Source organism: Achromobacter sp. 1011791174 (genome assembly GCF_059760925.1).
Genome location: NZ_JCBANH010000005.1, coordinates 1 through 110,125, shown reverse-complemented (window position 1 = coordinate 110,125; position 110,125 = coordinate 1). Strand labels below are relative to the sequence as shown.

General features: G+C 68.7%; 108 protein-coding genes and 1 pseudogene (1 of these 109 cut by a window edge). 63 read left to right on the top strand and 46 right to left on the bottom strand.

Going from position 1 to position 110,125, the window contains the following annotated elements; all coding sequences use genetic code 11:
• The 9 genes and pseudogenes from AC6LJ5_RS03360 to queE form a co-directional block, all read right to left on the bottom strand.
• On the bottom strand, positions 1-592 hold the 5' end (the start) of the coding sequence (locus tag AC6LJ5_RS03360; RefSeq protein WP_498139826.1) for an ABC transporter substrate-binding protein. 593 nt of this gene lie to the left of the window's left edge; the window shows 592 of its 1,185 coding nt (coding positions 1-592); the start codon lies at positions 590-592; the stop codon falls past the left edge of the window.
• A 147-nt stretch (positions 593-739) separates the two neighbouring features.
• Positions 740-1,336 (bottom strand): hypothetical protein, encoded by a 597-nt coding sequence (locus AC6LJ5_RS03355; RefSeq protein ID WP_392412210.1) that lies wholly within the window; start codon positions 1,334-1,336, stop codon positions 740-742.
• A 90-nt stretch (positions 1,337-1,426) separates the two neighbouring features.
• Complete coding sequence (locus tag AC6LJ5_RS03350; protein ID WP_498139825.1) at positions 1,427-2,872, bottom strand: efflux transporter outer membrane subunit; 1,446 nt, start codon at positions 2,870-2,872, stop codon at positions 1,427-1,429.
• A 47-nt stretch (positions 2,873-2,919) separates the two neighbouring features.
• Entirely contained in the window at positions 2,920-3,834 is a 915-nt protein-coding gene (locus AC6LJ5_RS03345) for an efflux RND transporter periplasmic adaptor subunit (RefSeq protein ID WP_103274655.1), read from the bottom strand.
• A complete protein-coding gene (locus tag AC6LJ5_RS03340) occupies positions 3,831-4,049 on the bottom strand; it encodes a DUF1656 domain-containing protein (RefSeq protein WP_103274654.1) in 219 nt (72 codons plus the stop codon). The genes AC6LJ5_RS03345 and AC6LJ5_RS03340 overlap by 4 nt, the downstream gene beginning before the upstream one ends.
• Positions 4,046-6,102, bottom strand: a pseudogene (locus AC6LJ5_RS03335) (FUSC family protein). The gene AC6LJ5_RS03340 and the pseudogene AC6LJ5_RS03335 overlap by 4 nt, the downstream one beginning before the upstream one ends.
• Positions 6,099-6,572 carry a MarR family winged helix-turn-helix transcriptional regulator gene (locus AC6LJ5_RS03330; protein ID WP_103274652.1) on the bottom strand — a complete coding sequence of 158 codons (474 nt, stop codon included), beginning with the start codon at positions 6,570-6,572 and terminating at the stop codon, positions 6,099-6,101. Before AC6LJ5_RS03330 ends, AC6LJ5_RS03335 begins: the two are co-directional and overlap by 4 nt.
• Positions 6,573-6,741: 169 nt before the next feature.
• Positions 6,742-7,185: a 6-carboxytetrahydropterin synthase QueD gene (gene queD, locus AC6LJ5_RS03325; RefSeq protein WP_103274651.1), complete on the bottom strand. Its 444-nt coding sequence runs from the start codon at positions 7,183-7,185 to the stop codon at positions 6,742-6,744.
• A gap of 28 nt (positions 7,186-7,213) precedes the next feature.
• Positions 7,214-7,846 (bottom strand): 7-carboxy-7-deazaguanine synthase, encoded by a 633-nt coding sequence (queE, locus tag AC6LJ5_RS03320; protein WP_103274650.1) that lies wholly within the window; start codon positions 7,844-7,846, stop codon positions 7,214-7,216.
• A gap of 83 nt (positions 7,847-7,929) precedes the next feature.
• On the opposite strand from queE, the gene arfB reads away from it, so the two are divergent.
• The 3 genes from arfB to AC6LJ5_RS03305 all read left to right on the top strand — a co-directional run bounded on the left by arfB (position 7,930) and on the right by AC6LJ5_RS03305 (position 9,946).
• Complete coding sequence (gene arfB, locus AC6LJ5_RS03315; RefSeq protein ID WP_103276504.1) at positions 7,930-8,346, top strand: alternative ribosome rescue aminoacyl-tRNA hydrolase ArfB; 417 nt, start codon at positions 7,930-7,932, stop codon at positions 8,344-8,346.
• Positions 8,347-8,494: 148 nt separating this feature from the next.
• On the top strand, positions 8,495-8,842 hold the full coding sequence (locus tag AC6LJ5_RS03310; protein ID WP_392412202.1) for an ArsR/SmtB family transcription factor: 348 nt from the start codon (positions 8,495-8,497) through the stop codon (positions 8,840-8,842).
• A 51-nt stretch (positions 8,843-8,893) separates the two neighbouring features.
• Positions 8,894-9,946: an alkene reductase gene (locus tag AC6LJ5_RS03305; protein ID WP_103274648.1), complete on the top strand. Its 1,053-nt coding sequence runs from the start codon at positions 8,894-8,896 to the stop codon at positions 9,944-9,946.
• Between the two features lie 61 nt (positions 9,947-10,007).
• Here the strand turns inward: AC6LJ5_RS03305 and AC6LJ5_RS03300 are convergent, their stop codons facing one another.
• Positions 10,008-10,856 (bottom strand): CPBP family intramembrane glutamic endopeptidase, encoded by an 849-nt coding sequence (locus AC6LJ5_RS03300; RefSeq protein ID WP_392412199.1) that lies wholly within the window; start codon positions 10,854-10,856, stop codon positions 10,008-10,010.
• A gap of 135 nt (positions 10,857-10,991) precedes the next feature.
• Here AC6LJ5_RS03300 and AC6LJ5_RS03295 point away from each other — a divergent pair, with 135 nt between their 5' ends.
• On the top strand, positions 10,992-11,366 hold the full coding sequence (locus AC6LJ5_RS03295) for an MAPEG family protein (protein WP_103274647.1): 375 nt from the start codon (positions 10,992-10,994) through the stop codon (positions 11,364-11,366).
• A 62-nt stretch (positions 11,367-11,428) separates the two neighbouring features.
• Here AC6LJ5_RS03295 and AC6LJ5_RS03290 read toward each other — a convergent pair whose 3' ends face one another.
• The 4 genes from AC6LJ5_RS03290 to AC6LJ5_RS03275 all read right to left on the bottom strand — a co-directional run bounded on the left by AC6LJ5_RS03290 (position 11,429) and on the right by AC6LJ5_RS03275 (position 14,021).
• The gene (locus tag AC6LJ5_RS03290; RefSeq protein WP_103276502.1) at positions 11,429-11,863 is read right to left on the bottom strand and encodes a carboxypeptidase-like regulatory domain-containing protein; all 435 of its coding nucleotides are present in this window, start codon (positions 11,861-11,863) and stop codon (positions 11,429-11,431) included.
• A gap of 59 nt (positions 11,864-11,922) precedes the next feature.
• On the bottom strand, positions 11,923-12,741 hold the full coding sequence (locus tag AC6LJ5_RS03285; protein ID WP_498139824.1) for an NRDE family protein: 819 nt from the start codon (positions 12,739-12,741) through the stop codon (positions 11,923-11,925).
• 2 nt (positions 12,742-12,743) lie between these two features.
• Positions 12,744-13,226 (bottom strand): YbaK/prolyl-tRNA synthetase associated domain-containing protein, encoded by a 483-nt coding sequence (locus tag AC6LJ5_RS03280; RefSeq protein ID WP_103274645.1) that lies wholly within the window; start codon positions 13,224-13,226, stop codon positions 12,744-12,746.
• A gap of 75 nt (positions 13,227-13,301) precedes the next feature.
• On the bottom strand, positions 13,302-14,021 hold the full coding sequence (locus AC6LJ5_RS03275; RefSeq protein WP_498139823.1) for a response regulator transcription factor: 720 nt from the start codon (positions 14,019-14,021) through the stop codon (positions 13,302-13,304).
• Positions 14,022-14,377: 356 nt separating this feature from the next.
• On the opposite strand from AC6LJ5_RS03275, the gene AC6LJ5_RS03270 reads away from it, so the two are divergent.
• Both AC6LJ5_RS03270 and AC6LJ5_RS03265 read left to right on the top strand, forming a co-directional pair.
• Positions 14,378-15,058 (top strand): type 1 glutamine amidotransferase domain-containing protein, encoded by a 681-nt coding sequence (locus tag AC6LJ5_RS03270; RefSeq protein ID WP_392412196.1) that lies wholly within the window; start codon positions 14,378-14,380, stop codon positions 15,056-15,058.
• 255 nt (positions 15,059-15,313) lie between these two features.
• Positions 15,314-15,853, top strand: coding sequence for an HD-GYP domain-containing protein (locus AC6LJ5_RS03265; protein WP_103274642.1), 540 nt, complete (start codon positions 15,314-15,316; stop codon positions 15,851-15,853).
• A gap of 36 nt (positions 15,854-15,889) precedes the next feature.
• Here AC6LJ5_RS03265 and AC6LJ5_RS03260 read toward each other — a convergent pair whose 3' ends face one another.
• The 3 genes from AC6LJ5_RS03260 to AC6LJ5_RS03250 form a co-directional block, all read right to left on the bottom strand.
• Positions 15,890-16,399 carry a hypothetical protein gene (locus tag AC6LJ5_RS03260; RefSeq protein WP_498139822.1) on the bottom strand — a complete coding sequence of 170 codons (510 nt, stop codon included), beginning with the start codon at positions 16,397-16,399 and terminating at the stop codon, positions 15,890-15,892.
• Between the two features lie 81 nt (positions 16,400-16,480).
• Entirely contained in the window at positions 16,481-18,079 is a 1,599-nt protein-coding gene (locus tag AC6LJ5_RS03255) for a glycerol-3-phosphate dehydrogenase/oxidase (RefSeq protein WP_103274640.1), read from the bottom strand.
• 97 nt (positions 18,080-18,176) lie between these two features.
• Positions 18,177-18,965 carry a DeoR/GlpR family DNA-binding transcription regulator gene (locus AC6LJ5_RS03250; RefSeq protein WP_233772451.1) on the bottom strand — a complete coding sequence of 263 codons (789 nt, stop codon included), beginning with the start codon at positions 18,963-18,965 and terminating at the stop codon, positions 18,177-18,179.
• Between the two features lie 212 nt (positions 18,966-19,177).
• Here AC6LJ5_RS03250 and AC6LJ5_RS03245 point away from each other — a divergent pair, with 212 nt between their 5' ends.
• The 10 genes from AC6LJ5_RS03245 to AC6LJ5_RS03200 all read left to right on the top strand — a co-directional run bounded on the left by AC6LJ5_RS03245 (position 19,178) and on the right by AC6LJ5_RS03200 (position 26,965).
• Entirely contained in the window at positions 19,178-20,266 is a 1,089-nt protein-coding gene (locus AC6LJ5_RS03245) for an ABC transporter ATP-binding protein (protein ID WP_498139821.1), read from the top strand.
• Positions 20,266-21,354 carry an ABC transporter ATP-binding protein gene (locus tag AC6LJ5_RS03240; RefSeq protein WP_498139820.1) on the top strand — a complete coding sequence of 363 codons (1,089 nt, stop codon included), beginning with the start codon at positions 20,266-20,268 and terminating at the stop codon, positions 21,352-21,354. The genes AC6LJ5_RS03245 and AC6LJ5_RS03240 overlap by 1 nt, the downstream gene beginning before the upstream one ends.
• Positions 21,351-22,241 (top strand): carbohydrate ABC transporter permease, encoded by an 891-nt coding sequence (locus AC6LJ5_RS03235; protein ID WP_103274636.1) that lies wholly within the window; start codon positions 21,351-21,353, stop codon positions 22,239-22,241. The genes AC6LJ5_RS03240 and AC6LJ5_RS03235 overlap by 4 nt, the downstream gene beginning before the upstream one ends.
• Complete coding sequence (locus AC6LJ5_RS03230) at positions 22,234-23,046, top strand: carbohydrate ABC transporter permease (protein ID WP_392412188.1); 813 nt, start codon at positions 22,234-22,236, stop codon at positions 23,044-23,046. The genes AC6LJ5_RS03235 and AC6LJ5_RS03230 overlap by 8 nt, the downstream gene beginning before the upstream one ends.
• A gap of 11 nt (positions 23,047-23,057) precedes the next feature.
• Positions 23,058-23,366 (top strand): DUF2160 domain-containing protein, encoded by a 309-nt coding sequence (locus tag AC6LJ5_RS03225; RefSeq protein WP_103274634.1) that lies wholly within the window; start codon positions 23,058-23,060, stop codon positions 23,364-23,366.
• 117 nt (positions 23,367-23,483) lie between these two features.
• Complete coding sequence (locus tag AC6LJ5_RS03220) at positions 23,484-25,214, top strand: ABC transporter substrate-binding protein (RefSeq protein ID WP_212318043.1); 1,731 nt, start codon at positions 23,484-23,486, stop codon at positions 25,212-25,214.
• Positions 25,215-25,386: 172 nt separating this feature from the next.
• Positions 25,387-25,695 (top strand): DUF4148 domain-containing protein, encoded by a 309-nt coding sequence (locus AC6LJ5_RS03215; RefSeq protein WP_498139819.1) that lies wholly within the window; start codon positions 25,387-25,389, stop codon positions 25,693-25,695.
• A gap of 26 nt (positions 25,696-25,721) precedes the next feature.
• Positions 25,722-26,069 (top strand): winged helix-turn-helix domain-containing protein, encoded by a 348-nt coding sequence (locus AC6LJ5_RS03210; protein WP_498139818.1) that lies wholly within the window; start codon positions 25,722-25,724, stop codon positions 26,067-26,069.
• Between the two features lie 115 nt (positions 26,070-26,184).
• Positions 26,185-26,550, top strand: coding sequence for a hypothetical protein (locus tag AC6LJ5_RS03205; RefSeq protein WP_498139817.1), 366 nt, complete (start codon positions 26,185-26,187; stop codon positions 26,548-26,550).
• Between the two features lie 58 nt (positions 26,551-26,608).
• Positions 26,609-26,965, top strand: a complete 357-nt coding sequence (locus AC6LJ5_RS03200) for a hypothetical protein (RefSeq protein WP_498139816.1) — start codon at positions 26,609-26,611, stop codon at positions 26,963-26,965.
• Between the two features lie 158 nt (positions 26,966-27,123).
• On the opposite strand, the gene AC6LJ5_RS03195 is transcribed toward AC6LJ5_RS03200, so the two are convergent.
• Both AC6LJ5_RS03195 and AC6LJ5_RS03190 read right to left on the bottom strand, forming a co-directional pair.
• A complete protein-coding gene (locus tag AC6LJ5_RS03195) occupies positions 27,124-28,278 on the bottom strand; it encodes a porin (protein ID WP_498139815.1) in 1,155 nt (384 codons plus the stop codon).
• 282 nt (positions 28,279-28,560) lie between these two features.
• On the bottom strand, positions 28,561-29,721 hold the full coding sequence (locus AC6LJ5_RS03190; RefSeq protein WP_498139814.1) for a porin: 1,161 nt from the start codon (positions 29,719-29,721) through the stop codon (positions 28,561-28,563).
• A 275-nt stretch (positions 29,722-29,996) separates the two neighbouring features.
• Between AC6LJ5_RS03190 and AC6LJ5_RS03185 the strand changes: the two genes are divergently transcribed.
• From AC6LJ5_RS03185 to AC6LJ5_RS03170, 4 genes are all read left to right on the top strand, one after another.
• Positions 29,997-31,025, top strand: coding sequence for an alpha/beta hydrolase family protein (locus AC6LJ5_RS03185; protein ID WP_498139813.1), 1,029 nt, complete (start codon positions 29,997-29,999; stop codon positions 31,023-31,025).
• Between the two features lie 52 nt (positions 31,026-31,077).
• Entirely contained in the window at positions 31,078-31,698 is a 621-nt protein-coding gene (locus AC6LJ5_RS03180) for a DUF2971 domain-containing protein (protein WP_103274629.1), read from the top strand.
• A gap of 85 nt (positions 31,699-31,783) precedes the next feature.
• Entirely contained in the window at positions 31,784-33,094 is a 1,311-nt protein-coding gene (locus tag AC6LJ5_RS03175; RefSeq protein WP_498139812.1) for a hypothetical protein, read from the top strand.
• A 194-nt stretch (positions 33,095-33,288) separates the two neighbouring features.
• Entirely contained in the window at positions 33,289-34,419 is a 1,131-nt protein-coding gene (locus AC6LJ5_RS03170; protein WP_498139811.1) for an acyl-CoA dehydrogenase family protein, read from the top strand.
• 52 nt (positions 34,420-34,471) lie between these two features.
• Here AC6LJ5_RS03170 and AC6LJ5_RS03165 read toward each other — a convergent pair whose 3' ends face one another.
• The 5 genes from AC6LJ5_RS03165 to AC6LJ5_RS03145 form a co-directional block, all read right to left on the bottom strand.
• Positions 34,472-34,870: a DUF2784 domain-containing protein gene (locus tag AC6LJ5_RS03165; protein ID WP_498139810.1), complete on the bottom strand. Its 399-nt coding sequence runs from the start codon at positions 34,868-34,870 to the stop codon at positions 34,472-34,474.
• 96 nt (positions 34,871-34,966) lie between these two features.
• Positions 34,967-35,542, bottom strand: coding sequence for a restriction endonuclease (locus tag AC6LJ5_RS03160; RefSeq protein WP_498139809.1), 576 nt, complete (start codon positions 35,540-35,542; stop codon positions 34,967-34,969).
• Positions 35,543-35,576: 34 nt separating this feature from the next.
• On the bottom strand, positions 35,577-35,828 hold the full coding sequence (locus AC6LJ5_RS03155) for an RNA-binding S4 domain-containing protein (protein ID WP_498139808.1): 252 nt from the start codon (positions 35,826-35,828) through the stop codon (positions 35,577-35,579).
• 29 nt (positions 35,829-35,857) lie between these two features.
• Complete coding sequence (locus AC6LJ5_RS03150; RefSeq protein WP_103274623.1) at positions 35,858-36,526, bottom strand: DUF502 domain-containing protein; 669 nt, start codon at positions 36,524-36,526, stop codon at positions 35,858-35,860.
• A gap of 117 nt (positions 36,527-36,643) precedes the next feature.
• A complete protein-coding gene (locus AC6LJ5_RS03145; RefSeq protein ID WP_103274622.1) occupies positions 36,644-37,111 on the bottom strand; it encodes an Lrp/AsnC ligand binding domain-containing protein in 468 nt (155 codons plus the stop codon).
• A 135-nt stretch (positions 37,112-37,246) separates the two neighbouring features.
• On the opposite strand from AC6LJ5_RS03145, the gene AC6LJ5_RS03140 reads away from it, so the two are divergent.
• The 4 genes from AC6LJ5_RS03140 to AC6LJ5_RS03125 all read left to right on the top strand — a co-directional run bounded on the left by AC6LJ5_RS03140 (position 37,247) and on the right by AC6LJ5_RS03125 (position 44,041).
• Complete coding sequence (locus AC6LJ5_RS03140) at positions 37,247-38,548, top strand: D-amino acid dehydrogenase (RefSeq protein ID WP_103274621.1); 1,302 nt, start codon at positions 37,247-37,249, stop codon at positions 38,546-38,548.
• A 224-nt stretch (positions 38,549-38,772) separates the two neighbouring features.
• Positions 38,773-39,909: a metallophosphoesterase family protein gene (locus AC6LJ5_RS03135; protein WP_103274620.1), complete on the top strand. Its 1,137-nt coding sequence runs from the start codon at positions 38,773-38,775 to the stop codon at positions 39,907-39,909.
• On the top strand, positions 39,906-42,536 hold the full coding sequence (locus AC6LJ5_RS03130) for an AAA family ATPase (RefSeq protein ID WP_498139807.1): 2,631 nt from the start codon (positions 39,906-39,908) through the stop codon (positions 42,534-42,536). The genes AC6LJ5_RS03135 and AC6LJ5_RS03130 overlap by 4 nt, the downstream gene beginning before the upstream one ends.
• A 647-nt stretch (positions 42,537-43,183) precedes the next feature.
• A complete protein-coding gene (locus tag AC6LJ5_RS03125) occupies positions 43,184-44,041 on the top strand; it encodes a DMT family transporter (RefSeq protein WP_392412749.1) in 858 nt (285 codons plus the stop codon).
• 73 nt (positions 44,042-44,114) lie between these two features.
• Here AC6LJ5_RS03125 and AC6LJ5_RS03120 read toward each other — a convergent pair whose 3' ends face one another.
• Complete coding sequence (locus AC6LJ5_RS03120; RefSeq protein ID WP_498139806.1) at positions 44,115-44,993, bottom strand: hypothetical protein; 879 nt, start codon at positions 44,991-44,993, stop codon at positions 44,115-44,117.
• Positions 44,994-45,430: 437 nt separating this feature from the next.
• A complete protein-coding gene (locus AC6LJ5_RS03115; RefSeq protein WP_498139805.1) occupies positions 45,431-46,417 on the bottom strand; it encodes a Bug family tripartite tricarboxylate transporter substrate binding protein in 987 nt (328 codons plus the stop codon).
• A gap of 507 nt (positions 46,418-46,924) precedes the next feature.
• Between AC6LJ5_RS03115 and AC6LJ5_RS03110 the strand changes: the two genes are divergently transcribed.
• The 10 genes from AC6LJ5_RS03110 to AC6LJ5_RS03065 all read left to right on the top strand — a co-directional run bounded on the left by AC6LJ5_RS03110 (position 46,925) and on the right by AC6LJ5_RS03065 (position 56,173).
• A complete protein-coding gene (locus tag AC6LJ5_RS03110; protein ID WP_498139804.1) occupies positions 46,925-49,840 on the top strand; it encodes a monovalent cation/H+ antiporter subunit A in 2,916 nt (971 codons plus the stop codon).
• Positions 49,840-50,184 carry a Na+/H+ antiporter subunit C gene (locus AC6LJ5_RS03105; protein ID WP_103274613.1) on the top strand — a complete coding sequence of 115 codons (345 nt, stop codon included), beginning with the start codon at positions 49,840-49,842 and terminating at the stop codon, positions 50,182-50,184. The genes AC6LJ5_RS03110 and AC6LJ5_RS03105 overlap by 1 nt, the downstream gene beginning before the upstream one ends.
• A complete protein-coding gene (locus tag AC6LJ5_RS03100) occupies positions 50,181-51,806 on the top strand; it encodes a monovalent cation/H+ antiporter subunit D (RefSeq protein WP_498139803.1) in 1,626 nt (541 codons plus the stop codon). Before AC6LJ5_RS03105 ends, AC6LJ5_RS03100 begins: the two co-directional genes overlap by 4 nt.
• Entirely contained in the window at positions 51,806-52,288 is a 483-nt protein-coding gene (locus AC6LJ5_RS03095; protein ID WP_498139802.1) for a Na+/H+ antiporter subunit E, read from the top strand. The genes AC6LJ5_RS03100 and AC6LJ5_RS03095 overlap by 1 nt, the downstream gene beginning before the upstream one ends.
• Complete coding sequence (locus AC6LJ5_RS03090; RefSeq protein ID WP_103274610.1) at positions 52,285-52,566, top strand: K+/H+ antiporter subunit F; 282 nt, start codon at positions 52,285-52,287, stop codon at positions 52,564-52,566. Before AC6LJ5_RS03095 ends, AC6LJ5_RS03090 begins: the two co-directional genes overlap by 4 nt.
• On the top strand, positions 52,563-52,904 hold the full coding sequence (gene mnhG / locus AC6LJ5_RS03085) for a monovalent cation/H(+) antiporter subunit G (protein ID WP_103274609.1): 342 nt from the start codon (positions 52,563-52,565) through the stop codon (positions 52,902-52,904). The genes AC6LJ5_RS03090 and mnhG overlap by 4 nt, the downstream gene beginning before the upstream one ends.
• 296 nt (positions 52,905-53,200) lie before the next feature.
• On the top strand, positions 53,201-53,668 hold the full coding sequence (locus AC6LJ5_RS03080) for a hypothetical protein (RefSeq protein WP_103274608.1): 468 nt from the start codon (positions 53,201-53,203) through the stop codon (positions 53,666-53,668).
• A 126-nt stretch (positions 53,669-53,794) separates the two neighbouring features.
• Positions 53,795-54,643 (top strand): haloacid dehalogenase-like hydrolase, encoded by an 849-nt coding sequence (locus tag AC6LJ5_RS03075; RefSeq protein WP_103274607.1) that lies wholly within the window; start codon positions 53,795-53,797, stop codon positions 54,641-54,643.
• A 10-nt stretch (positions 54,644-54,653) separates the two neighbouring features.
• Complete coding sequence (gene tadA / locus AC6LJ5_RS03070; protein WP_212317002.1) at positions 54,654-55,145, top strand: tRNA adenosine(34) deaminase TadA; 492 nt, start codon at positions 54,654-54,656, stop codon at positions 55,143-55,145.
• Positions 55,142-56,173 carry an LD-carboxypeptidase gene (locus AC6LJ5_RS03065; protein WP_498139801.1) on the top strand — a complete coding sequence of 344 codons (1,032 nt, stop codon included), beginning with the start codon at positions 55,142-55,144 and terminating at the stop codon, positions 56,171-56,173. Before tadA ends, AC6LJ5_RS03065 begins: the two co-directional genes overlap by 4 nt.
• 45 nt (positions 56,174-56,218) lie before the next feature.
• Here AC6LJ5_RS03065 and AC6LJ5_RS03060 read toward each other — a convergent pair whose 3' ends face one another.
• From AC6LJ5_RS03060 to AC6LJ5_RS03050, 3 genes are read right to left on the bottom strand one after another with little or no spacing between them, the layout of a single operon-like run.
• Positions 56,219-57,790: a M48 family metalloprotease gene (locus AC6LJ5_RS03060; RefSeq protein ID WP_498139800.1), complete on the bottom strand. Its 1,572-nt coding sequence runs from the start codon at positions 57,788-57,790 to the stop codon at positions 56,219-56,221.
• A 1-nt stretch (position 57,791) separates the two neighbouring features.
• Complete coding sequence (locus AC6LJ5_RS03055; RefSeq protein WP_498139799.1) at positions 57,792-58,139, bottom strand: hypothetical protein; 348 nt, start codon at positions 58,137-58,139, stop codon at positions 57,792-57,794.
• Between the two features lie 12 nt (positions 58,140-58,151).
• Positions 58,152-59,729 (bottom strand): CHASE2 domain-containing protein, encoded by a 1,578-nt coding sequence (locus AC6LJ5_RS03050; RefSeq protein WP_498139798.1) that lies wholly within the window; start codon positions 59,727-59,729, stop codon positions 58,152-58,154.
• A 267-nt stretch (positions 59,730-59,996) separates the two neighbouring features.
• Here AC6LJ5_RS03050 and AC6LJ5_RS03045 point away from each other — a divergent pair, with 267 nt between their 5' ends.
• The 7 genes from AC6LJ5_RS03045 (at position 59,997) to AC6LJ5_RS03015 (ending at position 67,258) form a co-directional block, all read left to right on the top strand.
• Positions 59,997-61,601, top strand: coding sequence for an ABC-F family ATPase (locus tag AC6LJ5_RS03045; protein ID WP_103274604.1), 1,605 nt, complete (start codon positions 59,997-59,999; stop codon positions 61,599-61,601).
• A 233-nt stretch (positions 61,602-61,834) separates the two neighbouring features.
• Positions 61,835-63,064, top strand: a complete 1,230-nt coding sequence (locus tag AC6LJ5_RS03040) for an MFS transporter (RefSeq protein WP_498139797.1) — start codon at positions 61,835-61,837, stop codon at positions 63,062-63,064.
• 97 nt (positions 63,065-63,161) lie between these two features.
• Positions 63,162-63,932 (top strand): ABC transporter ATP-binding protein, encoded by a 771-nt coding sequence (locus tag AC6LJ5_RS03035; protein WP_103274602.1) that lies wholly within the window; start codon positions 63,162-63,164, stop codon positions 63,930-63,932.
• 79 nt (positions 63,933-64,011) lie between these two features.
• Positions 64,012-65,010: an ABC transporter substrate-binding protein gene (locus AC6LJ5_RS03030; RefSeq protein WP_212316966.1), complete on the top strand. Its 999-nt coding sequence runs from the start codon at positions 64,012-64,014 to the stop codon at positions 65,008-65,010.
• On the top strand, positions 65,007-65,780 hold the full coding sequence (locus AC6LJ5_RS03025) for an ABC transporter permease (protein WP_498139796.1): 774 nt from the start codon (positions 65,007-65,009) through the stop codon (positions 65,778-65,780). Before AC6LJ5_RS03030 ends, AC6LJ5_RS03025 begins: the two co-directional genes overlap by 4 nt.
• Positions 65,781-65,790: 10 nt before the next feature.
• Positions 65,791-66,630 carry a transporter substrate-binding domain-containing protein gene (locus AC6LJ5_RS03020; RefSeq protein ID WP_498139795.1) on the top strand — a complete coding sequence of 280 codons (840 nt, stop codon included), beginning with the start codon at positions 65,791-65,793 and terminating at the stop codon, positions 66,628-66,630.
• A 40-nt stretch (positions 66,631-66,670) separates the two neighbouring features.
• Positions 66,671-67,258 (top strand): IMPACT family protein, encoded by a 588-nt coding sequence (locus AC6LJ5_RS03015; protein ID WP_103274598.1) that lies wholly within the window; start codon positions 66,671-66,673, stop codon positions 67,256-67,258.
• Positions 67,259-67,312: 54 nt separating this feature from the next.
• Here AC6LJ5_RS03015 and AC6LJ5_RS03010 read toward each other — a convergent pair whose 3' ends face one another.
• The 3 genes from AC6LJ5_RS03010 to AC6LJ5_RS03000 form a co-directional block, all read right to left on the bottom strand.
• Positions 67,313-67,687 carry a thioredoxin family protein gene (locus tag AC6LJ5_RS03010; RefSeq protein WP_103274597.1) on the bottom strand — a complete coding sequence of 125 codons (375 nt, stop codon included), beginning with the start codon at positions 67,685-67,687 and terminating at the stop codon, positions 67,313-67,315.
• A 171-nt stretch (positions 67,688-67,858) separates the two neighbouring features.
• A complete protein-coding gene (locus AC6LJ5_RS03005) occupies positions 67,859-68,881 on the bottom strand; it encodes an LLM class flavin-dependent oxidoreductase (RefSeq protein ID WP_103274596.1) in 1,023 nt (340 codons plus the stop codon).
• Positions 68,882-69,188: 307 nt separating this feature from the next.
• Positions 69,189-70,484 (bottom strand): NCS2 family permease, encoded by a 1,296-nt coding sequence (locus AC6LJ5_RS03000; RefSeq protein ID WP_212316984.1) that lies wholly within the window; start codon positions 70,482-70,484, stop codon positions 69,189-69,191.
• A 113-nt stretch (positions 70,485-70,597) separates the two neighbouring features.
• On the opposite strand from AC6LJ5_RS03000, the gene tsaD reads away from it, so the two are divergent.
• A complete protein-coding gene (tsaD, locus tag AC6LJ5_RS02995; protein WP_103274594.1) occupies positions 70,598-71,632 on the top strand; it encodes a tRNA (adenosine(37)-N6)-threonylcarbamoyltransferase complex transferase subunit TsaD in 1,035 nt (344 codons plus the stop codon).
• 23 nt (positions 71,633-71,655) lie between these two features.
• Here tsaD and plsY read toward each other — a convergent pair whose 3' ends face one another.
• A complete protein-coding gene (gene plsY / locus AC6LJ5_RS02990) occupies positions 71,656-72,300 on the bottom strand; it encodes a glycerol-3-phosphate 1-O-acyltransferase PlsY (RefSeq protein WP_103274593.1) in 645 nt (214 codons plus the stop codon).
• A gap of 180 nt (positions 72,301-72,480) precedes the next feature.
• Between plsY and surE the strand changes: the two genes are divergently transcribed.
• The 7 genes from surE (at position 72,481) to rlmD (ending at position 79,304) form a co-directional block, all read left to right on the top strand.
• Positions 72,481-73,239, top strand: coding sequence for a 5'/3'-nucleotidase SurE (gene surE / locus AC6LJ5_RS02985; protein ID WP_103274592.1), 759 nt, complete (start codon positions 72,481-72,483; stop codon positions 73,237-73,239).
• Complete coding sequence (locus AC6LJ5_RS02980) at positions 73,224-74,045, top strand: protein-L-isoaspartate(D-aspartate) O-methyltransferase (RefSeq protein WP_199770865.1); 822 nt, start codon at positions 73,224-73,226, stop codon at positions 74,043-74,045. Before surE ends, AC6LJ5_RS02980 begins: the two co-directional genes overlap by 16 nt.
• Before the next feature lie 17 nt (positions 74,046-74,062).
• Positions 74,063-74,941 (top strand): peptidoglycan DD-metalloendopeptidase family protein, encoded by an 879-nt coding sequence (locus AC6LJ5_RS02975; protein ID WP_392413423.1) that lies wholly within the window; start codon positions 74,063-74,065, stop codon positions 74,939-74,941.
• Positions 74,938-75,714 carry a 3'-5' exonuclease gene (locus AC6LJ5_RS02970; protein ID WP_103274590.1) on the top strand — a complete coding sequence of 259 codons (777 nt, stop codon included), beginning with the start codon at positions 74,938-74,940 and terminating at the stop codon, positions 75,712-75,714. The genes AC6LJ5_RS02975 and AC6LJ5_RS02970 overlap by 4 nt, the downstream gene beginning before the upstream one ends.
• A gap of 247 nt (positions 75,715-75,961) precedes the next feature.
• On the top strand, positions 75,962-76,564 hold the full coding sequence (locus tag AC6LJ5_RS02965) for a hypothetical protein (RefSeq protein WP_103274589.1): 603 nt from the start codon (positions 75,962-75,964) through the stop codon (positions 76,562-76,564).
• 451 nt (positions 76,565-77,015) lie between these two features.
• On the top strand, positions 77,016-77,768 hold the full coding sequence (locus AC6LJ5_RS02960) for a TorF family putative porin (RefSeq protein ID WP_103274588.1): 753 nt from the start codon (positions 77,016-77,018) through the stop codon (positions 77,766-77,768).
• A 132-nt stretch (positions 77,769-77,900) separates the two neighbouring features.
• Positions 77,901-79,304, top strand: a complete 1,404-nt coding sequence (gene rlmD / locus AC6LJ5_RS02955; RefSeq protein WP_103274587.1) for a 23S rRNA (uracil(1939)-C(5))-methyltransferase RlmD — start codon at positions 77,901-77,903, stop codon at positions 79,302-79,304.
• Between the two features lie 13 nt (positions 79,305-79,317).
• Here rlmD and cueR read toward each other — a convergent pair whose 3' ends face one another.
• Both cueR and AC6LJ5_RS02945 read right to left on the bottom strand, forming a co-directional pair.
• The gene (cueR, locus tag AC6LJ5_RS02950) at positions 79,318-79,707 is read right to left on the bottom strand and encodes a Cu(I)-responsive transcriptional regulator (RefSeq protein WP_103274586.1); all 390 of its coding nucleotides are present in this window, start codon (positions 79,705-79,707) and stop codon (positions 79,318-79,320) included.
• Between the two features lie 32 nt (positions 79,708-79,739).
• Positions 79,740-82,022, bottom strand: a complete 2,283-nt coding sequence (locus tag AC6LJ5_RS02945; RefSeq protein ID WP_498139794.1) for a heavy metal translocating P-type ATPase — start codon at positions 82,020-82,022, stop codon at positions 79,740-79,742.
• A gap of 160 nt (positions 82,023-82,182) precedes the next feature.
• Between AC6LJ5_RS02945 and AC6LJ5_RS02940 the strand changes: the two genes are divergently transcribed.
• The 3 genes from AC6LJ5_RS02940 (at position 82,183) to AC6LJ5_RS02930 (ending at position 84,947) form a co-directional block, all read left to right on the top strand.
• Positions 82,183-82,383 carry a heavy-metal-associated domain-containing protein gene (locus tag AC6LJ5_RS02940; RefSeq protein WP_103274584.1) on the top strand — a complete coding sequence of 67 codons (201 nt, stop codon included), beginning with the start codon at positions 82,183-82,185 and terminating at the stop codon, positions 82,381-82,383.
• Between the two features lie 193 nt (positions 82,384-82,576).
• A complete protein-coding gene (locus AC6LJ5_RS02935) occupies positions 82,577-83,305 on the top strand; it encodes a glutathione peroxidase (protein ID WP_103274583.1) in 729 nt (242 codons plus the stop codon).
• A 217-nt stretch (positions 83,306-83,522) separates the two neighbouring features.
• Positions 83,523-84,947, top strand: coding sequence for a dihydrolipoyl dehydrogenase (locus AC6LJ5_RS02930; RefSeq protein ID WP_392411882.1), 1,425 nt, complete (start codon positions 83,523-83,525; stop codon positions 84,945-84,947).
• 46 nt (positions 84,948-84,993) lie between these two features.
• Here the strand turns inward: AC6LJ5_RS02930 and AC6LJ5_RS02925 are convergent, their stop codons facing one another.
• Positions 84,994-86,208 (bottom strand): aminotransferase-like domain-containing protein, encoded by a 1,215-nt coding sequence (locus AC6LJ5_RS02925; RefSeq protein WP_498139793.1) that lies wholly within the window; start codon positions 86,206-86,208, stop codon positions 84,994-84,996.
• Between the two features lie 29 nt (positions 86,209-86,237).
• A complete protein-coding gene (gene hglS / locus AC6LJ5_RS02920; RefSeq protein WP_498139792.1) occupies positions 86,238-87,623 on the bottom strand; it encodes a 2-oxoadipate dioxygenase/decarboxylase HglS in 1,386 nt (461 codons plus the stop codon).
• A 160-nt stretch (positions 87,624-87,783) separates the two neighbouring features.
• Here hglS and AC6LJ5_RS02915 point away from each other — a divergent pair, with 160 nt between their 5' ends.
• Positions 87,784-88,677 carry a LysR family transcriptional regulator gene (locus AC6LJ5_RS02915; protein WP_103274581.1) on the top strand — a complete coding sequence of 298 codons (894 nt, stop codon included), beginning with the start codon at positions 87,784-87,786 and terminating at the stop codon, positions 88,675-88,677.
• A 13-nt stretch (positions 88,678-88,690) separates the two neighbouring features.
• Here AC6LJ5_RS02915 and AC6LJ5_RS02910 read toward each other — a convergent pair whose 3' ends face one another.
• The 3 genes from AC6LJ5_RS02910 to AC6LJ5_RS02900 are packed head-to-tail and all read right to left on the bottom strand — an operon-like array spanning position 88,691 to position 91,663.
• Positions 88,691-89,551: a 23S rRNA (adenine(2030)-N(6))-methyltransferase RlmJ gene (locus AC6LJ5_RS02910; RefSeq protein ID WP_498139791.1), complete on the bottom strand. Its 861-nt coding sequence runs from the start codon at positions 89,549-89,551 to the stop codon at positions 88,691-88,693.
• 14 nt (positions 89,552-89,565) lie between these two features.
• Positions 89,566-90,318 (bottom strand): glycerophosphodiester phosphodiesterase, encoded by a 753-nt coding sequence (gene ugpQ / locus AC6LJ5_RS02905; RefSeq protein ID WP_392411877.1) that lies wholly within the window; start codon positions 90,316-90,318, stop codon positions 89,566-89,568.
• A 55-nt stretch (positions 90,319-90,373) separates the two neighbouring features.
• Complete coding sequence (locus tag AC6LJ5_RS02900) at positions 90,374-91,663, bottom strand: M20/M25/M40 family metallo-hydrolase (RefSeq protein WP_498139833.1); 1,290 nt, start codon at positions 91,661-91,663, stop codon at positions 90,374-90,376.
• 281 nt (positions 91,664-91,944) lie between these two features.
• On the opposite strand from AC6LJ5_RS02900, the gene AC6LJ5_RS02895 reads away from it, so the two are divergent.
• Positions 91,945-93,909, top strand: a complete 1,965-nt coding sequence (locus AC6LJ5_RS02895; protein WP_392411876.1) for a SurA N-terminal domain-containing protein — start codon at positions 91,945-91,947, stop codon at positions 93,907-93,909.
• A 4-nt stretch (positions 93,910-93,913) separates the two neighbouring features.
• On the opposite strand, the gene AC6LJ5_RS02890 is transcribed toward AC6LJ5_RS02895, so the two are convergent.
• Entirely contained in the window at positions 93,914-94,561 is a 648-nt protein-coding gene (locus AC6LJ5_RS02890) for an arylesterase (RefSeq protein ID WP_199770864.1), read from the bottom strand.
• Here AC6LJ5_RS02890 and AC6LJ5_RS02885 point away from each other — a divergent pair.
• A complete protein-coding gene (locus AC6LJ5_RS02885; protein WP_498139790.1) occupies positions 94,560-95,228 on the top strand; it encodes an ABC transporter ATP-binding protein in 669 nt (222 codons plus the stop codon). The two genes, AC6LJ5_RS02890 and AC6LJ5_RS02885, sit on opposite strands and share 2 nt — an antisense overlap.
• A 72-nt stretch (positions 95,229-95,300) precedes the next feature.
• Here AC6LJ5_RS02885 and AC6LJ5_RS02880 read toward each other — a convergent pair whose 3' ends face one another.
• The 3 genes from AC6LJ5_RS02880 to AC6LJ5_RS02870 are packed head-to-tail and all read right to left on the bottom strand — an operon-like array spanning position 95,301 to position 99,042.
• The gene (locus tag AC6LJ5_RS02880; protein WP_103274575.1) at positions 95,301-96,284 is read right to left on the bottom strand and encodes an ABC transporter substrate-binding protein; all 984 of its coding nucleotides are present in this window, start codon (positions 96,282-96,284) and stop codon (positions 95,301-95,303) included.
• A 21-nt stretch (positions 96,285-96,305) separates the two neighbouring features.
• On the bottom strand, positions 96,306-97,952 hold the full coding sequence (locus tag AC6LJ5_RS02875) for an ABC transporter permease (RefSeq protein ID WP_498139789.1): 1,647 nt from the start codon (positions 97,950-97,952) through the stop codon (positions 96,306-96,308).
• Between the two features lie 13 nt (positions 97,953-97,965).
• Positions 97,966-99,042: an ABC transporter ATP-binding protein gene (locus AC6LJ5_RS02870; protein WP_103274573.1), complete on the bottom strand. Its 1,077-nt coding sequence runs from the start codon at positions 99,040-99,042 to the stop codon at positions 97,966-97,968.
• Between the two features lie 252 nt (positions 99,043-99,294).
• On the opposite strand from AC6LJ5_RS02870, the gene AC6LJ5_RS02865 reads away from it, so the two are divergent.
• Positions 99,295-100,203, top strand: a complete 909-nt coding sequence (locus AC6LJ5_RS02865) for a LysR substrate-binding domain-containing protein (protein ID WP_103274572.1) — start codon at positions 99,295-99,297, stop codon at positions 100,201-100,203.
• Positions 100,204-100,222: 19 nt separating this feature from the next.
• Positions 100,223-100,957: a phosphoserine phosphatase SerB gene (gene serB / locus AC6LJ5_RS02860; RefSeq protein WP_392411868.1), complete on the top strand. Its 735-nt coding sequence runs from the start codon at positions 100,223-100,225 to the stop codon at positions 100,955-100,957.
• Between the two features lie 39 nt (positions 100,958-100,996).
• Here serB and fabV read toward each other — a convergent pair whose 3' ends face one another.
• Positions 100,997-102,187, bottom strand: coding sequence for an enoyl-ACP reductase FabV (gene fabV / locus AC6LJ5_RS02855; protein WP_498139832.1), 1,191 nt, complete (start codon positions 102,185-102,187; stop codon positions 100,997-100,999).
• Between the two features lie 175 nt (positions 102,188-102,362).
• The gene (locus tag AC6LJ5_RS02850) at positions 102,363-103,298 is read right to left on the bottom strand and encodes a DMT family transporter (protein ID WP_498139788.1); all 936 of its coding nucleotides are present in this window, start codon (positions 103,296-103,298) and stop codon (positions 102,363-102,365) included.
• A gap of 68 nt (positions 103,299-103,366) precedes the next feature.
• Here AC6LJ5_RS02850 and AC6LJ5_RS02845 point away from each other — a divergent pair, with 68 nt between their 5' ends.
• The 6 genes from AC6LJ5_RS02845 to AC6LJ5_RS02820 all read left to right on the top strand — a co-directional run bounded on the left by AC6LJ5_RS02845 (position 103,367) and on the right by AC6LJ5_RS02820 (position 110,093).
• Entirely contained in the window at positions 103,367-104,275 is a 909-nt protein-coding gene (locus AC6LJ5_RS02845) for a LysR family transcriptional regulator (protein ID WP_103274569.1), read from the top strand.
• A gap of 468 nt (positions 104,276-104,743) precedes the next feature.
• Entirely contained in the window at positions 104,744-105,790 is a 1,047-nt protein-coding gene (locus AC6LJ5_RS02840) for a TRAP transporter substrate-binding protein (RefSeq protein ID WP_392411864.1), read from the top strand.
• A gap of 173 nt (positions 105,791-105,963) precedes the next feature.
• Positions 105,964-106,584, top strand: coding sequence for a TRAP transporter small permease subunit (locus AC6LJ5_RS02835; protein ID WP_103274567.1), 621 nt, complete (start codon positions 105,964-105,966; stop codon positions 106,582-106,584).
• Complete coding sequence (locus AC6LJ5_RS02830; RefSeq protein ID WP_103274566.1) at positions 106,581-107,864, top strand: TRAP transporter large permease; 1,284 nt, start codon at positions 106,581-106,583, stop codon at positions 107,862-107,864. The genes AC6LJ5_RS02835 and AC6LJ5_RS02830 overlap by 4 nt, the downstream gene beginning before the upstream one ends.
• Before the next feature lie 127 nt (positions 107,865-107,991).
• Positions 107,992-108,675, top strand: a complete 684-nt coding sequence (locus AC6LJ5_RS02825) for a DUF2848 domain-containing protein (protein ID WP_103274565.1) — start codon at positions 107,992-107,994, stop codon at positions 108,673-108,675.
• Between the two features lie 68 nt (positions 108,676-108,743).
• Entirely contained in the window at positions 108,744-110,093 is a 1,350-nt protein-coding gene (locus AC6LJ5_RS02820; protein ID WP_103274564.1) for an amidase, read from the top strand.
• Positions 110,094-110,125 lie beyond the last annotated feature (32 nt).

Genomic DNA, 110,125 nt, shown 5'->3' with positions numbered 1-110,125 from the left:
CGACGATCTCCAGGCCCTTGCGCGTGGCGATCTGCTTGAACTCGACCCAGCCGCCCTCGCCGTAGGAGTCCTCCAGGCCCATGAAGGCCACCTGCTTCCAGCCCTGCTTGACCATGTAGTCGACGGTGTGGTCGATCATCAGGCGGTCGGTCAACGGCGTCTTGAAGGTGTAGCGGTGGGCGTCGGCCGGCTCGATGACCGAGGCCGCCGCGGCCAGCGACAGGTTGGGCACGCGCTCTTCCTCGATCACCTTGTTCACCGCCAGCGAGGCCGGCGTGGTGGTGCAGCAGATGACCAGGTGGACGCGATCTTCCTGGATCAGCTTGCGCGTCGCGTTGACGGCGCGCGCCGGGTCGGAGCCGTCGTCGTACTTGATGAAGCTGACGCGGAACGGCAGGCTGGCGTCGGCGGCCGTGCGTTCCTCCATCAGGTTGATGGCGGCCACCGCGCCGGTGGCGATGGCCGAGGCGCCGCCCGTGACCGAGCTGACCACGCCGATCCGCAGTTCGGGCCGGTCGTCGGCCTGCGCGGCCGTGGCCAGGAACAGGCCCGCGCACGCGAGGCCGGCCAGCAAGGGATTGAATCTGCTCATCTATAGCTCCCGTAGAGGACAAGACAGGACGCCGGCGCATGCGCGGGCCTGGTTGAGAGCTAGTCTGGCAGGGGCGGGCGGGGCGCGGATGTATCCTGCGATACAAACCGCGGCCGTGGGGAGTTGGGGTTTTCCTGGGCTGCGCGTCTAGCGCGCGGGCGTCTTCAGCGCCTGGTCCAGGCGCGCGAACAGGTCCTGGTAGGCGGCGGCGTCGGTGACGACGCGGCTCTTGGCGTCGCCATTGCTGTCCCAGATCGTGCTGTTCAGGCCGATCCAGACGCGCGCCTGGGCGCCGTCGCGGCGGATGACGAGCTGGGCGTAGGTGCTCTGGTGGTCCGGCTTGGCGCCGTAGGCCAGGCCCTGCGACTTGAGCAGGCCGCGCAGCGCCTCGCGGCTGCGGCCGACCAGCTTCTGGTGGCGTTCGCCGGTGACGATGTCGGTGGCGGCGTCGCCGGCCACCTGTTCATAGCCGGCGGCCTTCAAGGCCGCCGCGCAGGCGTCGCGCAGTTGCGCGGCGTCGGACGCGGGATAGGCGCGCACGCGCACCTGGTCCACGGCGGCGCGCTCGGCCGGCGTCAATTCGATCGTGGTTTGCTTGGAGCTGTAGCGCAGCATGCTGCCGCCCGCGCCGGTGACGCGTTCCGGGGGCTTGGCCGGTTTGGGCGTGCCGGAGCAGGCGCCCAGCAGCGCAATGCAGGCGAGCGGCAGGAGCCGGGAACAGCGGGAGCGCGGCAGGACGGCCATGGAGTCGGAACGCTTGCAACGAGGCGCCAGCGGGTGGCGGGATCAGGCGAAACCGGCCGATCGTAGCACCGGCCGGCGTCGACGGCGGGCTCAATGCCGGCGGTCGGGTTCGCCCCCGTCCTCCCAGCCGCCGCCCAGCGCCAGGAACACGGCGATCTGGTCGCTGCTGAGTTCGGCCCGGGCCGCCGCCAGCGCGCTTTCGTTGGCGGCCAGCGTGCGTTCGGCGTCCAGCACCGTCAGGTAGTCGGTCTTGCCGTATTGGAACAGCTGGCGCGCCTGGCTGGCGGCCTGGGCGCTCTGCTCGCGCGCCGCTTGCAGCGCGCTTTCGCGGTCGAGCTGGCGCGCATAGACGGTCAGCGCGCTTTCCGTTTCGCGCAGTGCGTTGAGCACGGCGGCGTCGAAGCGGGCGGCGGCGGCCTTGGTGCCGGCCTCGGCCTGGGCGATGCGGGCCTGGGCGGCGCCGGTGTTGGGAATGGTCCAGGAGATCAGCGGCCCGATGCTCCAGCTGAAGGTGCCGCGGTCGCCGAACATGGCCGCGGGGCCGCCGGACGCGCCGGACAGGCCCAGCGAGATCTTGGGGTACAGGTCGGCCGTGGCCACGCCGATGCGGGCGGTGGCGGCGGCCAGGCTGCGTTCGGCCTGGCGGATGTCGGGACGGCGACGCAGCAGCGCGGCGCCGTCGCCCACCGGAATGGTCTGGGTCAGGCGCGGCGCCGTGGCGCATTGCAGCAGGCTGGCGGGAATTTGCGCCGGCGTGCGGCCGGTCAGCGCCGCCAGCCGGTACAGCGCGGTGCGCTGCTGGGCCTGGAACGGCGGCAGGTTGGCCTGCAGCTGTTGCAGCTGGCCGCGGGCGCGGGTCACGTCCAGCGCGGTGCCGCGTCCGGCGCGTTGCAGGCGCTCGACGGCGTCCAGCGAGGCTGTCTGCACCTCGACCGAATGCCGGGCGGACGCCAGCTGCATGCCGGCGGCGCACATGTTGGCATAGGCGCGGGCGGTCTCGGCGGCCACGGTGACGCGGGTCGCGTCATAGGCGGCGCGGGCGGCCTGCTCGTCGCCGCTTGCGGCTTCCACCGCGCGGCGGATCTGGCCGAACAGGTCCAGCTGGTACGACACGCTGGCGCCGGCCGAGTAGGACCAGCGGCTGGGGGGATCGACGCCCGGCTGCAGCTCCTGCAGGCCGGAAACGTGGCCGAAGGTGGGCGAAGCGTTGACGCCGACGCTGGGCTGCTGCTGGGCCTGGGCTTCGCGGGTGGCGGCTTGCGCGCGTTCCAGATTGGCGGCGGCCACGCGCAGGTCGGTATTGGCGGCCAGCGCCTGTTCCACCAGTCCGTCCAGCGCCGGGTCGTCGTACAGCCGCCACCAGCGTCCGGGCGGAGCGTCCTGCCGGTAGGCCGCCTCATGCGACTCCAGGAAGGGCGCCTGCGCGTCCGGTCGCTGGATGGCGGCGTCGGCGGGCGTCCGGTAGTCCGGACCCACGGCGGCGCAGCCCGCCAGCGCGGCGGTCAGCATCAGCGGAAGGAAATGGCGGGTATTCATGACGGTTGCGGCAAGACGTGTGGAGACGGAGGGCGGGTGAGCGGGGATCAGGAGTGGCGCGGCGCGCCGTCGTCCCGCGCGGTCTCCGGCGGGTTGACGGACACGGTGGCGGTCTGGCCGGCCACCAGGCGCACGCCCTCGGGCACCTGGTCGATCTTCACGCGCACCGGGATGCGCTGCGCCAGCCGCACCCAGTTGAAGGTGGGGTTGACGTTGGGCAGCAGGTTGGCGCCGGTGCTGCGGTCGCGGTCGGCGATGCCTAGCGCGATGCTTTCCACATGGCCATGGATGCGGCGGTCGTCGCCCATCAGCGTCACGGTCACGGGGTCGCCTTCGTGGATGCGGGGCAGCTTGGTTTCCTCGAAATAGCCTTCGATGTAGAACGAGCCGGAATCCACCAGCGCCATCACGCCACGGCCGGCGGTGGCGTAGGCGCCGGCGCGCAGGTCCAGGTTGGTGACGCGGCCGTCGGTGGCGGCCAGCACGCGGCTGCGCTCCAGGTTCAGGCGCGCGCTGTTCAGCTGCACCTCGGCCTGGGCCAGCGCGGCCTCGGTCTGTTGCAGCTTGGTCTGGCTCTGTTCCAGGGCTTCCGCCGCGACCAGCTGGCCCAGCGCGCGGTTGCGCTTGGCGTCACGCAGCGCCTGTTCGCGCGCCACCTGCTGCGAGCGCACCGAGGCCTGGGCCTGGTCGTAGGCGAGCTGGAAGCGGGCGCGGTCGATCTCGAACAGCACGTCGCCGGCCTTCACGTCCTGGTTGTCGTGCACCGGCACGTCGGTGACCAGGCCGGACACATCCGGCGCGACCTGCACCACATAGGCCTTGACGCGGCCGTCGCGGGTCCAGGGTTCAATTTCGTAATGCACCCAGAGCTGCCAGCCGGCCGCGACGGCGGCGGCCACGACGGCGGCCGTCAGCGCGAACTTGCCGATGGCGGCGGGGCGCAGGGCGTTGGGGATCTTCATGCGAGTCTCTGGAAAATATAGGGAGATATCAGGGTGACGCCGTAAAGCAGCACCACGAACAGCGCGAGGTCGAACAGCGCCGGGTGCCACACCAGCCGGTACAGGCCGGCCCGGGCCAGCAGCCGGCGCAGGGCCCAGGCCACGCCCAGCGTGACCACGCCCAGCACCAGCAGCCAGGGAAAGTAAATGCCGTACAGGTTGAATTCGCCGATCATGATGCGTGGCCCTCCAGGTGGGGATGGGCGGGTTGGTACTCGGGCGCGTCGGGGAAGAAGGCGCGGCGGATGCCCACCAGCGCCACCACCGCGCGGTCGCGCGCGGGCCGGCGGGCGCGCCCGCCACGCCGGCCAGCGCGCGGTCGATCTGCGCCAGGAATTCCGGCGTCTTCTGGCCGCCGCGCCAGGACGAGCGATCGCGGAAGTAGCGCGCCAGTCCGTCGAGCACGGGGCGCAGCACCGGTTCGGCCATGGGCAGGTGGCGGCGCGCGCGCTGCAGTTCGGTGATGTCGCGGCCCACGCGCAGGTCCTTGAGCGCGTCGGCGGCCATCACGTCGTCGGGGCGCTTGGCCAGCGCCAGGCGCGGTTGCAGCAGGCCGATGCGGTCCAGCATGCGCGCCGCGTAGCCGTGGCGGGCCTGGGTGCGCGGCGAGGCCGCCAGCGCCGCCAGGTCGCGCCAGTTGGCGGCCTGGATGCGGCGCGCGCTCCAGTCGGCGCTGACAGTGCGGAAGATGGCGGCGATCACCGCCGCCAGGCCCACGCCCATGATCTGCGCGACCTGCGTGTCGATGAACGAGACCAGGTCGGCGGTGTTGGTGTCGTGCAGCGCCATGGTGCCGACGAAGCCGAACAGCACCGCCATGGCCTTGCCGGCGGAGGCCGGGCGGGCGATGAACACGCCGATCACGAAGGCGGTGGGCAGCATCGAGAGCGCCAGCATCTCGAAGGAATGGATCGCGGGCATGATGCCCAGCAGGTACAGCGCCGACAGCGGGATCGAATACACCGTGTAGGTCAGGAATTGCATGATGCCCGGCACGGGATTGTCCTGCGAGGCGAAGAAGCAGCTGAAGATGGCGGCCATGAGCGCAGCGGTGGCGCCGTTGCTCCAGGCCGTGCCGATCCAGAACGCGCAGCAGGCGGCGATGGCCAGGCCGGCGGCGGCGGCCGACAGCAGCGCCATGCCGTGGTCGCGGTGCAGCGGGCGGCGCTGCGCGTCCAGGTGGCGCGGCGCGCGTCGCGCGGCGCCGTTCAGCCCGGCGCGGATCTCGCGCCGCAGCGTCAGGCATTCGTCATAGCCGTCGATCAGCTCGCGCAGCCGGGTCATCAGGCTGGCCAGCAGCGCGTCGCGCCAGCTGGAGCGGCTGTCGATGGCCGGCGTCAGCCGGACGGCGGCCGCGCGCAGCCGCAGCGCGGTGGCATGGGTGGCGCGCGGACCGGCGTCGATCCATTTGGAAATGCTGGCCAGCAGGCGCGTGACGTTCTCGGGCAGCGGCTGGCCGTCGGCCTGCAGGGCGCGCATGCGGTCCTCGACGGCCGAGACGATGGGCGTCAGCGCCGCGACGCGGTCCTGCATGGCGCGCACCGCGCCGGCGGTCCAGCGCAGGTTGCTGGTGTCGAACGGCACGTGGGTCGACAGCAGGCGCAGCTGGGTGATGTCGTTGGCCAGGGTGCGGCGGTCCTTGTCGGACTTGCCGGCGTCGCCGCCGGCCAGGATGTCTTGCATCCAGAGCCGGGCGTCGCGCACGGCCTTGTCCAGCAGCAGCGTCAGCGCCGGCGCCAGGCCGCGCGGCAGCACCACGCTGTGGACCAGCGTGGCGCAGACGATGCCCAGCGCGATTTCCTCGACGCGGGCCAGCGCGGTGTCGAACACCAGCGTGGGCTCGGAGACGGACGGGAAACCGATCATGGCGGCGGTGTAGCCGGCCAGCATGAACAGATAGGAGCGCGGCGTGCGGTCCAGCACCGACATATACAGGCAGGCGCCGACCCACAGGGCCATGGCGGCGGTCATCACCACGGGCGAGTTGGACAGGCGCGGCACCATGTAGACCGTCATGGCCGAGCCGACGAAAGTGCCGACCAGCCGGTACAGCGCCTTGGAGCGCACCGCGCCGGACCAGGGCTGCGACACGATGTAGGCCGTGGTCATGGCCCAGAACGGACGCGGCAGGCCCATGCTGTACGACAGATAGAGCGCCAGCATCGCGCCCGCGTAGCTCTTGAGCGAGAACACGGCTTCGCGGACATTGGGCAGCGCCGGCAGCTTCATGGCCGATAGTCCTCCTGCGCGCCGGCGGCGCTGCGGCCCAGCGCGGCCTTGAGCGCCTCGGACACGCGCAGGCAGGCTTGCAGATCGTCTTCGCTGATGCCGTCGAACAGGCGCCGGCGCAGCGCGACCAGCACGTCCTCGACCTGGGCGCGCAGCGCCTGGCCGGCCTCGGTCAGGTGCAGGGTCTTGGCGCGGCGGTCATGCGGGTCTTCGCGCCGTTCCATCAGGCCGGCGGCGACCAGCTGGTCCAGCACGCGCACCAGGGAAGGGCCTTCCACGCCCAGCGCCTCGGCCAGCGCGCCCTGGCGCACGCCGTCGCCCAGGCGGCCGGCGAGGATGACGGGCCAGGCGGTGGCCTGGGACAGGCCGTAGTCGGCCAGCGCCTTGTCGGCGGCGCCGCGATAGGCGCGCGACAGCACCATGAGATTTGCGGTGGTGGCCATGAGCAGGGAGTCGGAAGGCGTGTTCATGAATTAGATTGTATCCTATCTATTAGCTTACTAATAAATGAAAATGAACGATATCTCCATGAATTTTTTCAATCGGGACGATCGGAGGCGGGCTTTCCATGGATGGAAAGCCGGGAGGCGGGAGCGGGAAGGAGGGAGCGCCGGCCCGGATCAGGCCGGCGCGCGGCCGTCAGCCGTTGCAGTCGGCCCAGCAGTTGGGCGTTTCGTACAGGCGCACGCGGGTCAGGCGCAGCTCGGCGCCATAGTGGCCGTGATAGTGCGGCGCCAGCGTCTCGAACACGATGGCGGCCAGGTTCTCGGCCGTGGGGATGCGGTCCAGCACCACGGTCTTATGGCCGGGCAGGGTGTCCAGGAAGCCGCGCACGGCGGCGTCGCCCTCATAGACCAGGAAGGCGTGGTCCCAGACGTCGACGATGTGCTGCTTGGCGATCTGCTTGATTTCGGAGAAATCCATCAGCATGCCGTTGTCGGACTCGCCGGGCGCCTGCACCACGTCGCCGGTCAGGGTGATTTCCAGCACATAGCGGTGGCCGTGCAGGTTGCGGCATTGGCTGCGGTGATCGGGAATGCGGTGGCCGGCGTCGAATTCCAGCCTGCGGGTCACGGAGATCATTGCGCGCTCCGCGAAGCGTAGGGGTGAATCATGGAATGCCTATGTATTTATGCGTTTGCAGACTGAGCCGCCATTGCGGATGCTGCGTACAGTATTGGACGGCCCGTTCGGTATTCGCCACGCGGGCGGGACCATCCATGGGTTGCAGGAAGAAATGCTCGAAATCCAGGTGCGCGAAGCGTTCGGGCAGCGCATTGGCTTGCGGATAGACCAGCTTGAGTTCGTTGCCGCGTTCCAGCACCACAGGCGCCGTGCCCTTGGGGCTGACGCAGATCCAATCGATGCCGGCTGGCGCGGGCATCGTGCCGTTGGTCTCGATGGCCACCGTGAAGCCGCGCGCGTGCACCTCGGCCAGCAGGGCCTCGTCCAGCTGCAGCAGCGGCTCGCCGCCGGTGAAGACCACGTAGCGCCGTTCCGCGCCGGGGCCCCAGGCCGCGGCGATGGCGTCGGCCAGCGCCTGCGCCGTGGTGAACTTGCCGCCACCTTCGCCATCGGTACCGATGAAGTCGGTATCGCAGAAGGTGCAGGCGGCGCTGGCGCGGTCGCTTTCGCGGCCGGTCCAGAGATTGCAGCCCGCGAACCGGCAGAACACCGCCGCGCGGCCGGCGTGGGCGCCTTCGCCCTGCAGCGTCTTGAAAATCTCTTTGGCGGAATAAGTCATGGGATGCCGGGATTCGGGCAAAAGCGGACTATTTTAGCGCTCCCGGCAAAGCCGTGCCGGGCCTTGGCGTAGACTTGGCGCCCATGTTTCATATCCAAGATTCCCTGTACCTGGACGAGCGCGAGCTTGTGTTCACGATGATCCGCGCCCAGGGCGCGGGCGGGCAGAACGTCAACAAGGTGTCCAGCGCCGTGCATCTGCGCTTCGATGTGCGTGCCTCCAGCCTGCCGGCCGAGGTTCAGGACGCGCTGTGCGCGCTCAACGACCACCGCGTCTCCAAGGATGGCGTCATCGTCATCAAGTCACAGGCGTTCCGCAGCCAGGAAAAGAACCGCGCCGAGGCGATCGAGCGCCTGATCGCCATGGTGCGCGCGGCGGCGCGCACGGAAAAGCCGCGCCGGCCGACGCGGCCCACCCGCGCCTCGCAGCGCCGGCGCGTGCAGCGCAAGGTGCTGCATGGCGAGGTCAAGCGGCTGCGCGGCAGGGTGGGCGATGAATGAAGGAGCACGGCTCGCGGCTTCCGGGCGGCATCGCGTCGACGAGGCGGAGCTGGCGCGCGAATGCGGCGAGTATCCCCACTCGTCGCGGGGGCATGAGCATATATCGAGCTTTAACGATATATGATTCGATAAATTGCGATATTTGAATATGAACCCGGATCCTTCGAATTCCGTTTCCGCCGGCGACGACCCAACCGTCAACGCCGACGCCATCCTCAAGGCGCTCGCCAACCCGGTGCGCCGCGAGATCCTGGCGTGGCTGAAGGATCCCAAGGCGTATTTCGAGGAACGCCCGGGCCATACCTTCGAGCATGGCGTCTGCGCCGGCCACATCGACGGCCGCTGCGGACTGTCCCAGTCGACGGTGTCCACGCATCTGGCCGTGCTGCAGCGCGCCGGCCTGATCACGGCCACCAAGGTCGGGCAATGGGTGTTCTTCCGTCGCAACGAAGCCCTGATCGCCGCATTCCTGCGGCAACTGAACCAGGACATGTAGCGCCGTCCGTTCAGCAACGCCCCGGCAGGCGCCGGGGCAAGAGGAAGTCGCATGAGCCTATTGTTCGAACCCCTGGTCCTGGGAGACCTGACCCTGCCCAACCGCGTCATCATGGCGCCGCTGACGCGCATGCACGCCAGCCCCGGGCGCGTGCCCAATGCGCTGATGGCCGAGTACTACACGCAGCGCGCCGGCGCGGGCCTGATCCTGTCGGAAGCCACCGCCGTGACGCCGCAGGGCGTGGGCTATGCCGACACGCCGGGCCTGTGGACGCCCGAGCAGGTGCAGGGCTGGCGCCAGGTCACCGCCGCCGTGCACGCGGCCGGCGGCCGCATCTTCGCGCAGCTCTGGCACGTGGGCCGCATCTCGGACCCCATGTTCCTGGACGGCCAGTTGCCGGTGGCGCCCAGCGCCCTGGCGGCGCGCGGCCACGTCAGCCACGTGCGTCCGCAGCGCGCCTACGTGACGCCGCGCGCGCTGGAAACGGCGGAACTGCCCGGCGTGATCCAGGCCTACCGGCTGGGCGCGCAGATGGCGCAGGAAGCGGGTTTCGACGGCGTGGAGGTGCATGCGGCCAACGGCTACCTGCTGGACCAGTTCCTGCAGGACAGCACCAATCTGCGCAACGACGATTACGGCGGCCCGGTGGAGAACCGCGCGCGCCTGCTGCTGGAAGCGACCGACGCCTGCGTCGGCGTCTGGGGCGCGGGCCGCGTGGGCGTGCACCTGTCGCCGCGCGGCGATATCCATACCATGGGCGATTCGGACCGCGCCGGCACCTTCGGCTACGTGGCGTCCGAACTCGGCCGGCGCCGCATCGCGTTCCTGTGCGTGCGCGAGCATGAGGCGCCCGACAGCATCGGCCCCGCGCTCAAGGCGGCCTTTGGCGGCGCCTACATCGCCAACGAAGGCTTTACGCGTGAGTCCGCCGAGGCCGCGATCGCCGCCGGCCGCGCCGACGCGGTGGCATTCGGCGTGCAGTACATCGCCAATCCGGACCTGGCGCGGCGTTTCGCGCTGAAGGCGCCGCTGAACCGGCCCAACCCCGCCACGTTCTACGCGCCGGGCCCCGGCGGCTACACGGACTATCCGGCGCTGGCCTGAGGCCGGAGCGCCGGGCGCGCGGCGCGCATGGGCGCGTCCGCGCCGCCGGCTGCGGCGCGTCCTAGAATGCCGCGCGCATGGGATAGGTGTACAGGCCGAAGTGCGCGGTGTTCAGCGCCAGGTGCGCCAGCACCGCCGCCGCCAGGCCGCCGTGGCGGTAGGCCAGGCCGTAGGCGGCCCCCGCCAGGCCCGCCAGCAGCATCCATTGCCAGCCGCCGGCATAGTGCGCCAGGCCGAACAGCGCGGCCGCGCACAGCAGCGCGGCATCGGCGCCCCAGCGGCGCGCGCGCCACAGCCGGCCCAGCCGTTCCTGGATATAGCCACGGAACAGCGCTTCCTCCGCCAGCGTCACCAGCAAGGCATTATTGACCAGCCACAGCCAGCCGTTGTCCGGCCACTTGGGGGCCCAGCCGACCATGCCCAGGGCCAGCGCCAGCGTCAGGCACACCAGCACCGCCGCCGCGCCGCAGGCCAGCGTGGCGCGCAGCGTGCGGCCCGCGTCCAGGCCCGTCATGACGGGCGGCAGGGCCAGGATGATCCAGAACGCCACCAGCGGCTTGTCCAGGTTCAGGTACATGCTGAACGGCACGGCGTCCGGACTGAGCGGCGCGCGCGGGATCACCAGCGGATTGTGGAATCCCGGCATCAGGTGCAGGAACAGCGCCGCCGCCACGGCGATGAACAGCATGTGGCCGGCCAGCCGCAGGGCGGTCGGGGCCGGCGGCTGCACCAGCAGGGCGGCCAGCGCCAGCAGCGCCGGCGCGGCCAGGGCGGCGGGGTCCAGCGCGCCCTGCGTGCCGGCCCAGGCATAGGCCACCGCCAGCGCCAGGGGCGCCCAACGGCGCGTGGCGGGGGGCCACAGCAAGGCGGCGGACAGGAACAGGACGGACCAGGGGGACAACAAGGGCACCGGAAACTCGCGATCGGGAAAAGTGGCGAGTGTAAACGGTGACGGGCTTTTCATTTTCCGGCTTTCGGGCGACCATGCGGCCAGCGCGGCGGCTCGCGTCACCGCGTTTTCTCACATCCAAGCAGAGGTTTGCCCATGAAAATGATTGCGTGGTTGATGCTGGCGGCGGCGATCGTGCCCTTCCTGTCCGCCATCCTGGCCAAGGCGGGCGGCCAGAAGTTCGACAACAACGACCCGCGTCCCTGGCTGGCGCGGCAGGAAGGCTGGCGGGCGCGCGCCAACGCGGCGCAGAGCAATGCCTTCGAGGCGCTGCCGTTCTTCTACGCGGCGGTCTTGTTCGCGCTGCACAACCAGGCCGACGCGACGCGCGTGGCCACGCTGATGGCGTGCTGGCTGGGGCTGCGACTGGGCTATCTGGCCATGTACGTGGCGGGTTGGGGCGCGCTGCGCTCGCTGGTCTGGGCGACCAGCATCGGCTTCACCATCGCCATCCTGTTCACCGGCGTCTGAGCCGGCCGAGGCCCCGGGCCGCCGCGCCGCCCCGGGGCCTCGGCCGGCCCGCCGGCGCGGCGTCATTTCCACTCGAAGACGGCGCGTGCGGCGCCGGCGCCCTTGACGGCGACCTGGCGTTCCTGCGTCTGGCCCTTGTAGGTGGCCGACACCTTGTAGTCGCCGGCCGGCAGCTTCACCAGCATGTACGGGCCTTCCGACGTCGCGCGCAGCACCGGCTTGCCCTGGCCGTCGTGTATGGCCACGGTCACGTCCGCGACATAGTCGGCCTTGCCGCCGACCTGTGCGGCGAAGGTCAGCGCCAGGGGATAGTCCTTGGCGGCGGCCTTCAGGGCCTCGGATTCGTCGAGCCCGATGCCGCCGCTGACGTACTGCACCGATCCCTGATGCTGGACCGGCGGCAGTCCCGCCTGCGCGGTGTTCAGCAGGCCGGCGATGGCCATGCTGCCCAAGGCCATGGCCGCGGCCATGGTGCAACGTTCGATGCGCTTGTTCATGCTGTTCTCCTTGATTCGACGGACGGCGGTGCGCCGCGCCGGGCGCTGGCCGGCGCGCGTCATGCGTTTCGACCCGCGACGGCGTCCGGAGTTCGTGCGCCGGCGTATTCGGGAGGCAGCTCGAAGAGGAGTTCGCTTTCTCCGTTCAGCGTGCCGTCAGGCGCGTAGCGCCGCTCGTGCAGCAGCCCGGCGCCATGCTCCCGCAAGGCCAGCACGGTCGAGCTGCGGGTGCCGTAGGTGGGGCTGACGATGAAGGGGCTGCTTAGCAGTTTCTCGCGGTCCGGCGGCAGGCCGGTGGCGGGCAGTTCGTCGTCGGCGGCCGGTTCACGATCGGCCAGGGCCGTGTACAGCGCGGGCAGGTCGGGCTGGGGGCCCTGGCGCAGCACATCGGCGAAGGCGCGCTTGGTGCGCGCGAGCTTGGGCCAGGGCGTGTCCAGCAGGTGGTTGGACAGCGCGTACACGCCTGCTACGAGCCGTCGCGGCGCGCCGTCGCGGTTGCTGACATACCAGGCTTGTTCCATGTCGCCCACGATCAGGTTGAAGCCGTTGTAGGCCTGCCCCTCGTCATGGACGCGCGCCATGTACTCGGCCGGCGGCTCGTCGCCGCGCAGGTAGCGCTCGACCAGCGCGCCGCGCGAGGGCGCGTCGGCGCGGTTCAGGCCGGGTTCGCGGAAATTGGTGACCAGCGCGTAGCGGCCATGGCTCGAAGCGCCCATCCAGGTGCCGCCGGCCAGCGCATCGCGCCCGGCGTAGATGCCGGCCGCGTCGGGCCATTGCGCCGCGGCCAGCGTGGGGCGGGCGTGGAATTCGTCGCGGTTGGCGGCGATCAGCACAGGGATGCCGGGGACGGCATGCAGGGCGAGCACGGCGAGGCACATGGTCAGTCCTTGATGAGCGGCGCGACCTCGGGCGCGGCCAGCCGGAAGTAGTCTTCCGTGTCGAGCAGGATGGAGGCGTCCAGACGGCCGGCGTTGAACACGATTTCATCGTGCCGCTCGCGCAGCGTGGGGTCGACCAGCAGGTGCAGCTCGGGATTGAAGGAGAAGGGCGGGATGGCGCCGATCTCGCAACCGGTCAGCTCGCGCGCCAGGTCCTGCGAGGCCAGCGAGGCCTTCTTGCCGCCGGCGGCGCGGGCGATGGCGTCCAGGTCGGCCTGACGGTCGGCGGGGAACACGGCCAGCACGTTGCGGCGCTGGTTCGAGGAAATCTTCACGCGGCAGACCAGCGCCTTGGCGCCCTGGCTCACGGCGGTGCCGCGGATGGCGGCGACTTCGACCGATTTGCCGGCGGCGGCATGCTCGATCAGGCGATAGCGCGCCTGATGGCGGGTCAGCAGGGCTTGCAGTTGGCTGAATACGTCCATGTTGGATCCGGGATCGCGGGAGTGCGGAACGGGCGGGCGGGAAACCGCGATCGCTGCGCGCATGATACGCCCGCGCTAGATATCACCGGTGAAGGCGTAGCCCCAGCCCCAGACCGTCCGGATCGGCAGGTCCAGGTGCATGTCCTGCGCCTTGCGCCGCAGCCGGCTCACCACCACGTCGGTGCGGCGCACCGAGTCGCGGCCGGCCTGGGGGTCGGGCGCGAAGGCGTCGCTGCGCGGCAGGCGCTTGTCCATGGCCGAGGTCAGCTTGAGCAGGAATTCGCGCTCGGCCTGGGTCAGCGGCAGGCGCTCGCCGCGCGGGCTGACCAGGGTCCAGGCGGCGTCCTGGAACTGCCAGCGTCCGGCTGCTGCGCCAGCGGACGCTGGCTGCGCGCGCGTCTCCGCCTCGGCGTGGCGGCGTCCCGAAGGCGGCGTGCGGCGCACCAGGGCCTGCAGCGCGGCGGCGATCTCGGCCGTCGCGACGTCGGGCTGGAAGCAGACGTCGGCGCCGCAGTGCAGCCCGAGGATGCGGTTCTCTGGCGAATCGAAGGTGGATATGGCGACGATGCCCGCCGTGGTGTCCATGGCGCGCAGGCCGGCGACGGCCATGCACAGATCGGTCAGCTCCGCTTCCATGACAAGCAGCGGCGTGCGGCGGGTCTGGAACAGGCGGAACAGGCCGTTGGAATCTTCGCAGCGGCGGGGCGAGAAGCCCATTTCGGCCAGTGCGCCGCTGCGGCGCGCGCGCTGATCGGCGTCGGGAGAAAAGACGATCAGGTCTAGTAGGTCATTCATGAATCGTTGTGGGGGGTCATTGCGGCTCGAGCGCATGAATGATGCATCGGTTACCAGTGATTCCCAAACCTCGCTCAACGCCCCTTTCTGACCCGAATTCTCGGACATGGCCTGCCGCGCCCTGTGGCGTGCGCGATGTTGGTGCACGATGTGGGCGCATGAACCGGCCGCTTGGCGGGCGGGCCGGCGGCATTGGCCCATCGATGGTGTAATGGGTCAGGCCAGCCGGAGGCGATCCTTTCCGGCCTCCGCCGTTTCCGCCGGCGCGGGCCTCACGGGCCGCGAGCCGGCGCATTCCTCAACGATCCCCCGTCCGCCGCGCGCGCGGCGGCGAGGTCGCGCTACAGGAGCACGCAATGAAGATCCTGATCGTCCTGACTTCCCATGACACGCTGGGCGCCACCGGGCGCAAGACCGGCTTCTGGCTGGAGGAGTTCGCCGCGCCGTACTATGCCTTCCTGGATGCCGGCGCCGAGCTGACGCTGGCCTCGCCCAAGGGCGGCCAGCCGCCGCTGGATCCCAAGAGCGACGACCCCGAGGCCCAGACCGAGGCCACCCATCGTTTCCGTGGCGATGCCCAGGCCCAGCGCCGGCTCGCGGCCACGCTGCCGCTGGCCGAGGCGCAGGCGGCCGATCATGATGCCGTGTTCTACCCGGGCGGCCACGGGCCGCTGTGGGATCTGGCCGAGGATCCGCGTTCGGTGAAGCTGATCCAGAACATGCTGGCCGCCGGCAAGCCCGTGGCGGCGGTGTGCCATGCGCCGGGCGTGCTGCGCCACGCCAGGACCGCCGACGGCAAGCCGATGGTGCAGGGCAGGCAGGTCACGGGCTTTTCCAACGCCGAGGAGGCCGCAGTGGGCCTGAGCCAGATCGTGCCGTTCCTGGTGGAAGATGAACTGGTGCGCCTGGGCGCGCAGTACAGCCGCGCCGAGGACTGGCAGCCGCACGTGATCGCCGACGGGCTGCTGATCACCGGGCAGAATCCGGCATCGTCGGTCGGGGTGGCCGAGGCCTTGCTGGAGCGCCTGCGCCAGTGAACCGACAGGCGTCGGAGACGCGCCGCCCAGCGCGCGCGGAACGTGCAGCAATGTGTCAGAATCGCTACTTTATGATTCCGACGCGGCGCCATCGCAGTGCCGCGCATGCCTTGTTCGATGCCTCCAGACGTACCCTCAGTGCCGCCGTCACCGTCAGACGGCCTGGCTGCCCCATCCCCGGCCACGGATGTCCCGCAGCGTTTTTCGACGGAAGGGGAGCCGCCCGGCTCCTGTGAGGCGGCGCTGTTCGCCGCGATGCGCGCGCGCGATCCGGCCACGGGTCGGCACTGCCACCGCGTGGTGGCGCTGAGCGTGGCGCTGGCCCGTGCCTGCGGCCTGGCCGAAGACGAGCTGGAGTCCATCGCCGTCGCCGCCCGATTGCACGACCTGGGCAAGATCGCCACGCCCGATCGCGTGCTGTTCTCGCCCGGCAGGCTTGAAAACGAGGACTGGGAAATCATGAAGTCGCACGCCGCCGTCGGCGCCGACATCATCGGCCAGAGCGACCTGCCGGGACGCGACCAGATCGCGCTGGCGGTGCGCCACCATCACGAGCACTTCGACGGCTCCGGATATCCGGATGGATTGGCGGGTCATGACATCCCGCTGCATTCGCGCATCATTTCCCTGGCGGATTCCTACGATGCTCTGGGCGACGCGCGACCCTATCACCCGGCCCGCACGCATGCGCAGATCATGCTGATCCTGCATCGCGAGGCCGGCGCCAAGTGCGATCCCGACCTGCTGCGGGTGTTCGAGGGCATGATCAGGCACAGCCCGCTGCGGGTGCCCTGAGGGCGCCCGGCCGCCGCTTTCCAGGCGGCGGTCGCGTCAGGGCGCAGGGCGGGAGCCTGGCGCGTCCTGCTCGGGCGCGTCCTTGTCGCCGTCCGACAGGATCAGCGTGTAGCGCCGCAGCGGTTCCTTGAAGTAGGCGACCCCCGCCTTGTCGACGCGTCCGTGCAGCGTCAATGTCTTGCGGCCTTCGACGATGTCGCCGCCGTCGGTCGCCTGCACGGTGGCTTCCACGCAATCGCCTTCGAAGTAGCCGCGCGTCCGGACTACGAGATTCAGGTCGACGTAATGATCGACCTCGCCGCCGGTGATCCGGTCATGGTCGGGCCCGCGCGTCCAGTAGATGTCAATGACCTTGCCGCCGGCGCGGTCGGTGGGCGCGCAGTCGCGCGCGTCGCCGTTCGCCGTTTCGCTAGCGGCGGCTGTGGGCGGCGCCAGGCCGGCGCCTGCCGTCTTGCCGCCGTCGCGGCCCGCGGCAGGCGCGCCCCATAGCGCCAGCGCCGCGCAGAGGGCGGCGCTGGCGTACAGGGCGGGAGGCTGCCTGCGCATGAAATCCCGCGCTTCAGCGCAGGCGATAGCGCGCCGCTGGCGTACAGGGCGGGAGGCTGCCTGCGCATGAAATCCCGCGCTTCAGCGCAGGCGATAGCGCGCCGCCACCGGTTCCAGGTCGCGCAGCGTGCGCTGCTGCCAGGCGGCGTCGTGGCCGAGTTCCTCGGCCAGGATACGGGCGACTTCCGGCGCCGCCAGCATGGCGGCCTCGCTGTCCAGGAACAGGGCGCGGTTGCGACGCGCCAGCACGTCCTCGGCGGTGCGCGCCAGCTCGTAGCGGGCGGCGTAGCGCACATGGGCTTCGGACAGGCCGCTGGCGCTGACCAGCATGCGCTCGGCGCCCGGCAGGGCCTTGAGCGCGGGCAGGTCGCTGCCGTAGTAGCTGTCCGGCGTGCCGGCGTGTTCCTGCGACGGCGACAGTCCGGCGGCGCCGTGCAGGGCCAGCGACTCGGTGCGGCAGGGGGCCTGCGTCAGCAGCTGGTTCTGGATGGCCGTGTTGACCACGTCCTGCGCCATGCGGCGGTAGGTGGTCCATTTTCCGCCCGTGACCGTGACCAGGCCGGCCTTGGACACCAGGATGGTGTGTTCGCGCGACAGCGTCTTGGTGGATGCCTCGCCGGTGGCCTTGACCAAGGGGCGCAGCCCGGCCCAGACGCTGGTGACATCATCGCGGGTGGGCTTGCGGCTCAGATAGCGGGCCGCCGTGCCCAGGATGAAGTCCACGTCCTGCGCGCCGGCGTCGGGATCCAGCGGCAGGTCGTCGCGCGGGGTGTCGGTGGTGCCGACGATGGTGTGGCCGTTCCACGGCACCACGAACAGCACGCGGCCGTCGTCGGTCTTGGGAATCAGGATGGCGCGCTTGCCCGGCAGGAAATCGCGCGGCAGCGTCAGGTGCACGCCCTGGCTGGGCGCGACCATGGTGGGAGCGTTCTTGTCTTCCATGCGGCGCACGGCGTCGACCCAGACGCCGGTGGCGTTGATCACGCAGCGCGCGCGCAGCGTGAAGACCGCGTCGCCCAGCGCGTCGGTGGCCGTCACGCCGTCGACCTTGCCGTTCGTCATGGTCAGCCCGGTGGCGCGCACGTAGTTGACCGCCGTGCCGCCCAGGTCGAACAGCGTGCGCATCAGGCTCATGGCCAGGCGCGCGTCGTCGAACTGGCCGTCGTAATACAGCACGCCGCCCTTCAGGCCGCGACCATTGACCTGCTCGGCCAGCGTCGGCGCGTTGGCCAGCGTGTCGCGGCGCGACAGCCAGCGGCTGGGCGACAGGTTCAGCTTGCCCGCCAGCATGTCGTACATCTTCAGGCCGATGCCATAGAAGGGCTGGTCCAGCAGGTTGTAGGCCGGCACCACGAAGCCCAGCGGCCACACCAGATGCGGCGCGTTGCGGTTGAGCAGGCCGCGCTCGTGCAACGCTTCGCGCACCAGGCTGACATTGCCCTGCGCCAGGTAGCGCACGCCGCCGTGAACCAGCTTGGTGGCCTTGCTGGACGTGCCCTTGGCGAAGTCGGCGCCTTCGATCAAGAGCGTGCGGTAGCCGCGCGAGGCCGCGTCCACGGCGGTGCCCAGGCCGGTGGCGCCGCCGCCGATGACGATCACGTCCCAGGCGGGCGTGTTGTCGAGCTGGGCGAGCAGGCGGTCGCGATCGGGCGGGGTGACGGAAGCGAGAGTGGAATTCATAGGAGCTGGTAGGGCATGTCCTCGGGGATTGGGGTCATGCGCTGTGGAAGGTTGTCGGTTCGGCCTGTGGTGGGCGTGGGCGGGCGTCGGGGCGGATTCAGGCGGCGGGCTTGGCCGGCGCGGCGGCCGCGACCTCGCAGCGCACGCCGGCGTCCAGCAGCGCCTGGGCCAGCGGTTCCTGGGGATGCGCGTCGGTGAAGAAGCGGTCGATCTCGGAAATGTGGGCCAGCTCGACCATGGCCTGGCGCTTGAACTTGCTGCTGTCGGCCGCCAGCCAGACTTCGCGCGACTGTTCGATGATGGTGCGGGAGACGCGCACTTCGCGGAAGTCGTAGTCGCGCAGCGTGCCGTCGGCCTCGATGCCGGAAATGCCGATCAGGCCGATATCCACCTTGAACTGGCGGATGAAATCCATGGTGGCTTCGCCAATGATGCCTCGGTCGCGCGAGCGGACCACGCCGCCGGCCACGATCACCTCGCAGTCCGGATTGTCGGACAGGATGTCGGCCACGTGCAGGTTGTTGGTGATGACGCGCAGGCCGCGATGGCGCAACAGGGCGCGCGCGATGGCCTCGGTGGTGGTGCCGATGTTCAGGATCAGCGAACAGCCGTCCGGCACGGCGCGGGCCACGGCCTCGGCGATGCGCTGCTTGCCGGCCGCGTGCAGCCCTTGGCGCTTGCGGTAGGCGATGTTCTCGATGGTGGAAGCCTCGATGCGCACGCCGCCATGAAAGCGCGACAGCAGCCCGGCTTCCGACAGGAAATGCACGTCGCGCCGCACGGTCTGCAGCGTGACGTCGAAGCGTTTGGCGAGTTCTTCGATCGTGGCCGAGCCTTGGGCGCGCACCATTTCGATCAAAGCGCTTTGTCTGGGATTCAGTGTCATGTGCGTATGATAAAACAACAAAAGCGAAAAATAATGACGCACTGCAAGATTGTTTTCTGTTCGCTTTTTAAGTAAAACGCACAAAAAACGAAAGCAACATGAAAGACCCGCTGATTCGCGCCCAAAGAAATGGGGGCGGATAAGCTGCAGCACCGCAATGCCCCCAACCCGGTCGAAAAAACCGGGACGTATTGGTAGGTTGAGGAGACTAGATGCAGCTGAACCTGGACAGGACAGGTTTGCGGGCCGGCTCGCAAACGCACCTGTATCCGATGAGCCTGGCGCCGGCGCCGGGCGCGATGACCGTATTGCTGGGGGCCACCCTGGCGGGCAAGACCTCGCTCATGCGGATCATGGCCGGGCTGGACCGGCCCACCGAGGGCCGCGTGCTGGCCGACGGCGTGGACGTCACGGGCGTACCGGTCAGGCAGCGCAACGTGGCGATGGTGTACCAGCAGTTCATCAACTATCCGTCGATGACGGTGTTCGACAACATCGCCTCGCCGCTCAAGCTGCGCGGCGAGAGCAGCATCGCCGACAAGGTCATGGCGATGGCGGCGCGGCTGCATATCGATCATCTGGTCCAGCGTTATCCTTCCGAGCTGTCCGGCGGCCAGCAGCAACGCGTGGCGCTGGCGCGCGCGCTGGTCAAGAACGCGCCGCTGATCCTGCTGGACGAGCCTCTGGTCAACCTGGACTACAAGCTGCGCGAAGAGCTGCGCGACGAGCTGAGCGCGCTGTTCGCGCAAGGGCGCTCGACCGTGATCTATGCCACCACCGAGCCCGGCGAGGCGCTGCTGCTGGGCGGCTATACGGCGGTGCTCGACGAAGGGCGGCTACTGCAATATGGACCCACGGCCGAGGTGTTCCATCGTCCGTCCTCCATCCGCGTGGCGCGCGCCTTCAGCGACCCTCCCATGAACCTGTTCGCCGCCGCGCGGCGGCCGGGCGGCTTCGAGCTGCCGGGCGGGGTGCGCGTGGAGCGGCCCCTGCCCGCGGGAGCCGGCGACATCACCGCCGGCCTGCGCGCCGGCGCGCTCGACGTGCATGAGCAGCCCGGCCGCATCGCGCTGGACAGCGTGGTGAAGCTGGCCGAGATCTCCGGATCGGACACTTTCGTGCATGCCGAGACCGCCGCCGGCGAGGTGGTGGCGCAGCTGCCGGGCGTGCACCGCTGCACGCTGGACCAGCGCCTGCGGCTGTATTTCGATCCGGCGCAGACCTACGCCTTCGGCGCCGACGGCGCCTTGCTGGCAGCGCCGGGCTGGCTGTCGGCTCCCGTCGCGAAGGAGGCCCGCTGATGGCGCAGATCGAGCTGGACCTCTCCCATTCCTACGTGCCCCATCCCCAGGCCGACGAGGACTACGCGCTGCTGCCGCTGAAGTTCACGTTCCGCGATGGCGGCGCCTACGCCTTGCTTGGCCCGTCGGGCTGCGGCAAGACCACCTTGCTCAACTGCGTGTCGGGACTGCTGCGGCCGTCCCATGGCCGCATCCTGTTCGACGGGCAGGATGTCACCGCCAAGACGCCGCAGGCCCGCAACATCGCCCAGGTGTTCCAGTTTCCCGTGGTCTACGACACCATGACCGTGGCCGAGAATCTGGCGTTTCCGCTGCGCAACCGAGGCATCGCGCCCGACCGGATCCGCGAGCGCGTGGGGCGCATCGCCGAGATGCTGGAAATGTCCCAGGTGCTGGACCGCCGCGCCAGCGGCCTGACCGCCGACGCCAAGCAGAAGATCTCGCTGGGCCGGGGCCTGGTGCGCAGCGACGTGTCGGCGGTGTTGTTCGACGAGCCGCTGACGGTGATCGATCCGCAGCTCAAATGGGAATTGCGGCGCAAGCTCAAGGAGATCCACCGCGAGTTCAAGCTCACGCTGATCTACGTCACGCACGACCAGACCGAGGCGCTGACCTTCGCCGACCAGGTGATGGTGATGGCGCGCGGACGGGCGGTGCAGGTGGGCGGCGCTGACGACCTGTTCGAACGGCCGGCGCATACCTTCGTGGGCCATTTCATCGGCTCGCCGGGCATGAACTTCCTGCCGGCCCAATGGACCGACGGCGCGCTGCGCGTCGGCGCCTGCCGGCTGGATGGGCTGGACGCCGCCCAGGCCGCGCGCCTGGCGGACGCCGGCCCGGTCAAGCTGGGCGTGCGGCCCGAGTACCTGCGGCGGGTGGAGCCGGGCGCGCCGGGCGGGCTGCCGGTGCGGGTGGAACGGCTGCAAGACGTCGGCACCTACCTGTTGCTGACGGCGGACTTCGAAGGCAATGCCGTGCGCGCCCGCCTGAACAGCCAGGCGCAGGCGCCCGCGCCGGGCGAGACGGTCTGGCTGTCGGCGCTCAATACGCATACCTGCTTCTACCGCGACGAGGAGCTGATCCGATGAAACCGATCAATCACCGGGCCTGGTTCCTGGTCCTGCCCGTGGTGCTGTGCGTGGCGTTCTCGGCCATCCTGCCGCTGATGACCATCGTCAACTATTCGGTGCAGGACATCATCTCGCCGGAGCGCCGCGTGTTCGTGGGCACCGAATGGTTCGCCGCCGTGCTGCAGGACGAGGAACTGCATGGCGCGCTGCTGCGGCAGATCGGCTTTTCGCTGGCGGTGCTGGCCATCGAGATCCCGCTGGGCATCCTGCTGGCGCTGTCCATGCCGGCCTCGGGCTGGCGCGCGTCGGCGGTGCTGGTGGTCATCGCGCTGTCGCTGCTGATTCCCTGGAACGTGGTCGGCACCATCTGGCAGGTGTTCGGCCGCACCGACATCGGCCTGCTCGGCGCGACGCTGTCCTGGCTGGGGGTGGACTACAACTACACCGGCAGCGACGTGGACGCCTGGGTCACGGTGCTGGTCATGGACGTGTGGCACTGGACGCCGCTGGTCGCGCTGCTGTGCTATGCGGGGTTGCGCGCGATTCCCGATGCCTACTACCAGGCCGCCCGCATCGACGGCGCCTCGCGCCTGGCGGTGTTCCGGTACATCCAGCTGCCCAAGATGCGCGGCGTCCTGATGATCGCGGTGCTGTTGCGCTTCATGGACAGCTTCATGATCTATACCGAGCCCTTCGTGCTCACCGGCGGCGGCCCCGGCAACGCCACCACCTTCCTGTCGCAGTACCTGACGCAGAAGGCGGTGGGGCAGTTCGACCTGGGTCCGGCGGCGGCGTTTTCCATCATCTATTTCCTGATCATCCTGCTGCTGTGCTTCATCCTCTACAACTGGATGCAGCGCGCCGGCACCACGGGCGGCATGGACGAGGAGCGCGCAAATGCGTGAGCAAAGCACCTGGTGGCGCGCCATCTTCCTGGCGCTGTATCTGGCGTTCGCCATCCTGCCGCTGTACTGGATGCTGAACATGTCGTTCAAGACCAATACCGAGATCGTCAGCACGCTGACGCTGTGGCCGCGCGATTTCACCTTCGAGCACTACCGCACGATCTTCACCGATCCGGCCTGGTATTCCGGCTACATCAACTCGCTGATCTATGTGCTGATCAACACGGTGATCTCGCTGGCCGTGGCGCTGCCGGCGGCCTACGCGTTCTCGCGCTACCGTTTCATCGGCGATAAGCACGTGTTCTTCTGGCTGCTGACCAACCGCATGACGCCGCCGGCCGTGTTCCTGCTGCCGTTCTTCCAGCTCTACAGCTCGTTCGGCCTGATGGACACGCACTTGGCCGTGGCGCTGGCGCACCTGGTGTTCAACGTGCCGCTGGCCGTGTGGATCCTGGAGGGCTTCATGTCCGGCGTGCCGCGCGAGATCGACGAGACCGCCTACGTGGACGGCTATTCCTTTCCGCGCTTCTTCCTGACCATCTTCCTGCCCCTGATCAAGTCCGGCGTGGGCGTGGCGGCATTCTTCTGCTTCATGTTCAGCTGGGTCGAGCTGCTGCTGGCGCGCACGCTGACCTCGGTCAACGCCAAACCGATCGTCGCCACCATGACCCGCACCGTGTCCGCGTCGGGCATGGACTGGGGCGTGCTGGCCGCGGCCGGGGTGCTGACCATCGTGCCCGGCGGCATCGTCATCTGGTTCGTGCGGCATTACATCGCGAAGGGCTTCGCGATGGGCCGGGTATAGGAGGGCGGGCCATGTTCAGCTGGATGGTATGGACCACCCCCGTCGCCGTGTTCTTCAGCTGCATCGCGCTGATGCTGGTGGGCATGACGATCTGGGAATTGAAATCGCCCACGGTGGAGCGCAAGGGCTTCCTGCCCATCCGCACCACGCGCGGCGACCGCCTGTTCATCGGCCTTCTGGCCGCGGCCTGGGTCAACCTGGCGTTCCTGGGCCTGGGCGGCAAGGCGGCGGAATGGTTTTCGTTGGACGGGCCGCCGTCGGTGTGGATCAGCTTCGTGGCCTCGATGCTGTTGCTGGCCTTCATCATGAGGAAAGGCTGACGGGGCGGCTAGACCCCGCAAGAACAAGCAAGCGGTTTGGAAGGACTATCGGCCAGCGTCTTCCCCGGCCAGGAGTCCGCAGCACAAAAGAGGGGAGACTTTTCGAGGAGACTTTTCATGAAATTTCGCATGCGCGCCGTCGCGGCCGCCATCGCCCTGATCGGCACGTCCGCGGCCTGGGCCGGCGAACCCGAGGCGCAGAAGTGGATCGATTCCGAGTTCCAGCCCTCGACGCTGTCCAAGGACCAGCAGCTGGCCGAGATGAAGTGGTTCATCGAGGCGGCAGCCAAGCTCAAGGCGCAGGGCGTCAATGAAATCAACGTGGTGTCCGAGACCATCACCACCCACGAGTACGAGTCCAAGACCCTGGCCAAGGCCTTCAGCGAGATCACCGGCATCAAGGTCACTCACGACCTGATCCAGGAAGGCGATGTGGTCGAGAAGTTGCAGACGTCCATGCAGTCGGGCAAGTCCATCTACGACGGCTGGATTTCCGATTCCGACCTGATCGGCACCCACTACCGCTACGGCGCCATCCTGCCGCTGTCGGACTACATGGCCGGCGCGGGCAAGGAATGGACCAACCCCAACCTGGACCTGAAGGACTTCATCGGCACCAAGTTCACCACGGCGCCGGACGGCAAGCTCTACCAGCTGCCCGATCAGCAGTTCGCCAACGTGTATTGGTTCCGCGCCGACTGGTTCGCGCGCCAGGACCTGAAGGACAAGTTCAAGGCCAAGTACGGCTACGAGCTGGGCGTGCCGACCAACTGGTCCGCCTATGAAGACATCGCCGACTTCTTCTCCAATGACGTCAAGGAATTGGACGGCAAGAAGGTCTATGGCCACATGGACTACGGCAAGAAAGACCCGTCCTTGGGCTGGCGCTTCACCGACGCGTGGCTGTCGATGGCCGGCGCCGCCGACAAGGGCCTGCCCAACGGCATGCCGGTGGACGAGTGGGGCATCCGCGTGGCCGATGACAAGTGCACGCCGGTGGGCGCCTCGGTGGCGCGCGGCGGGGCCACCAACAGCCCGGCGGCCGTGTACGCGCTGACCAAGTACGTCGACTGGATGAAGAAGTACGCGCCCCAGCAGGCCATGGGCATGACCTTCTCCGAATCCGGCCCGGTGCCGGCCCAGGGCCAGGTCGCGCAGCAGATCTTCTGGTACACGGCCTTTACCGCCGACATGACCAAGAAGGGCCTGCCGGTGGTCAACGACGACGGCACGCCCAAGTGGCGCATGGCGCCGTCGCCCTACGGCCCGTACTGGAAGGACGGCATGCAGAACGGCTACCAGGACGTGGGCTCGTGGACCTTCTTCAAGTCCACCGATCCCAAGCGCATGGCCGCCGCCTGGCTCTACGCGCAGTTCGTCACGGCCAAGACGGTGTCGCTGAAGAAGTCCATCACCGGACTTACGTTCATCCGCGACAGCGACATCCACAGCGAGTTCTTCACCAAGAACGCGGCCAACTACGGCGGGCTGATCGAGTTCTATCGCAGCCCGGCGCGGGTGGCCTGGACGCCCACCGGCAACAACGTGCCCGACTACCCCAAGCTGGCCCAGCTGTGGTGGAAGAACGTCGCCACCGCCGTGACCGGCGAGAAGACGCCGCAGGCCGCCATGGACAACCTGGCCAACGAGATGGACCAGGTGATGGCGCGCCTGGAGCGGGCGGGCATGGCGCAGTGCGCGCCCAAGCTCAACGCCAAGGGCGATCCCAACAAGTGGCTGTCCGACCAGCAGGCGCCGTGGAAGAAGCTGGCCAACGAAAAGCCCAAGGGCGAGACCATCGCCTATGACACGCTGCTGCAGGCCTGGAAGGCGGGCAAGGTGCGCTGAGCGCGCCGCTGGCAGGCAGGACGCCGCCGCGAGGCGGCGTTTTTTTGCGCCCATTTTTGCCCACCGAGTCCTTGCGAAAACGTAATCCCGCTATCAGCGTTTTGTCCGTACCCCGTTTCTAGAATGGTCTCCATGCTGCAAACCGGCAGCGACTCATCCCTAGGAGCGAACCATGAAGACCATCCGCAACGTTGCCTTGATGCTGGCCCTGGCCGCCGGCGCCACGTCCCTGGCCCAGGCGCAGACCCCGGCGCAGGCGCAGCCCGCCGCCAGCTATCACGGACAGTCCCTGACGCGCGCGGAAGTGCGCGCCGACCTGGCCCTGTGGAAGCGCGCCGGCCTGGAGCGCTTCTGGCGCGGCGAGGCCTCGCCCGATATCTACAGCCGTGAATACCGGGTCGCCTATGCCGAGTATGTGCGCCTGCGCAGCGGCCCCGAGTACCAGGCCGAAGTGCAGCGCCAGGGCGGGGCGGGCCGATAGGCGGGGCGGCAGGCGTGGCCTGCGCCATGCTCGATGCGCCGCCGCAGTCCAGCTACAGCCTGCATCTCGCGGACCTGGAGCTGGACTTGCTGCGCGGCCGGGTCAGCCGCAATCGCGAGGTCCTGCGGCTGACGCCCAAGGAATTCGCCTTGCTGGCCTTCCTGATGCAGCGGCCGGGCGAGGTCTACGATGCCTGGCAACTCGCTGAACAGGTCTGGGGCATGCAGCTGCCCGTCTTCGAGCGCAAGAACCCGAAATCCCACGCGGTCGCGATCGCGGTGCGCAGGCTGCGCCGCAAGATCGATGCGGGCCGCAACCCCCGCCTGTTGCACACGCTGCGCGGCGGGGCCTATATGCTGGCCGCTCTGGATTGAGTCCGCATCGCTGGACAGACCTCTCTGGCGCTTTGTTGAGCTGCGCGGGGGGACGCGCATGATGCCGTCCGTCGCGCCCGGACGTTTCCTTCGCAATCCCATGGAGTGTCGCATCATGCTTCGCCCGCGCAATATGCTCATCCTGCTGGTGCTGCTCCCCTGGGCGTCTGGCATGCAAGCGCAGGCCGCCGCCACAGATCCCAACGAAGCGCTGCAGGCCTTGCAATTCCAGAACGAAAAGCCCTCGGCCTGGCAATTCGAACGTGAAGATTCCTGGGCCTTGAAGTTCGAGAATGACGATTTTTCAGCCCTGCAGTTCGAGGACGACGGTAGACCGTGGTATTGCAAAACGGAAGACAGCGCCGTCGCGCGGGCCAAAAGCAATCCCGGCGGCGAATTCAATCAGGCGAGCCCAAGCTTCGGTGGGGGGGATAGCCGCAGCGATCACGAAGCAAGTCGATTGTGGATAGGTTGCGGCTGAACATCAACGGCCCGACGCCACTTGCAGTCGTGCCTGCATCGCCAGCGCGGCAGGTCTGGTGAAAGAGACGGCAACGGGGCGCTTTTCCTGGTTGCGCGTCGTCGGTGAACACTTTCCGTGTCTGCAGGAAAGATACGAAGACCGCAAACGGCGCCTTGTCACCCGCCAGCATCGAGAGATCGAAAAGACCGGCAAGCGTGAACCGAATCTCACAGGCCTGCTTCGGATTGGGATTCAGTTTGCGCTGAGGCAGGGCGGATCCGCTGGCAAGCGTATTGACGTCGGCGCGGCCCGTGTCCGCGTGGATCGGCGCCAGGCAGATCAGTGCTGGAAATGCTCAGCGCAGGGTCTGCGTGGAAAAATCGCCAAAGGCGCGGTGCCACACTGCGATATCTTCTGTGCTTGCATGATGTGATGTTCCACGCGCGTTCGGCGTTTTCCTGGTTCATGGGCGTCGCGAGTAAAAAACCGCGCACCTCCGCAAGGAGGGGCGCGGCGACGGAACGCCTTCCCTTCGCGGAGGATGGCGCCATCAACGGAGTTGGTCGTAGCGCGTGGACCGCGCTATCCGGTTTAGAAGCGGTGGCGCAGGCCCACGCCTACTTCCGTGGCCTTGATGCCGTCCACGAAGGCCCAGTTGCTGGTGTGCGATGCGATTGCGTAGACATCGGTGCGCTTGGACAGGCTGTAGTTGTAGCCCAGGCTGTAGGTGTTGCTGGCTGAGTCGCCGCCCGTCAGCTTCTTGTTGTTGGCATCGGCGCGTTGCCATGACGCGAACAGGCTGCTGCCGCCGCCCAATGGCGCGGACAGCCCGATGAAGTACGAATTCGACCGGAAGCCCTTGGAGAACGCATACGAAGGCGTGCCGGTGAAGGCGCCGACACTGCCGCCGTTGGGCAGCTTCTTGCCGGCGAACCAGCCGTCGGTGACGCGGTTGTAGGCCAGCGCCAGCTTGAACACCTCGAAGTCGTACGATCCGCCGATCACGTAGGAGCGCGGCGTGGCGCTGGTCTCGGCCGGGCTCAGCTTGTTGGATGCGTTGAGCTGGTCGTAGGTGACGAAGGCATTGACCGGTCCGTTGTCGTAGCGCAGGCCGGCGGTGATCGCCCGGGTGTTGTCCGCCGTGGCGAAGCCGGTCTGGCTGTCCTTCAGGTCGTTGATGTTGCTGGAATAGCCGATGGCGGCGCGCAGTCCGCCCATGGAGGGCGTCTCATAGACCAGCAGGTTGTCGTAGCGCGGATAGTAGGACGAGCTGAAACCCAGGCCGGCGCCGGTGTTCAGCTGGTTGAAGCCGCCGCCGAACGATGAGCCCAGCATGCCCGAGAAATAGCGCGTGCCCACGTTGTATTGGCGTCCGAAGCGGAACTCGCCCCATTCGGCGCTGCCCAGGCCGATGGTGGCTTCGCGCCCGAACAGGCGATTTTCCTGCAGCGAGCTGCCATTGCGGCTGTCGAAGCCCGATTCCAGTTGGAACACGGCATACAGCCCGCCGCCCAGGTCTTCCTTGCCACGCAGGCCCCAGCGCGATCCGGCCGTGGTGCCGGTGGTGGCGCCCATGCGACTCACGCCGCTGCCGGTCGTGACGCCGGTCTTGGGGTCGGTGTAACTGCCGTTGATCCGGGTGTAGCTGATGCCGGTGTCGATCAGGCCGTACAGCGTGACCGAGGTTTCCGCCTGCGCGGCGGCGGACAGCGCCGCGCCCAGAGTGGCCGCGAAGATCTTCTTCATTCAAAGGCTCCGTTGATATGGAATGTGAGTGGAGCCAAGCCAGCGGCGCCGCCGCGCGGGGGTGCGAGCGCAGGTGGTGCGGGAACCGGGGCTTGGCCAGCCAAGTTTGGAAGCCGCCGTTCGACAGACAGCCGACATTCAAATTACGAATCCGATCGCCGCGCGCTGCATTTTCTGTCATCTTTTTCTGCGGCTCGCGCAGGCGCAGGCCGTTCGCGGGATTGCGCGAGTCGCGTCAGGCAGAGCCGTGTTGCGACGACACAACACGGCTGGTATCGCCTATCAGAATCGATGACGCAGGCCCGCGTATGCGTCCAGGGCTTGAACGCCGTCGACGAAGGCCCAGTTGCGGGTATGAGAGACCAGCGCGTACAGGTCGGTGCGCTTGGACAGGTTATGGCTGTAGCCCAGGCTGTATGTTTGGCCGGTGGCGTCGCCGCCTGTCAGTCGTGAGGTGTTGATGTCAGTGCGCTGCCATGAAGCGAACGCATGTCCCGACAGGCCCGTCGGAACGGCGAGCGCGATGACATGGGAATTGGAGCGCAGTCCCTTGGAAAACGCATACGTCGGGGTGCCTGCCAATCCACCCACGCGGCCGCCGTCGCGAAAGCTCCTGCCGGCGAACCAGCCGTCGGCCACGCGGTTGTGGGCCACTGCGATCTTCAGCGCGGTGAAATCGTATGAGGCGCCGATGATGTAGGCGCGGGGCGTGGCGGCGGCCTGGGCGGCGCTGAGCAGCCGGGAAGCGTTGAGCTGGTCGTAGCCGAGGAAGGCGCTGAGCGGGCCCCGGGCGTATTGCAGGGCGGCGGTGATGGCGCGCGTGTTGTTGGCGGTCGCATAGCCGGTTTCGGCATTGCGCGTGTCGTTGACGCTGAAGGCGTATCCGGCGGCGGCCTTGATGCCGCCCATCGACGGCGTTTGGTAGAAGACCTGGTTGTCGTAGCGCGGGAAGGACGCCGAGCTCATGCCCAGTCCGTACCCAGTATGCAGCAGGCTGAAACCGCCGAATGCCGGACCCAGCATGTCGAGGAAGTAGCGCGTGGCGGCGTTGTACTGACGGCCCAGACGCAGCTCGCCCCAGCGGGCGTTCAGCAGGCCGACGGTGGCCTGGCGGCCGAACAGGCGGCCTCCTTGCAGGCTCCTGCCGTTGCGGCTGTCAAAGCCCGATTCCAGCTGGAACACGGCATGCAGGCCGTCGCCCAGGTCTTCCTTGCCGCGCAGGCCCCAGCGCGGTCCGGATGCCCCGCCGCTCAGGGCGCCCAGGCGGCTCTTGCTGACTCGCAGGGTACGTCCGGTTGCGGGATCCTTGTAGGCGCCGCTCAGCCTTGTGTAGCCCATGCCCGCATCCATCAGGCCGTAAAGCGTGATGGATGCGGGGACTTGCGCCGTGGCGGTCTGCATGACCAACGTGGTCGTTGTTGCAGCGAGCAATTCCTTCATCATGTGCGCTGTCTCCCCTGTTGTTATGTCGCGCCTTGTGCAGCCGTTCTTGCCGGCAATGCGGGTTTATTTTGGTGTCGGGAAGAGAACGGGCAGGTGACCGGGGAATTACAAATTTGATTGACTTGCTTCGAATGGTTTTGTGGGAGCGTGGGCGCCTGCTGCGGGCTGCCCGGCATCCGTCGCTCGCACGACGGCGTCTGGCGGCTTGTTGCGCGGTGTATGCTCGCGGTCCTGCGGCGCGATGGAATACGCCGCGCCTGTCAGAGGTCTGGCCCATGTCCTGTTTCGTAAAGTCCGCATCGCGCTTGTTTGCCGTTCCAGATCGCACCGCCGTCTCGCGCAAACGCGTGTCAGGCCTGTTCGCGGCGGCGGCATTGAGTCTGGCCGCCAGCCAGGCCCAGGCGGTTGGATTCCAGCGCGTCAGCTTGCCCATGGACATGGACGGCCCCGCGCTGCAAGGCGCGGCGTGGTACCCCTGCAACGCGCCGGAGGTCGAAATCACGGTCGGCCGTAGCGTCATCGCCGGCACGCCGGACTGCCCGATGCCGGCGGGGCCGATGACGCTGGTGGTGATGTCGCACGGCTCGGGCGGGTCTTTCCTTGGCCATCACGACACGGCGCGGGCGCTGGCCGAGGCCGGCTTCGTGGTGGCCGCGCTGAACCACACGGGCGACAACGCCCTGGACCGCTCGCGGCAGGGCTACCTGTCGATCTTCTCGACGCGTCCGCGCGAGATCCGACGGCTCATCGACTACATGACCGGCGCCTGGCCGGGCAGGGCGCAACTGCGTTCCGACGCGGTCGGCTTCTTTGGTTTCTCGCGTGGCGGCTATACCGGCCTGGTGCTGGCGGGCGCCGCGCCGGATTTCAGTCAGGGGTTGTCGTTCTGCGAATCGCAGCCGGGGCTGCCCATGTGTCGCGACATCGCGGCAGGCAAGGCGCCGGTCCAGCCTTACCCGAAGGATGTCCGCGTCAAGGCCCTGGTGATCGCCGATCCGCTCAATGCGTTCGCGCCGTCGGCCTTGGCCGGCGTGGCCGCGTCTGTCCAGCTGTGGGCGTCCGGGCAGGGCGGTGACGGCGTGACGCCTGCCAGCGTGGAAGCGCTGCGCCAGGGCTTGCCGGCGGGGACTGATTTCCGCCGGGTCGCCGGCGCGGGTCATTTTGCGTTCGTGGCGCCGTGCTCGCAGGCGCAGGCCGACGCGCTGCCGTCGCTGTGCACCGATGGCCCGGGTTTCGACCGGGCGGCTTTTCATCGCGATTTCAACGCCGGCGTCGTCGCTTTCATGCGCCAGGCCCTGCGCTGAAGCTCGGGCCGAAGCGGGTAGACTGGCGGCTGGACCCCACGGGAGCGTTGACTTGGCCACCACCCTGCGCCGATACACCGAACTGCCTTACCTGATCGACTACCTGCAATCGGGCGAGCTCGCGCTGCTCAATCCCAAGGCCTGGGACGACCGCAACGATTCGTTCTATATCGAGGAGTACGCGCGCGCCAGGGAACTGGAGGGCATCTATGCCTTGTGCCTGGCCGAGGCCTTCGAGACCTACCACCACTGGCGCGTTTTCTCGAACGGCAGCGGCGGCGTGTGCATCGAGTTCGACAAGGACAAGCTCATCGCCGAGGTAGCCGACGTGCCGGGCCTGCGCGCCGAGACCGTGCAGTATCGCACCATCAAGGCGCTTCGCGAACAGCCCGTGGCCGAGTCCGACCTGCCGTTCCTGAAGCGCCACGCGTTTCGCGACGAGAAGGAGTTCCGGCTCTTCGTCGGCAGGAAGACGCGCGACACGCCCTTGCTGCGCGTGCCGGTGGACCGGTCGGCGGTCCGGCGCGTGACGCTCAGTCCCTGGTTGCCGGCGTCGGTCTGCGATCAGGTCAAGAAGTTGCTCAAGACCATCGAGGGTTGCGCCAAGCTGCGCGTGTACCGTTCCTCGCTGGTGGAAAACGAGGAATGGAAACGCCTGGCGCGGCCGCGCTAGACGTCTCGCGAGCGAACCGATCCGGGCGGAGCGCGGCGACGCCCAACCCCCTTAATTCATGCGCCGCGCATCGCGGCCCGCACCCATGATGACACCCGCTGAAATCCTGCAAGCCTATGCCAGCCTGGGCTGGAAGAACAACAACGACCCGATGTCACAGGTGCTGGCGCTGCGGCGCGAGGATCCTGCCGCGCTGGGCGAGCTGGTGCTGGGCTTCCTGGACAGCGGGCAAAAGCACTCGACCTTCATCGACACCGCGCTGGACCTGATGGACGATGCATCGTATGCCGCCACGCTGCGGCGGGTCTGGCAGGATGCGCGGGACGGCAAGCACGGCGAGGCGATGGAAGAGGTGCTGGATTCGGCGGCGCTGCAATGGCCTGAACTGTATTCGGGCAGTTGGGAGCAGCTGCTGGCGGCGACGCGCGCCGAAGCCGGCGGGCCGCGCTACTACGCGGACTTCGCCTGGCGGGCGATGGACGCGGCCACGGCGCATGAATGGCTGGACCGCCTGGATGGCGAGACCGACGAAACGCTGCGGCGCAGCCGCGCCGTGGCGTTGCTGCATGCGCGCCAGCCCGATGTGACGCTGGAGGCGTGGCGCCGGGCCTGCGCCGGACAGCCGGACATGGACCAGGAGGCCTGGATGGACCTGTTGGGCTATGCGCTGGAAGAGGGCGGACTGCGGCCACTGCATGACAGCCGCCCGCTGCACATCTCCGCCAGCGCCGCGCAGCGCCGTCACATGGACGCCTCGCAACCGGCGTGGCGGCGCGAGATCCGCGCGCTGCATCCGACCTGGAAGCGCTTCGACGGCCCCGGCAAGGACGCCACGGCGGTGCAGCTGGCGGGCATGGGCGGCGCATTGCCGGGTACTTGCGGCCTGTGTCACGGCCCGTTGCACCGCCTGTTGTCGCTCGACCAGCCGGCGCGCGCCGGCATCGCCTGCGACGGCCCGCTCAGCTTCGGCGTCTGCCTGTCCTGTCTGGGCTGGGAGGAGTCGGCCCTGTTCTACCGGCATGGCGCCGAGGGCCTGCCGCAAGCCCATCCCACGCAGCGCAAGGACGTGGCGATCGAGCCGCAGTTTCCCGCCGAACCGCTGGCGTCGGCCGAGGTCACGCTGTTCGAGGCGCCCGCGCGCTGGGCCTGGCAGGATTGGGGCGACTCGAACGGCCAGCAGAACCTGAGCCGCGTCGGCGGCGCGCCCAGCTGGGTGCAGCAGGCCTGGTATCCGCCTTGCCCCGATTGCGGCCACAAGATGTCCTTCGCTTTCCAGTTGGACTCCGACCTGCCGCAGGACGACGGCAACGAATGGATGTGGGGCAGCGGCGGTTGCAACTACAGTTTCTGGTGCGCGCATTGCCGCGTCAGCGGACATTTCTGGCAGTGCACCTAGTCTGCCGTCCCGCGGAGACGCCCGCAAGAAATCCACCCCTGGCCGCATGGCGCCGGCCATCCCCGGGCCGGCGGCGGGCGGTGTATTCTCGCAGTCGTGCGGCGCCTGCATGACAGGCGGTCCAGGCACATCCGAACCCGCCGGCCGGCGCCGATCCCGCGCCGGGCCGCTTCGAGAATAGACAGGAGACAAGCATGTTATTGACCGAAGAGCAGCAGAGCGTCCAGGAGATGGCGCGCCGTTTCGCCCAGGAGCGCCTGGCGCCCGGATCCGAACGCTGGGACCGTGAGCACGAGTACCCCGCCGAGGCGATCCGCGAGATGGCGGAGCTGGGCTTCTTCGGCATGCTGGTGCCCGAGGAATGGGACGGCAACGCCAGCGGCTATCTGTCCTACGCCGTGGCTTTGGAGGAAATCGCGGCCGGCAACGGCGCCTGTTCCACCATCATGAGCGTGCACAACTCCGTGGCTTGCATGCCGATCCTGAAATTCGGCACCGACGAGCAGAAGGAACGCTTCCTGCGTCCGCTGGCGCGCGGCGAGCATATCGGCGGCTTCGCGCTGACCGAGCCGCAAGCCGGCTCGGACGCCAGCAGCCTGCGCACCCGCGCGCGCCGTGACGGCGACCATTACGTGATCAACGGCGCCAAGCAGTTCATCACGTCCGGGCGCACCGGCCAGACCGTGATCGTGTTCGCCGTCACCGACCCGGACGCCGGCAAGCGCGGCATCTCGGCTTTCATCGTCCCGACCGACACCCCGGGCTACCAGGTCGTGCGCGTCGAGGACAAGCTCGGACAGAATCTGTCCGACACCTGCCAGATCGCCTTCGAGGACATGCGCATCCCGGCCGCGTGGCGGCTGGGCGAGGAAGGCCAGGGCTACAAGATCGCGCTGGCCAACCTTGAGGGCGGTCGCATCGGCATCGCCTCGCAGGCGGTGGGCATGGCGCGCGCGGCCTTCGAGTGCGCGCGCGATTATGCGCGCGACCGGCAGGCTTTCGGCAAGCCCATCATGGAGCACCAGGCCGTGGCCTTCCGCCTGGCTGACATGGCCACGCGCATCCACGCGGCCAGGCAGATGGTGCTGCACGCGGCGGCCTTGCGCGAGGCCGGCAGGCCGGCGCTGACCGAAGCCTCGATGGCCAAGCTGTACGCGTCCGAGATGGCCGAGCAGGTCTGCTCGGCGGCGATCCAGACGCTGGGCGGCTACGGCTACCTGAAGGATTTTCCGGTCGAGCGCATTTATCGCGACGTGCGCGTCTGCCAGATCTACGAGGGCACCAGCGACATCCAGCGCCTGGTGATCGCCCGCAGCCTGGCCTGAGCGCGCCGTTCTTTCCACGGCCGGTCGTGCCGGACCGGATCACGGGCCCAGATCATCGGCCGTAACTGCCGGGCGGACCTGCGGGACGGGCGGTCCGCCGGCGCCGCAGCCACAGGCCATAGACGACGAGATTGCCAGCGACCAGCAAGGTGGCCAGCACGATCTGCGTCTCGCGGGTTAACCCTTCCGGGTAGATGGCGGCGGTCAGATAGTGCTCGATGAAGCCGCCGGCATAACCCTGCTGGCCGGCGCGGGCGCGCAACGCGTTTTCCAGCGGCGTCAGCGGACAGAGCCAACCCATGCCGATCACCAGCGCGCCCCAGGCCAGCGCGGGCAGGTGCAGCCACGCCAGGCGCGGACGCCACAAGGCCAGCAGGCCGCCGAACATCACGAAGGCGATGAAGACCGCGTGGAAAGCCAGCACCAGGTCGGCGAGCGTGCGGTAGAGCATGGCGGGAATTCCGGAAAATGGGCGGGGTTCGCGACCATCGCAATGGCGCGGCCCGGGATCGCGGCTTACGGCTTGCGGCGTCCCGGCGGCCCGCGCTCAGGTTTTCAGGTCGCGCAGCAGCTTGGCCAGTTCGGGCGCCTGCATCAGCGAGACGCCGTTCGCACGCGCGTATTGCAGGGCCGTGTCGGGCACTTCGCCCAGGGCGATGCAGATGGCTTCGCGCGCGCCGCGGCGTTCGCGTTCGGCCTGCAATTCTCGCAAGGGCTCGACGCCGACGCGCGCCGCCTTCCAGCGCCGGGCGCCGACGATGGCGACGTGGCCGTCCTTGCTCAGGGCGAAATCGGCGCCGGGCGCCTGCAGGCGCTCGACCTCGCAGCCGTCGCGCTGGAAGCCGGCTTGAACCGCGCGGGAAAAATCCGTCCAGGACATCGCGGCGGCGGCCTGCGCCACGGCCTGCACGCGCGTCTCGGACGGCGCGCGCAGCTGCTTCCAGGCCGCCATGATGGCGATCACGGCGAAGGGGATGGCGGCGAACACGCCCATGGCCGCGTACTCCAGCGGCAGCGCGGCGAAACCACCCACGCTCAGCAGCGCCGCGATGGCCGCGCTGATCCACCAGGGTGAGCGCAGCAGCACCGCGAAGATGGAATTCCGGGGCATCTTGAATTTCATGGCGGATCGGGCTCGGTGGGTGGCAGGGGCGGGGTCAGGCCGCGTCGTCGTGGCCGTCGCCATCGCCGTCGCGCACCACGATGCGCAGGTCGCCGATGTCGACGATCTGGCCGGCGCGGATCTTGGCGGTCTTGCGGTGCTCGACCACGCCGCCCACGCTGACATGTCCCTCGGCGACCAGCATCTTGCCGGCGCCGCCGCTGTCGCAGGCGCCGGTCGCCTTGAGCAGCTGGTTCACTTCAATATACGGACAGCCGGGCGCGAGGGTGAATTCGATGATGGGCATGGCGAGGGAAATATCCAGGAAAGCGGACGTCAGGCCGGGCCATTGGCGGCCGGCGGATTGGCGGGCGGGGGCGGGTTGCCGGCCGAAGGCACGTCGCCTGGCGCTCGGACGCTGGGCTCGGCGCGCGCCATCCAGGCGATCAGCGAGGAACGCATGGCTTCCTCCACCGACATCTGGATCGGCTGCACCCATTCCTGCGGCACGAACACGGTGTAGCCGCCAATCATGTAGCCCATGGGCAGGTAGACCGCCACGCGCGCGCCCGGACTGAAGCCTTCGGGCAGGCCGTCCAAGTTGCGCCGAGTCACCAGGCCGACCAGTTCCAGCTGCTGGCCGGGAATGCGCAGGATCACGACCTGCTGCGCATTGGTCTTGGCGCTGGGCGAGAAATAGTCGGCGAAGCTCTTGAGCGAGGAATAGATGCTTTTGACCACGGGCAGGTTGGTGAAGGGCGTTTCCACCAGCGTCAGGACGCGCTTGACGCGCTCCTTGGACACCAGGTAGCCGATCAGCAGAATGCCGAGGATGCCCAGGGCCAGGCCCATGCCCGGCACGTAGAAGCCACCGATGAACGGGCGCAGGAAGGTCAGCGCCACGGCCTCGGTCCAGGCCAGGAAGATATACAGCAGGTATACCGTCAGGGCCAGGGGCAGGACCGTGATCAGGCCACGGAAGAAGTATTTATAGAGACGGTGCATAGGCGAAAACAAGCATCAGGACGCGCGCCGCAGGGCAGGCGCGGGGCCGGCCGGGGAGCAAAAGGGGTGCCAGCATACCAGCCGCTGGCCGCCGGCTCTGTTACAAATCGCGCGCGTCTATCTATCGACGGGCAGATACAGCGATTCCTTGATCTCTTCCATCACGATGTAGCTGTGCGATTCGGCGGAAGCGGGCAGGCGCTTGAGGATCTCGCCGAGCAGGCGGCGGTATTCGTTCATTTCGCTCAGGCGCGCCTTGACCAGGTAGTCGAACTCGCCGGACACCAGGTGGCATTCCATGACTTCGGGCACGTACAGCAGTTCCTGCTTGACCTTGTCGAACACGTCGCCGGACTTGGCGGACAGCTTGATTTCCAGGAACACCAGCAGGTTCTTGCCCAGCGCCGCCGGATTGACGCGCGCGTGGTAGCCGGTGATCACGCCCTCGCGCTCCATGCGCTTGATGCGGTCGGAGCAGGGGGTGGCGGACAGGTTCACGCGCTCGGCCAATTCCGTGACCGGAATGCGGCCCTCGCGCTGAAGGATATCCAGGATTTTCAGGTCTAGGCGGTCCAGTTCGCGCATTTCACTTTCGCAGGGTCAAAAAGCAGGGTTGGTCGGGAAAAAGCACTGCCAAAGCAAAATCTTCAGTGATATTCACTGTGATAAGGGTCATAGACTACCGAAATTCCTGCATAAAACCAACCATCGGAAAGAATCATGCATGTGATCGTCCTCGGCAGCGGTGTCATCGGCACGACGACCGCCTATTACCTGGCCCGCCAGGGCGCCAAAGTGACGGTGCTGGACCGCCAGCCCGCGGCCGCCAAGGAGACCAGCTACGCCAACGCCGGCCAGGTCTCGCCCGGTTATTCCACGCCGTGGGCCGCGCCCGGCATTCCGATGAAGGCCATCAAGTGGCTGTTCCAGAAGCATGCGCCGCTGGCGATCCGCCTGGACGGCAGCCTGTTCCAGCTGAAATGGATGGCGGCCATGCTGGCCAACTGTTCGGCCGAGCGCTACGCGGTCAACAAGGAACGCATGCTGCGCCTGTCCGAGTACAGCCGCGATTGCCTGCGCGAACTGCGCGCGGCCACCGGCATCCATTATGAAGAGCGCACGCGCGGCACGCTGCAGCTGTTCCGCACCGAGGCGCAGCTGGAGGCGGCCCGCCGCGACATCGCCGTGCTGGAAGAGGTCGGCGTGCCCTACGAGCTGCTGGACCGCAACCGCCTGGCCACCGCCGAGCCGGCCCTCGAACGCTCCAGCCACAAGCTGAGCGGTGGTCTGCGCCTGCCCAACGACGAGACCGGCGACTGCCATCTGTTCACCACCCGCCTGGCGGCCATGGCCGCCGAGCTGGGCGTGGAGTTCCGCTATGGCCAGAACGTGGCCGGCCTGAACACCGCGGGCGGCCAGATCACCGGCGTGCGCGTCGGCGACGAGGTGCTGACCGCCGACCGCTACGTGGCCGCCTTCGGCAGCTACACGCGCGGCTTCCTGGAGCCGCTGGGCCTGGACCTGCCGGTCTATCCGCTCAAGGGCTATTCGCTGACCGTGCCCATGGTCGACGAGTCCGCCGCGCCGGTGTCGACCATCCTGGACGAAACCTACAAGATCGCCGTGACGCGCTTTGACCAGCGCATCCGCGTCGGCGGCATGGCCGAGGTGGCGGGTTTCGACCTGCGCCTGAAGGACGCCCGCCGCAAGACGCTGGAGATGGTGGTGGATGATCTCTTCCCCGGCAGCGGCGACCTGCCGCGCGCCGAATTCTGGACCGGCCTGCGGCCGATGACGCCGGATGGCACGCCGGTGGTGGGCGCCACCCGCTACGACAACCTGTTCCTGAACACCGGCCACGGCACGCTGGGCTGGACCATGGCCTGCGGTTCGGGCAAGCTGGTGGCGGATCAGGTCATGGGCCAGCGTCCGGCCATCCGCGCCGACGACCTGGGCCTGTCGCGCTACGACCGGGGCGCCGCGCGCAGCCAGCCGCTGGTGCTGGGCGGCAAGGGCGCCTGAGCCCGACTGACGTTTGTCTCCAGCGCTGGCCAGAAGCCGGCGCCTTTATACGGCCCGCCCGGCGCACGATACCGGCCGGGCCGTCGTTTATCCAGCGTCGCCAATGACGCCTTGCCGGGTGACATGGCGGTCAACCAGGCGGGGCGATGCGCGGCTGCTGTGGGTGACGGCAGGGTCCCTGTCGAGGGCCGTCCGCGCCCGCGCGCTTGTGACACAATCGCCGCATGACGCATATCCTGCATACCGCCGACTGGCAGATCGGCCGCCAGTACGGCCAATTCGATTCCGATGACGCCGCCATGCTGGCCGAGGCCCGCTACGACGCCGTGGCCCGGATCGCCGAACTGGCGGCCCAGCGCGGCGTGGACGCGGTGCTGGTGGCCGGCGACGTGTTCGACACGCAAGGCATCTCCGACCGTGGCATCCGTCGCCTATTCGGCGCGCTGGGCGCCTACGCCGGCCCCTGGGTGATGATCGCCGGCAACCACGACGCCGCGCTGGCCGACAGCGTCTGGACCCGCGCCATCCAGCTGGGCTGCGTGCCCGCCAATGTGCATGTGCCGCTGCGCGCCGGCGTGGTGGACCTGCCCGGCGCCAACCTGGCGGTGCTGGCCGCTCCGCTCACCCAGCGCCACACCTACGATGACGTGACCCAGGCGTTCGACCTGATGGAAAGCGAGGCCGGCCGCGTGCGCGTCGGACTGGCGCACGGCAGCGTCACGGGCCGCTTGCCGGACACCATCGACGCCACCAACCCTATCGCGGCGGACCGCGCTGCGCGCGCGCGGCTGGACTATCTGGCGCTGGGCGACTGGCACGGCTGCCTGCGGGTGGACGAGCGTTGCTGGTATGCGGGCACGCCCGAGCAGGATCGCTTCCGGGGCAATGAGCCGGGCTATGTGCTGGACGTGCGCATCGCTGGCCCGGGCGCGGCGCCGGAGGTCGAGCGCGTGGCCCTGGGCCGCTACCGCTGGTCCGCCTGGCGCGAGACGCTGAGCCTGCCGACCGATGCCCAGGCGCTGGCCGACCGTCTGGCCGCGCTGCGCGGCGAGGACGTGCTGAAGCTGGAGCTGGCCGGCCATGTCGGCATGCCCGGCTGGGAGCTGCTGCAACGCGCTGCGGGCGAGGCGGCCGCGCAGGCGCGCGCGCTGCTCTGTGATTTCTCGGGCCTGCTGCTGGAGCCGGACGAGGCCGATTTCGCGCAGCTGGGCGCCAGCGGCTACGTGGCCGAGGTCGCGGCGCAGTTGCAGGCGATGCAGGCCGCGCCGGGCGACGAGGCGCAAGCCGCCGTTGCCTCCGAGGCGCTGCGGCTGCTGCTGCGGATGCAGCGCGAGGCAGCGGCCGAAGGAGGCGCGCAATGAAGCTGTCGCGCATCGTCGTGGAAGAATTCCGCAAGTTCCGCCAGCCCCTGGCGCTGGACGGCCTGCAGCCCGGGCTGAACCTGTTTGTCGGCCCCAACGAGGCCGGCAAGAGCACCGTGGCGGCGGCCATCCGCGCCGCCTTTCTCGAGCGCTACAGCACCAAGACGGTCGCCGATCTGGCGCCGCGCGGCGAATCCGGCGCGCGGCCCAGCGTGGAGCTGGCGTTCAGCCACGCGGGGCGTGACTACGTGCTGAAAAAGCAGTTCCTGACTAAGGCGCGCTGCGAGCTGCTGATCGATGGCGGCGCCGAACGCCTGGACGGCGAGGCGGCCGAGAATGCGCTGGCGGCGCTGTTGGGCTTCGACTTGCCCGGACGTGGACAGAGCAAGCCCGAGCAGGCGGGCATCCCCGGGCTGCTGTGGATCCAGCAGGGCGAGGGCCAGTCGCTCAGCGCGCCGGCTGGCCACGCCCAGGGCCATCTGCGAGAAGCGCTGACGCGCCTGTCCGGCGAACTGGCGGCCGGCGATGGCGACAGGCTGTTCGAGCGCGTGTCCGCCGAGCGCGGCGCGCTGCTGGACGCGCGCAACGGCAAGCCCAAGGGCGTGTTCAAGGATGCCGATGAGGCGTTGGCGCGCGCGCGGTCGGCGCGCGATGACGCTTTGCGCGCCAAGGCGCAGTTGGACGCGGACGTCGACCGGCTGGCCGCCTTGCGCCAGGAACATGGGCAGGCGCAGCAAGCCGAGCCCTGGAAGGCGCTGGAAGCGCGGGCCGCCGAGGCGCGCACGCGCCTGGCGGCTCTGGCGCGCGAGCGCGAGACGCTGGAAGGCTTGCGCCGCGAGCTGGCGCAGGCCGCCAGCAATCTGGGCCTGTTGCAGGATCAGGTCGGGCGCGACCAGCAGGATGAAGCCGAACTGCGGACGCTGGAACAGCAGGCGCAGGCGGCCGCCGAGCGCCTGCGCCAGTCCGAGGCGCCGCTGGCGCGCGCGCTGCAACAGCGCGACGCGCAACGCGCCGCCGCCGACGCGGCGCGGCTGGCCTTGACGGCGGCGCAGGCGCAGGCCGATCGGCGCGACCTGGAACAGCAATTGCGCCAGCTGGACGCCGACACGGAGCGCCTGGATGGCGCGCTGAAAGCGGCGGATGAACTGATTGCCCAGGGATCGGCGCTCAAGGCCGAGGTGGTTGGCATCGAAGTGCTGGACGCCGATCTGCAGGGACTGCGCGGGATCGAAAGCCAGCGGGCCAGCCTGCGCGCCCAGCTGCAGGCCGTGGCCACGCGGCTGTCGTACCGATTGGAGCCGGGCGCGCGGGCGCTGCTGGACGGCCGCGAACTGGAGGTCGACGGGCAACTGCTGTTGACGGCGGCGGCGGAGCTGGAACTGCCCGGCGTGGGCCGGCTGCGCATCGAGCCGGGCGGCAAGGACCTGCCCGCGCTGCAACGCGAACTGGCCGCGCTGGACGCCGAAGGGGCGGCGCTGCTGGCCCGCCTGGGCGCGGCCAGCGTCGATGAGGTCGAGGCGCGCCATGCCCGCCATGCCGCGCTCAAGGGCGATCTGGAAGGCATGCGCAGGGCGTTGCAGATCCACGCGCCCAAGGGCATCGACATGCTGCGCGGCCAGCGCGACGAGGCGCTGGCGCGGCGCGATGCGCTGCGAGCGCGTCTGCATGCCTTGCCGCCGGCCGCCGCCGGCGAGGCCCTGGACCTCGCCTCGGCGCGGCAGGCCCTGGGCGAGGCGGAGGCTGCCGCCGAACACGCGGGCAATGCCTGGGCCGAGGCCCGGCGCGCGGCGGACGCGGAGGCAACCCGCGCCCAGATGCTGCAATCGCAGGCCACGGCCAGCCGGACCGCGCTGCTGTCGCCCGAGCGCGTCGCGCAGCGGCAGGAGCGGGCAGGGCGGCTGGCCGAGACGCGCAGCCATCATGATCTGCTGGCGCGGCGGCTGGGCGAGGCCGAGGCGGCGCTGGACGGCCAGCGCCCGGCGCTGATCGAGCAGGACGCGTTGCGCTTCGAACAGTCGGCCGCGCTGGAGCGCGAGGCGCAGCAGCGCCGGCACGGCGAGATGCTGCAATTGCAGGGCAAGCTGGACCAGGCCGGCGCGCAAGGCCTGGGCGAACGGCTGTCCGAGGCCGAGGCCGATTGCGAGCGGCTGCAACGTCGCCGCGACGAGCTGGATCGGCGCGCGCAGGCGCTGGACTTGCTGTTGCGGCTGCTGAGCGACAAGCGCGCGGCCGCCACCCAGCGGCTGCAGGCGCCGCTGGCGCGCCGGCTGCGTCATTACCTTGGGCTGCTGTTCCCCGAAGCGGCGCTGCGCCTGGACGATGCCTTGCTGCCCGCCGCCTTGCAGCGCGCCGGCGGCGAGGACGCGCTGGACAGCCTGAGTTTCGGCACCCGCGAGCAGCTGGGCATCCTGGCGCGCTTCGCCTACGCCGACCTGTTGCAGGAGGCGGGGCGTCCGACGCTGCTGGTGCTGGACGATGCACTGGTTCACGCCGACGAGGGCCGCCGCGACTTCATGAAGCGGGCGCTGTTCGATGCCGCGACACGCCACCAGATCCTGATGTTCACCTGCCATGGCGAGGCCTGGCGCGACCTGGGCGTGGCGCAGCGGCGCATCGGCGACGCGTAGGCTGGGCGTATGACGCGGACGAATTACGCGGACGAATGATGCGGACGCACGACTTCGAGCGGTGTTCCGAGCCGCGAATGGCGGGCTCGCTCAAGTCGCGTGACGCCGCTGGACGCGCCCGCTGTCCGCGCGTAGACTACGGCACTTGACCCTGTGCGGTATCCAGGTCGGACGCCACGTCCGGCCCGTGTCCGCACAAGAAAGAGGCGATCCTTCCTGATCTCCGGGTCGTTCACCCCCAAGCTCATGTCCGACTTCCTGTCCATCGCCGTCACCGCCAGCGCCGTCCGCGCAGCGGGCACGCGCGCGCCGGCACGGGCCATGACGCGAGGCGCGGTGGTCTCTCCTCCTGTCGCAGCGGCGCCGCCGCCCGCGGCCCCGCCGACCGTCGTCGGGGTCGTCTCCGTCGTCGCGGGCCCGTACCCGCCGTCGGCCGTCGTCCGCCGCTAAGGCGCTTCCCGCTCGTTCCGATCCGTTCGGGCGATCCGGTACGCGCCGCGCTTCGTCCAATCACGCTCCTGCCTGGCCCGCCAACCGCCTGCCTTGACGCCTGAACGCGTCCGGCGGTTCGCGCATCCGTCTCGCCGCTTTCCCGCGACGGGATGGCCCGGACTCGAGCCTGTTCACTCATCGACAGGTAGAAACTCATGTCTTTCAACCGGAATGCGTGGGCCGCACATGGCTCCACTTCCTTGTTCGTGCTGCTGTGGAGCGGCGGCGCGATCTTCGCCAAATGGGGGCTGGCGCATGCCTCCGCCTTTGGCTTCCTGCTGCTGCGCTTCGTGCTGGCGCTGACGGTGTTGCTGGCGATTTGCGCCGGTCGCCGCCGCTGGCTGCCGGCGCCGGGCACGCGCGTCAGCGTGGCGCTGACGGGCTTCCTGCTCATCGGCTGCTATTCCATCTGCTATCTGCTGGCGCTGGACCACGGCGTCACGCCAGGGGTGTTGGCGACCCTGCTGGGCGCGCAGCCCATTCTGACGCTGGCGCTGATGGAGCGGCGCTTCGACGCGGGCCGCGTGTCGGGCCTGTTGCTGGCCCTGGCCGGGCTCATCATGGTGGTGTTCCAGAGCATCGCCTTGGCGCGCTATTCGGCGGCGGGCATCGGCTTCGCCCTGGCCGCGCTGCTGAGCATGACGGCGGGCGCCATCCTGCAGAAGCGCGCCAGCCAGCCGCCCATGGACGTGATGCCGCTGCAATACGCGGTCAGCCTCGTCCTGTGCCTGCTGTTCGCGCCGTTCCAGCCCTTGTGGGCGGACTGGAGCATCGGTTTCGTGTTGCCCTGGCTGTGGATGGGCCTGGTGATCTCGGTGGGCGCGACGCTGCTGTTCTACCGCATGATCCAGGCGGGCAACCTGGTCAACGTGACCAGCCTGTTCTACCTGGTGCCGGTCGGCACGGCGCTGCTGGATTTCCTGATCCTGGGCAATCGGCTGCCGGTCTTGAGCCTGGTCGGGATGGCGGCGATCCTGCTGGGGCTGATGCTGGTGCTCAGGCCGGCGCGATAGCGGGGAGGGCGCCAGCTCTTGCGCGGCGGCTGGCGCCCGTGCGGCCTTGCCGTCGCGCGGGCGCCCGGCCCGGTCAGGCCAGTTCCAGTTCCCGCGCTTCCCAATGCCCGCTGACCAGCTGGCTGGGGCGCTCGCTCGCGATGACCCTGGCGCAGACCGGCCAGGCGTCCAGGCGCACGTTCAGGCCGGCATAGATGCCGTGGCCGGGGCCGGCCGTGATGGCGCCTTGCGCCTGGATGCCTTCGCCCGCGCGGATGGCGCCCTCGGCGCGGATGTCCTCGCCGGCGATCATGCCCCAACCGGCGGCCAGGTGCTCGCCGCAATCGACGGACGCGCCGGCCTGGATGCCGCAGCCGGCGCTGAGCGCCTTGGCGGCGATGACCGAGCCGCCCGCCTTGAGGCCCTGGCCGCAGGCGATGGCGTCGTCGCAGGCCACGTCCTGGCCCGCGTGCAGATGGCCTCCCACGGTCATCTTGCCGCCCGCGCGCACATCCCATTTGGCGCGCGCGTTGCCGGCGCAGTCCAGCGTGTCGGCCGTCTCGATGCCCCATTCGGCGCTGATGTCGCCGCCCGCGCGCAGCAGGCCGGCGCTGGCGATCTGGGCGCCCGACTGGATGTTCTCGCCGGCGATCACCGATTCGCCGGCGCGGATGCCGCCGCCCGCGATGATGCCGCGTCCGGCGCGCACCACGGAATCCACATTGATGCCCATGCGCACCTCGATCGTGCCGGCGAACACCACCGCGCTGGCGTCGATCTCGTCCAGCCGCAGCACCGCGTCGGTCGGGCCGAACTGGTCCAGCAGCCAGCAGGCATCGCCGACGCGGCCGTCGGCGACCAGGGCGTCGAGCACGGCCTGATAGTCGCCCTGTCCGTTGTGATCCCGCAGGAACCATTTGTAGCCGCCCGCGCAGGGATTCTTGGCTTTGACGAAATTCTTGGTGAGTTGCATGACGATAGGCGCAAAGGTCGTGTGCGCCCGGCCGGCCGCCGTCCGGTTCAGGGCGGACGGAAGCGGGCCGAGCGGCAGGGACCGCCGGCCTGGATGTGGGCGGGCGGTCCCGGGCCGAGGCCAGCGGCGGGCGCGGATGTGCGCAAGCAGCCGGCGGCGGGCCGGAAAAGGGTGGAAAACGGGAAGGGGCGCCGGCGGATTAGCCGGGCTTGGAGCGCGCGTAAGCGGAACGCGCGGCGACTTCCTGCGAGCTCAACAGGGTCGAGCGCAGGGCGCAAAGGGCGCTGGCGGCGTCAGGAGGGGAGGAAAGATCGGATCGCACGGGGGCAGATGCTACCACCGGGGCGATTGCAGTCAAGGGGCTGCGGTCCGGGCGCAACGGTCCGGCGCCGCCGCGCCCGGGGGAGCGGACGAGGCGGCGCGGCCGGCAGGGGCGTTCAGTTCGACAGCTTGATGTCGCGGTCCTTGGCGATGCGCTGGCGCAGTTCCAGTTCGCGCTTGATCAGGGCGGCGTATTCGGCCGGTGTGCTGCCGTCCACCAGCGAGCCGCCATCGGCCAGGCGCTGGGCGATCTTCGGATCCTTCAGCACCTTGACGGCGGCGGCGTGGATGCGATCGACCACGGCCTGCGGGGTGCCCGCCGGCGCGACCAGGCCATACCAGGCCATGTTGTCCATCTGCGGCAGGCCGGCTTCCCCGAAGTTCGGCACGTCCGGCAGCGAGGGCAGGCGCTTGGGCGCCTCGATCGCCAGGGCGCGTAGCTTGCCGGCCTGGATATGGGGCATGGAAGAGGGCAGGTTGTCGAATTGCGCGTTGACCTGGCCGGCGATCACGTCGTTCAGCGCCGGGCCCGAGCCACGGTATGGCACGTGCACCATGTCGGTATTGGTCAGCGACTTGAACAGCTCGCCGTCCAGGTGGCTGATGCCGCCGGTGCCGGACGAGGCATAGCTGTACTTGCCCGGGTTGTTCTTGAGCAGCGTGATGAATTCGGCCAGGGTCTTGGCCGGCACCGAGGGGTTCACGGTCAGGACGTTGGGCACGTTGACCAGATTGGTGATGGGGGTGAAGTCCTTGATCGGGTTGTAGGGGTTCTGCGGATTGGTGGCAGGGTTGGTGGCCATGGTGCTGACGGTGGCCACGCCCAGGGTGTAGCCGTCGGGCGTCGAGCGCACCAGGGAGTCGGCGCCGATGGAGCCGCCGCCGCCGCCCCGGTTCTCGACCACGACGGCCTGGCCCAGCTCGCGGGTCAGCCCCTCGGACACGATACGAGCGACGATGTCGGTGGTGCCGCCGGCGGCGAAGGGCACGATCAGGCGAATGGGTTTGCTGGGGTAGGCGTCGGCGGCCACGGCGGCCGAGCTGAGGCAGAGGCCCGCGAGGGCGGCGGCCAGGGCGGCCTTGGCTTGGGTAAGCGCGGTCAAGAGTCTTCTCCGTATCTTTTATCTTCTGAGGGACTGGGGCGGCGCCTGCGGGCCGCCTCCGTAGCGCGCCGCATTCCTTTTGAGAGCGCGTCACGGGGGCCATTCAACCGAGGAAGCCGGGGCAGGTCAAGCCGGGGGAGTCCCTGTCTGGCGCGGTGTGAGGAAGGGTGCGCGGCTCCGCCGCTCAGGGTTCTCACAGGGTCGGAATGCGCAATGATTGCGCAGCGATCCTGCCGTCATCGGACCGCTACGCGCATAAATCTCTGCATAACTTACAAGAATCTGATATTTTTCGGATGAGATTCTTGGCCGGTCTTGCAAGAAAACTATTGCGTTTGTTTCTCCCGTCGCCGTTCAATGGCGCAGATGTAGTTCCCGCGGGGCAACGCGTAGTGCAGCGACGCACCAGGCCAGGGTTCCGTCCGTCTTTGTCTTTCAATCCCCGGTCTGTTTCGTCTCTCGCTGCCTGGCGCTGGCGGGAGGGGGCCCGGACACTCTCGGAACGCCATGTCGCTGATCCTGATCCTCGCTCTGCCGTTCGCCGGCAGCCTGTGCGCCGCGCTGCTGCCGTCCAACGCCCGCAACGCCGAAGCCTGGCTGGCTGGCCTCATCGCGCTCGCCTGCGCGGTGCTGGTGGCGAGCCTCTATCCCCAGGTCGCCGGCGGCGGCGTGGTCCGCTACGACATCCCCTGGGCGCCAGCGCTGGGGCTGCAATTCACGTTGCGCATGGACGGCTACGCCTGGCTGTTCTCGCTGATCGTCTCGGGCATGGGCGCGCTGGTGGTGCTGTACGCGCGCTACTACATGTCGCCGGAAGATCCGGTGCCACGCTTCTTTTCCTTCTTCCAGGCCTTCATGGCCGCCATGCTGGGCGTGGTGCTGTCCGGCAATCTGATCCAGCTGGTGATGTTCTGGGAAATGACCAGCCTGGCCTCGTTCATGCTGATCGCCTACTGGCACCATCGCCTGGACGCGCGGCGCGGCGCGCGCATGGCGCTCACCGTCACCGGCGCGGGCGGGCTGTGCCTGCTGGCCGGCGTGCTGATCCTGGGCCACATCGTCGGCAGCTACGACATGGACCGGGTGCTGGCCGCCGGCGACCTCGTGCGCGCGGATCCCTGGTATCCCGCGGTGCTGGCGCTGGTGGCGCTGGGCGCGCTGACCAAGAGCGCGCAGTTCCCGTTCCAGTTCTGGCTGCCCAACGCCATGGCCGCGCCCACGCCGGTGTCGGCCTACCTGCACTCGGCCACCATGGTGAAGGCCGGGGTGTTCCTGCTGGCGAGATTCTGGCCGGTGCTGGCCGGCACCGACGCCTGGTTCTGGATCATCGGCGGGGCGGGGCTGATCACGCTGGTGCTGGGCGCCTACGCCGCCATCTTCCAGCAGGACATGAAGGGCGTGCTGGCCTATTCCACCATCAGCCACCTGGGCCTGATCACGCTGCTGCTGGGCCTGAACAGCAGCCTGGCGCTGGTGGCCGCCATCTTCCACATGGTCAACCACGCGACCTTCAAGGCCTCGCTCTTCATGGCCGCCGGCATCGTCGACCACGAGACCGGCACGCGCGACCTGGGCCGGCTCTCCGGCCTGTACAAGGCCATGCCGATCACGGCCACGCTGGCCATGGTGGCGGCCGCGTCCATGGCGGGGGTGCCGCTGCTCAACGGCTTCATCTCGAAAGAGATGTTCTTCGCCGAAACCACCTTCGTCAGCGGCGACTGGACCACTCGCGTCGGGCTGCCGCTGGCGGCTACCGTTGCCGGCGCCTTCAGCGTGGCCTATTCGCTGCGCTTCATCCTGCAGGTGTTCTTCGGGCCGCCGGCCACCGACCTGCCGCGCGCGCCGCACGAGCCGCCGCGCTGGATGCTGTTTCCCAGCGCGCTGCTGGTGTTCATGTGCCTGCTGGTCGGCGTGTTCCCGGCGTACACCGTGGGTCCGTTCCTGGCCACGGCCGCGCAGAGCATCCTGGGCGCGGACATGCCCGAATACAGCCTGGCCGTCTGGCACGGCGTGAACCTGCCGCTGGTCATGAGCGTGGTCGCCATGACGGCGGGCGTGGTGCTGTACCTGGCGCTGCGCGCGCACCAGCAGGCCAATCCCGGCCGCGTGCCCTTCATCTACCGCTTCGACGGCCGGCGCAGCTTCGAGACGCTGCTGGACGGCTCCAGCGTGGCGGCGTCCTGGCTGCTGCGCTGGCTGGCGTCCTCGCGCCTGCAGGTGCAGATGCTGCTGATCGTGCTGGGCACGCTGTTCGTGGCGTGGCTGCCGCTGCGCGCCGGCGGCTGGCTGGATGGCGCGGGCCATCTGACCACGGTGGACCCGGCCTTCGCCCTGCTGTGGCTGGTGGGCGGCGTCTGCGCGGTGGCGGCGGCCTATCAGGCCAAGTACCACCGGCTGGCCTCGCTGGCGCTGGCGGGCGGCGCGGGCCTGGTGACCTGCCTGACCTTCGTCTGGTTCTCGGCGCCGGACCTGGCGCTGACGCAGCTGTCGGTCGAGGTGGTGACACTGGTCCTGCTGCTGCTGGGCCTGCGCTGGCTGCCGCGCCGCATCGAGCAGGATGACGAGGGCGCCTGGAGCAGCCTCAAGGCGCGCGGCCGCCGCCTGCGCGACCTGCTGATGGCCGTGGCCGCCGGCGGCGGCATGTCGGCGCTGGCCTACGCGGTGCTGACGCGGCCTCAGGGCGACACGATCTCCTCGTACTTCGTCGAGCGCGCGCTGCCGGACGGCGGCGGCACCAACGTGGTCAACGTGATCCTGGTGGATTTCCGCGGCTTCGATACCTTCGGCGAGATCACGGTGCTGGGCATCGTGGCGCTGACCGTGTACGCGCTGCTGCGCCGCTTCCGTCCCGCCGCCGAGAGCGCGGACCTGCCGCGCCAGCAGCTCGACCAGGACGGCGGCGTGCCGCTGGAAGCGCCGGACATCAAGCGCCTGCTGCCCGAGGGCAGGATGATGGTGCCGGCGGTGCTGGTGCGGCTGCTGTTGCCCACCGCCGCGCTGATCTCGGTGTATTTCCTGCTGCGCGGCCACAACCAGCCCGGCGGCGGCTTCGTCGGCGGCCTGATCTTCGCCACCTCGGTCATCCTGCAATACATGGTGGGCGGGGTGTACTGGGTGGAATCGCGCAGCCGGCTGAACCCGCAGAACTGGATCGGCCTGGGCCTGTTGTTCGCCGGCGCGGCGGCGGTGTCGGCCTGGCTGCTCTACAAGCCGTTCCTGGCCGCGGTGGCCTGGGACATCGCGCTGCCGCTGGTCGGCGACGTGCACCTGTCCAGCGTGCTGCTGTTCGACCTGGGCGTGTACATGCTGGTCGTGGGCTCCACCGTGCTGGTGCTGGTGGCGCTGGCGCACCAATCGCTGCGCGCGCAACGCAAGGCCGCTGTCGAAAGCCAGGCGGCGGCCGCTCAAACTGGGGAAGCTTGATGGAATTGATTTACGCCGTCGCGATCGGCGTCTTGGCGGGCTCGGGCGTCTGGCTGCTGCTGCGGCCACGGACGTTCCAGTTCATCATGGGCCTGTCGCTGGTTTCCTACGCGGTCAACCTGTTCATCTTCGGCATGGGCCGGCTCACCTCGGGACGCCCGCCGGTGATCGACCCGGCCGCCTCGCATGATCCGTCGTGGTATGCCGATCCCTTGCCGCAGGCCCTGGTGCTGACGGCCATCGTGATCGGCTTCGCCACCACGGCGCTGTTCCTGGTGGTATTGCTGGCGTCGCGGGGCCTGACCGGCACCGACCACGTCGACGGACGGGAGTCCGGATCTTGAGCTTCTGGTTGCAACATCTACCCGTATTGCCCATCGTCACGCCGCTGGTCGCCGGCGCGTTGATGCTGCTGCTGGCCGACACCAGCCGCCATGCCCGGGGCGCGATCTCCCTGTTGTCCACCGTGGCCCAGCTGGCCGCCGCCATTGCCTTGCTGGCCGCCGCCGGCGGCGCGGCGGGCTGGCCGGGCGGGGTGGGGGTCTACCTGGTCGGCGACTGGGCCGCGCCGTTCGGCATCGTGCTGGTGGTGGACCGGCTGGCCGCCGTCATGCTGACGCTGACCTCGGTGCTGGGCCTGGCCACGCTGATCTACGCGCTGGCGCGCTGGGACCGTGCCGGGGTGCATTTCCATTCCCTGTTCCAGTTCCTGCTGATGGGCCTGAACGGCGCCTTCCTGACCGGCGACCTGTTCAACCTGTTCGTGTTCTTCGAGGTGCTGCTGGCCGCGTCCTACGGCCTGCTGCTGCACGGCTCGGGCGTGGCGCGCGTCAGCGCCGGCATGCAGTACATCGCGGTGAACCTGGTGGCGTCCTTCCTGCTGCTGATCAGCATCGCGCTGATCTACGGCGTGACCGGCACGCTGAACATGGCCGACCTGGCGCTGCGCGCCGGCAATCTCGCCGGCGCCGACCGCATGCTGTTCGAGGCGGGCGCGGCGGTGCTGGGCGTGGCCTTCCTGGTCAAGGCGGGCGCCTGGCCGCTGAACTTCTGGCTGGTCAAGGGCTATGGCTCGGCTGGCGCGCCCATCGCCGCCATGTTCTCCATCATGACCAAGGTCGGCATCTACGCGCTGCTGCGCATCGGCTCGCTGCTGCTGCCCACCGGGGCGCCGGCCGCCTTCAGCCTGGACTGGATGTTCGCCGCTGGCCTGGCGACGCTGCTGTTCGGCGGCCTGGGGCTGCTGGCCACGCAGCAGCTGGAGAAGATGGTCGGCTATTGCGTGATCGTGTCCGCCGGCACGCTGCTGACGGCGCTGGGCATGCCGGGCGTGACGCTGACCGGGCCGGCGCTGTTCTACCTGATCAGCTCGGTGCTGACCACCGGCGCCTTCTTCATGCTGGCCGAGCTCATCGAGCGCACCCGAAGTTTTGGCGCCAACGTGCTGGCCGTGACGCTGGACGCCTTCGACCTGGACGATCCGGCCTCGGTGAACCGCTCCGACGACGTGGTGGGCGTGGCGATTCCGGCGGCCATGGCCTTCCTCGGCCTGGCCTTCATCAGCTGCGCCTTGCTGGTGACCGGGCTGCCGCCGCTGTCGGGCTTCGTGGCCAAGCTCTCGCTGCTGTCGGCGGCCGTGTCGGCCGCGACCGAGTCGGCGCCGCCGCTGGACGCCTGGCTGCTGGTGGCCGCCGTGCTGCTGTCTGGCCTGGCGGGCCTGATCGGGCTGGGGCGCGCGGGCATCCGCGTGTTCTGGGCCAGCGACGACCGCAGCACGCCGCGCCTGCGCGTGATCGAGGCCGGCCCGGTGGCGGTGCTGATCCTGCTGTGCGTCGGTCTGGCGGCGGGCGCCGGTCCGGTGTCGGCCTATCTGGACGACGCGGCGCGCTCGCTGGATCACCCCAAGTCGTACATCGACGCCGTGATGTCCGCCCAGACGGTGCGCGCGGCGCAAGGAGGCCAGTGATGCGGCGCGTGTATTTCCTGTTCCTGCCGCTGTTCCTGTTCGTGCTGTGGCTGGTGCTGAACGAAAGCCTGTCGGCCGGCCAGATCGCGCTGGGCGCGGCGCTGGCGCTGTGGTTCACCTGGGCCGCCAGCCGGCTGCGTCCGCTCAAGGCGCGGCCGCGGCGGCTGTGGAAGGCGGTGCCGCTGTTCCTGAACGTGACGGTCGACATCATCAAGTCCAATATCGCGGTGGCCAGGCTGATCCTGAATCCGCGCCGCAACGATTTTTCGCCGGGGTTCATCATGATCCCGCTGAGCATGCGGGATCCGCATGGCCTGGCGATGCTGGCCTGCATCGTCACCTACACGCCCGGCACGGTCTGGGTGGACCTGACCGACGACCATTGCCTGAAGCTGCACGTGCTGGACCTGCAGAACGAGGAGGAATGGGTGCAGCTGGTGCAGGACCGCTATGAGCGTCCGCTCAAGGAGATTTTCGAATGAACACCGTGCTTTACTGGGCGGCGTCCTTCGCCCTGGTGTGCTTCGCGCTGGGCATGGTGCTGGCCGCCGTGCGCCTGCTGCGCGGCCCAACCGCGCAGGACCGAGTGCTGGCGCTGGACACCCTCTACATCAACGGCATGCTGACCATGCTGGTCTTCGGCATCCGGTCGGGCACGTCGGTGTATTTCGACATCGCGCTGCTGATCGCGCTGTTCGGCTTCGTGGGTTCCACGGCCATGGCCCGCTTCCTGCTGCGCGGGGAGGTGATCGAGCCATGATCGAATCGCAGATTCCGCTGTGGGCGGGCATTCCGGCCAGCATCCTGCTGGTGCTGGGCGGGCTGCTGGCGCTGACTGGCTCGGCCGGCCTGCTGCGCTTCCGTTCCTTCTATGCCCGCATCCACGCGCCCACGCTCGGCAATACGCTGGGCTGCGGCTGCGTGCTGGCGTCTTCCATGCTGGTGTTCTCGGCGCTGTCGTCGCGGCCGGTGTTCCATGAGGTCATCATCACGCTGCTGCTGATCGTGTCCTCGCCGGTCACCGCCATGCTGCTGATGCGCGCCGCGACCTATCGCGGCAGCCTGAAGCGGGAAGACGCGGACAGGGACGCCCGCTAGGGGCGAGGAACAAAGTAACAAGGGACGCAACATGTACAGGCCCATGACCGCGTCCCGGCTGTTGCGGTGCGTCATGCTGGCGCGCGGGGCGCGCGGTGCGCGGACGGCTTGCGCGAGCGCAAGTCCGGGCCGGCCTTTTGCGCCGCGCGGCCCCAAAATGGATGAAACTTCAGCTTACGTTTCCACGTCGGTGGACATGCCCCGGTAGCGCCGGCGTGGGATAGTTGTTCCATGGGAGCGGCAGTCGGATTCCCGACCAGCCGCTCGTGTGTTCAATCGTCTCTCAGGAGCTGGCTATGAATGTACGTTCCATTTCCACGAAACGCCTCGCGGGCGCGCTCTGCGCCGCCGGACTGGTGCTGGGCGCCGCGGCCGCGCACGCCGCCGACCCGATCGGGCGCGCCGGCATCCAGGCGCAGTACGAGCAGGACGTGGCGAACTGCAAGAAGGGCACGACGGGCCAGGACCGCAGCGCCTGCCTGCGCGAGGCTGGCGCCGCCCGCGAGGAAGCCAATCGTCAGCGCTTGCAGGAGGGCTCGACGTCCCAGCTTCAGCAGAACATGCTGGACCGCTGCAATCGCCTGCCGCAGGCGTCCCGCCAGGACTGCATTACGCAGATGACCTCGCCCACCCAGGTGCGCGGCAGCGTGCAGGGCGGCGGCGTATTGCGCGAGACCGTGATCCAGGCGCCGGCCGAGAGCGCGCCGCCGCCCGCCGCCACGCCGGGCATGGCCCCGGCCACCGGCGCGCCGATGCGCCAGTAAGGCCGCGCCCGCCGGCGGCCGTGGCCGGCCGGACGGGCAGGGCGCGCGTCCGCGCGCGCCCATCGGGGCGCAGCCGCCGCCGCAATCAGGCAAAATGGCGGCTGTCGCCCTCACACACGCATATCCATGTCCGACGTCATCGCCCTGATTTTCGACTTCGACGACACGCTGGCCTCGGACAGCACGTCCGGGTTCCTGGGCAGCATCGGCGTGGACACCGCCAGTTTCTGGAAAGACCAGGTCGATCCGCTGCTGACCCATCACGATTGGGATCCGGTGCCCGCCTATCTGTACAAGATGATTCAGCTGTCGCAGGCCGGCCAGCACGGCCCGATCACGCAGCAGCGCCTGCGTGACTGGGGCGCGCGGCTGGAATTGCACGAAGGCGTTTCCACCCTGTTCCCGCGCCTGCGCGCGGCGGTGCGCGCCGAGCATCCGCAGGTGCAGCTGGAGTTCTACCTGATCTCCAGCGGCATCGGCGACGTGGTGCGTTCCACGCCCATCGCCCACGAGTTCACAGAGATCTGGGCGTCCGAGTTCACTTATGGCGCCGACGGCGGCATCGAGTTTCCGCGCCGCATCGTCAGCTTCACCGACAAGACGCGCTACCTGTTCCACATCCAGAAGGGCATCATCGGACGGGAGTTCCGCAACAAGCCGTTCGAGGTCAACCGCAAGGTGCCCGAGGACCGCCTGCGCGTGCCGTTCGACCAGATGGTCTTCGTCGGCGATGGCTACACCGACATTCCGTGCTTCTCGCTGATCCGCCGCGCCGGCGGCTTCGCCTTCGGCGTGTGGGACCCCAAGCACCGCGACAAGCGTAGCCGCGCCTGGGGCTTCATCGAGGAAGGCCGGGTGTCCAACCTGAATCAGGCCCGCTACGACGAGAACGCCGAGCTGTATCAATGGCTGGAAGAGGCCGTCACCAGCCTGGCTGGCCGCATCACGCTGAAGTCCCGGGTGTACCGTGGCTGAGGCGGCGCTGATCGCGCCGCCCGCGCCGTGGACCGCCCAGGACGAGCAGTTCATGCGGCTGGCGCTGGAACTGGCGCAGGAGGCCTACGACATCGGCGAGGTGCCGGTGGGCGCGCTGGTGGTGTCGGCGCAGGGCGACATCCTGGGCCGCGGCTACAACCGCACCATCATCGACCACGATCCCACCGCGCACGCCGAGATCGTGGCGCTGCGCGCCGCCGCCGCGCAGCTGGAGAACTACCGGCTGCCGGGCATCAGCGTCTATGTCACGCTGGAACCCTGCGTCATGTGCATCGGCGCCATGCTGCACGCGCGCCTGGCGCGGGTGGTGTTCGGCGCGCATGATCCCAAGACGGGTGCCTGCGGCAGCGTGCTGGATGTCGGCGCCGTCCCCAAACTCAATCACCACACCTCGGTCACAGGCGGCGTGCTGGCGGAAACCTGCGGCGACCTGCTGCGCCGGTTCTTCCGCGAGCGCCGCAGCAAGGAATCCAAAGCATGAGCAGCAAGTCCAAGAGCGGCAAGTCCAAGGCCGCCCACGATCACGACGCCCACCACGAGCACGCGCATGACCACGACGGCCATGTCTGCGACGATGACTGCGGCCACGACCATGATCATCCCCACGCGCTGCCGGACGCGCGCGGCATTTACCTGATTTCGCCGTCCTCGGCCGTGCGCGATCCCGACACCGTGGCGCTGGCGCGCCAGCGCCTGGAGGCCCAGGGCTTCAAGACCGCGCTGGACCGCACGGCGCTGGCCGTGCACCAGCGCTTTGCCGGCACCGACGCCCAGCGTCTGGCCAGCCTGACGCGCGCCACCAAGCAGAAGCTGCCCATCGTCATGGCGACGCGCGGCGGCTACGGCCTGGGTCGGCTGCTGCATCTGATCGACTGGAAGGCCATGGCCGACAGCGGCAAGCGCTTCGTCGGCCTGAGCGACTTCACCGCCTTCAACCTGGCCCTGCTGGCCAAGACCGGCGCGGTCAGCTACACCGGCGCGACCGCCGTCGCCGATTTCGGCGGCAAGAAGGTCGACGACCTGACCGAGGCGCTGTTCGGCGAGATCATGCGTGGCGAGCTGGAGATTCTCAGCTTCGAGACCCAGGACGCCGATCCGGTCGATTGCCGCGGCATCCTGTGGGGCGGCAACCTGGCGATGGTGGCGTCGCTGCTGGGCACGCCGTACATGCCCAAGGTGCGCGGCGGCATCCTGTTCCTGGAGGACGTGGCCGAGCATCCTTACCGCGTCGAGCGCATGTTGATCCAGCTGTGGCAAGCCGGCATCCTGGACAAGCAGAAGGCCATCGTGCTGGGCCGCTTCAGCGATTACAAGCTGGCGCCGCATGACAATGGCTATGACCTGCACGAAGTCGTCGCCTGGCTGCGCAAGACGGTCAAGGTGCCGGTGGTCACGGGCCTGCCCTACGGCCACGTCGCCACCAAGGCCACGCTGCCGATCGGACAGAAGGTCGGCCTGGCCACCGAGCCGGGCATGGCGCACCTGGTGATCGACGAGCATATGCATTGAGGTGGACCCCGCCGGCGAGGCGGGATCCTGCGAGGCGCTTTCCCGCTACTTGAACAGGCGATCGACCAGGGACTTGGCCTTCTGTTCGCCTTGTCGCTTGGCCTCGGCCTGTTCCTGAGGGGATTGGGCCGCCTTGTCGCAAGCGTCCGCATAGCTCGGGAAGCGCGAGGCGCATTCTTGCGCCAGCTTGCGCGCCTTGTCCCAGCTTTCGGTCTGCCCGTAGAAGGCGATGGCGTCGGGCCAAGCTGGTCCGGCATCCCGGAAATAGCTGAAGCCCTGGTCCATGACGGCCGCGGCCGGGCTATGCTGCCCCGCGCCGGCCAGCGCGTTCGCGCGCAGCACGTAAAGTTGCCAGGCCCGGTCCTCCTGGGATTGCAGATTCTTGTCGAGAACCGCGCCCGCGCGCGCGGACACAGCGGATTGCTCCGCCTGCGCCATGCTCAACATCATCAGGGGCAATGCATGCCGGGCGCTGGGACCGGAGGCGGCCTGTGCGGCGAGCTTGCGCGCCAACGCGTAGTCCTGCGCCTGCATGGCCTGTTGGGCCTCGTTGGCCGCCCGATAGTTTTTGAGCAGTGCGGCCGTGCGCCGTTGCGCGCGGGCCTTTTCCCATGGCGCGGACAAAGGAGCGGGACGGGGCTTGCCCGCCAGCAGGGGCGCGACCTGCGCGGTCAGCGACGTCAGGCGCGCCTCTGTGCTCGGATGGCTGACCGTCACCTTTTTCCACAAGTCGTCCAGTCCATTGCGCAGATCCGCGCCGGCGCCAGCCAGGCCGGCATTCAGGGAGGCTTGCATTTCGGTCAGCGGCGCTACCCCGTTGCCGCCGGCCTGCTTACGGGCTTCCTGTGCCGCCGCCAGCTTGAGTTGTTCGACCATGCGCTTGCGCCGCTCGTCCTCGGCCTTGGCATGTTCCATCTCCCAGGTGGCCTGCCGCTCAAGGAAAGCCTTGAAGCCTTGCGCGTAGGAATAGCCGAGCTGCATGCTGATCGTGGCGCCGAAACGGTCGGCGTTTTCTTCCTGCTGTCTGTTCCAGGCGGGAACCAGCACATTCTTGCCCAGCGTGTATGAGGCGATGATGCTGTCCACCGGCCCCCAGCCGGCGGCGCTGCCCGCCTTGCGTGCGAGGCTCGCGCCCAGCGCGGCCAGCTTGGCGACCTGGTCGCTGGCGACGGTGGTCGATTCGAGCTGGTGGTAGTCCAGGTAGATATGGCCGAACTCATGCGAGAGGATGGCCACGATCTCATCTTCGGACTCAGCCGAAGAGATCCATCCCAAGGACAGGTAGATGTTGCCGGCTCCGGTGCTGTGGGCCTCCAGAGCGGATGACGTTGTCACATGGACGGCGCCCGGCCAGCCCGGGACGCCGGCAGCGGTCTTGATTCGTGCGAGCAGGCCGTTCAGATAGGCCTGCAGCTCAGGCATCGCAATCAGACCCAGTTGCTGCGCGCGCGCGCTGCGGACGTCGCGTTCGAGGTCCGGCCATTGGCGTTGGGGCGGCGGCGGGGGCAGTTCGCCGGTCTTGAAGCCCAGACCGCTGCCTGGAACTTGGGCGCAGCCGGCCAGGACAAGGGCGAGGGCGAATACGGCGGGGCGGAAGGGAAGGTGGCGCATCGGCATCTCAGCGGCACACATTCTCGCCGGCGCCAGCGGTGGACCCGGTGGGCGCAGGCACGCCCTTGACGACCGGTCCGCACTGTGCTGACGATCCGCGCGCGACGCGCACGTGCATGCTGTCCACCCAATAGGTCGCGCCGTCGACGTGGATCTTGTAGAAGTCCTCGCGTGTCTCCAGCACGGGCCAGGGCATGCCCTGGCCGTCGGATTTGGCCGTCGGCGTTCCGCCGCCGGGCTGCGCGTACAAGGGCAGCGGTTTCATGCTGGCGGCGACGATCTGGTCGGCGGCGGCTGTTCCGTGCCAGGACAGCACAGCGGCGATGGCGGCAAACGCGACGGAACGCTTGGACATGCGGGTCTACTCCTATCGAGATTGGTCGGGGGAAGGGGATGCCGGCGGAGCAGGCTGCTGGGCGTCTTTCGGGGGCTTGCCGGCGATGAATCGGGTGACGCGATTGGTCCAGCCCAGCCATTGCGCCGCCAGGGCCATGACGGCCAGATCGACGACGGGCAAGGTGCCGACGTTGGCGTATTTCTGGGCCAGCAGGACGATGTACAGCACGGCCAGCGAGGAAAAGACGATGGCGGCGGCCTTGCGCAAGATCAGGGCGAGCACGACCAGCAACATTTCCAGGGCCCTGCGGACCAGCCAGGCGCAAGCCGCGCCGTCGCGCCGCAGCGCCGCCAGCCGACGCAGCCGGCTGAGCCAGCCCTGGGCCGCGTCCAGGGCCTGCAAGCTCTCGGGCACGGGTAGCGAGCTGGAAGGAAAGCGCCATTGCGTCGGCGGCGTGAGCAGGGCGCGGGCGTGACGCGAGCGGGTCCGCAGCCATTCGGCCATCCAGTGCGTCAGCCAATGCAGGAGGTGCGCGATCACGATCACGGGAATGCCCAGCAGCCACAGGATGTTTGGCGGCCAAATTTCCCATTCGACGGCGCGCTTGTAGCGGTCGCCGTAGGTCAGCAGATTGTCGAGCGCCATGGCATGCATGAATACGCCAGGGATCGCGTCATGAACGGGCGACAGCACGGTGTCGTTGAAGCCGCTCAGCGCGGCGCCGATCATGACGTAGCGGCCTTTGAGCAGGTCGTCCAGCCTGGCCTGATCGGCGTCGGAAGGGCGCAGTTCGGACAAGGTCAGCGCGCGGGTATAGGGACAGACCGGCATGCCGGCGTCCGCGTCGCCAAGCAGCTTGCGTACATAAGTAGGCAACATCTCCACGTAGCCGCCGCGCGCCTGGCGGCATTGCGGCGAAAAGCGCCGCTGGTCGGCATTGTCGACACCCCAGGTCAAGGCCATCGCATCGTGACTCCGTGCAATGGCGATACCGGCCGCGTCCTGCGCGATGGCCAGGGCCGCGCTGCGTTCGTCGCCCTCCGGCCAGAGCGGATAGCTCCAGACCAGCCTGTCGACCTTGCTGGCCGTGTAGCGCACGTCCACCAGCGTGAAGCAAGGCGGCTCGCCTTCCGGGTTGATCAGGCCCGAGCGCAGGCGCAAGCGCCCGGCATCGTCCGGTAGCGCGGCCAGGAAGGCGGGTACCCCGGCGTCGCGCAGATCGCAGAGCGCGGCCATCAGTTCGGGCAGGGTGCTGTCCTCGCGTTCGCGTCCCAGCGTAATGTCGAGGAATATCGCGCGCGGCTTGTAGATCAGGCCGATGTTGCGCAGCCAGCGCGCGTAGCTCTGGTAGGTTACGGGCCAGGTGCCCTTCTGCGGATCCAGCGACGCGTCGTCGATCAGCACCACCGTGGTGTCGTCGCGGCGCGCTGCGTCGTAGTGCCCGCCAACCAGGCGGGCCTGCAGCCGAGCCACGGCATAGGTCAGCAGGTCCGAACTGGGCGTCAGCCTCGGCGTGGCCCACAGCATCGTGATCGCCACGATCGCGGCGACGATCAAGGAACGGAAATACAGCTCGGCTTTTTCTGTGGGCTTCGGTGCGTCTGTCACGAAACGGCGGCTACGAGCAAGGCGGTTATCCGGATGCCCGGGCCCGACGGAGCGGCCGGCGGACAGGGCGTGTCGCGGATTTTACCTGATTTAATACAAATATTTACATTAAGACAACAAATGGGACGTCTGTGCGCCGGCTTTCGGCGCGGAACAGGTCGCGCGGCCAGCTGGCAGTCACGCGAGCTTGGTACACTATCGGGTTTCCCCGCGTGCGCCTGCTGCGCGCCGCGCAACCCCAGACATCAAGATTCCTCACTAGACACCGTGATCTCAACCGCCAATCTCACCATCCAGTTCGGTCCCAAGCCCCTGTTCGAGAACGTCAGCGTCAAGTTCGGCGAAGGCAACCGCTACGGGCTGATCGGGGCCAACGGGTCCGGCAAGTCGACGTTCATGAAGATCATCGGCGGCGACCTAGAACCCTCGGCGGGCAACGTGTCGCTGGAGCCGGGCGTGCGCCTGGGCAAGCTGCGCCAGGACCAGTTCGCGTTCGAGGACTTCCGGGTGCTGGACGTGGTCATGATGGGCCACACCGAAATGTGGTCGGCCATGTCCGAGCGCGACGCGATCTACGCCAACCCCGAGGCCAGCGAAGACGACTACATGCGCGCCGCCGACCTGGAGGCCAAGTTCGCCGAATACGACGGCTACACCGCCGAGGCGCGCGCCGGCGAGCTGCTGCTGGGCCTGGAAATCGCCGTCGACCTGCACAACCTGCCGATGCGCGAAGTGGCGCCGGGCTGGAAGCTGCGCGTGCTGCTGGCGCAGGCGCTGTTCTCGAATCCCGACGTGCTGCTGCTGGACGAGCCGACCAACAACCTGGACATCAACACGATCCGCTGGCTGGAGAACGTGCTCAACGGCTACCAGAGCACGATGATCATCATCAGCCACGATCGTCACTTCCTGAACCAGGTGTGCACGCACATGGCCGACGTGGACTATGGCGAGATCCGCATCTACCCCGGCAACTACGACGACTACATGCTGGCCTCGACCCAGGCTCGCGAGCGCCTGGTGTCCAACAACGCCAAGGCCAAGGAACGCGTCGCCGAACTGCAGGACTTCGTGCGCCGCTTCGCCGCCAACAAGTCGAAGTCGCGCCAGGCCACGTCGCGCCTGAAGCAGATCGACCGCATCAAGGCCGAGCAGGTCGAGGTCAAGCCCTCGTCGCGCCAGAACCCGTACATCCGCTTCGAGCAGAACAAGGTCATGCACCGCCAGGCGGTCAACGTCGAGCACCTGACCAAGTCCTACGACGCGCCGGTCATCAAGAATTTCTCGGCCATGGTCGAAGCCGGCGAGAAGATCGCCATCATCGGCGCCAACGGCGTCGGCAAGACCACCTTGCTGCGCCTGCTGGCCACGGACCTGGCGCCGGATTCCGGCACGGTGAAATGGTCGGAAAACGCCGACCTGGGCTACATGGCCCAGGACGTGTCCGACCAGTTCCTGCAGACCGACAGCAACCTGCTGGACTGGATGGGCGACCACCGCCAGCCGGGCGACGACGACCAGTCCATCCGCTCGGTGCTGGGCCGCCTGCTGTTCTCGGCCGACGACCTGCCCAAGGCGCCCAAGGTGCTGTCCGGCGGCGAGAAGAACCGCATGACCTTCGGCCGCCTGATGCTGGGCCGGCACAACGTCATGCTGCTGGACGAGCCGACCAACCACCTGGATATGGAATCGATCGAATCGCTGCAGTTCGCGCTGGAGAAATACCAGGGCACGCTGGTGTTCGTGTCGCATGACCGCGAGTTCGTGTCCGGCCTGGCCACGCGCGTGATCGAGATCCTGCCGTCCGGCGAAATCGTCGACTACCGTGGCGGCTACGAGGACTACCTGACCTCGCGCGGCATCGAAGCCTGAGCCTGCTGACGGGCCTTGCGCCCGCCGGCTGCAAACGGCGCGCCTGACGGTGCGCCGTTTGCCTTTGCCGGCCGCCATGTCGTTCTGGATCGGCGGCTTTCAGCAAACCGCAATACGCGCCGCGCTATCATCGGCGCGGCCCGGCTCCGCCCAACAGCCACGGCCGGGTTTCTTCCTCCCACGTTTTTTCGCGGACCGCCGGATGTCATTTCAGCGGCCAGCGTCTCGCAGCCATGCCTCCCTCTACCCACAGCGCGCCCGATGGCGCGCAATTGAGCGCCTTCGCGCTGACCGCGCGCATTGTCGCCATCGCCTTCTTCACCTTCATCTGCTATCTGGCCATCGGCCTGCCGCTGGCGGTGCTGCCCGGCTATGTGCATGGGCAACTGGGCTACGGCTCGGTGCTGGCCGGGCTGGCGATCAGCGTGCAGTACGCGGCCACGCTGTTGAGCCGTTCGCACGCCGGACGCATGGCCGACACGGTGGGCCCCAAGCAGACCGCCGTCGTCGGCATGGCGGCCTGCGCCGTCAGCGGCGTGTTCCTGTTGCTGGCCTATGCCTTCGAGCGCAGCGCGTGGCTCAGCCTGTCCGCCATCATCGCCAGCCGGTTGGCGCTGGGTTTCGGCGAGAGCTGGGTCGGCACGGGCGCGGCCACCTGGGCCATCGCGCGCGTCGGGCCGCTACACACCGCGCGGGTGATTTCCTGGAACGGCATCTGCACCTATGGCGGCCTGGCGCTGGGCGCGCCGCTGGGCGTGTACCTGGAAAGGGAATGGAGCATGGGCGCGCTGGGCGGCGCGGTGCTGCTGCTGGGACTGGCGGGCCTGGGACTGGCGCTGGCGCGAAAGGCGGTGGCCGTGGTCGGCGGACACCGCATGGCGTTCAAGAGCGTGGTGCTGCGCGTGTTTCCGCATGGCATGGCGCTTGGGCTGGGTTCGGTGGGCTTCGGCACGCTGGCGGCCTTCGTGGCGCTGTACTACGCCAGCCGCTCTTGGGAGGGCGCGGCCCACGCGCTCAGCGCCTTCGGCTGCGCGTTCATCGGCGTGCGGCTGTTGTTCGCCGGCACGATCACGCGTTACGGCGGCTTCCGGGTGGCGCAGGTTTCTTTCCTGGTCGAAGCCGCCGGGTTGGCGCTGCTGTGGCTGGCGCCTAGCACCGGCCTGGCCTTGATGGGCGCCGCGTTGACCGGTTGCGGCTTCGCGCTGGTGTTTCCGGCGATCGGGGTGGAGGCGGTGGCCAGGGTGCCGGCGGGCAGCCGGGGCGCGGCGCTGGGCGCCTACTCGGCCTTCCTGGATCTGGCGCTGGGCGTGACCGGGCCCGTGGCCGGCTATATCTCGGGCGGCTTCGGCTATCCGGCCATCTTCCTGTCGGCGGCGCTGGCGGTGCTGGTGGGTTTCGGGATCGCCACGGGCCTGTATCGGCATGCGGCCAGGCAGGCTCGGGCCGCTGCTGGAAATATATAGCTAATAGTTATTAAAAAATTCGATAAAACTAGTTTGGATTCATATAACGAATTGTTAGATTAGGTGCCGTCCCAACGCGCGCCCACGATTCGTTTCCATGAACCTGACCTTCGACCACGTCCACAAGCAATTCGGCGACCTGCCCGTCGTTGAGGGCTTCAGCAGCGAATTCAAGACCGGCGAACTGGTCGCGCTGGTCGGCCCGTCGGGCTGCGGCAAGTCCACGCTGCTGCACCTGGCCGCCGGCCTGGAAGCGCCTACGCAGGGCCAGGTGCTGGCCGACGGCAAGCCGGTGGCCGGTCCGCATCCCAGCCGCACCCTGGTGTTCCAGGAACATGCGCTGTACCCCTGGTTGACCCTGCAGGACAACGTGGCGCTGGCGCTGGAATTCCAGAACATCCCCAAGGCACGCGCGCGGGACGGCGCGCGCGACTGGTTGGCCCGCGTCGGTCTGGGCGGCTTCGAGAAGTACTACCCGCATCAGGTGTCCGGCGGCATGCGTCAGCGCGCCGCGCTGGCGCGCGCCTTCATCGCCCAGCCGCAGACCATGCTGATGGACGAGCCCTTCGGCGCGCTGGACGCGCTGACCCGCCTGAGCCTGCAGGACGTGCTGCGCCAGCTGATCGCGCAGGAACGCCCCACGGTGCTGCTGGTCACGCACGACGTGGACGAGGCGCTGTTCCTGGCCGACCGCATCGTGGTGTTCAGCGCCCGCCCGGCGCGCGTGCTGCGCGAGTTCAACCTGGCGCATCGCGTCAAGAGCCACGACCTGTCCGACCTGGCCGACGAGAAGCGCGAGATCCTGCGGCTGCTGGGCATCTCGGTAGGCGGGGCCAGCGCGCATGCCGACATGGCGCTGGCCGCCTGAGGCGCGCCGTCGCGCAATTCTTCCCATACGCGGTCCATCAAGCGGGGCCGCGCCTGAATCGAAATCCCTGGAGCACTCGATGAAACTCAAGCAATGGCTGTCCCTGCCGCTGGCCGCGGCGCTGCTGGCAGCGGCCCCCGCGATGGCGGCCGAGAAATTCCGCGTCGGCTATCTGCGCGTGATGGATGACGCGCAGGCCATCGTGGCCCAGGAAGGCGGCTACTACAAGAAGGCCGGCCTGGATTCCGAGCTGATCGAATTCAAGTCGGGCACCGACCTGATCAAGGCCATCGTCGGCGGCCAGCTGGACATCGGCGTGCTGGGCTTCACCAACGCAGTGGCCTGGGCCTCCAAGGGCGCGGATCTGAAGGTGGTGGGCGGCGCGCAGCAGGGCTATCACTCGCTCATCGTGCGCGACGATTCCGGCATCAAGGACATCGCCGGCCTGAAGGGCAAGACGCTGGCCTCGCAGGCCGAGGGCAGCACCGCCGATGTGGTGCTCAAGGGCGTGGTCCTGAAAGAGGGCAAGCTGACGCCCGACGACGTCAACGTCATGGGCGTGAGCCCGGCCGTGGCGGTGCAGTCGCTGGTGGGCAAGCGCGTGGACGCGGCCTTCCTGTTCGAACCCTATGACCGCATCGCCCAGCTGGTGGCGCCGGTCAAGCAGATCTACGAAGTGGGCCAGGCCTGGCCGTTCCCCTGCATGGTGGTGATCACCTCCGGCGAGACGCTGGCCAAGCGCAAGGACGATGTCTGGAAGGCGCTGGACGCGCAGAACCAGGCCATCGACCTGCTGCAGAAGCAGCCGGCCCAGGCGTCCAAGCTGATCGCGTCCTACTTCATCGCCGAGCCGACGCTCAAGACCCTGACGCGCGGCGAGCTGCCGCGCGAGACGGTGATCGCCGAGGCCATCAGCACCCAGGTGTTCACGCCCAAGCTGACCGACAAGGACACGCGCCGCATGCAGGAGATCGCCGACATCCTGCAGGCCCAGGGTTCGCTCAAGACGCGCGACGGCAAGCCGTATGACGTGTCCAGCATCGTCGATCTGTCCTGGCAAGAGGCTCGCAAGCTTTGAGCGCTTCCACTCGCGTGACCGGCGCCCGCAAGCATCTGGCGGGCGCCTTGGGCGTCGTATTCATTCTTGCGCTGTGGCAGGCCGCGGCGCTGGCCCTGCCTGACTTCCTGATGCCGGGCGTGCCGGCCGTGCTGACGCGTCTGGTCGAGGACCTGGGCAAGGAATCCTTCCACCAGAGCCTGCTGGGTACGCTGGGCCGTCTTGGCGCCGGCTATGGCCTGGCGCTGGCGGCCGGCATCGGCTTTGGCCTGGTGGCGGCGGTGCTGTTCTTCTTCCGCGAGGTGCTGCGCAGCGCCATCGTCATCCTGCAGTCGATTCCGTCGATCGCCTGGGTGCCGCTGTTCCTGATCGTCATGGGTTTCGGTAGCGCGCCCATCATCGTGGTGGTGGCGTTGTCGGCATTCTTCCCGGCCGCGCTGAGCGTGATGAACGCCACCGAATCGGTGCAGCGCGTGCATGTGTCGGCAGCCCGTGTCATGGGCGCCACGCGCTGGGGGCTGGTCAAGCGGGTCTACCTGCCGGCGGTCATGCCCGAACTCATCACCGGCGCGCAGCTGGCGTTTGGCAATGCGTGGCGGGCGCTGATCTCGGCCGAGATGCTGATCGGCTTCGGCAAGGGCCTGGGCCGCTCGCTGGCGTATTCGGGCGAGATCGCGGACATGACCGGCGTGATGACCAACATCCTGGTCATCGCCGTGCTGGCCGCGCTGATCGACCAGTTCGTGCTCGAGAACCTCAAGCACCGCCTGCTGCGTTACCAGTACGTATAAGGCGCGCATCATGCTGCCTGAACGGATCGGCGTTTTTCTGGCCCTGGCGGCGGCGATCTGCCTGCCGCTGGCCGGCGCCGCGCCGTCCGCGCCGCCCGAGCCCTTTGCTGCGGCGCGTGCGCGCGGCGAGCTGGTCATCGGCTTGCCCTACGTGGCGCCGCCGCCGGTCGCTGGCGCCAAGATCCGCACGCCCGATGGCCTGGACGTGGCGGCTGCCGAGAAGCTGGCCCAGAGCCTGGGCCTGCAGTTCAGCCTGCGCCAGTTGACCGCGGAAGAAGCCGGCCCCGCGCTGGCCTCGGGACAGGTGGATCTGGTGCTGGGCGAGCGCGCGGGCGTCGAGGCCGCCGCCGCCGTTCCCGGCGCGCAACTGGCCTGGCAAGGCACGGGCTATGCCGTCCGTCCCAAGGCCGTCATTCGCAGCGATACGCGCATGCGCAGCGGCGCCGACACGCGCGGCCGCCGCGTGTGCATGGCGCAGGCCGCGACCGCGGCCCAGGCGCAGGCGCGCGCCTGGGGGGCCGAGGTGCGCACCTATCGTGTGCCTTCCGATGCGCTGGTGGCGGTGCGAGAGGGCGATTGCGACGTGGGCCTGATCGACGACGCGCTGTGGGAGCCGCTGATGCGCTTTCCCGAGTGGAAGAAATTCTCGTCGACGCTGGCCGCCGAAGGGGCGCGCGCCGAACGGGCGTGGCTGGTGTCCGCCGCGGCGCCGGCCGACCGCGCCTGGCTGGCCGCCGAAATGCGCGCCTGGGACCGCGCCGGCGCCTGGAAGGCGCTGGCCGCCAAGTGGGCGCGCGACGTGGCCTTCGACGTGTACCTGGACCAGGAAGTGCCGGACTGCCACGGCTAGGAGCGCGCCGCGCGGGCCGCTGCACTTACAATGCGCGGCTATGAGCCACACGCTGACCGCGCCCTGCGCGCACCAGGAAGACATCAAGAAAAGCCGCTTCGCCGCCTTTGCCGCGCCCGTGTCCACGGTGGATGAGGCGATGCGCTTCTTCGCCGCGAACAGCGATCCCGAGGCCACGCACAACTGCTGGGCCTACAAGATCGGCCAGGAATACCGTTTTAACGATGACGGCGAGCCGGGCGGCACGGCGGGCCGGCCGATCCTGCAGGCGATCGAAGGGCAGGGCATGGACCGGGTGGCGGTGCTGGTGGTGCGCTGGTTCGGCGGCGTGAAGCTGGGCGCGGGCGGGCTGGTGCGCGCTTACGGCGGCTGCGCCGCCAACTGCCTGCGGGCGGGCGAACGGACCGAGATCGTCGATCTGGCCACGGTGGGCTGCCAGTGTGGCTTTGCCGAGCTGCCCTTGCTGAAGTCGCGGCTGGCCGGCGCCGGCGCGGTGATGCTGCATGAAGACTATGGCGCCGATGGCGTTGCGCTGCGCTTCACCGTGCCGCGCGCGGTCGTGGCCGAGCTTGAGGTGACGGCCGCCAATATCACGCGCGGGCGGTCCGCCTGGGAAATCCTGTCCTGAAAAAAACAAAGCCCCGTGCAGGGGCTTTGCTTTTTGCGGAAAGGCGCGGCTGGGTCAGGCGTCCTGGCCGTCCTGCGCGGCGGCGATTTCCTGGTGGACCTTTTCCATGTCCACTTCCTTGATCTTGGTGAGCAGTTCCTTGAGCTGGCCGCCCGACAAGGCGCCCGGCTGCGAGAACAGCAGCACTTTTTCGCGGAACACCATCAGGGTGGGGATGGAGCGGATGCCCAGCGCGCCGGCCAGTTCCTGTTCGACGTCGGTGTTCACCTTGGCGAAGGTCACGTCGGGATGCTCGGTGGCAGCCTGCTCGAACACGGGCGCGAAGCCGCGGCAGGGGCCACACCAGGGCGCCCAGAAGTCGACGATCAGCGTGCCGTCCGGCGTGATGGCGTCCTGGAAACTGTCTTTGGTGAGTTCAACGATGCTCATTTTCTGTCCTTGCCGCGCGGGCGGCAGTAGAGGCGATGCGAGGGGCGGGGCTGTGCGGGCCATTTCCGCCCGATCCGGCGATGCGCGATCCTGACGCTGAGTTGTCAATATAGTGCCGGGAACGCGGGCATCGCAATGGTGAGGCGTCCTGTCGGGCGCGGGCCGGGGCGCTCAGGCTCCGGTGCGGGTGGATAGTCCGGCGCCGTTCTTCAACGACGCCACGATTTCGAAGGAGCGGAGTCGGTCGCGGATATCGAAGAAGTCCGAGACGATCATGACTTCATCGGCCTCCGTTTCGGCGACCAGCGCCTCGAGCTTGCGCTTGACCGTGTCCGGGCCGCCGACGATGGCCGCGCCCAGTCGTTGTTCGACCGCCGCGCGTTCCCATTCGTTCCATACGCCGTCCATGCTCTCGACCGGCGGCTGCAACTGCAGCCGGTTGCCACGCACTAGGGAAAGGAACTTCAGTTCCTGCGTGGTGGCCTGGAAGCGCGCGGCCTCGTCCGTTTCGGCGGCGATGACGGGCACGCCGATCATCGAATAGGGCTTGGACAGCGTGGCGGACGGCTTGAACAGGTGCCGGTAGAGGCGCATCGCGGCCATGCCCTCGGGCGAGAAATGACCGGCGAAGGAGAACGGCAGGCCCAGCTCGGCGGCCATGCGGGCGCTGAAGTCGCTCGACCCTAGCAGCCAGATGGGAATGTCCAGACCTTCGCCGGGAATCGCGCGCACCGGCTGTCCCGGACGCGAGGGCGCCAGGAAGCCGCGCAACTCTTCAACCAGCGCGGGGAATTCCAGGCCGCTGCGCGGGCCGCGCCGCAGCGCGTGCTGCGTGGCGCCGTCGCTGCCGGGCGCGCGGCCCAGGCCCAGGTCGATGCGGCCGGGATACAGGGTTTCCAGCGTGCCGAACTGCTCGGCGATGATCAGCGGCGCGTGATTGGGCAGCATCACGCCGCCCGAGCCCACGCGCAGCGTCTTGGTGTGCGCGGCCACGTGGCCGATCAGCACCGCCGTGGCGCTGCTGGCCACGCCGTTGATGTTGTGGTGTTCCGCCAGCCAGAAGCGGTTGTAGCCCAATCGTTCGGCCTGCTGCGCGACCGCGACGGTGTTGCGGAAGGCGTCGGCCGCGTCGCGGCCCTGGACGATGGGAGCCAGGTCCAGGATCGAAAAGGGAATGCGGGCCAGCGCGCTCATCGGGCGATCCTACAGTCCGTGGGCGAGGACGGACGGGCGATGCCGATCTCGCCTGTTGCGTTACAGGCGCCGGGGCGGGCGGGGTGGCGTTCAAGGTGCAAGGCGGACTCCATATGCTGGGATACTTGGGGAGTGTATCGACGAATTCAAGCCCGGCAGGCAGCAACCTTGTCGGCCTGCGGGTTGATCGCTTTTGCCAATCGGCGCGATTGACGCAGTCCATGCCCCGGAAACGACGCCGCCAGCGCATGTGCGCTGGCGGCGGGAACCCTCAGGTCGAAGCCGTCCGTGGCGGACGGCGCGGCCTTTATTCCGATGGGAAAAAGGCGTAGCGGATCACGAACAGCAGCGCGACCAGCCAGGTGGCCGGATGTACGTCGCGGACCTTGCCGGTGGCGGTCTTGAGCACCACGTAGCTGATGAAGCCGAAGGCGATGCCGTTGGCGATGGAGTACGTGAAGGGCATGATCAGCGCGGTCAGCGCGGCCGGGGTTGCTTCGCAGACGTCGTTCCAGTCGATGTCGATCAGCTCGCGCATCATCAGGCCAGCCACGTAGAGCAGGGCGGGCGCGGTGGCGTAGGCCGGCACGGCGCCGGCCAGCGGCGAGATGAACAGCGCGGCCAGGAACAGCACGGCCACCACCAGCGCGGTCAGGCCGGTGCGGCCGCCGGCCTGCACGCCCGAGGCGCTTTCCACATAGGCGGTGGTGCTGCTGGTGCCCAGCATCGAGCCGGCGACGATGGCCGAGCTGTCGGCGAACAGCGCGCGGCCCAGGCGGTTGGGGCGGTCTTCCGGCACCAGGCCGGCGCGCTTGGCCACGCCCACCAGCGTGCCGGTGGCGTCGAACACCTCGACCAGCACGAACACCAGGATCACGTGCACGAAGCCCGAATGCAGCGCGCCCAGGATGTCCAGCTTGAACAGCGTGGGCGCCAGGCTCGGCGGCGCCGAGAACACGCCCTTGAATTCGTTGTAGCCCAGCGCCATGGACAGCAGCGTCACGACCAGGATGCCGATCAGGATGGCGCCGCGCACGCGCAGCGCGTCCAGCGACGCGATGATGAAGAAGCCCAGGATGGCGAACAGCGGGCCGGGGCTGGTGAGGTTGCCCAGCGTGACCTTGGTCGCCGGATGGGCGGCCACGATGCCGGCGCTGCTGAGCGCGATGATGGCCAGGAACAGCCCGATGCCGGCGGCGATGGCGCTGCGCAGCGAATGCGGGATGCCCTTGATCAGCCAGACACGGATGCCCGAGAAGGTCAGGAACAGGAAGATCACGCCCGAGATGAACACGGCGCCCAGCGCCTGCTCCCAGGTGTAGCCCATGGTCTTGACCACGGTGAAGGCGAAGAACGCGTTCAGGCCCATGCCCGGCGCCATGCCGATCGGCCAGTTGGCGATCAGCGCCATCACCAGCGAACCCAGCGCCGCGGCCAGGCAGGTGGCGACGAAGACCGCGCTGCGGTCCATGCCGGTGGAGGACAGGATGTCCGGGTTGACGAAAATGATGTATGACATCGTCAGGAACGTCGTCAGGCCGGCGATGAGTTCGGTCTTGACGGTGGTTCCATGTTCACGCAGCTTGAATAGCTTCTCCAGCATACGGGTCCCCAGTGAGTGTGTGAGTGCGCGGATTGGGCGGGCGAGGGCGGTGGACGCCTCGCCGCGTTCTTGTAAACGGGCGTATTTTCGCATCAGTTGTAAACTCTGCCGCCATGATTATTCTCGGCTTTGAAAGCTCCTGCGATGAAACCGGCGTCGCGGCCGTCTGCACTGAACGCGGATTGCTGGCGCACGCCCTGCACACCCAGATCGCCATGCACCAGGAATACGGGGGCGTGGTGCCTGAGCTGGCCTCGCGCGACCATATCCGGCGCGTGACGCCGCTGACCCGCCAGGTGCTCGAGGAAGCCGGCATCGGCATGGCCGACGTCGGCGCGGTGGCCTACACGGCCGGACCCGGCCTGGCCGGGGCGCTGCTGGTGGGCGCCAGCGTGGCGCAGGCGCTGGCCTGGTCGCGCCGCCTGCCGGCCATAGGCATCCACCACCTGGAAGGCCATCTGCTGTCGCCCATGCTGGCCGACCCCCGGCCAGAATTCCCCTTCGTGGCCTTGCTGGTGTCCGGCGGCCATACCCAGCTGATGCGGGTGGACGGCGTGGGCCGTTACGAATTGCTGGGCGAGACGTTGGACGACGCGGCCGGCGAGGCCTTCGACAAGTCGGCCAAGTTGATGGGCCTGGGCTATCCGGGCGGTCCGGCGCTATCGAAACTGGCCGGCAGCGGCGACGCGACGCGCTTCGAGCTGCCGCGTCCCATGCTGCACAGCGGCGACCTGGATTTCAGCTTCAGCGGCCTGAAGACGGCCGTGCTGACGCGGGTGAAGGCAGCCGAGCAGGCCGGCGGGCTGGACGAGCAGACGCGCGCCGATCTGGCGGCGGCCACCCAGGCCGCGATCGTCGAGGTCTTGGCCGCCAAGTCCATCCGCGCGCTCAAGCAGACCGGCCTGCGCCGGCTGGTGGTGGCCGGCGGCGTGGGCGCCAATCAGCTGCTGCGCGCCAAGCTGGACGCGGCGCTCAAGCCGCTGAAGGCGCGGGCCTATTTCCCGCCGCTGCACTTGTGCACCGACAACGGCGCGATGATCGCCTTCGCGGCGGCGGAACGCGTCAAGGCAGGGCTGGCGGTGCTGGATCCGGACGCGCACAGCTTCACCGTGAAGCCGCGCTGGGACCTGGCGGAGATCGCCGGCTGAGGGGGAAGCCCCCCCAAGCCGTCTTACTTCTTGGACTTGCCGCCGCCGATGCGGCTTTCGGTGCCCTGGATCAGGCGCGTGATGTTGGCGCGGTGGCGATAGAACAGCAGCACGCCGATGATGGCCAGCGCGATGCCCAGCGGCGGCTGCGCGTACCAGGCCAGACCCGAGCCGAACACGTAGTAGACCGGGGCGAAGAAGGCCGCCACCAGGGCCGCCAGCGACGAATAGCGGAAGAACACCGCGATGATCAGCCAGGTGGCCGCGGTGGCCACGGCCAGCCAGGGCTGGATCGCCACCAGCACGCCCAGCGCGGTGGCGACGCCCTTGCCGCCCTTGAAGCCCAGGAAAATCGGGTACAGATGACCCAGGAAGGCGGCGACCACCACGCAGGCCAGCGCCACCGGCGTGATGCCGGGAGCCAGTTGCTCGGCCAGCCAGACGGCGAACCAGCCCTTGGCGGCGTCGCCCAGCAGGGTCAGGGCGGCGGCGGTCTTGTTGCCGGTGCGCAGCACGTTGGTCGCGCCAGGGTTTCCGGAGCCGTAGCTGCGGGGGTCCTGCAGGCCCATCAGCTTGCTGACCACCACCGCGAAAGGCACCGAGCCGATCAGGTAGGCCAGCAGGACGAGGGCGGCGGTGAACGCCAGGGAAGGTCCGGTAAGCGCCATGAATGAGGAATCCGTGGTTGCGGCCGGTCTGGGCCGGCGTTGTCGTAGTGGCTGCGGATTCTACCGCGACGGGGGCCGGATCTGGTTGAGGGTTATCGCAAGGGCATGGCAAACCGGGGTCGGCTTCGGACGGTACAATCGGCTCCGTCCACCCGTGTTTTACTTTCTTTCGGATGCACAATGCGAATTCTGGTTTCGAACGATGATGGTTATTCGGCCCCCGGGCTGGAGGCGCTGGTCAAGGCGCTGCAGGGACTGGGCGAACTGACCGTCGTCGCGCCCGAAACCAACCACAGCGGCGCGTCGAATTCCCTGACGCTCAACCGGCCCCTGTCGGTGCGCACGGCCTCGAACGGCTTCATCGCCGTCAACGGCACGCCGTCCGACTGCGTGCACGTGGCGCTGACCGGACTGATGGACGCGCGGCCCGACCTGGTCGTCTCGGGCATCAACAATGGCGCCAACATGGGCGACGACACCCTCTATTCGGGCACCGTCGCCGCCGCCAGCGAAGGCTATCTGTTCGGCATCCCCGCGATCGCCTTCTCGCTCGCCGAGAAGGGCTGGGAGCACATCGAATCGGCGGCCCGCGCCGCGCGCCAGGTGGTCGAACGCCATCTGGTGCAGCCGCTGGCGCCGCCGGTGCTGCTCAACGTCAATATCCCCAACCGCCGTTTCGAGGATCTGCATGGCTTCCAGGTGACCCGCCTGGGCAAGCGTCATCCGTCCCAGCCCGTGGTGCGCACCACCACGCCCTATGGCGACACGGTCTACTGGATCGGTCCGGTCGGCTCGGCGGCCGACGCGGCGCCGGGCACGGATTTCCATGCCGTGGAGCAGGGCCTGGTCTCGGTCACGCCGCTGCGGCTGGACCTGACGCAGCACAGCCAGCTGGACGAGATCCGCGGTTGGGCGGAGCCGCTATGCGCAAGCGCGTAAGCCAGCCCGACGTGTCCCAGCCGGTGCCGGGCAGGCCGCGTCCGCTCGGCTACGGCTCCGGACTGGCGCCGGGCGTCACGCCCGCCAACAGCAACACGCGCATCTCCGCCGCCGCGCTGCCGCGCCAGCCACAGGCGCCCGTGCCGTCGTCCGGCGGCAACCTGGGCCTGAACTCGGACCGCCTGCGCCAGGCCATGGTGCAGCGCCTGCGCGCGCAGGGCATCAGCGACGAGCGCGTGCTCAACGCCATGGCCGCCGTGCCCCGCCATCTGTTCGTGGACGAGGCCCTGGCGAGCCGCGCCTACGAGGAATCGGCGCTGCCCATCGGCCATTCACAGACCATTTCCCAGCCCTGGGTGGTGGCGCGCATGATCTCGGCGGTCTGCGAGGACCGCGCCCCGACCCGAGTGCTCGAAGTGGGGGCCGGCTGCGGCTATCAGGCCGCGGTGCTGGCCCAGATCGTGCGCGAGGTTCACAGCATCGAACGCATCCGCGGTTTGTACGAATTGGCGCGCAATCACCTGCGCGCGCTGCGCCTGACGACCCGCATCCGCCTGATCTATGGAGACGGCACCGTGGGCCTGCCCGGCGTGTCGCCGTTCGATGCTATTGTTGTGGCTGCCGCTGGCTTGGCCATCCCGCAGGCGTTGCTGCAGCAGCTCGCGCCGGGAGGACGGCTGATCGCCCCCGAGGGCAGCACCAGTCAGCGCCTCGTGCTGATCGAACGCACGGGCGCCGCCAGCTGGAAACGCACAGAATTAGAGGCCGTGCGCTTTGTGCCGCTACGCGCCGGAATACAATCTTGAGCAAACAGGAGAAACGTATGCTCAACGGGCAGTTGCAACTGACCGATACCGCTTTTGGCGCGCCCATGCCGCGCCTGCGCCGTCCGCTTTATCTCGCGGGCGCCATCAGCCTGGTCGTCCTGGCCGGTTGCGCTTCCAAGGGCCAGCGCGCCCCCGTGGTCGACATGGCCGGCGGGCAGCAGACCACCGCGACGGCCCAGCCTGGCGGCAGCTACGTCGTCAAGCCGGGCGACACGCTCTACAAGATCGCGCGTTCGAACAACGTCGACGTCGAGAACGTCAAGCGCTGGAACAATCTCAGCGATCCCAACCAGATTTCGGTGGGCCAGGTGCTCAAGCTGTCCGGTGGCGGCGCCGCGGCCGGCGGCGCGACGCAGGTCACGCCGGTGGCCTCGGCCAAGTCGTCCTCGACGCAGCCGCGCCCGCTTGATCAGCCGTCCGACAGCGGCGCCGCGACCTCGACGCCATCGACCGCCACGCCCGCCCCGGCGCCCACGCCGGCCGAAAAACCGGCGCGCGCGGCTGATGCCGGCGTCATCAACTGGGGCTGGCCGGCCACCGGCCAGATCACCCAGGGCTTCAACAACAACACCAAGGGCATCGACATCGCCGGCAACCTGGGCGACCCCGTCATCGCGGCGGCCGACGGCAAGGTCATGTACAGCGGCAACGGCGTGCGCGGCCTGGGCAACCTGATCATCGTCAACCACCAGAACGGCTTCATCACGGCCTACGCGCACAACCGCGCGCTGCTGGTCAAGACCGGCCAGGACGTCAAGCGCGGCGCCAAGATCGCTGAAATCGGCCAGAGCGACGCGACCTCGCCGCGCCTGCACTTCGAGATCCGCCGCCAGGGCACGCCCGTAGATCCGATGCAATACCTGCCCGCGCGATGACGCCGACGCTGGTATTCGACCTGGAGACCATCCCCGACGCCGACGGGCTGCGCAAGCTCAACGGCTGGGGCGAGGACGTGCCGGACGCCGAAGTGGTCGAGCGCGCGCTGACGGCGCGCCGCGAGGCCGTCGGCCATGACTTCCTGCCGCTGCACCTGCATAAGGTTGCGGTGGTGGGCTGCGTGTTCCGTGACGACCAGGGCTTTCGCGTCAAGACGCTGGGCCAGCCCGACGATCCCGAGGCCGCGCTGCTGGCGGGCTTCTTCAAGACCATCGAGCGCTATACCCCCAAGCTGGTCAGCTGGAACGGCTCGGGCTTCGACCTGCCGGTGCTGCACTACCGCAGCCTGATCCTGGGCGTGCCCGCGCCGCGCTACTGGGACATGGGCGAGGAAGACCGCGAGTTCAAGTTCAACAACTACATCTCGCGCTACCACAGCCGCCACACCGACCTGATGGACCTGCTGGCCAAGTACAACGGCCGCGCCAACGCGCCGCTGGACGAACTGGCCAAGCTCTGCGGCTTTCCCGGCAAGCTGGGCATGGACGGCAGCAAGGTCTGGGAAGCCTGGAGCCAGGGCCGCGCCGACGAGGTGCGGGCCTATTGCGAGACCGACGTGGTCAACACCTGGCTGGTGTACACGCGCTTTCGCTTCCTGCGCGGCGAACTCGATCCCGTCTCCTACGAGGCCGAGATCGCCCTGGTGCGCGACACGCTGTCCGCCAGTGACGCTCCGCACTGGAAGGAATACCTGGACGCCTGGAAAGGGTAGGCCCACCCCCGAAGCGCTGCGCGCTTCCCCCTCCAGGGGGCGCCGCTACGGACCGGCAAAGCCGGATCCGTGCGGCCTCTATCGGGGATGATCGGCATATGGGGGCGTTCCACGTGCTTCTTGAGGCGGTTGGGATGTCGAAATCCGGGACGCAATTGACTGAAACAAGCAGGGGCGTAGGCGAAACCTGACTGAAACCGGGCCGCTCGCACAATGGTCTCGCTTTCTTCAATTTCAGGAGACCTCGATGTCCCGCTACGCTCTACGTTCGAATCTGGCCGCTCTAGCCATTGCCGTTGCCGGCGCGATGGGGGCGGGCGCCGTGTCTGCCGCGCCGCCGGTCGATGGCGGCGCGCCGGACGCCATGCATGAAGGCCGCCACGACGGCTTCCACAAAGGCATGCATGACGGCGTCTATTTCCCCGGCCTGGGACCCGTGTCCAAGAAGCAGCTCGAACAGCTGAAACTGGACGACAAGCAGCAGGCGCTGGTCAAGACGGCCCAGGACAGCCAGCGCGGTCTGCGCGACGCCATGCGCGCCGCCGGCGCCAAGCGCCATGACCTGCTCAAGGCGCAGCTGGACAGCGGCAAGCTCGACCCGCGCGCGCTGATCTCGCAGTCCGAGCAGAACCGCGGTCAGTTCGACACCCAGATGAAGCAGGCCCGCGATCAGTGGCTGGCCGTCTGGGACAGCCTGAATGACGCCCAGCGCAGCCAGGTCGCGTCCATGCTCAAGGAACGCCAGGCGCGCATGGAACAACGCCACGCCCGCATGCAGGAACGCCACGGCAAGGGCGCTCCCGCGCCCACGGCCGCGCCTGCGCCAGCGACGGCTCCAGCCGCCAACTAAGCGGCGCTTCAGGCGCCTGCGGCGTAGCCGCGACCCGCGCTCCACGCCTGGCCCGCCCGGCCCCCGACGCTCCCGCGTTCGGGGGCCGCTTCGTTTCCGGCGCTCGCGCAGGCCGAGTCCTCGGGCCATGGCTGTTGGGATGTCGCCTTTGGGACCTTGTCGAGGGATGGGGCGGCGACTCGCGGCATGGAGCGGGGCTGGATCCAGCATGGCGCGCATTCCCCATTTTGATGCGCGGGAGGGGCGGAGTCGTGCCCGCGCGGCACGCTTCTGGTGCGCGTGGCCTCGCGTTCAGCCCGTCGCCAGCGCGGCGCCACCGGATTGAAACCTGGCACGGGCCTTGCTTGAAGAGCTGCGAGCCGTCGCCATTGATCCGATGCGCCGGCCGGCCAGGCGGAAACGCCCCGTGGGCGTTCCGCCGACTCCCTTCATCCGACCAGGACTCCGCACCATGAAGAAGACGCTGCCAGCCTTGCCCCTCGTGTTCGCTGCATGTTTCGCCGCGGTCGCGCAAGCCGAGCCCACCGATCTGGGCGGCGGCTTCTCGCTCAGCGGCAATGCCGCCATCGTCAGCGACTACCGCTTCCGTGGTTATTCGCAGACCGACTTCCGTCCTGCGGCGCAGCTGGGCATAGACCTGACCCACAGCTCGGGCTTCTACCTGGGGAACTGGAACTCCAATGTGTCCAGTTTCGTCTACACCGACGGCAATCTGGAAATGGACTTCTACGGCGGCTGGAAGGGGGATGTGGGCGGCGGCCTGACGCTGGACGCGGGGGTGCTGCACTACTACTACCCGGGTTCCAGCTCGCCCAAGGGCGGCAACTACAACAACACCGATCTCTACCTTGCCGCGACCTACGCCAACTACACGCTGAAGTACTCCTACACGCCCGGCGACTTCTTCAGCACGCCCGACAGCAAGGGCACCTGGTACCTGGACGGCACCGCCAATTTCGACCTGGGCGACGGCTGGGGCCTGGTCGGGCACCTGGGCTATCAGAAGCTCAAGAACCAGACCAACATGAATGGCGATTCCATCAGCCATTACGTGGACTACAAGCTGGGCGTGACCAAGGATCTGAAAGGTTGGGTGCTGGGCCTGGCGGCCGTGGGCGCGACCAAGGACAACTGGCTGCCGACCAAGTACGGCCATCCGTCGGGACGTTTGGGGGCGGTGTTCTCGGTGGCGCGCAGCTTCTGAGGGACCGAAGGCGGCCGGCGGGGCGCGCCCCGCCCGGCCGCGGGCCGACGGCGGTCCCGCGCGGGGGCGGCTGCGGCGCTCCCGCCGCTCGCTTTACAATGCGCGGTTGCATGTAATCCTGGACCGCGCAAGATGTCTGACGTTTTGAATATCGAATCCCTTGACCTGGAAGCCCGCGGCATCGCCCGCCGCGAGGGCAAGGTCGTGTTCGTGGAGGGCGCCCTGCCGGGCGAACGCGTGGTGGCCACCACCGTGCGCCGCAAGCCGTCCTATGAAATCGCCCGCGTCGAGGAGATCCTGCGTCCGTCCTCGCAGCGCGTGGTGCCGCGCTGCCCGCATTTTGGCGTCTGTGGCGGCTGTGCCATGCAGCACCTGGAGCCCAGCACCCAGGTGGCGATCAAGCAGCGTTCGCTGGAGGACACCTTCTGGCACGTCGGCAAGCTCCGTCCCGCGCGCGTGCTGCCGCCGCTGCAGGGCCCGACCTGGGGCTACCGCTACCGCGCCCGCCTGTCGGTGCGGGTGGTGCCGAAGAAGGGCGGCGTGCTGGTGGGCTTCCATGAGCGCAAGAGCAGCTATGTGGCCGATATGCGCGAATGCCATGTGCTGCCGCGCCACGTCAGCGACCTGCTGCTGCCCTTGCGCGCCATGATCGCCTCGATGTCCGCGCCCGATCGCATGCCGCAGATCGAGGTCGCGCTGGGCGAGGGCGTGACCGCGCTGGTGCTGCGTCATCTGCTGCCGCTGACCGACGGCGATATCGCCATCCTGCGCGCGTTCGCGGCCAGGCATCAGGTGCAATGGTGGCTGCAGCCCAAGGGGCCGGACACCGTGCACGCGCTGGAGCCGGCCGATGCCGACGCGCTGGCCTACACCATGCCGGAATTCGGCCTGCGCATGCCGTACCGTCCCACCGATTTCACGCAGGTCAACCACGCGATCAACCGTTCGATGGTGTCGCGCGCGCTGACCCTGCTGGAAGTGCAGCCCACCGACCGCGTCGCCGACCTGTTCTGCGGTCTGGGCAATTTCACGCTGCCGCTGGCGACCCAGGGCCGCGAGGCGGTGGGCGTGGAAGGCAGCAAGATGCTGACCGACCGCGCCTTCGAGGCCGCCGCGCGTCACGGGCTGGCGGCAAGCACCAGCTTCGCCACGCTGAACCTGTTCGAAGTGGATGTGGAATGGCTGCGCGGCCTGGGCTATTTCGACCGCATGCTGATCGACCCGCCGCGCGAAGGCGCGCAGGCCGTGGCGCAGGCGCTGTCGCTGCTGGCGGCCGAAGAACGTCCGCGCCGCATCGTCTACGTGTCCTGTAATCCGGCCACGCTGGCGCGCGATGCCGCCATCATGGTGCACGAGGGCGGCTACGTCCTGAAGAGCGCAGGCGTGATCAACATGTTCCCGCACACCGGTCACGTCGAATCCATCGCCGTGTTCGAATCGTTGGACGCCGAGGGCGTGCGCGAGGCGCAGCAGCGCGCGCGCGAAAAAGCCGAGGCGGCCCGCCTGGCCGCTGAGCACCCCCCCGTCGCCGCCTGAGACGCAGGGGGATCTATTCCCCTTGCAGGCCTTCCAGGATCGGGCAGTCGGGTCGCCCGTCGCCATGGCAGTTCTGCGCCAGGTGCTTGAGCGTGGCGGCCATGTCGCGCAGGGCTTCGGCCTTGCGTTCCAGTTCCTGCACATGCTCCAGCGCGATGCGCTTGACGTCGGCGCTGGCGCGGCTGCGGTCGCGCCACAGCGCCAGCAGCTCGTTCATCTGCTCGACCGAGAATCCCAGGTCGCGCGCGCGGCGCACGAAACGCAGCGTGTGCAGCTCGTGGTCGCCGTAGACGCGGTATCCCGACTCGGTGCGCAGCGCCGGGCCGATCAATCCGATGCTTTCGTAGTAGCGGATCATCTTGGCGGAAATGCCCGTGGCCTGGGCGGCTTGTCCGATGTTCATCACGTGGGCTCCTGTGTGGTCCGGCGCAGGGCTCAGGCCTGCGCGGCCTGCGGGCGGAAGGTCTTCAGGCGCAGAGCGTTGCCCAGCACGAAGACGCTGGACAGCGCCATGGCGCCGGCGGCGAAGATCGGCGACAGCGACAGGCCGAAGGCCGGGTACAGCGCGCCGGCGGCCAGCGGGATCAGCGCGGCGTTGTAGGCGAAGGCCCAGAACAGGTTCTGGCGGATGTTGGCCAGCGTGGCGCGGCTGAGCGCGATGGCGTTGGGCACGCCGTTCAGGTCCTCGGCCATCAGCACCACGGACGCGGCCTCGATCGCCACGTCAGTGCCCGTGCCGATGGCGATGCCGGTATCGGCGGCGGCCAGCGCCGGCGCGTCGTTGATGCCGTCGCCGACGAAGGCCACCTCGCGGCCGCCCTCGCGCAGCGCGGTGATGGCGGCCACCTTGCCGTCGGGCAAGACTTCGGCGCGCACCTCGTCGATGCCCAGCTCGCGCGCCACGGCCTGCGCGGTGTGGCGGTTGTCGCCGGTGATCATGGCGGTCTTCAGGCCCTGCGCGTGCAGCGCGGCGATGGCGGCCACGGCCGAGGGCTTGACCGGGTCGGTCACGGCCATCATGGCGGCGGCGCGGCCGTCCACGGCAACGAAGATCGGCGTCTTGCCCTGGCTGCCCCATTCGGCGGCGCGTTCACCGAAGACGCCGACGTCCACGCCGCGCTCGGCCATCAGGCGGGCGGCGCCGGCCAGCACCTTGCGGCCGCCGACCACGGCTTCCACCCCCGCGCCGGTGATGGCGGCGAAACCCTCGGCGGGCAGCAGCGCCAGCTTGCGCTCGGCGGCGGCCGCGACGATGGCGACGGCGATGGGGTGCTCGGAGCGGGCCTGCACCGACGCGACCCACAGCAGGACTTGCTCGGCGTCATGGCCGGGCGCGGCGTCCAGGCCGGTCAGCGTGGGCTTGCCCAGCGTCAGCGTGCCGGTCTTGTCGAACGCCACGACCTGCACGTCGCGCAGCGTCTGCAGCGCGTCGCCCTGGCGGAACAGCACGCCCATTTCCGCGGCGCGGCCGGTGCCCACCATGATGGAGGTCGGCGTGGCCAGGCCCATGGCGCAAGGGCAGGCGATGATCAGTACGGCCACGGCATTGACCAGCGCGTGCGACAGGGCTGGCGCGGGGCCGAGGAACAGCCAGAGCAGGAAGGTGAGCAGGGCCACGCCCATCACGGCCGGCACGAACCAGCCGGTGACGCGGTCCACCAGCGCCTGGATGGGCAGGCGCGCGCCTTGCGCGGCCTCGACCATGCGGATGATGCGCGCCAGCATGGTGTCCGCCCCGGTATGGGTCACGCGCAGCGTGAAACTGCCGGACGTGTTCAGCGTGCCGCCGGTGGCCTGCATGCCGGACGTCTTCTCGACTGGCACGGGCTCGCCCGTGAGCATGGATTCGTCCACATAGGAATTGCCTTCGATGATTTCGCCGTCCAGCGGGATCTTCTCGCCCGGACGCACCAGCACGATCTCGCCCTTGCGCACCTGCTCGATGGGCAGGTCCATGGGTTGGCCGTCGCGCATGACGCGGGCGGTGCGCGGCTGCAGGCCGATCAGGCGCTGGATGGCCGCGCCGGTGCGGCCCTTGGCGCGCGCCTCCAGCATGCGGCCCAGCAGAATCAGCGTGACGATGACGGCGGCTGCCTCGAAATAGACGTTGCGGGCCGCCTCGGGCAGCCACTGCGGCGCGAAGGTGGCCACCACGGAATAGCTCCAGGCGGCGCCGGCGCCCAGCGCCACCAGCGAGTTCATCTCGGGCGCGCGCCGCCACAGGGCCATGAAGCCCTTGCTGAAGAAGTGCCGGCCCGGCCAGGCCAGCACCAGCGTGGTCAGCGCGAATTGCAGCAGCCAGCTGTTCTGCCGGCCGATATTGGCCAGCACCCAGTGGTGCATGGCGGGAATCAGGTGCGAGCCCATCTCCAGCACGAAGACGGGCAGGGTCAGGGCCAGCGAGATGCCGAAGGCCTGCTTCAGGCGGCGGGCCTCGGCGTCGCGGGCCTCGGCCTGGCGTTCGGCGTGATCGTCCTCGGCGGCGATGGGGCGGGCCTCGTAGCCGATCTTGCCGACGGCGTCCACCAGCGCCTGGGCGTCGGCGGCGGTCGGGTCGAAGGCGACCCGCGCGCGCTCGGTGGCCAGATTCACCTGGGCCTGGGCCACGCCCGGCACGCGGGTCAGGGCCTTCTCGACGCGCTTGACGCAGGACGCGCAGGTCATGCCCTCGATGGCGAGCTCAAGCTCGCTGGAAGAGGCGGGGATGGCGATGTTCATGGCGGGTCTCTTTCTATCCGGGAAGCCCACAGTTTCATCCTTCCCATTGTTGGAAGGTCAAGCCTGATTCTACGCTTGACCTTTCCATGATGGGAAGGTTTACAGTGCTGCCATGCCTGGGATCATTCCAGGCCGTCCCTGAATCTTTCGGAGAGCATCCATGAGCATCGAGTTCCAAGTCCCCGACATGACCTGCGGCCACTGCGTCAAGACCATCACCGGCGCCGTCACGGCCGCCGTGCCCGGCTCGGCGGTGGTCACGGACCTGGCGACGCACCGCGTGACGGTGACCGGCACGGACCAGGCGGACAAGGTCGAGGCCGCCATTCGTGACGCGGGCTACGAGCCGGCACGCGTCTGAGCGTCCCGCCAGGCGGCCTTGGCCCTGGCGCGCGCCTGATGGATTTCATAGAATTCATCAGGCGTTTTCTATTTTCTTATTGCTTAAAACTATCGATCAATTAAAACAATTAAATTTGATATATCGATAGTGGCGATTTATCATTCTTTCCATGGTGGTTGAACAGAACCCCGCTACCCCAAGGAGAGATTGAATGCTGCAAAACCGTGAAGGCCAACGTGTTCCCAACGTCACGTTCCCCGTCCGCGAGGGCAACACCTGGAAAAAGCTCACGTCCGACGACATCTTCAAGAACAAGACGGTCGTGGTCTTTTCGCTTCCCGGCGCTTTCACGCCGACCTGCTCGTCGACCCACCTGCCGCGCTACAACGAACTGGCGCCTGCGTTCTTCAAGGAAGGCGTGGACAGCATCGTGTGCGTGTCGGTGAATGACACCTTCGTGATGAACGAATGGGCCAAGGACCAGGAATCGGCCAACATCACGCTGCTGCCCGACGGCAACGGCGCCTTCACCGAAGGCATGGGCATGCTGGTCGACAAGAGCGACCTGGGTTTCGGCAAGCGCAGCTGGCGCTATTCCATGCTGGTCAAGGACGGCGTGGTGCAGAAGATGTTCATCGAGCCGGAAAAGGAAGGCGATCCCTTTGAAGTGTCGGACGCCGACACCATGCTGGCGTACTTCGCGCCCAAGGCCAAGAAGCCCGACCAGGTGGTCGTGTTCTCCAAGCCGGGCTGCCCGTTCTGCGTGGAAGCCAAGGCGCTGCTGCAGGACAAGGGTTTCGATCCGATCGAGATCCCGCTGGAGAACAAGGTCCGCGGCCGCGTCATCGGCGCCGTCTCGGGCAAGGGCACCGCGCCGCAGGTGTTCATCAACGGCTCGCTGATCGGCGGCCTGGACGACCTGAAGGCGCACTTCGCCTGACAGGCATCAGGCATGCCGGGCCCGGGCGGCCCGGCATGCTGCGCGGCTCCGCGCCTTGTGTGGTGGAGCCCGCGCGCCGAATTCCCCCCGCTGCGCGCGTTCCTGCGCGGCCCCGTCCGGGCGCCGCGGGGACGGTCGCGTCCCGAGCCCGCGCAGCAAGGCGAATTCGCCCTAGGCAAGACACCGCACAACCACGCCATATCGGGAGCACATGGATATGAAGACTTTGCACACTGACGTCGCCGTCATCGGCGCCGGCACCGCCGGCCTGGCCGCTTATCGCGCCGCCCGCGCCGCCGGCAAGCGCGCCTTGCTGATCGAGGGCGGCCCCTATGGCACGACCTGCGCGCGCGTGGGCTGCATGCCGTCCAAGCTGCTGATCGCCGCCGCCGAGGCCGCGCATGCCGCGATGCATACCGATGCGTTCGGCGTGCGCGTGGAAGGCGAGGTCAGCGTCGATGGCAAGGCGGTCATGGATCGCGTCAAGCGCGAGCGCGACCGTTTCGTCGGCTTCGTGCTGGACGGCGTGGAGAACATTCCCGCCGAGGACAAGATCCGTGGCCAGGCGCGCTTCGTGTCGGACACCGTGCTGCGCGTGGATGAGCATGCCGAGATCCAGGCTTCGCGGGTGGTGATCGCCACCGGCTCGCGGCCGTCGGTGCCGCCGCCGCTGCGCGATTTGGGCGACCGGCTGGTCGTGAACGACGATGTGTTCGCCTGGGACGATCTGCCGCGCCGCGTGGCCGTGTTCGGCCCCGGCGTGATCGGACTGGAGCTGGGTCAGGCGCTGGCGCGCCTGGGCGTCGAGGTGCGGGTGTTCGGCGTCAGCGGCAGCCTGGGCGGCATCAGCGACCCGCTGGTGCGCCAGAGCGCCCGCAAGATCTTCCAGCGCGAGTTCTACCTGGATCCGGACGCCCGCGTGCTGGAAACCAGGCGCGTCGGCGATGAGGTCGAGGTGCGCTACGTGGCGCTGGACAATAGCGAGCGCACCGAGCGCTTTGACTATGCGCTGGTCGCCACCGGCCGCCGCCCCAACGTGGACGGGCTGGGCCTGGAGCACACCTCGCTGGCATTGAACAGGCAGGGCGTGCCGCTGTTCGACCGCGAGACCATGCAGGCCGGCGATGCGCCCATCTTCATCGCCGGCGACGCCAACGCCGACGCGCCGCTGCTGCACGAGGCCGCCGACGAGGGGCGCATCGCCGGCGAGAACGCCGCGCGCTATCCCGATGTGCGCCCCGGTCTGCGGCGCGCGCCGCTGGCGGTGGTGTTCTCGGATCCGCAGATCGCGCTGGCCGGACAGGGCCACGCGCGGCTGGTGCCGGGCACCTTCGTCACCGGCCAGGTGGATTTCGGCGACCAGGGCCGCTCGCGGGTGATGCTGAAGAACCGGGGCATGCTGCACGTGTACGCCGACATCGCGACCGGCCGTTTCCTGGGCGCCGAGATGGTCGGTCCCGGCGCCGAGCACATCGGCCACCTGCTGGCGTGGGCCGTGCAGCAGGAGCTGACCGTGGCGCGGATGCTGGAGATGCCGTTCTACCACCCCGTGATCGAGGAAGGCCTGCGCACGGCGTTGCGCGATGCCGCCGCCAAGCTGGCGCAGGCGCGCGAGGCGCTGCAGGTGGAGGAAACCGTTTGAACGGTTGAAACCGGGGCCGCAATGGCGGCCCCGCTTGCCCTCGCGACTACTTGCCGGCGCCGAGCGCGCTGTTGTACGCGGCGGCCAGCCTGCGCACGCCTTCGCGGATCTGGTCCACGTCGGGCGCGGCATACGACAGCCGCATGGTGCCGGCCTTGGGATTGGCCGCATAGAAGGCCGCGCCGGGCACGAACAGCACGCCCTGTTCCACGCAGGCCTGGAACAGCGCGCCGGGCGCCAGGTCGTCCTGCGCCTCGGCCCAGATGAACATGCCGCCTTCCGGCGGATTGGCCAGGATGCGGCCGCCGAGTTCGGCCTGCAGCATGTCGACCATGGCCTGCATACGGGCGCCGTACTCGCGCCGGGCGCGTTCCACCGTGTCCGGATAGCGGCCGGCGTTCAGGTACTCCGCGGCGATCAGCTGCGCGATCGGCGAGGTGCACAGATCGGTGGTCTGCTTGGCGATGGCGCAGCGCCGGATGACTTCGGCCGGCGCCACCATCCAGCCGACGCGCAGCGCCGGCGCCAGCGTCTTGGACAGGCTGGACAGGTAAATCACCGGATTGGCCGACGGCAGCCTCGCGCCCAGCGCGTGGATCGGCTCGACCGCCGTGGACGAGAAGCGCAGCTCGCCGTAGGGATCGTCCTCGACCACGACCACGCCGTGCCGCGCCGCCAGGCTCGCCAGCTGCGCGCGCCGTTCCTGGGACAACAGCGTGCCGCAGGGGTTGGAGTAGGTCGGGACGGTGTAGATGAGCTTGGGCAAGGCATCGGCCGGCGCGTTCGCCAGCAGCGTTTCCAGCACATCGATCCGCATGCCCTGGGCGTCCACCGGCACCTGCTCGATGCGCGCGCCGGCCAGGCGCAGCGCCTGCAGCGTCGCCGGATAGGAGGGCGATTCCACATAGACCACGTCGCCGGGTTCCACGAACACGCGCACCAGCAGGTCGAAAGCCTGTTGCGAGCCCGTGGTCACCAGGATGTCCTCGGGCTTCGCCTCGATACCGCGCGCGCCGCAGAGCCGCGCCAGCGCCTCGCGCAGCGCCGGGGCGCCCTCGGTCGCGCCGTACTGCAGGATGCCGGCGCCCTGGGCGAAGACCCGTTGCGCGGCCTGTTCGATGCCGGCGCCATCCAGCAGCGTCGGCGAGGGATAGCCGCCGGCGAAGGAAATCATGCCGGGACGGCTCAGGTAGGGAAACAGTTCGCGGATGGGCGAACCGGCCGGTTCGGCGAAGGCGGCGGCGTAGGGAGAGTGGCTCATGGTCGGCTCGTTGCGCGGGGGGCGGACGTTCAGGCGGGCAGGGCGGCGTCTTCGGCCTGGCCCAGCAGGGCGCGGACGCGCGCCAGCGATTCGGCCTGGGCGGCTTCGTACAGCGCGATCTCGTCGTGCACGGCGCAGCCCAGGTCGCGTTCGAAGGCCGCGCGCGCTTCGTTGGCCGAGTAGTTGCGCTGCTCTGCGCTGCCCAGGTTCGAGCGGAAGATGCCGGCCGCGCTCACGGGCAGGAAGTCCTCGTAGGTGATCGGATTGGCTTGCACCAGGCCGCGGGCCAGCAGCGCATCGATATCCAGGTCGGCGGCCGACGGGTCGGCGTGGCGCAGGCCGTCGTCGGTCAGCGCGTAGCGGAAGAAGGCCAGGCCTTCGGCGCGCAGCGTGTCCAGATCGTCGGGGAATTCGGTGAAGACCTCGGTCAGCCGGTCTTCGTAGCGCTGGCCGGGCGCCTGTTCGCGGGCGCGGGCAAGCAGCGCGTCATAGCGCTGGCGGCCCTTGCGGGTGAGCGCGATGCCGCGCTGCTCGACTTCGCCGAAGCGCGCGGTATGGGTGCCGGAGGTGTCCGCGCCCAGGAAGCGGACCGGTTCCTCCAGCGCCTTGAAGCTGGTCTGGCGCAGCAGGATGGGGTGCTTGCGGCGCGGCGGGCCTTCGACCACTTCCTTGGCGGGAATGCCGCGGCCCGGCATGGCGGCCTGCAGCGCGTCGATGTCCAGCGTGCGCGGGGTCAGGTGGTTGATATGCGGGCCGGCGAAACAGACCACGTCGGCGATCAGGCGATGGGCGTCGTGCAGCGCCTGGTAGGTCTCGGCCGTGACGGTGGCCTCGCTGTGCCAGCGGAAGGTCTCGCGCACCTGTTCGACGAATTCGTCCGCCTGGGCGCTGTCCAGGCCGCCGCCCCGTTCGAACTGCTCGGTCAGCGCCAGCGCGCGCGCCGTGAAGATGTTGCGCCGTTGCAGGATCTCGCGCGCCTGCGCGGCCAGCGCCTGGTCTTCGAGCAGATCCAGGCGCAGCAGCGAGGTGAACACGCGGAAGGGATTGGCCGCCAGCGCCGCGTCGCCCACGGGGCGGAAGGCGGTGGAATGGACCGGAATGCCGGCGACCGACAGGTCGTAGTAGCCGACGGGCTCCATGCCCATGACCGCGAACACGCGCCGCATGGTCGCCAGTTCGGCGGCCGTGCCCAGGCGGATGGCTCCGTGGCGCTCCAGGTTCAGCCGCTCCAGGCTGGCCGAGCGCGCCAGGCTGTCGCGCAGTTCAGGCGATCCGGCCAGCACGTCGGCGTTGATGTCGGCGACCAGATCCAGCAGGGTGCCGTACTGCGGCACTTCCTGGCGGTACATGTCGGACATGGCGCGCGAAAAACGGGTGCGGATGTCATCCGGGGAAACGAGGGAGGAGCGGGTCATGGCAGGAAACGGGGTCAGGGTAGAAAAAAGTCGGCCGGGAATGGTCATGTCATTCATTAAATACATGAAAAATTCCCGATTGCGTGATTCTCCTGGTGTGTGCTCAAGGGGGTCAACCGACATTTGTGTCTGAGGTCATTCATAAATAGAATGAACTCCCATGAAATTCCCCCGCAAATACCTGCCCTCCATGTCCGTGCTCTGCGCCTTCGAGGCGGCCGCCCGCCACCAGAGCTTCACCGGCGCGGCGCTGGAACTGAGCCTGACGCAAAGCGCCGTCAGCCGGCAGATCCGCGCGCTGGAAGAGCTGCTGGGCACGGACCTGTTCGTTCGAGAGCGTCAGACCGTGCGGCTGAACAAGGCCGGCGAGGCCTATGCCCGGGAAATCCGCGAGGCGCTCAAGCGTGTGTCGGCGGCCACGCTGGGCTTTCGCGCCAATCCGCAGGGCGGCACGCTGAACATCGCGATCCTGCCCACCTTCGGCACGCGCTGGCTGGCGCCGAGGCTGCCGGCGTTCATGGCGGCCAATCCTGGCATCACCATCAACCTGGCCACGCGCCCGGAGCAATTCGATTTCGCCACCGAGCCGGTGGACGCGGCGATCCACTTCGGCCTGCCGGTATGGCCGGGGGCCGAGCTGGATTTCCTGATGAGCGAGCAGGTGGTGCCAGCATGCAGCCGGGCGCTGCGCGGGCAGTTCGATTTCCAGGCGCCGGCGGACCTGCTGAAGGCGCCGCTGTTGCACCTGGAAAGCCGGCCCGATGCCTGGGAACGCTGGTTCCACGCCATGGGCGTGCAGGCCCAGGGCGTGAACGGCATGCTGGTGGATCAGTTCGCGCTGGCCTCGCAGGCGGCCATGTCGGGCCTGGGGGTGGCGCTGTTGCCGCGCTTCCTGATCGAGGCCGAACTGGCGCGCGGCGATCTGGTGCTGGCCATCGACGCCCAGGTGGAAAGCGCCGAGAAATACTATCTGGCCTGGCGTCCGAGCCAGGCCAGCTATCCGCCGCTGCAGGCGTTCCGCGCCTGGCTCGCGGCGGCGGCGCGGCAAGCCTGAGGCGGACGACCGCTCAGGTGTTCTCGCGGTATTGCAGCGTGAAGCCGGCCCGGTCGTCCTGCGCCAGCTCGCGCGCCAGATAGGGCATGGCAGGCTTGAGCGCCTCGTGCAGCGTCCAGGGCGGATTGACCAGAAACATGCCACTGCCGTGCAGGCCGTAGCCGTCGATGGCCGCCTTCTTGACGGTCAGCGTGGCGTGCAGCCAGCTCTTGACCTTCAGGTTTTCCAGATGGCGGGCCATCTCGTTGGCCTCGCGCCGCTGCACCAGCGGATACCAGACGGCGATGGTGCCGGTGGCGAAACGCTTGATGCACTCCTTGACCGTGTTCAGCGTGCGGCGGTAGTCGTTCTTGTCTTCATAGGACGGATCGATCAGCACCATGCCGCGCCGCGTGGGCGGCGGCAGCAGCGCCTTCACGCCTTCGAAGCCGTCGTCGCCGTAGATGGTGGTCTGGCGCTGGGCGTTGCGGTCCAGGTGTTCCAGGTTGCCGACCAGCGTGTCGATCTCGGTCGGGTGCATCTCGAACATGCGCAGCCGGTCCGACGGACGCAGCGCATCCAGCGTCAGCCACGGCGAGCCGGGATAGCGCCGCAGCCGGCCGTTGGTGTTGTAGGCGCGGACGCGTTGCAGGTACTCGGCCAGGATGGGCGGCAGGTCGTCGCGCTCCCAGAGCCGGCCGATGCCGTCGGCGGACTCGGCGGTCTTGGTGGCCCAGTCGCCGTCCAGGCTGTACAGGCCGGCGCCGGCATGGGTGTCGATGACCCAGTACGGCGCGTCCTTGCGGTTGAAGTAATCCAGCGTGTGGACGAGGATGGCGTGCTTGAGCACGTCGGCGTGGTTGCCGGCGTGGAAGGCGTGGCGGTAGCTGAACACGGGCGCCCGGTCCTTTAAGCCTGGACGGGCCGGATCGCGGCCAGCTCGTCGGTGAAGATGCCGTCGATGCCCCAGTCGAGCAGCAGGCGCGCGCGCTCCGGATCGTTGACGGTCCAGGCGGCGATGCGGTAGCCGGCGGCGTGCACGGCGTCGATCAGCTCGCGGGTGGCGTCCTTCTGGTTGATGTTCAGCGCCACGCACTGGTATTTCTGCAGGCGCGCCAGCCAGTCGGCCGGGACTTTTTCCACCAGCAGCGCGCGCGGCAGCTCGGGCGCGGCTTGCAGCGCCGCCGCCAGCGCCTCTTCGGCGAAGGACGAGAGCAGGGGGGCGGTGGCCGATTGCTTCCACAATTCGCGGGCCGCCAGCGCCACGGCGCGGCCGGTCTCGGCCTCGCGACCCGGGCAGGGCTTGATCTCGACATTGCTGGCGATGCCGTTGGCGACGGTGTAGCGGGCCACGGCGGCGAAGGTGGGCAGCGGCTCGCCGGCGTAGGCGGCCGAGTGCCAGCCGCCGAAATCCAGCTGCGCCAGTTCGATGTAATCCTTGGCGGCGGCCGGGCCGTGGCCGTTCGAGGTACGGTCCACGTCATCGTCGTGCATCAGCACCAGCACGTTGTCGCGGCTGAGCTTGACGTCGTACTCGAACATGGTGAAACCGTGTTCGGCGCCGACGCGCATGGCAGCCAGCGTGTTCTCCGGCGCCAGACGGCCGCCGCCGCGGTGGGCGATGTAACGGGAGTAGGGCCAGGAGGGGAGGTTTGCGGTCATTTGGGTGTTGCTTGAGTGTTCTACGGAGCAGGGTTGCAAGGATACTCCTAATGGCCTATTTCAGCGGCGCCTTGCCCTGCGACACGTCCATGATCATGCGCGTCGACAGGTACAGCCGGGGCACGATGCTGCCGATCTGTATGTACTCCGCCTCATTGGAGTGGGCGCCGAAGCCGGACAGGCCCATGCCCTCGATGACCGGGCCGCGCGCCTTCAGCGCGGCGAAGGCGGCGTCGGTGCCGCCGCCGCTGGCGCGGTCCACCACCTTCATGGGCAGGCCCAGCTCCTGGTAGATGGCCACGCCGTGCGAGGCCAGCGCGCGCGAGGCGGCGGTGGCCTCCAGGGGCGGGCGGCGCACCTCGAACTTCACGCTGACCTTGGACTCGGGCAAGAGCTTGTTGCGCGACTTTTCCTCCAGCGTGCGCGTCAGCGCGTCGAAATCGGCCACGCGCAGCGCGCGGGCGTCGGCCTGGGCCGTGGCCTGGCCCGGGATGACGTTGCGGTTGGTGCCGGCCTGGGCGATGGTCCAGTTCAGCTTCAAGCCTTTTTCGGGCTGCGACAGCTTGTCCATCTGCAGCACCTGGTGGGCCAGCTCGTACAGCGCGTTGATGCCGCCCTCGGGCCGCGCGCCCGCGTGCGAGGTCTTGCCCTGCACCGTCAGGTAGGCCGCGCCGATGCCGCTGGTGGCCAGCGTCAGCCGGGCTTCGGCGCCGCCGCCTTCATACGAGAACACGGCGTCCTGGTCGGCCGCGAGGGCGGTGATGGTGTCGCGCGCGCCCGGCGAGCTGATTTCCTCGTCGCCGTTGATCAGCACGGTGATCTTGCCGTAGCCGCGGAAGTCCAGCTTGCGCAGCAGGGCCAGGGTGTGGATGATGGCCGCCACGCCGTGCTTGTCGTCGGCGATGCCCAGGCCATAGGCCTTGTCGCCGTCGATGCGGAAGGGCTGGTCCTTGAGCATGCCGTTGCGGTAGACGGTGTCCATATGGGCGATCAGCATGATCTTCCTGTCGCCGCTGCCCAGGAACTCGGCCCGCACCATGGGGCCGACCTTCTCCGGCGTGTCGTCCAGGCGGAAGACCTGGGCGGGCTGGATGATCTCGGCCTTGCCGCCCAGCGCCGCCAGCCGGTCGCGCACCAGCGCGGCGATGCGCTCCACGCCTTCGACGTCCTTGCTGCCGGATTCGATGCCGACCAGGTCGCGCATGGTGTCCAGCATGGCCTGCCGCTCGGCCTGGGCGGCCTCGTGCACGGCCGCCACGGGCGCGCTCCAGGCGGCGGCGCTGCCCAGGAACAGGACGGCGGCGCCAGCGGCGCGGGCGAGGAAAGGGCAAAGGCGCGGAGTCATCATGAACGCAAACCTCGTTTGTCGCTGGGCGCCGGGCGCCCGGGAACGGACCACGATACGGGCCGGGCCGGCGCGCCGGAACCGGGGTTTCCCTGCTTGACGCACTGGCGCCGGGCGATGATCAAAGGAATCTGAACATCGCGCGCGGGCGGGAAATGCTAAAATCCCGCGGCTGATCCGGTGTATAACCGGTGTGGGAACAAGGCGAAGCTCGTTCGCCTTTTTTTATGCGTTTTCGTGCGGCTCCCGGTTTACTTCCGGAGCGCGGCAACAGGGATTCCATGTTCGAATTTATTCGCAGCCATCGTCGCTGGATGCAGTTCATTCTGCTGCTTCTGATCGTGCCGTCCTTTTTCCTGGTCGGCATACAAGGCTATGAAAGCTTCATGCGCAAGGAGCCCGAGCTGGCCACGGTCGCGGGCCAGCCCGTCACCCGCGCCGAGTTCGATCAGGCCCACCGCAATCAGCTGGAACAGTTCCGCCAGCGCATGGGCGCGCAGTTCGACCCCGCCGTGGTCGACACGCCGTTCCTGCGCCAGGGCCTGCTGAACGAGCTGATCAATCAGCGCCTGCTGGCCAACGTCGCGATCGACAACCGCTTCTCGGTGTCGGACACCACGCTGCGCAACTACATCACCAAGATCCCCACCGTCCAGGCCAATGGCGACTTCTCGATGGAACTGTACCGCCAGATGCTGGCGGCGCAGGGCCTGACCATGAACGGGTTCGAAGCCGGCGTGCGCCGCGACCTGGCGATCGGCCGCGTGCTGGAGCCCGTGGGCATGACTGCCCGCGCGCCCGCCGAAGTGGTGGCTTCGCTGGAAACCGCGCTGACCCAGACCCGCACGGTCCAGCTGCGCCGTTTCGCCGCCGCCGACTATCGCTCGAAGGTTGACGTGAGCCCGGCCGACATCCAGGCCTGGTACGACGCCAACAAGCAGCAGTTGCAGATTCCCGAACAGGTCCAGGTGCAGTACCTGGTGCTGGACGAAGCCGCCGCCACCCAGGGCGTGCAGGTCAAGGACGAAGACCTGGCCTCGTACTACGAGCAGAACAAGACCCGCTTCGGCCAGCCCGAGCGTCGCCGCGTCAGCCACATCATGATCAACCTGCCGGCCGGCGCCTCGGAAGATGCGCGCAAGGCGGCTCGCGCCAAGGCCGACGAGCTGGACAAGCTGGCCGTGGCCGACCCGTCCAAGTTCGCCGAACTGGCCCGCAAGGAATCGCAGGACGCCGGCTCCGCCGCCAATGGCGGCGACCTGGGCTGGCAGCAGAAGGGCGCGCTGCCCGGCTCGCTGGACAAGGCCGCCTTCGGCCTGAACAAGGACCAGGTCTCCGGCGTGGTCGAAAGCCCCAGCGGCCTGCACATCCTCAAGCTGACCGAGATCCAGCCCGCCGCGATCAAGCCGCTGGCCGAGGTCAAGGACCAACTCACCGGTGAAGTGCGCAAGCAGCTCGCCGCTGTGCGTTTCTCGGAAATGGCCAGCCAGTTGAGCAAGCAGGTCTATGACCAGCGCGACAGCCTGCAACCCGCCGCCGACGCGGTCGGCCTGAAGCTGCGCACCGCCACCGGCGTGACCCGCGAAGGCCTGCTGCCCGCCGACAAGGCCGGTCCGGGCTCGGCCGCCGGCGGTCCGGACGCCGCGCTGCTGGACAACCCGCGCGTGCGCCAGGCGCTGTTCTCGGCCGATGTGCTGCGCGAAAAGCAGAATTCCGGCGTGATCGAACTGGCCCCGGACACCATGCTGGCCGTGCGCGTCGCCGCCGTGGAGCCGGCCCACGTGCCGCCGCTGGACAAGGTCAGCGAAACCATCCGCGCCAAGCTGCTGGACGAGCGTTCGGCCGAAGCCGCCCGTCAGGCCGGCGAAGCCGCGCTGGCCGCCGACAAGGCCAATCCGGCCGCCTCGCCCGAAGGTTTCGCCGGTGCGGTGACGGTGTCGCGCCAGGATCCTGGCGGCCTGCCGCGCGCGGTGCTGGACGCCATCATGCGCCAGCCGGCCGCCACGTTGCCCGCCTACGTGGGCGTGCAGGCGGGCGCCGACTACACGGTGGCTCGCCTGGAGAAGGTCGAGCCCGGCAAGGTCGAGCAGGCCGAGCGCGAGAGCCTGGCGAGCCAGTTGTCCGGAGCCTATGGCCAGGCCGAGAACGAGGCCGTGGTGCGCATGCTGCGCGAGCAGTACAAGGTGCAGGTGCTGCCGGCTTCGGCCGACGCCATCAAGGGCGAGCAGCCCGCCTCGGCGGGCTGACCCCCTAGTTGAGCAGTGGCCGCAGCGCCGGCCACACGTTATCGAGCAGTTGGGGCTGGGCATCCTCGTTGGGATGGATGCCGTCAGCCTGGAACATGGCCCGGTTCGTCGCAATGCCTTCCATCAGGAAGGGGACGAGCCGGGCTTTTTCGTCCTTGGCCACCGTGGGGAACAGCTGCGCGAAGCGCTGCGTGTAGTCGCGCCCGTAGTTTGGCGGGATCTGCATGCCCACGATGACCACGTCGGCGTCGGCCTGGCGCGCGGCCTGGGCCATGTTGCGCAGGTTCTGCTCGGTCATGGTCAGGGACAGGCCGCGCAGCGCGTCGTTCGAGCCCAGCTCCAGCACCACCACGGCCGGCGCGTGCTGGCGCAGCAGCGCCGGCAGGCGGGCGACGCCGCCGCTGGTGGTGTCGCCGCTGATGCTGGCGTTGACGACCTTGTACTTGGGGTATTGTTGCGAAATCCGCTCGGACAGCAGCGGCACCCAGCCGGTGCCGCGCTTGATGCCATATTCGGCGGACAGGCTGTCGCCCAGCACCAGCACCGCGCGCGGCGCGGAACCTTGGGCCGAGGGGGCAGTCTGAGCGTGGCCGGGCGCGATGGCGGCGGCGGTCAGGACGGACGTGTACAGCAGACGGAAAAATAGGCGCATGGATAGCAATAACTCGATCGAGGTGAAAGGGCTGGGCAAGCGGGTCGCCGACGCCGGCGGCACGCTGTCTATCCTGGAAGGAATCGATTTTACGGTCGAGGCGGGCAGCGCCGTGGCCATCACGGGCAGCTCGGGCTCGGGCAAGTCCACCTTGCTGGGACTGCTGGCCGGGCTGGATGTTCCCAGCACGGGCAGCGTGAGGCTGGCCGGCCAGGATCTGTTCGCCCTGGACGAGGACGGCCGCGCACGGCTGCGCGCCAATCATGTGGGCTTCGTGTTCCAGTCGTTCCAGCTGCTGCCGAACCTGACCGCGCTGGAAAACGTCATGCTGCCGCTGGAATTGGCCGGCCAGCCGGCGCGCGAGGCCGCCCAGGCCATGCTCGAGCGGGTGGGGCTGGGCGAGCGCCTGCACCATTACCCGCGCACGCTGTCGGGGGGCGAGCAGCAGCGCGTGTCGCTGGCGCGCGCCTTCGTGGTGAACCCGGACCTGCTGTTCGCCGATGAACCTACCGGCAGCCTGGACGCGGCCACGGGCGAGAAGGTGATCGACCTGATGTTCGACCTGCACCGCGAGCACGGCGCCACGCTGGTGCTGGTGACGCACGATCCGCAGCTGGCGGCGCGTTGCGGCCGCCAGCTGGTGCTGGCGGCGGGACGGATGGCCTGACGGCCTGGCAGCGGTCCGGACGCCGGCCCCGGGTGCCAATGGGCGCCGGGAGCGGATCCGCCGAGTTCTTCCTTACTTCGTCTTGGCCACCGCCTGGCCCCAGGCGGCCACCACCGCTTCATATTCCTGAGCCGCCGCTTCCTGGCTGATCGGGAAGATCTTGATCGAGGCCAGGTCGGGCAGGGTGGTCAGGCTGGCCACGGCCACGTCGCTGCGGGTGGGGCGGCGGAAGTTCTTCACCAGTTGCGCTTCCTGGGCCTCCTTGCTGAGCAGCCCTTCATACAGCGCCTGGGCGGCTTGCGCGTTCTTGGCGCCCTTGATGATGAACATGCCTTCCGGCGCCAGGTAGCTGCCCTCGGCCGGGTAGACCAGCCTGATCTCCTTCTGGCCGCCGGCGACATATTCCTGGGCGGCGTATTCCAGCGTCATGCCGGCGGCGTATTCGCCCGCCGCCACGCCCTTGTAGGTGGTGCCCGACGAGGCCGTGACCACGGCGTTGGCCGCGATCTTGTCCAGGCCGGCCTGGCCGAACTGCTTGTACAGGCCGTAGACCAGCATGTAGGCCGTGCCGCTCTTGGACGGATCGGTGATGGCGAACTTGCCCTTCCATTGCGGCTGCATCAGGTCCGACCAGGACGCCGGCGCGGCCAGGCCCTTGAGCTGGCGCTCGTTGACCATCAGCACCATCACGTGCACGTTGGTGCCGACCCACAGGTCGTCCGGACCGCGGAACTCGGCCGGAATCTTGTCCAGGTCGGCCGGGCGGTACGGCTGCAGGTGCTGGCGGTAGGCGCCCAGCGTGCCGAAGCCGCCGCTCCAGAACAGGTCGCCGCGCGGGTTCTGCGCCTCGGCTTCGATGCGCTTCATCATGGTGCCGGTGCCGCCCGTGACCGGCTGCACGTTCAGCGACGGCGACTTCTTCTTGACGGCTTCCAGCGCCGTCTCGATGGTCTCGGTGTTGTTGGACGAGTACAGCACCACGTTCTGGGCCTGGGCGGCGCCGCAGGCGACCGAGGCGGCCAGCAGGCCGGATTGCAGCAGGTGTTTGATTTGCATGACGAGTCTTCCTGGGACGGGTTATTTGCCGGAAAAGAGCTTGATGCGGAACGCCTTCACCGACACGATGATGGGCAGCACGATCACGGTGACCAGCGCGGCGCCATAGGCCGAGGCCATGCCCAGGCGGCCGCCGTCGACCTGCCGGAAGATGGCGATGGGCATGGTTTCCAGGCCGCCGCTATAGGCCACGATGGACGCCGACAGTTCGGAGATCGTGGTCAGCCACATCAGCAGGGCGGCCGAGATGATCGAGGCCTTCATGGCGGGCAGCACGACCTTGAAGAAGGTCATCAGCGGCGACACGCCCAGGCTGATCGAGGCTTCTTCGATCGAGTCGGGGATGTTGAACAGCACCGACGAGGCGTTGCGCACGGCGAAGGGCAGGCGCCGCACCGTGTAGCACAGCACCATGATGGCCGAGGTGCCGGCCAGCACCAGCCAGCCGGTGTTGAAGGTCTGCACCAGCGCGATGCCCAGCACCGTGCCCGAGATGGTCAGCGGCAGCACCACGATGTAGTCCAGCGCCTGGGTGTAGGCGCTGCGCTTCTTGATGGTCAGGTAGCTGACCAGCACCGCGAAGGCCACGCCCAGCACCGTCGCCAGCGAAGCGAACTTGAGCGAGTTCAGGATGGGTTCGGGCGCGCCGTGCAGCGCGCGCTGCATGCTGGCCAGCGACCAGCTGCCCCAGTGCATGACCGGCCCGCTGGTCTTGGTGAAGGCGGCCACGAATACGATGATCAGCGGCAGCAGCGACACCAGGATCACCAGACCCACGCCGCCGGTGTAGAAGATCGAGGCCCACGAGCGCACCCGCACGGCGGCCGGCGCGCGGCCCTGCGTCATGGTGTAGACCTTGCGCTCGACCACGCGCTTCTGGAAGAACAGCACGATGGCCACGATGGCGATGGACACCACCGACATGGCGCTTTGCAGCGTGGGGCTGCCGCCCATTTCGCTGACGAAGGTGTTGTAGGTCATGACCGACAGCAGCGGCACGCGGCTGCCCAGCAGCATGGCCAGCGCGAAATTGCCCACCACCAGCGTGAACACCACCAGCGCGTTGACCAGCACGGCCGGCAGCAGCACCGGCACCAGCACGCGCAGCTTGGTGGTCAGCGGCGGCGTGCCCAGGCTCAGGCCGGCTTCCTCCAGCTGTCCGTCGAAGCCGCGCAACGCGGCCAGCACGCCCAGGTAGATGTAGGTGTAGTACACCAGCGTCATCGAGAAGACCATGCCGGTCCAGCCGTAGAACGAAGGCAGCGAGATGCCGGCGTCGCCCAGCAGGTTGGTCAGCAGGCCGTTGTTGCCCAGCAGCAGCAACCAGGACTGGCCGACGATGATCTCCGGAATCACGATGGTGAGCACGGGCAGGATGGCCACCAGGTTCTTCAGCGGGAAGTCGTAGCGCGCCACCATGTAGGCGAAGGGCACGCCCACCAGCACGGTGCAGGCGGTGACGGCCAGGCCCAGGATCAGCGTGTTGCCGAAGGCCTCCAGGTACTGCGAGTCCGCCAGCAGCGCGCGAAAGCCCTCCAGCGTATAGCCGCCGTCCGGGCCGGTGACGCTGTTGGCGAACAGCACGCCCAGCGGATACAGCACGAAGAACAGCAGCAGGATCAGGCTGATCGCGGTCAGCAGGCCCCAGGGCCACCATTTGATTTTCATGGCTGGCGCGTCCTCAGGCGTTCACGACCCGGCTGTCGGCGGGGATCAGCACCTGCACGGCCTCGCCGGGCTGGAACTGGGCGACCATATTGCCCGCGTGCAGCTCGACGCGGAGTTCCGAGCCGTCCTCCAGCGCGATGCGGTAGGCGGTCTTGAAGCCCAGGTACTGGCGCCGCAGCACCTTGCCGGGCAGGGTGTTGGGGACGTAGGGCGCGGGCGCCATCAACGCCAGTTCCTCGGGCCGCGCGATCAGCACGCCGCGCGCGTCCAGGCTGCCCGCGCCCTGCACGCCGTCGAAGTCGCGGCCGCACAGCTGGTAGCGCACCAGGCCTTGCGGAGCCTGGCCCGGCACGGCCTGGGCCGGCACCGGGATCACGTTGGCCGAGCCGATGAAGTCCGCCACATAGGCATTGACCGGCGTGCCGTACAGTTCCTCCGGCGTGCCCAGCTGGGCGATGCGGCCGTGGTCCATGATGGCGATGCGGTCGGACATGGCCAGCGCTTCTTCCTGGTCGTGCGTGACGAACACGGTGGTGATGCCGGCCTCGCGCACCAGGTCCAGGATCACATCGCGCATCTGCAGGCGCATCTTGGCGTCCAGGTTGGACAGCGGCTCGTCCATCAGCAGCACGCGCGGCCGGATCACCAGGGCGCGCGCCAGCGCCACGCGCTGGCGCTGGCCACCGCTCATCTGCGCCGGGTAGCGCTGGGCCAGCGCCAGCAGCCCGACCTTGTCGAGCGCCTCGTTGGCGCGCCGGGTGATCTCGGCGCGCGCCACGCCGCGCGCCCGCAGGCCGTAGGCCACATTGTCGAAGGCGCTCTTGTCCGGGAACAGCGCGTAGTCCTGGAACACCATGCCGATGTCGCGGCGGTGGGCGGACACGCGGGTCACGTCGTCCTGGTCGAACAGCAGGCGGCCGCCGTCGGGCGCGTGAAAGCCCGCGATGCACCGCAGCAGCGTGGTCTTGCCGCAGCCGCTGGGCCCCAGCAGCGTATAGAACGCGCCGTCCGGGATGTGCAGGGAAAGGTCGCGCAGCACCTGCTGCCCGCCGAAGGTCTTGACGATGCCGTCTACCGTGATCGATGCCATGTTGGATTCCTGCGATGGATAGCCGGCATGATAGGAAGCGTCAACCGGCGCGACCAGCGACGTTTCTTAAGGCGTGGCGTTAGTTTTTCTAAGAGGTCGGCGCCGCCGCTATCCCCTAGAATGCCGCTGCATGGACGCGCGCCCGCACCGAGCGGGCCGTGGACCGGAAAAATAACGACACGACAAGGGAAACCGTGGGAAATCGCAGCACAGACTCGCGCCGCGCAGGCCGGCGGGCGGGCGCGGCCTGACATGGCCGGTCACAGCCTGCCGCCGCTCAAGGCGCTGCGGGTATTCGAGGCGGCCGCCCGGCTGCGCAGCTTCACGGCCGCCGCCGATGAACTGAGCATCACGCACAGCGCGGTCAGCCAGCAGATCCGCATCCTCGAGGACCATGTGGGGCAGCCCCTGTTCGCGCGCGAGGCGCGCGGCGTGGCGCTGCTGCCCTGCGCCCAGGCCTATTTCCCGGAAGTGCAGGCCAGCCTGGAGCGCATCGCCGCCGCCACCGCCAAGCTGCGCGCACCGGGATTTACCGGCACGCTGCGGGTCTGCGCCACGCCGTCGCTGACCATGAAGTGGCTGATTCCGCGCTTGTCCGGCTTCCAGGCGCTGCATCCGGGCATCGATGTTCAGCTGACCACGCAGGGCCGTTCCTTCCTGGACCGGGGTGGCGACGCCGGCAGCGACGTGCTGCTGCGCCACGGCTACATGGCGCACGCCGAGCTGAGCTGCGTGCACTGCCTGGACGATTTCCATGTGCCGGTGGCTTCGCCGCGCTTCATCGAGCGCAACCGGCTGGCCGCGCCGGCCGACTGTCTGGGCCATCCGCTGCTGAAGGTCGCGGGCGGCATGGACTACTGGCCGCGCTGGTTCGCGCTGGCCAAGGTCGACGTGCCCGCGCAATTGCCCGGGCCGGTGTTCGACCATCACTTTCTCTGCATGCAGGCCGCCATGAACGACCTGGGCATCGCGCTGGCGCCGTGGTGCCTGCTGCAGGACGACATCGCCGCCGACCGGCTGCGTCCGCTGTTCGCGCAGCCGCAGCTGCCCAACGCCGGCATCCATGCGCTGTACCGTCCCGACGGGCCGGCGGCGGCGGCCGCGCAACGATTCATCGACTGGCTGTGCGGGCAGGGGACCGAGCCGTCCCGTGGCGCATAGCGCAAGCAAGGAAATCCTCATGTCCGAACCCTTCGACCCGACCGCGAATTGCGCCTATCCCGGCCTGAGCCTGCGCCGGCCCTGGACGCCGGCGCCGCTGTCGGCCTACCGCGTCATCGCCTTCGACATGGACTCGACGCTGGTCGCCATTGAAACGCTGGACGAGATGGCCGCGCTGATGGGGCGCGGCGCCGAGGTGGCGGCGATCACCGAGGCCGCGATGCGCGGGGAGATCAGCGACTACAAGCAAAGCCTGCGCGAGCGGGTGGCGCTGCTTGCCGGCATGCCGCAGGCGCTGGCGGACCAGGTCTATGACGAACGCCTCACCCTTAACCCTGGCGCCGAGGAACTGATCGGCGCCTGCAAGCGCGCCGGCCTCTACTGCCTGCTGGCGACCGGTGGCTTCACCTGCTATACCGACCGGCTGCGCCAGCGCCTGGGGCTGGACGACGTGCGCGCCAACGTGCTGGAGACGCGCGACGGCAGGCTCACCGGCCGGCTGTTGCCGCAGCCCTGGGGCGACATCTGCGACGGCGAGGAAAAGAAGAACAAGCTGCTGGAGGTCTGCGCGCGGCTGGGCGTGGCGCCCGAGCAGGCGATCGCCGTGGGCGACGGCGCCAACGACCTGCCCATGATGCGGGCGGCGGGGCTGTCGGTGGGTTTCCATCCCAAGCCGGCGGTGCGGCGCGAGGCCGACGTGACCATCGAGGCAGGCGGGCTGGACCGCCTGCTGCAACTGTTCACGCCGGGCTAGCGGGGTGCGCGGCCCGGGCAAGCGCCGGGCCGGCGCGGTTCAGGCCAGTCCGTCGATGCGCGCGTGCGGATTGACCGGCGCTTCGTAGTCCACGCCCTCGACCTCGAAGCCGAACAGGCGCAGGAAGTCGGACTTGTAGCCGGCGAAGTCCGTCAATGCGTTGATGTTGTCGGTCTCGACCTGGTTCCACAGTTCCTGCACGCGCGTCTGCACGGCGGGCGCCAGTTCCCAGTCGTCCACGCGCAGCCGGCCTTCCTCGTCCCGCAGCGGCGCGGGGCCGCAGATGCCATCGCGGTACAGGCGGTAGACCTGTTCGATGCAGCCCTCGTGCGTGCCCTCGGCCTTCATGACCTTGAACAGCAGCGACAGGTACAGCGGCATCATGGGGATGGCCGAGCTGGCCTGCGTGACCACGGCCTTGAGCACCGACACGCGGGCGTCGCCGCCGCGCGCCGCCAGCTTGGCGCGGATGTCCAGCACCTTGCGGTCCAGGTCCTTCTTGGCCGCGCCGATGGAGCCGTTCCAGTAGATGTCGTGGGTGATGCGCTCACCCAGATAGGTGAAGGCCGTGGTGGTGGCGCCCTCGGCCAGCACGCCGGCTTCGAGCAGCGCGTCGATCCACATCTGCCAGTCCTCGCCACCCATCACGGCGACGGTGGCGTCGATTTCGTCCTGCGTCGCCGGTTCCAGCGTGGATTCGCGCACGACCTCACGGTCGGTATCCAGGCCGCGCAGCGTGACGGCGCGGCCCACGGGCTTGAGCACCGAGGTGTAGACCTTGCCGTCGCGCGGATGGCTGCGGCGCGGCGCGGCCAGGCTGTAGACCACCTGGTCGACCTGGCCCAGGTCGGCGCGGATGGCCTCGATGACCTGGCGCTTGATCTCGTCGGAGAAGGCGTCGCCGTTGATGCTGCGGGCGTACAGCCCCTCGGCCTGGGCGAACTTGTGGAAGGCGGCGCTGTTGTGCCAGCCGGGCGTGCCCGGCTTGGATGGCTCGGACGGGCGCTCGAAGAACACGCCCAGCGTCTGCGCGCCGCCTGCGAAGGCCGCGCTGATGCGCGCGGCCAGGCCGTAGCCGGTGGACGCGCCGATCACCAGCACGCGCTTGGGCGCGCCGGCGATGGGACCCTGCTTGCGCACGTAGTCGATCTGCTGGCGCACATTGGCCTCGCAGCCGGCGGGATGGGTGGTCACGCAGATGAAACCGCGCACGCGGGGCTTGATGACCAGGCGCACGCCGTCCTGGGCGGGCGCGTTATCGGGCGGGGATTGGACCATGCGGGGCCTCAAGTCTGGAATCCGGCGCGGGGCCGGCGGGTCGGAAGCGAAAATGCGACCGGCATTGTACGGGAGCCGGGCCAGGGGCGGCCAGTTGACCGGATGCTCGCGAGTTGCCAGCCGGAGGCTAGCGGGCAGCGGCCCGGCCGCGCCGCCATTCCACCAGGCCGATACCCATGCCGCTGGCGCAGATGACAGCGATGCCCAGCCAGGTCAGCGGGTCCGGGAAATGGCCCCAGACCAGCCAGCCCACGGTGGTGGCGCTGATGATCTGCAGGTAGATGAACGGCGCCAGCGTCGAGGCCGGCGCGCGCCGGTACGCGGCGATCTGGAACAGGTGGCCCAGCCCGCCGGTGATGCCGGTGGAGATCAGCAGGCTCCAGTCCAGCAGGGACAGCTCGCGCAGCACAGGCAGCGCGGGCGGCAGGATGAAGGGTAGGGCCAGGGTCAGGCAGGCGGTGCCGACGGCGCCGCTCCAGATCAGCGAGGTGAACGGGTCGTCGCCGGCCACGCGGCGGGTGGCGATGAACTGGGCGGCGAAGCAACAGGCGGTGAGCAGGCCGAACACGGTGCCGGTGGGATCCAGGCCGCCGCCGGGCCGGATCACGATGATGACGCCGACGAAGGCGATGCCGGCCGCCACGAAGCGCGACAGCCGAGCCGGCTCCTTCAGGATCCAGGGCGCAAGCGACAGCACCAGCAGCGGCGCCAGGAAGTTGATGGCGGTGGCCTCGGCCTGGGGGATGTAGCTCAGCGTGGTGAAGAACATGAGCGTGGCCAGGAACATCGAGGCGCCGCGCACCAGCTGCTCGCGCGGCCGCACGCTGCGCAGCACGCCCAGGCCGCGCTCCGGCAGCACCAGGGCCAGCACCAGCACCAGGTGCACGGCATAGCGGAACCAGGACAGCAGCAGCAACGGCACGCCTGCGTTCATGACCCACTTGCCGCTGGCGTCCAGACAGGACAGCGTCCACATGGACAGGACCAGCAGCAGCACGCCGATCAACGGTCCGCGGGTGGCGGGCGCGGCGGGGCGCGGGCGACCGGTAGCGGCCGGGGTCATGGACAACTCCTGTGGGGGACGGTTGGGCGGCTGACATGATACGCTCATCGCGCCAGACGGATAGGGCCATGATCGAATTACGCAACGTCGAGACTTTTTTCTGGGTCGCCACCCTGGGCAGCTTCCGGGCCGCCGCGGACAAACTCAACACCACACAGCCCGCGGTATCGCAGCGCATCGCCTCGCTCGAGGCCGACCTGGGCGTGCGGCTGTTCGAGCGCGAGGCGCGCGGCGTCAAGCTCACCGGCAAGGGCCACGAACTGCTGTCGCATGCCGAACGCATGCTGCAGGTGCGCCGCGACATGTTCGAGGCCGCGCGCGAGCAGAACGTCATGTCCGGCACCGTGCGCATCGGCGTGGCCGAGACCATCGTGCAGACCTGGCTGCCCACGCTCATCGAACTGGTGCACACCGCCTATCCGGCGCTGGTGCTGGAGATCGAGGTCGACACCACGCACGTGCTGCGCCCGCATCTGCTGTCGCGGCAGATCGACCTGGCCTTCCTGATGGGGCCTGTGCTGGAGGCGCGGGTCGAGAACCTGCCGCTGTGCACCTATCCGCTGGCCTGGGTCGCCAATCCGCAGCTGGACCTGGGGCCGGAGCCGGTGACGCTGGAGCGCATCGCGCGGCTGCCCATCATCACCTATCCGTCCAACAGCGCGCCGTACCGCGTGGTGCGCGACATGCTCACGCGCGCCGGCGTGGCCGCGCCGCGCATGTACGGCAGCGCATCCATGTCCATGATGGTGCGCATGACCGAGGACTGCATCGGCACCAGCGTCATCGCGCCGGTGTTCCTGGGCAAGGAACTGGCGCGCGGCGAGCTGCGCATTCTGCGGGTCGAGGCCGATCCGCTGCCGGAGCTGAGTTTCACCGCGAGCTGGGTGCAGGGTCCGGACAGCCACGCGGTGCGCCTGATCGCGCAGATGGCGCAGAAAGTGGCCGCGCAGGCCACCGATGGAACGCCGGCGGGCTAATCAGACCGGGCCGGCGGCCCTAGGTGTTTTCCCGTGGACAGGCGCGGCCCAGGCGCGCCGCGCGGCCATCGCGCGATATTGCCGTTGGGCTGCAAAGCCGCGCCAGCACTGGGTTTGCGGGTAATAGGCCAGCTGTCGCGCGCCAGACCAAAGAAATATTTATACCTCGGCATCGCAACATACGATTGGACGCTGCGCGTCTCGGACGGTGCAATGCCGCCACATCGATAACGAGCGCCCGTAAAGGCGGCGCGGGGATAGCGGGGAAGGGCAGCGGACGGGTTCCGGGCGGCGGCGAAGCCAGGCTTCGCGCGGCGCGGCGGAACCGGACCGAGGCGGTTCCGGCGGCCCCGCATACAGCCACGGGGCCGGCGCTCGCGATTCGCGTTCCGCATTCGCGGCCGCGCGCAGCCAGGGCCAACGGGGACCCGCGCGCGGCAGACATTCCCGCAGCCAGGAGCTTGATCCATGAAGAAAACCCTCGTATGCGCCGCCATGGCGGCCGGCCTGCTGGCCGGCGCCGCCCACGCCCAGGACCTGCCCAAGACGCAGCTGAAGGTCGTCGGCGGCCTGTCGAACCTGACGGCCTACAACGATTACGAAAAGCCTTTCTGGACCAAGACCATTCCCGAGCTGTCCAAGGGCCAGGTCACGGCCGACATCAAGGGCTTCAATGAAATGGGCCTGAAGGGTCCGGAGCTGCTGCGCCTGATGTCGCAGGGCGTGATCGAGTTCGGCACCGCCACGCTGTCGTACTTCGCCAGCGACAACCCCATCAACGAAGCCATCGACCTGGCCGGCCTGGCGCCGGACGCGCAGACCGCGCGCGCCGTCACCAATGCCTTCGAGCCGGTCTATGCGCGCCTGTACGGCGAGGGCAACAACGTCAAGCTGCTGGGCATTTCCACCTATCCGGCCCAGGTGCTGTTCTGCAACGCCGAAATTAAGGGCCTGGCCGACCTGAAGGGCAAGAAGGTCCGCACCAGCAGCCGCACCACCGCCGAGTTCGTCGAGGCGCTGGGCGGCTCCAGCGTCACCATGGCCTTCGGCGAAGTGGTGCCGGCGCTGCAGAACAAGGTGGTGGATTGCGCCATCACCGGCTCGCTGTCCGGCTATTCGGCCAAGTGGTACGAAGTTTCCACGCACCTGTACGCGCTGCCGATCAACTGGAACCAGCAGATCCACGCCGTCAACCAGAAGGCCTGGGACAAGCTGGATCCAGCCGTGCGCAGCTTCCTGCAGGCCAATGTGAAGACGCTGGTCGACAACATCTGGGACGCCGCCGCGCGCCAGACCCAGGAAGGCTATGACTGCAATACCGGCGCCGCCGCCTGCCCGTATCCGGTCAAGGGCAAGATGGTGCTGGTGCAGCCGTCCGAGGCCGACCGCGCCCTGCTCAAGAAGGTCACGCAGGAAGCCGTGCTGCCCAAGTGGGCCGCGCGCTGCTCGGCCCAGTGCGTCAAGGACTTCAACGCCACCGTCGGCAAGACGCTGGGCGTGACCGCCAGCAAGTGATGTCCCGCTTGCGATGTCCCGCAAGTGACATCGCGCAAGTGACGTCGCGAATGACGTCGAGCACGTAACCGGGACCGCGCGTCGCCGGCCCTCGCGGGCGGGGCGGCGCCGGCTCCCGGCGTTTCCACCCCCGGCGCCCCGCGCCGGGCGACCCCCTCGCGGAGTCAAGACCGATGACCTCTACCGAACATTTCCGCCTGCTCGGCGGGCTGCTGCGCCGCGCCGAAAGCTGCTCGCGCGTGGCCGTCTGGGCGGGCGGGGCGCTGACCATCGCCAGCGTCCTGCTCATTTCCTTCGACGTGCTGGCCCGCAAGTTCCTGGGCTTCACGACCGGCGGCGCCGACGAACTGTCGAGCTACGCCTTCGCCATCAGCACGTCCTGGGCGCTGGCCTTCGCCACGCTGCAGCGCGCCAACGTGCGCGTGGACGTGCTCTACCAATTCCTGCCGGTGCGGCTGTCGGCCGTGCTGGACTGGCTGTCGCTGGTGGCGCTGGCCGTCTTCATGGTGTTCCTGACCTATTACGCCTATGACATGGTGCAGACCTCCTGGGCGCAGAAGTCCGCCGCCAACACGCCCCTGGCCACGCCGCTGTGGATTCCGCAGGGTCTGTGGCTGCTGGGCCTGGCCTGGATGTGCCTGACGGTGGCGCTGATGCTGGCGCGCGCCTCGGCCGCGCTGGTCACGGGCGACATCGAACTGGTCAAGCAGATCTGCGGCGTGCGTTCGGCGCAGGAAGAGGCCGATGAGGAAGCCGCCGCCGGCGAGCGCATGGTCAAGGGAGAAGCCGCATGATCGCCACCGCCCTGATTCTTCTGCTGGTGCTGATCGGCCTGTCCATTCCCGTGGGCGCCGCCCTGGGCGTGCTGGGCCTGACGCTGGACCCGCTGTTCTCCATGCTGCCGCTGTCGCGCGCCATCGGCGAACTGTCGTGGAGTTCGAACAATGAATTCCTGCTGGTGGCGATTCCGCTGTTCATCATGCTGGGCGAGGTGCTGCTACGCGCCGGCTTCGCCGAGCGCATGTACGGGGCGATGAGCCTGTGGCTGTCGTGGCTGCCGGGCGGGCTGATGCACGCCAACATCGGCGCGTCCACGCTGTTCTCGGCCACGTCCGGCTCCAGCGTGGCGACCGCCGCCACGGTGGGCACGGTGGCCATTCCGCAGATCCGCAAGTACGGCTACAACGAGCCGCTGTTCCTGGGCAGTCTGGCCGCCGGCGGCACGCTCGGCATCCTGATCCCGCCGTCCATCAACCTGGTCATCTACGGCGTGCTGACCAACTCGTCCGTGCCCAAGCTGTACCTGGCCGGCATCATCCCGGGCTTCGCCATGGCGGCGCTGTTCATGCTGACGGTCGTGATCGCCTGCGTGGCCAAGCCGTCCTGGGGGGGCAAGAAGATCCACGCGACCTGGGGCCAGCGCATGGCCAGCCTGGTCCATCTGGCGCCGCCGCTGGGCATCTTCCTGCTGGTGGTGGGTTCGATCTACGCCGGCCTGGCCACGCCGACCGAGGCCGCCGCGCTGGGCGTGCTGGGCGCGCTGGTGCTGGCCGCCTGGTACCGGCGCCTGACCTGGAACATGTTGCGCGAGGCGGTGGAAGGCACCATGCGCTCCACGGCCATGATCATGCTGATCGTGATCGCCGCCAGCTTCCTGAACTTCGTCATGTCGGCCACCGGCCTGACCGACGCGTTGACCCAGTCCATCACCGGCCTGGGGCTGTCGCCGGGCTGGATGCTGCTGATCGTGATCGTGTTCTACCTGGTGCTGGGCTGCTTCATGGAGACGCTGTCCATGATGATCACGACGATTCCCATCGTCGCGCCCATCATGATCGGCCTGGGCTACGACCCGATCTGGCTGGGCATCGTCATCATCATCCTGGTCGAGGCCGCGCTGATCACGCCGCCCGTGGGCCTGAACCTGTTCGTGGTGCAGAGCCTGCGCAAGAGCGGTTCCATGGGCGCGGTCATCGTCGGCAGCCTGCCGTTCGTGCTGGCCATGGCCGTGATGCTGGCGCTGCTGGCATGGTGGCCGGACGTGGCGCTATGGCTGCCGCGCGCCTTCGGCTAGACACGTGCATTTCCCCTTGATTCCTCCCGGGCGGCGGCCCTGCCGCCCCGGGGTTCCCATCGCCCCGACGCGGGGCGGGCGCCCGCGCGGCGGGCCATCCCATTCATCATTCATTGGCAGGACAGACATGAAAGCCGTATTCCAGATCGAAGGTTCGAATCCCCGCCAGGTGGAAGTCGACTTCAACACCCTGATCGTCGCCGGCTGGGCCGGGCGCGACATGGCCGCCATCGAGCATCACATCGAGGAACTGGCGGCCATCGGCGTGCCGCGTCCCACCAGCGTGCCGCTGTACTACCGCATCGCCGATAACCAGCTGACCCAGGCCGACACGGTGCAGGCCGTGGGCGGCGATTCGTCCGGCGAGGTCGAGACCTTCGTGTTCGCCGTGGATGGCGAGATGTACGTCAGCATCGCCTCGGACCACACCGACCGCAAGCTGGAAACCTATAGCGTGGCGCTGTCCAAGCAGGTCTGCGTCAAGCCGGTGGCGCGCGCCGCGTGGCCGCTGGCCGACGTGGCCGGCCACTGGGACGAGCTGGTGATCCGCTCGTACATCGTCGAGAACGGCGAGCGCGTGCTGTACCAGGAAGGCCCGCTGGCCAGCCTGCGCACGCCCCAGGATTTGATCGCCGGCTACACCGGCGGCGCGGCGGTGCTGCCGGAAGGCGCCGGCATGACCTGCGGCACCGTGGGCGCCATCGGCGGCATTCGCCCTTCGGCCGACTTCAGCATGGAACTGTATGACCCGCGCCGTCAGCGCAGCCTGCGGCACCGGTATCATGTCGAGGAACTGCCGGTGGTGGCCTGAGGCCGGCCCGGATAGTCCCTGACACGTCTGTATTTCTCTCATGCCGCGCGGCGGCGCTTTGGATCGCTATGCCATTGACCTTGAATGAACTGACGACGGCCCTCGAAGAGGGCAGCACCACCTCCGTCCAGCTGACCGAACAGGCGCTGGCGCGCGCCACGGATCCGGCGGGCGAGGGCGCCCGCGCCTACACCCGGCTGTACGCCGAATCGGCGCTGGCCCAGGCGCGCGCCTCGGACACGCTGCGCGCGGCCGGGGTGGTCCGCTCGGCGGTGGAGGGCCTGCCCGTCAGCATCAAGGACCTGTTCGACGTCAAGGGAGAAACCACCATGGCCGGCTCGGTGGCGCGCGAAGGCGAGCCTGCCGCTGAGCACAACGCCGTGGTGGTGGACCGGCTGATCGCCGCCGGCGCGGTCATCGTCGGCCGCACCAACATGACCGAGTTCGCGTACTCGGGCCTGGGCATCAATCCGCACTACGGTACGCCGCTCAACCCCTGGGACCGCGCCACCGGCCGCATTCCGGGCGGTTCCTCTTCGGGCGCGGCGGTATCGGTGGCCGACGGCATGGCCGCCGCCGCCATTGGCTCGGACACCGGCGGCTCGGTGCGGATCCCGGCGGCGCTGTGCGGGCTGACGGGTTTCAAGCCCAGCGCCTGGCGCGTGTCCATGGCCGGCGTGCTGCCGCTGTCGGCCAACCTGGATTCCATCGGCCCCATCGCCGCCAGCGTGCGCTGCTGCGCCGAGCTGGACGCCATCCTGTCGGGCGACAACGAGCCGGCGCCCGCGCCGCTGCCGCTGCGCGGCCTGCGGCTGGCGGTGCCGGTCACGCTGGCGCTGGACGCCATGGACAAGCACGTGGCCGACACCTTCGCGCGCACATTGGCCCGGCTGGCCGAGGCCGGCGCGCTGATCGACGAGATCGAGGTGCCGGAATTCGCGGAACTGGGCGCCATCAATTCGAAGGGCGGCTTCACCGCGGCCGAGGCCTGGGCCTGGCACCGCGACCTGATCGCCCGCGCCGGCAAGCGCTATGACCCGCGCGTGGTGTCCCGCATCCTGCGCGGCAAGGACATGAGCGCCGCCGACTACCTGGACCTGCTCGACGCCCGCGAAGCCTGGGTGGCGGGCGTGGACCAGCGCATCGCCGGCTATGACGCGCTGATCCTGCCGACCACGCCCATCGTCGCGCCCGCGGTGGCCGACCTGGCTTCATCGGACGAAGCCTATTACGCGGCCAACGGCCTGATCCTGCGCAATCCCACGCTGATCAACTTCCTGGATGGCTGCGCCCTGTCGCTGCCGTGCCAGGCGCCCGGCACGGCGCCGGTGGGCCTGATGATCGCCGGCGGCAACGGCGCCGACCGCCGCATCCTGGGCATCGGCCTGTCGGTCGAGGATCTGCTGGCCGTTCGCTGATCGCGAATCACGGCGCGGGCCTTGGGCGCGGG

Bases quoted from the DNA above. Each gene is read 5' to 3' on its own strand.
- AC6LJ5_RS02835 (WP_103274567.1), top strand. From the start codon at position 105,964: ATGACCTCTACCGAACATTTCCGCCTGCTCGGCGGGCTGCTGCGCCGC.
- AC6LJ5_RS03355 (WP_392412210.1), bottom strand. From the start codon at position 1,336: ATGGCCGTCCTGCCGCGCTCCCGCTGTTCCCGGCTCCTGCCGCTCGCC.
- AC6LJ5_RS03145 (WP_103274622.1), bottom strand. From the start codon at position 37,111: ATGCGCGAACTGGACCGCCTAGACCTGAAAATCCTGGATATCCTTCAG.
- tsaD (WP_103274594.1), top strand. From the start codon at position 70,598: ATGATTATTCTCGGCTTTGAAAGCTCCTGCGATGAAACCGGCGTCGCG.
- AC6LJ5_RS03230 (WP_392412188.1), top strand. From the start codon at position 22,234: ATGCGTGAGCAAAGCACCTGGTGGCGCGCCATCTTCCTGGCGCTGTAT.
- AC6LJ5_RS03215 (WP_498139819.1), top strand. From the start codon at position 25,387: ATGAAGACCATCCGCAACGTTGCCTTGATGCTGGCCCTGGCCGCCGGC.
- AC6LJ5_RS03185 (WP_498139813.1), top strand. From the start codon at position 29,997: ATGTCCTGTTTCGTAAAGTCCGCATCGCGCTTGTTTGCCGTTCCAGAT.
- AC6LJ5_RS02975 (WP_392413423.1), top strand. From the start codon at position 74,063: ATGCTCAACGGGCAGTTGCAACTGACCGATACCGCTTTTGGCGCGCCC.
- AC6LJ5_RS02925 (WP_498139793.1), bottom strand. From the start codon at position 86,208: ATGAGCCACTCTCCCTACGCCGCCGCCTTCGCCGAACCGGCCGGTTCG.
- queD (WP_103274651.1), bottom strand. From the start codon at position 7,185: ATGATCTCCGTGACCCGCAGGCTGGAATTCGACGCCGGCCACCGCATT.
- AC6LJ5_RS03345 (WP_103274655.1), bottom strand. From the start codon at position 3,834: ATGAAGATCCCCAACGCCCTGCGCCCCGCCGCCATCGGCAAGTTCGCG.
- AC6LJ5_RS03035 (WP_103274602.1), top strand. From the start codon at position 63,162: ATGAACCTGACCTTCGACCACGTCCACAAGCAATTCGGCGACCTGCCC.
- AC6LJ5_RS03270 (WP_392412196.1), top strand. From the start codon at position 14,378: ATGAAGATCCTGATCGTCCTGACTTCCCATGACACGCTGGGCGCCACC.
- cueR (WP_103274586.1), bottom strand. From the start codon at position 79,707: ATGAACATCGGACAAGCCGCCCAGGCCACGGGCATTTCCGCCAAGATG.
- AC6LJ5_RS03060 (WP_498139800.1), bottom strand. From the start codon at position 57,790: ATGCCGATGCGCCACCTTCCCTTCCGCCCCGCCGTATTCGCCCTCGCC.
- AC6LJ5_RS03290 (WP_103276502.1), bottom strand. From the start codon at position 11,863: ATGAACAAGCGCATCGAACGTTGCACCATGGCCGCGGCCATGGCCTTG.
- AC6LJ5_RS03005 (WP_103274596.1), bottom strand. From the start codon at position 68,881: ATGAGCGCGCTGGCCCGCATTCCCTTTTCGATCCTGGACCTGGCTCCC.
- AC6LJ5_RS03160 (WP_498139809.1), bottom strand. From the start codon at position 35,542: ATGAAATTCAAGATGCCCCGGAATTCCATCTTCGCGGTGCTGCTGCGC.
- serB (WP_392411868.1), top strand. From the start codon at position 100,223: ATGTCCGAACCCTTCGACCCGACCGCGAATTGCGCCTATCCCGGCCTG.
- AC6LJ5_RS02900 (WP_498139833.1), bottom strand. From the start codon at position 91,663: ATGACTCCGCGCCTTTGCCCTTTCCTCGCCCGCGCCGCTGGCGCCGCC.
- AC6LJ5_RS03130 (WP_498139807.1), top strand. From the start codon at position 39,906: ATGAAGCTGTCGCGCATCGTCGTGGAAGAATTCCGCAAGTTCCGCCAG.
- AC6LJ5_RS03010 (WP_103274597.1), bottom strand. From the start codon at position 67,687: ATGAGCATCGTTGAACTCACCAAAGACAGTTTCCAGGACGCCATCACG.
- hglS (WP_498139792.1), bottom strand. From the start codon at position 87,623: ATGACCCGCTCCTCCCTCGTTTCCCCGGATGACATCCGCACCCGTTTT.
- AC6LJ5_RS03135 (WP_103274620.1), top strand. From the start codon at position 38,773: ATGACGCATATCCTGCATACCGCCGACTGGCAGATCGGCCGCCAGTAC.
- AC6LJ5_RS03280 (WP_103274645.1), bottom strand. From the start codon at position 13,226: ATGGACGTATTCAGCCAACTGCAAGCCCTGCTGACCCGCCATCAGGCG.
- AC6LJ5_RS03210 (WP_498139818.1), top strand. From the start codon at position 25,722: ATGCTCGATGCGCCGCCGCAGTCCAGCTACAGCCTGCATCTCGCGGAC.
- AC6LJ5_RS03310 (WP_392412202.1), top strand. From the start codon at position 8,495: ATGAACCCGGATCCTTCGAATTCCGTTTCCGCCGGCGACGACCCAACC.
- AC6LJ5_RS02895 (WP_392411876.1), top strand. From the start codon at position 91,945: ATGTTCGAATTTATTCGCAGCCATCGTCGCTGGATGCAGTTCATTCTG.
- AC6LJ5_RS03260 (WP_498139822.1), bottom strand. From the start codon at position 16,399: ATGCGCAGGCAGCCTCCCGCCCTGTACGCCAGCGCCGCCCTCTGCGCG.
- AC6LJ5_RS03015 (WP_103274598.1), top strand. From the start codon at position 66,671: ATGAGCCACACGCTGACCGCGCCCTGCGCGCACCAGGAAGACATCAAG.
- AC6LJ5_RS02960 (WP_103274588.1), top strand. From the start codon at position 77,016: ATGAAGAAGACGCTGCCAGCCTTGCCCCTCGTGTTCGCTGCATGTTTC.
- AC6LJ5_RS02820 (WP_103274564.1), top strand. From the start codon at position 108,744: ATGCCATTGACCTTGAATGAACTGACGACGGCCCTCGAAGAGGGCAGC.
- AC6LJ5_RS03175 (WP_498139812.1), top strand. From the start codon at position 31,784: ATGATGACACCCGCTGAAATCCTGCAAGCCTATGCCAGCCTGGGCTGG.
- AC6LJ5_RS03030 (WP_212316966.1), top strand. From the start codon at position 64,012: ATGAAACTCAAGCAATGGCTGTCCCTGCCGCTGGCCGCGGCGCTGCTG.
- AC6LJ5_RS03285 (WP_498139824.1), bottom strand. From the start codon at position 12,741: ATGTGCCTCGCCGTGCTCGCCCTGCATGCCGTCCCCGGCATCCCTGTG.
- AC6LJ5_RS03080 (WP_103274608.1), top strand. From the start codon at position 53,201: ATGAATGTACGTTCCATTTCCACGAAACGCCTCGCGGGCGCGCTCTGC.
- AC6LJ5_RS03155 (WP_498139808.1), bottom strand. From the start codon at position 35,828: ATGCCCATCATCGAATTCACCCTCGCGCCCGGCTGTCCGTATATTGAA.
- AC6LJ5_RS03275 (WP_498139823.1), bottom strand. From the start codon at position 14,021: ATGAATGACCTACTAGACCTGATCGTCTTTTCTCCCGACGCCGATCAG.
- AC6LJ5_RS03245 (WP_498139821.1), top strand. From the start codon at position 19,178: ATGCAGCTGAACCTGGACAGGACAGGTTTGCGGGCCGGCTCGCAAACG.
- AC6LJ5_RS02915 (WP_103274581.1), top strand. From the start codon at position 87,784: ATGAAATTCCCCCGCAAATACCTGCCCTCCATGTCCGTGCTCTGCGCC.
- AC6LJ5_RS03055 (WP_498139799.1), bottom strand. From the start codon at position 58,139: ATGTCCAAGCGTTCCGTCGCGTTTGCCGCCATCGCCGCTGTGCTGTCC.
- plsY (WP_103274593.1), bottom strand. From the start codon at position 72,300: ATGGCGCTTACCGGACCTTCCCTGGCGTTCACCGCCGCCCTCGTCCTG.
- AC6LJ5_RS03205 (WP_498139817.1), top strand. From the start codon at position 26,185: ATGCTTCGCCCGCGCAATATGCTCATCCTGCTGGTGCTGCTCCCCTGG.
- AC6LJ5_RS03350 (WP_498139825.1), bottom strand. From the start codon at position 2,872: ATGAATACCCGCCATTTCCTTCCGCTGATGCTGACCGCCGCGCTGGCG.
- rlmD (WP_103274587.1), top strand. From the start codon at position 77,901: ATGTCTGACGTTTTGAATATCGAATCCCTTGACCTGGAAGCCCGCGGC.
- AC6LJ5_RS03075 (WP_103274607.1), top strand. From the start codon at position 53,795: ATGTCCGACGTCATCGCCCTGATTTTCGACTTCGACGACACGCTGGCC.
- AC6LJ5_RS02880 (WP_103274575.1), bottom strand. From the start codon at position 96,284: ATGCAAATCAAACACCTGCTGCAATCCGGCCTGCTGGCCGCCTCGGTC.
- AC6LJ5_RS03020 (WP_498139795.1), top strand. From the start codon at position 65,791: ATGCTGCCTGAACGGATCGGCGTTTTTCTGGCCCTGGCGGCGGCGATC.
- AC6LJ5_RS03195 (WP_498139815.1), bottom strand. From the start codon at position 28,278: ATGAAGAAGATCTTCGCGGCCACTCTGGGCGCGGCGCTGTCCGCCGCC.
- AC6LJ5_RS03340 (WP_103274654.1), bottom strand. From the start codon at position 4,049: ATGATCGGCGAATTCAACCTGTACGGCATTTACTTTCCCTGGCTGCTG.
- AC6LJ5_RS03125 (WP_392412749.1), top strand. From the start codon at position 43,184: ATGTCTTTCAACCGGAATGCGTGGGCCGCACATGGCTCCACTTCCTTG.
- AC6LJ5_RS03295 (WP_103274647.1), top strand. From the start codon at position 10,992: ATGAAAATGATTGCGTGGTTGATGCTGGCGGCGGCGATCGTGCCCTTC.
- AC6LJ5_RS03220 (WP_212318043.1), top strand. From the start codon at position 23,484: ATGAAATTTCGCATGCGCGCCGTCGCGGCCGCCATCGCCCTGATCGGC.
- AC6LJ5_RS03105 (WP_103274613.1), top strand. From the start codon at position 49,840: ATGGAATTGATTTACGCCGTCGCGATCGGCGTCTTGGCGGGCTCGGGC.
- AC6LJ5_RS03000 (WP_212316984.1), bottom strand. From the start codon at position 70,484: ATGCTGGAGAAGCTATTCAAGCTGCGTGAACATGGAACCACCGTCAAG.
- ugpQ (WP_392411877.1), bottom strand. From the start codon at position 90,318: ATGACCGCAAACCTCCCCTCCTGGCCCTACTCCCGTTACATCGCCCAC.
- surE (WP_103274592.1), top strand. From the start codon at position 72,481: ATGCGAATTCTGGTTTCGAACGATGATGGTTATTCGGCCCCCGGGCTG.
- AC6LJ5_RS03140 (WP_103274621.1), top strand. From the start codon at position 37,247: ATGCATGTGATCGTCCTCGGCAGCGGTGTCATCGGCACGACGACCGCC.
- AC6LJ5_RS02935 (WP_103274583.1), top strand. From the start codon at position 82,577: ATGCTGCAAAACCGTGAAGGCCAACGTGTTCCCAACGTCACGTTCCCC.
- AC6LJ5_RS02845 (WP_103274569.1), top strand. From the start codon at position 103,367: ATGATCGAATTACGCAACGTCGAGACTTTTTTCTGGGTCGCCACCCTG.
- AC6LJ5_RS03120 (WP_498139806.1), bottom strand. From the start codon at position 44,993: ATGCAACTCACCAAGAATTTCGTCAAAGCCAAGAATCCCTGCGCGGGC.
- AC6LJ5_RS03165 (WP_498139810.1), bottom strand. From the start codon at position 34,870: ATGCTCTACCGCACGCTCGCCGACCTGGTGCTGGCTTTCCACGCGGTC.
- AC6LJ5_RS03250 (WP_233772451.1), bottom strand. From the start codon at position 18,965: ATGACACTGAATCCCAGACAAAGCGCTTTGATCGAAATGGTGCGCGCC.
- AC6LJ5_RS02970 (WP_103274590.1), top strand. From the start codon at position 74,938: ATGACGCCGACGCTGGTATTCGACCTGGAGACCATCCCCGACGCCGAC.
- AC6LJ5_RS03095 (WP_498139802.1), top strand. From the start codon at position 51,806: ATGCGGCGCGTGTATTTCCTGTTCCTGCCGCTGTTCCTGTTCGTGCTG.
- AC6LJ5_RS03110 (WP_498139804.1), top strand. From the start codon at position 46,925: ATGTCGCTGATCCTGATCCTCGCTCTGCCGTTCGCCGGCAGCCTGTGC.
- AC6LJ5_RS02875 (WP_498139789.1), bottom strand. From the start codon at position 97,952: ATGAAAATCAAATGGTGGCCCTGGGGCCTGCTGACCGCGATCAGCCTG.
- AC6LJ5_RS03240 (WP_498139820.1), top strand. From the start codon at position 20,266: ATGGCGCAGATCGAGCTGGACCTCTCCCATTCCTACGTGCCCCATCCC.
- AC6LJ5_RS02830 (WP_103274566.1), top strand. From the start codon at position 106,581: ATGATCGCCACCGCCCTGATTCTTCTGCTGGTGCTGATCGGCCTGTCC.
- AC6LJ5_RS02870 (WP_103274573.1), bottom strand. From the start codon at position 99,042: ATGGCATCGATCACGGTAGACGGCATCGTCAAGACCTTCGGCGGGCAG.
- AC6LJ5_RS03090 (WP_103274610.1), top strand. From the start codon at position 52,285: ATGAACACCGTGCTTTACTGGGCGGCGTCCTTCGCCCTGGTGTGCTTC.
- AC6LJ5_RS02885 (WP_498139790.1), top strand. From the start codon at position 94,560: ATGGATAGCAATAACTCGATCGAGGTGAAAGGGCTGGGCAAGCGGGTC.
- AC6LJ5_RS03305 (WP_103274648.1), top strand. From the start codon at position 8,894: ATGAGCCTATTGTTCGAACCCCTGGTCCTGGGAGACCTGACCCTGCCC.
- AC6LJ5_RS02865 (WP_103274572.1), top strand. From the start codon at position 99,295: ATGGCCGGTCACAGCCTGCCGCCGCTCAAGGCGCTGCGGGTATTCGAG.
- AC6LJ5_RS02940 (WP_103274584.1), top strand. From the start codon at position 82,183: ATGAGCATCGAGTTCCAAGTCCCCGACATGACCTGCGGCCACTGCGTC.
- AC6LJ5_RS02890 (WP_199770864.1), bottom strand. From the start codon at position 94,561: ATGCGCCTATTTTTCCGTCTGCTGTACACGTCCGTCCTGACCGCCGCC.
- AC6LJ5_RS02850 (WP_498139788.1), bottom strand. From the start codon at position 103,298: ATGACCCCGGCCGCTACCGGTCGCCCGCGCCCCGCCGCGCCCGCCACC.
- AC6LJ5_RS02930 (WP_392411882.1), top strand. From the start codon at position 83,523: ATGAAGACTTTGCACACTGACGTCGCCGTCATCGGCGCCGGCACCGCC.
- AC6LJ5_RS03255 (WP_103274640.1), bottom strand. From the start codon at position 18,079: ATGAATTCCACTCTCGCTTCCGTCACCCCGCCCGATCGCGACCGCCTG.
- AC6LJ5_RS03150 (WP_103274623.1), bottom strand. From the start codon at position 36,526: ATGCACCGTCTCTATAAATACTTCTTCCGTGGCCTGATCACGGTCCTG.
- AC6LJ5_RS03225 (WP_103274634.1), top strand. From the start codon at position 23,058: ATGTTCAGCTGGATGGTATGGACCACCCCCGTCGCCGTGTTCTTCAGC.
- AC6LJ5_RS03040 (WP_498139797.1), top strand. From the start codon at position 61,835: ATGCCTCCCTCTACCCACAGCGCGCCCGATGGCGCGCAATTGAGCGCC.
- AC6LJ5_RS02980 (WP_199770865.1), top strand. From the start codon at position 73,224: ATGCGCAAGCGCGTAAGCCAGCCCGACGTGTCCCAGCCGGTGCCGGGC.
- AC6LJ5_RS03265 (WP_103274642.1), top strand. From the start codon at position 15,314: ATGCGCGCGCGCGATCCGGCCACGGGTCGGCACTGCCACCGCGTGGTG.
- AC6LJ5_RS02965 (WP_103274589.1), top strand. From the start codon at position 75,962: ATGTCCCGCTACGCTCTACGTTCGAATCTGGCCGCTCTAGCCATTGCC.
- AC6LJ5_RS03190 (WP_498139814.1), bottom strand. From the start codon at position 29,721: ATGATGAAGGAATTGCTCGCTGCAACAACGACCACGTTGGTCATGCAG.
- AC6LJ5_RS03170 (WP_498139811.1), top strand. From the start codon at position 33,289: ATGTTATTGACCGAAGAGCAGCAGAGCGTCCAGGAGATGGCGCGCCGT.
- AC6LJ5_RS02825 (WP_103274565.1), top strand. From the start codon at position 107,992: ATGAAAGCCGTATTCCAGATCGAAGGTTCGAATCCCCGCCAGGTGGAA.
- AC6LJ5_RS03235 (WP_103274636.1), top strand. From the start codon at position 21,351: ATGAAACCGATCAATCACCGGGCCTGGTTCCTGGTCCTGCCCGTGGTG.
- mnhG (WP_103274609.1), top strand. From the start codon at position 52,563: ATGATCGAATCGCAGATTCCGCTGTGGGCGGGCATTCCGGCCAGCATC.
- arfB (WP_103276504.1), top strand. From the start codon at position 7,930: ATGTTTCATATCCAAGATTCCCTGTACCTGGACGAGCGCGAGCTTGTG.
- AC6LJ5_RS02840 (WP_392411864.1), top strand. From the start codon at position 104,744: ATGAAGAAAACCCTCGTATGCGCCGCCATGGCGGCCGGCCTGCTGGCC.
- queE (WP_103274650.1), bottom strand. From the start codon at position 7,846: ATGACTTATTCCGCCAAAGAGATTTTCAAGACGCTGCAGGGCGAAGGC.
- AC6LJ5_RS03330 (WP_103274652.1), bottom strand. From the start codon at position 6,572: ATGAACACGCCTTCCGACTCCCTGCTCATGGCCACCACCGCAAATCTC.
- AC6LJ5_RS03065 (WP_498139801.1), top strand. From the start codon at position 55,142: ATGAGCAGCAAGTCCAAGAGCGGCAAGTCCAAGGCCGCCCACGATCAC.
- AC6LJ5_RS02945 (WP_498139794.1), bottom strand. From the start codon at position 82,022: ATGAACATCGCCATCCCCGCCTCTTCCAGCGAGCTTGAGCTCGCCATC.